Below are 113942 nucleotides of genomic sequence, written 5' to 3'. Positions count from 1 at the left end.
CACGGCGAATCGTGGCAGTGGGTCGGCCTCACCTTCACCGCGATCACCGTGTTCACCGGCGTCTCGCACGTGCTGACCTCGCGCTACCGGATCACCGCGTCGCAGGTCGAGTGGCACACCGGGCTGCTGCTGCGCAAGCAGCGGGCCATCCCGCGCGACCGGATCCGCACGGTCGACGTCACCTCCGAGCCGAAGCACCGGCTGTTCTCGCTGGCCGCCGCGCGGATCGGGACCGGGCGGCACTCGAACGGGAGCAGGCACAAGGACGAGCTCGTCCTCGACGCCGTCACCATCGCCGAGGCCCAGCGGCTGCGGACGCTCCTGCTGCACCGGAAGGCCGAGGCGACGGAGGCCGCCGCGCCGCCGGAGCAGCTGATCGCCGCCGTCGACAAGCGGTGGCTGCGGTACGCGCCGTTCACGCTGTCCGGGCTGGCCGTGGTCGGCGCGGCCGTCGGCACCGTCTACCACTTCGCGCACGAACTGCACTTCGACCCGGTCGAGTTTTCGCTGGTCCAGACGGTCGTCGGGCACTTCGCCGACACCCCGGTGTGGCTGAGCCTGGTGCTCGCCGCGGCCGGGCTGCTGGTGCTCGTCTCGCTGCTGTCGATCGGCGGGTACGTGCTGTCGTTCTGGAACTTCCGGCTCACCCGCGAGCCCGCCGGCACGCTGCACGTCCGGCGCGGGCTGATCACGACGCGGTCGGTGTCGATCGAAGAGGACCGCTTGCGGGGCGCCGAAATCCGGGAGCCGCTGCCGCTGCGGCTGGCCGGCGGTGCCCGCTGCGTCGCCATCGCCGCCGGCCTGCGGGAAGGCAAGAGCGCGGACAAGGGCGGGAGCCTGCTGCTGCCGCCGGCGCCGCTGGCGCGGGCGCACGAGGTCGTGGCCGAGGTGCTGGGCGAGGACCCGGCCGCGACGGCGCTGGTGCGGCACCCGCGCCGGGCGTTGTACCGGCGGCTTTCGCGGGCGGTCCTCGGCGTGCTGCTGCTCGCCGCGGCGCTCTACGGCCTGGCGTGGCTCGGTGCGCTGCCGGACTGGCCGTGGCAGGGCGCGCTCGTGCTGGTGCCGTTCGCCGCGCTCGTCGGCTGGGACCGCTACCGCGGCCTCGGCCACGCCTTCACCGGCCGCTACCTGGTGACGCGGTCGGGCTCGCTGGACCGCGGCACGGCGGCGGTCCGCTGCGACGGGCTGACCGGGATCGTCCTCGAGCGCTCGTACTTCCAGCGCCGGGCCGGGCTGGTCACGCTGATCGCGCCGGTCGCCGCGGGCAAGGGCAAGTACCCGGTGCTCGACATCGGCGAGGCGGACGCGCTGGCGCTGGCCGACCGGGCCCTCCCCGGCCTGTTGACGCCGTTCCTCACCGGTGACCGGGACCGCGGTTGACGGTCCACCCGCGGGGCTCCTAACGTGAAAATCCGCCGTCCGAACCCTCGATCCGCGTTCACGAGAGGACGGCAGGAATGTTCCGGAAGCTCTTCGGTGTGCTGGCCGCGGGGATCTTGGTGACGTCGTTCGCGGCACCGGCCGCCACCGCCGCCACCGTCGCGGAAAACCCCTACGGCGACCCGAATCTGGTCTCGATGTTCGACGGCACGGACCTCGGCCCGTGGACTTCGTCCAAAACGGGTCTCTGGTCGGCGAAAAACGGGGTCATCCACGGCAATGGCACCGCGCGCGGCTGGTTGTACTACAACAAACAGCAGGTCGGCACGTTTCGGTGGATATTCAATGTCCGGCAGGTCAAGGGCAACCACAAACCGACGGTGCTGATCTGGGGCACCACCGACCCGATCCGCGACGCGCTGAGCGCCATCCAGTTCCAGCCGCCGAACGGCGGGCACTGGGACTACCGGCCGGGGCACAACGACGGCGGCGGGAAACTGTTCAAGCAGCTGCCGCACACGACGATCGACATCAAGAAGTGGGCGCAGTGCGAGCTGATCGGCGACGCCGCCACCGGGGTGGCGCGGATGGCGTGCTGCCCGCTCACCGGCACCGCCGTCGCCTGCAAAGGCGTCGAAGTGCTGCGGTTCACCGACAAGACCGCCGGGCGCGTCGGCCCACTGGCGCTGCAAGTGCACAACTCCGGCATTCAGGACGAGTACCGCGGGCTCTACGTCGAGTCACCCGTGGTGACGAAACCGGGCGAGTTCCTCACGATGTGACCCGGCACGCCGGCGATGGCCCCTTTTCCGGGGCCATTGCTGGCCTTCCTTTCACACTACGTGCTAATTTATTCACCCCGTGTGATAGCGAAGGTCGTTTTTGTCTCACCGAGAGGTCACGATGACGCCTGCCGTCAGTACCGTCGACGGTTCCGCCACCACTCCTTCCCCCCGACGCACCCCCGGTGCCAGCAGTTCCCGCAAGGTCCTCCAGCTGCTGCTGGCCTTTTCGGAGCGCCGGTCGGAGGCGAGCGTCGCCGAGCTGGCCGCGACGATCGGCACCCCGGTGGCGACGACCTACCGGTACGTGGCCCTGCTCAAGGAACTCCAGCTGCTCGAAGAGGGCCGGGCCGGGCACTACCACCTGACCAGCCAGGTGATGCCGCTGGCGCGGGCCGCGCAGCTGGCGAACGACATGGTGCGGCTGGCACGGCCGGCCATGGAAACCGCGGCCCAGGAGCTCGGCGAGACGGTGATGCTGTTCCAGCGGTTCGGCGACTCCGCCGTGTGCGCGGACCGCGTCGAGTGCGACCGCGCCATGCGGTTCACGTTCGAGCCGGGCCATTCGCTGCCGCTGGGCGTCGGCGCGTCCGGCAAGATGCTGCTCGCGCTGCTGCCGGAGATCGAGCGCGACCGGCGGTGGGCGTCGATCGTCGAGCAACGCGGCACAGCCGTGCGCGACGAACTGAAGCAGGCGCTGGAAAACCGGTACGCGGTCAGCTCCGGCGAGCTGGACGAAGGCGTCTGGGCCTGTTCGGTGCCGGTACAGACGATCGGCAGGCGACCCACCGTGCTGAGCATGGCCGGGCCCGCCGCCCGGATCGGCGAGGAAACCCGGCAGACGGCGATCACCGCCATGCAGGAGTACGCGATCCGGATCCAGCGGGCGATCGCGTCTTATTCGCTGTGAGAATTCCGCGCGGGCGCGTAGAACTGCCCGGGTGATCCGGCTCGCGCGTCCCGACGACCTGTCCGCACTCATCGACGTCGAGCGCGAGGCCGGTGGGCTCTTCCGCGAGGTCGGCATGGCGGCGATCGCCGACGACGACCCCGGCACGGTGGCCGAGCTGGCGGTGTACCAGTCCGCCGGCCGCGCGTGGGTGAGCGTGGACGACGACGACCGGCCGGTGGCCTACCTGGTCGCGGAGGTCGTCGACGGGGGCGCGCACATCGAGCAGGTCTCGGTCCGGCCGTCGCACGCGCGGCGCGGGCTGGGCAACGAGCTGATCGAGACGCTCGCCGGGTGGGCTCGTTCGCGCGGGCTGACGGCGCTGACGCTGACGACGTTCGAAACCGTGCCGTGGAACGCGCCGTACTACGAGAGGCTGCGGTTCCGGGTCGTGCCGGAGGCGGAAATCGGTGCCGGGCTGCGCTCGATCCGCCGCGCGGAAGCGGCCCGCGGCCTGGACGCCTGGCCGCGCGTCGCGATGATTCGACCGCTCTGACCTGCGGTTTCTTTGCGTTCTCCCCTACTTGGGGGAGAGAGTGGCGCGGCCGGTCGAACATGTGTTCTACTGTGCCTGCCGGTCCCGGAGGGGGAAGCTCCGCGGGCCGGCCCACAAACTCGGGAGGTAGTCGTGGCGGTCAAGATCACCCACCTGACGAACGGCCAGCAGGTGCGGTTCGCCAACGCCGACGGTGCCCGCCGGTACGCCGAAATCATGGGCGGCGGCGTGGACAAGTGGCGCTTCACGGTCGTGCCCGAGGACCCGATGCTCCGGAAAATGTCGGACTCGGTCGTTAATGTGCCGGTATGGCGCATGACTTCCAGGTAGTGGTGGATTCGGCCGACCCGCACGTGCTCGCCGAGTGGTGGGCCGAGACCCTCGGCTGGTCCGTGGAACCGACGGACGAGGACTTCATCCGCGAGATGATCGCGAAGAAGTACGCCAATGAGGAGGACACCCGGACTTACCGCGGTTCGCTGGTGTGGCGATCGGGAGCCGGGATCCGCCACCCGGACTCGCCACCGGAGGGACCACCGCGGCGGATCCTGTTCCAGGAGGCTCCCGAGGCGAAGACGGTGAAGAACCGGGTCCACATGGACGTGTGGGTGGGCGCGGAGAACGTCGAGGCGACCCTGGAGAAGCTGAAGTCGCGCGGCGCGGAGTACCTGTGGCGGGGGCGGCAGGGGCCGCACAGCTGGGTGACGATGGCGGACCCGGAGGGGAACGAATTCTGCATCTCCTGACCGGGCCGGGGGCCGGGGGCCGGGGGCCGGGGGCCGGGGGCCGGGGGCCGGGGGCCGGGATGAGGCTAGGTCGGCGGCGGGCTGGGGGGACGTCGCCGGCACAAGCGTCATGAATGACTCATTCCTGACATCCGACGCCAGGAATGAGTCATTCATGACGTCACACCTGCGCCGCCAGGCGGTTTAGCGCCTTCGGCAGGGCCGTCGCCACGATGTCCAGCTCCGGCTCGGCCGCCACCAAGGGCGGCGAGACAGCCACGCCACGCCCCAGGTTCCGCACGATCACGCCCTCGTCCCGGCACGCTCGCTGCAGCTTCACCGGGGCTCCCGGGTCCGCATCCAGCACCTCCGCCGTCAGCTCCACCGCAGCCAGGAAACCCAGTCCGGCCCGGACCTCCGCCACCAGCGAGTGCCCGCTGACCCCCGACACCGCGTCGGCCAGGGGTTTCTCCAGCTCGCGACCGCGGGGGATCAGCCCGTCGCGCTCGTAGATGTCCAACGTCGCCAACCCGGCCGCGCAGGCCACCGGGTGGCCCGCGTACGTCGGGCCGTGGCGGAAGATCGGGGCTCCGGGCTCACCCGTGAAGAACGGCTCGGCCACCCGCGGGGACACCACCAACGCGCCCAGCGGGATCGTTCCGCCCGTGATGCCCTTCGCCGTCGTGATCAGGTCCGGCCGCACCGGCCAGCGATCGATCCCGAACCACGTGCCGAGCCGGCCCCAGGCCGCGATCACGCAGTCCGCCACGAACAGCACCTCGTGCCGGCGGCAGATCGCCGCCACCTCCTCGAGATAACCCTCCGGCGGGAGCAGCACGCCGCCCGCGCCGATCACCGGTTCGCAGAAGAACGCCGCCACGCGGGCCGCGCCGACCCGCTGGATCTCCGCCTCCAGTGCCGCCGCGTCGTCGTAGGGGACGTGCGAAAACTCCGGTGGCTGCGGGCCGACGCCGGCCGCGTTCGCCGGGATTCCGCCCACGGCCGTGCCGAATCCGTGCGTTCCGTGGTAGCCCTGGGCCCGGCCGATCACGTGCACCTTCTCCGGCCGCCCCGTCTGGGCGAAGTACGCCCGCGCGAGCTTCACCGCCGTGTCGATGACGTCGCCGCCGCCCGAGCCGAAGAACACCTTAGAACCCTGCTCCGGCGCCAGGGCCGCGACGCGGTCCGCCAGCTCGATCGCCGGCCGGTTCGCGTTGTAGCCGAACAGGTTCCACGAGTCGAGCTCCCCCAGCTGGCGGGAGACGGCTTCGGTGATCTCCGGGCGGCCGTGGCCGAAGTTCGCGTACCAGAGCGACGCCGTCGCGTCGAAGTACCGGCGGCCCGCGTCGTCCCAGACGTACGAGCCCTCGCCGCGGGTGATGACCATCCGGTCGCCGTCGACCGCGCCCATGTCGGCGAACGGGTGCCACAGGGCGTGCTGTGCTGACATCGGTCCTCCTCAGTCCTGCCCCATCCCTACCATCAGTCCAGGAACTCCGCGATCTCGTCCGGCGAGTACCCGAGCTCGGCCAGCACTTCCGCGGTGTGCTGCCCCAGGGTCGGCGGGGCGGACGTCGGCCGGGCCGGGGTGTCCGACGCCTTGACCGGGAAGCCCGTGCCCACGTAGGTCCCCACCGTCGGGTGCGGCAGCCGGACCACCTGCTCGCGCGCGGCCGCCCACGGGTCCGCGTAGACGTCGTCGATCTCGTTGACCGGGGCCGCCGGGATGCCCGCCGCGTCGAACGCCGTCATCCACTCGGCCGCCGGGCGGGTCAGGAGCACCGGTTCCAGCAGCGCGTTGAGCTCGTCGCGGTGCGCAGAACGAAGAGCGTTCGAGGAGAACCGCGGATCGGAAGCGATGTCCAGGCCGAGCACCCCGCAGAACGCGTGCCACAGCTTTTCGCTGCCCACCGCGATGATCAGCCAGCCGTCGGCGACGTGGTACCCCTGGTACGGGACGATGCTCGGGTGCGCCGAGCCCATCCGGCGCGGCCGTGGCGCGTCGTAGAACACCGCGCCCGCGGCATACACGTGCCAGGCCAGCTGACTGTCCAAAAGGGACACGTCGAGGTACTGGCCGCGGCCGGTCGTGTGCCGGGCCTGCAGCGCCATCAGCACGCCGATGATCGCCCACGTCCCCGCGTTCAGGTCCGCCACCGGCAGCCCGACCTTCGCCGGCGCGCCGTCCGGCTCGCCGGTCAGCGACATCACGCCGCCGAGGGCCTGCGCCACCAGGTCGTACCCCGCGCGGTCGCGGTACGGGCCGGTCTGCCCGAACCCGGTGATCGACACGTGGATCAGCCGCGGGTTCAGCGAAGACAGCTCGTCGTACCCGATGCCCCACTTCTCGAGCGTCCCCGGGCGGAAGTTCTCGACCAGGACGTCGGCGTCCGCGACCAGCCGCCGGAGGGCTTCGCGGCCGCGGCCGCTCTTGAGGTCGAGCACGATCCCGCGCTTGTTCCGGTTCGCCGCCAGGTAGTAGACGGCCTCGTCGCCGACGAACGGCGGCCCCCAGCCGCGGGTGTCGTCGCCGTGGCCCGGCGGCTCGACCTTCACCACGGCCGCGCCCATCTCGCCGAGGTACTGGGTGCAGTACGGCCCGGCGAGGATGCGGGAGAGGTCGACGACCTTGATCCCGTCCAGCGGGCGGACAGCAGGGGGCATCGACGGCTCCTCCTCGGGCTCGGGGTCGGGCCCCCTTTCTACCCGGACACGTCCCCTTCGAGCAGCGTGCCGGCCTGGGCGGTCCGCCGGTAGAGCACGTACCGCCCGTCCCGGACCTTGCTGACCAGGCCCGCCCGGTGCAACGCGCTCAGGTGGTAGGAGACGGTGCCCGGGCTGTACCCGGTCCGGGTGGCGAGCTCGGCGGTCGACCGCGCGGGTTCGAGGTCGGCCAGCAGCGCCGCCCGGGCCGCGCCGACGACCGGCGCGATCCGGCCCGGCCGGTGGCCGGTGCCCGTGCCGACCCCGTGGGCCGGGTAGCGGAGGACGACCTGGCCGGGGACGTCGATCTGGATGCTGATGACGGGCCAGCTGAGCACGCCCGGCGCGAGGACCAGCTCCCGGCCGGAGACGTCGGCCTCGCCGTCGAACGGCTTCACGACCGTGATGGTGTCGCCGGCCCAGCCGATGGTGGGGTGCAGGCCGCCGAGCACCCCGCCGACGCCGTGCCGGGCGATGGCCCGCGCGCGGTGGGTGATGTCCCGGTCGAGGACCGCGTGCAGGCCGGCCCAGTCTTCGGCCAGCGCGTCCCGCCAGAACCGGGCGAGGCCGTTGGCCAGCCGGCGCGGCAGCGTCCCCGACTCCACGCTCCGCCGGGCCGCGACCGGCACCGGCCGGGCCCAGTGGACCTGCGTGTGGGCCAGCACCTGGGCCTCGACCTCGTCCTGCGTGGTCGCCTCGATCCGCGCGATCTGCTCCTCGAGCAGGTCCCGGTGCCGGGTCGCCGTGCCGGGCTGCGGGGTGAGCAGGTCCGGGGTGTAGACCTCGCCGGGCCGCGGCAGCAGGTCCAGGAGCAGGGCGACGTCCGGGTGGGACAGCGCCGCGCGGGCGAGCGGGCCGGGATCGCCGAACACCGGGTGCCGCCCCGCGTCGGCGGCCAGCTTCAGCCAGGCGAGGGACTCCGCCGCCAGCGACGGGGAAAACCGTGTCCTGGCCACCGTCTCGGCATCGACCCGCAGCTTGAACACTTCACCGACGGTAGCAGCCGGGACGGTGGATTTGAACCGGCTCGAATCCTTTCCGGCCGGGCCTTGTCCCGGGGTTGAGTGGGGTGGTGTGCTTCCGACGTGCGGGGATCGTCGTCACCGTGGCCGCCGTGCTGCTCGCCTCGGCACCGGCCGCCACGACCCGCGCCGCCGGGCCGCCCGCCGCCGGCTACCGCGCGTGTTCCGTCTTCCGCACGATCGCCTGGCACAGCTGGGCGGCCGGCGCCGACGGGCGGTACCACCTCGTCACCGTCCGCCGGCCCTACTCGTTCAGCGTGGTGTTCCCGGTTTCCGGCACCGGGGCGCTGAGCTCGAGCAGCCGGGCTTCGGCGTCCCGCAGGTAGCGGTCCAGCGCGGCCTCGGCGGCGTCGAACCGGCCGCGGCGCAGGTCGCGCAGGATCTGCTCGTGGCAGTCCAGGAACGGCTCGTAGAACTCGCGCGTGTTCTCGTTGAGCACGAAGAACAACCGCGTCTCGGCGAGCACCTGGCGCATCGTCGCGGACAGGCGCTCGCTGCCCGCCAGGTCCGCGAGGGCCTGGTGGAAGTGGATGCTGGCGGTGCCGACCGACGGCCAGTCCTCGGCCGCCGCCGCCGTCCGGCCGTCCCGGAGCGCCTGCTCGACCACCGAAAGATCCACTGTGGACAGCTCGGCCGCCCGGCGCAGGGCCCCGCATTCGGTCGTGCGGCGCACGACGTAGAGGTCCTCGATGTCCTCCGTCGTCAGCTCGCGCACGAACACGCCGCGGTTCAGCTCGTGCACCGCCAGGCGCTCGTGGGCGAGCAGCTGGAACGATTCGCGCAGCGTGTTGCGTGAGACGCCGAGCGCCGAGCTGATCACCGGCTCGGACAGCCGTTCACCGGGGGCGAAGACGCCGTCGGTGATGTACTGGCGCAGGATGGCGGCGACCCGCTCGGCCGTGCCGCTGCGCTCGAGCCGGTGCCGCGCACTCTCCAATCCCGAGGCATCGACGGTCACGGCACTACCTGACGCCGAGTTCGAAGTCGAGGCTGTACCGGTTGCCCGGCATCGCCCCCGCGGCCTTCGCGCCGTCGATCGGCAGCACGACGCCGTTGACGAACCGGGACTCGTCGCTCGCCAGGAAGACCACGGCCTTCGCGACCTCCCAGGCCTCGCCGACCCGCGCCGCGGGCGTGCTCGCGACCAGCTGGTGCTGCTTGGCCTCGAACTCATCGGGCGAGTTGAGCGTGCTGCGCAGCATGTCGGTGTCGATCGCGCCGGGGTTCACCGTGTTGGCCCGGATGCCCTGGTGCGCGTGGGCGACGGCGAGGGACTTCGTGAGCCCGACCAGCGCGTGCTTGGTGGCGTTGTACACCGGGTCGCCGGGGCGGCCCATCACGCCGCCGTTCGACGACGTCGTGATGATGCTGCCGGCCTTTCGTTCGATCATGTGCGGCAGCACCGCGCGGGTGCCGAGGAAGGCGGCCCGCACGTTGAGCGCGAAGACGTGGTCGAACTCGGCCAGCGTGGTGTCCACAAGGGACTTCCCGAGGTGGATGCCGACGTTGTTGAACAGCACGTCGATGCGGCCGGCCTCGGCGATCACCCCGTCGACGAACGCCGTCACGGCGGCCTCGTCGGTGGCGTCCACCATGGCGTGGCGGTAGCCGTCGAGCGCTTCCGCGGGCTCGCGGATGTCGGAAGCGAAGACGGTCGCGCCTTCGGCGAGGAACTCCTTCACCGTGGCGAGTCCGATGCCCCGCGCACCGCCGAAGACCACCGCGACCTTGCCGGCCAACCGACCCATGTTCACTGCCCCGCTCTCAGTCGTGCTGTCTGCTCTTCGTCCACCGCGTAGTCCTCGGGCAGCCGGACGAGCGCGTCCGGGTCCCCGAGGTAACGCACTTCGACGCCGTACACCTCGCGCGCCGCGGCCACCGAGACGTACCCCTCGACGACGTCGGCGAACACCGCCGCCACCGGCCGCGCGGACGGCGGCCCGTACCCACCGCCGCCCGGCAGCGTGACGTCCACGACGGACTCCGCCGCCAGCGGTACCCGGCTCTTCGCGGGCAGGTCCGCCCCGCCGCGCAGGCCGAACCGGCCGGGAGCGCCGGGTTCCCCGCCGTCCACGCCGGACGCCGCGGCGCGCACCCGGTCGACGTTGCCGTTGACGCCCCAGGAAGTCACGCCGAGTGCGCCCATCGTGGTCACCTGTCCGAGGCCGCCGCGCCACCGGCCGGCGCCACCGGAGTCCACGCGCAGTGCCCGGGTGTGCTGGATCAGCGGCGCCATGGTTTCGATCACCTCGGTCGGCGTCGACCGCAGGCCGCTCGGGAACCCCGTGGTGGACAGGCCGTCCTTGTCCGCCCGCGCGCCCATCCCGCCGGTCTGGAAGACGTTCAGCATGAACCCGGGCCCGCGCCAGATGGTCATCCACAGCGCGTCCGCGCTCGGCGCGATCGCCGTAACCGCCGCACTGGGGAGCGCGCCGATCAGCAGCGACGGCAGGAAGTGCCCGATCAGGTGCCGGGACGCGACCGGTGCCGGTGGCCGGCAGTTCAGCACCGAGCCTTCGGGCGCGGTGACGTGCACCGGCCGGAACGACCCGGCGTTGTGCGGCACCTCCGGCGAGATCGCCGCCTTGACCGCGAACGACGCATAAGCCCGCGTGTAGTTCAGAACCACGTTGATCCCCCGGCGGCTCTGCGGCGAGGAACCGGCGAAGTCGAGGTGGATCCCGTCACCGTCCACAGTGGCCGTGACGCGCAGGACGATCTCTTCGTCGTCGAAGCCGTCGGTGACGATCTCGTTGGTGTACGTCCCGTCGGGCAGCTCCCGCAGCGCGTCGCGCAGCGCCCGCTCCGAGCGGTCCATGATCTCGGCGGCGACTTCGTCCAGGCCGTCGAGACCGAGCTCGTCCAGCAGCCGCAGCAGGCTGGCCGCGCCTACCTCGTTGCCGGTGACCTGCGCGTACAGGTCGCCGATGGTCTCTTCCGGCGTCCGGACGTTGGCCCGGATCAGCCGTTCCAGGTCGGCGTTGACCTCGCCCGCGCGCAGGAACTTCAAGATCGGCAGGCGCAAGCCCTCTTCGAACACCTCGTGAGCCTCGGCGGACACCAGCCGCCCGCCGATGTCCGGGGCGTGGCAGCACGAGGCGAACCACGCGACCAGCCGGCCGTTCCGGAACACCGGGGTCGCCACCGTGATGTCGTTGAGCTGGCCCGCGGTCTGCCACGGGTCGTTGGTGAGCAACACATCGCCCGGTTCGAGGGTCTCCGGCGGGTACGCCGCGACGAAGTGGTGCATGCCGGTCGCCATCGCGTTGATGTGCCCCGGCGTGCCGCCGACGGACTGGCCGATCATCTCGCCGCGCGAGTCGAACACCGCGCACGCGAGGTCGAACGACTCCCGCACGACCGCGGAGAAGGCGGTGTTGACCAGCGCGTTCTGCTGCTCGGCGAGGATCGAGTGCAGCCGGTTGCCGAACAACCCGGCCAGGATGGGGTCGACAGTCACACTGTCACCTCCACCGCGCCGTCACCCCGGACAACGCAGTGCGCACCGGGCGGGACGACCACAGTGGACTCGCGTTCCTCCACGATGGCCGGTCCGTCGACACGGGTTCCCGGCACCAGCCGGTACCGGTCGAACACCGCCGTGTCGACAAATCCACCCGGCGAGAAGTACGCCTTGCGCGTGCCCTTGCGCGCCTCCCCCGGCGCGTCGGACGAGGCCAGGCGGAGGGCTACGACCGGCTTCGGCCCGCTCGAAACGACCCGCCAGTTCAGCACCTCGACGCCCACCGCGGGTCCGGTGCGCCGGTAGAGCGCGCGGTAGGTGCGGGTGAACTCGTCGACCAGCGTTCCCGGCCATGGCCCGTCGTGGATCGGAACGCGGATCTCGTAGCCCTGCCCGGCGTAGCGCATTTCGGCGATGCGCCGGTGCGTCACCTCGTCCACTCCGGACTTCTCCAGCAGCGCCGCGCCCTCGGCTTCCATCTCGGCGAACAGCGCGTCGACCTGCTCCCACGCCAGGTCGTGGACGACCGCGCGCGCCGACCGCACGAAGTCGAACGCCAGCGGCGCGGTGAGGAACCCGGCCGCGCTCAGCACCCCGGCGGCGGGCGGCGCGACAACCGAGGGCGCTCCCAGCGCTCGCGCGACGCCGACGCCGTGCACCGGGCCGGCCCCGCCGAAGGTGTACATCGGCAGCTTCACCGGGTCGTGCCCGCGCTCCACGGCGTGCACCCGCGCGGCGTTGGCCATTTCTTCGTTGACGCTCGTGTGGATGCCCCAGGCGGCCTCTTCGACGCTCACGCCGAGCGGATCGGCGATCTTTTCGCGGAGCACTGCTCTCGCGGCGTCGGCGTCCAGGCGCATGCCGCCGCCGAGGAAGTAGCCCGCGTCGAGGTAGCCGAGCACGAGGTCGGCGTCGGTGACCGTGGGCTCGGTGCCGCCGCGGCCGTAGCAGACCGGGCCGGGCTCGGACCCCGCCGAATCGGGGCCGGCGGTGAGCAGGCCCAGCGCGTCGATCCGGGCGATCGAGCCGCCGCCGACGCCGATCTCGATCATGTCCGTGACCGGCACCCGCACCGGCAGCCCGGAGCCGGGCAGCAGCCGGTACTTGCGGTCCACCTCGAACTGGTGCGTCACCAAAGGCGTGCCGCCGGCGATCAGGCACAGCTTCGCCGTGGTGCCGCCCATGTCGAAGGCCAGCAGGTCGGCCGGGCCCACCGCGGCCGCCGCGAGCGCCCCGCCCGCCGGCCCGGACTCGAGGATGCGGATCGGGTGCCGGGCCGCGGTGTCCACCGTGGCCAGCCCGCCGTTGGACAGCATGATGTGCGGCGCGCGGCCGATCCCCAGCCGGCGCAGCCGCTGTTCGAGGTCGCGCAGGTAGCGCTCGGTGAGGTCCTGCACGTAGACGTTGGCGACCGTCGTCGACGCCCGCTCGAACTCGCGGATCTCCGGGACGACTTCGGACGACAGCGCCACCCGCAGCGAGGGCGCGACCTGGGCGAGGATCTCGCCCACCCGGCGTTCGTGCACCGGATTCGTGAAGGCGTGCAGGAAGCAGACCGCGACGGCCTCGATCCCGCGGTCCGCCAGCTCCCGGCCGAGCCGGGCGACGCACTCCTCGTCGAGTCCGATGTGGACCGACCCGTCGGCGAGGATCCGCTCCGGGACGTCGAAGCGCAGGTGCCGCGGCACGAGCGGCGCGGGCAGTTCCAGGTGCAGGTCGTAGAGCTCGTACCGGTGCTCGCGGCGCATCTCCAGGACGTCGCGGAAGCCGGCGGTGGCCAGCAGCGCGGTGCGCGAGCCCGTGCGCTCGATCAGCGCGTTCGTGACCAGCGTCGTCCCGTGCACCACCTGCTCGACGGCGCCGAGGTCCGGCAGCAGCGCGGCCAGGCCCTCCTCGACCGCCCGGGCCGGTTCGTCGTGCGTGGTCAGGACCTTGCCGACGGCGACGATCCCGGTTTCGTCCACCGCGCAGAGATCGGTGAACGTGCCACCGATGTCGACGCCGATCCTCATGTCCGGTACCACCGCGGCGACGTGTTGAGCGGCGGCTTGAGCTTGGCCTTCACGACCAGCACGTTCGGCTCGTCCGACTCGACGAACTCGCCGAGCAGCCGCCGGAACGCGCGCCCGAAGCCGGAGACGCGGTCGGCGTGGATCCCGAAGGAGCGGGCGAGACCGACGAAGTCCGGGCTGTCCCAGTCGACCCCGCGGTGCGGCAGGCCCTCGCGGTCCTGGTCGTAGCGGAGCATCCCGTACCCGCCGTCGTCGACCAGGACGACGGTGACCGGCAGCTGCTCCTGGGCCAGCGTCGCCAGATCGCCGCAGCCGTAGAGGAAACCGCCGTCGCCGGTGATGCAGATGGCGCGCCCGGTGCCGGCCGCGGCGGCGCCGAGCGACGCCGGGAAGCCGTAGCCGAGGGTACCCCAGCCCATCGGGTAGGCGAGCTTGCGCGGCGCCCGCACCCGGTGGAAGCCGCCGACCCAGTACCCGGCGACGCACATGTCCGAGACGAGCACGGCGTCCGTCGGCAGCACCTCGTCCAAAGTGGACAGCAAGTCGTAGGCCTGCGGTTCCTCGTCGCGGATCCGCTGGCGCACGCGCCGGCCGATCCCGGCCAGCCGCAGCGTCATGTCGTCGAGCCCGGCCCGCTGCTTCGGCAGCAGCCGCTCGACGATCGAGCGAGCGTCCCCGACGAGCGTCAGCTCGGGCTGGTAGTTCTTGGCGGCGTCGTCGGCGTCGACGTTGACCGCGATCAGCTGGGGCGGCTTCGGCATCCGCCAGTTCTGCGTCATCAGGCCGTCGAAGTCGGTGCCGATGGCGAGCACGACGTCGGCTTCGTCCCACAGCTCGCCGACCTCCGGGGTGTGCACCGGGTTCGGCGCCAGGCACGGGTGGTCGAGCGGGAGCAGCCCGCGGGCGGCGAACGTGGTGATCACCGGCGCGGCGAGCTTCTCGGCGAGGGCCCCGATCGCGTCGCCCGCGCCCGACCGCAGCGCGCCGCCGCCGGCCCAGATCAGCGGGTGCCGCGCGTCCGACAGCATCGCCTCGGCCCGCGCGAGGTCGGGGACGTCGACGTCGGGCTTGCGGTGCGGCGCGGGCGGACGGCGGTGCGGCACCTGTTCGCGCAGGTAGTCGGTGGGCACGCCGAGGTAGACCGGGCCGCTCTGCGGCAGCTGCGCGAGCCGGGCGGCGCGGTGGACGGTGGTGCCGATCTGGTCGGCGGCCCGCACGGTGAAGCCGCCCTTGGTGACCGGCGCGAACATCGCCTGCTGGTCGGAGGTCTCGTGCAGCACGCCGCGGACGACGCCGGGCCGCCGCAGCGTCGAGGGGATGTCGGTGGCGATGACCAGCACCGGGGCCGCGGACGCCATGGCCTCGCCGACCGCGCCGAGGGTGTTCGCCGCACCCGGGCCGGTGGTGACCAGCGCGACGCCGAGCTTGCCGGTGGCGCGCGCGTAGCCGTCGGCGGCGTACCCGGCGGTCTGTTCGTGGCGGACCCCGACGAGCTTGATGCGGGTTTCACCGAGCGCCTCCCACAGTGGCAGGTTGTGCACCCCCGGAAGGCCGAAGACGATCTCCGTTCCGAGCGCTTCCAGCGCGTCCACCAGCTCCCGAGCACCACTCACAGCCACGACCCGGATACTGCCAGATCGTTGAACGATCTGGCAATCGGCCCCTAGACGATGTTGAGCTCGGCCCTCGCCGCACCCGTGGCGAACCGGCGGACGTCGAGCTCGGCGATGTCCACCGCCGGCCGTCGTCGCAGGTAGAGGTCCCGGACCAGCTCGCCGGCGGCCGGGCCCATCTGGAAGCCGTGGCCCGAGAAGCCGGTCGCGTAGAAGAACCGCGACAGCGGGACGCTTTCCCCGATGATCTGGTTGCGGTCCGGCGTCATTTCGTACAGCCCGGCCCAGGCCGTCCGGACGCCGGCGTCGAGCACGGCGGGGATCCGGCGGCCGGCCAGCTCGGCCAGCCGCGGCAGCCACTCGCCCGGCTCGTACCGCGTGCCGAAGCCCGGGACGCCGTCGTCCTCCGAGAACGACATCGCCAGGCCGGGGCCTTCGCGGTGGAAGTAGAACGCCGACGGCATCTCGATGGTGAGCGGAACCGATGCCGGCAGCCCGGGCACCGGTCCGGTGAACACGACCTGCCGCCGGAACGGGCGCACCGGCAGGTCCAGCCCGGCCAGCTCGCCGATCCGGCCCGACCACGCGCCGGCCGCGCACACCACCGCGCCGGTCCGGACGAACCCCGCCGTCGTGACCACGCCGGTCAGCTCGTCGCCGTCGCGCTCGATCCCGGTGACTTCGACGCCGGTCCGCAGCGTCGCCCCGTGTGCGCGGGCCGCTCTCGCGTAGCCCTGGACGACCGCGTCCGGCGTCGCCTTGGCGTCATCCGGTGACCAGAGGGCGGCCACGACGCCGTCGGTCCCCACCAGCGGGAGCACCTTCTTCGCCTCGCCGGGGTCGAGCAGGTGGCTGCGGACGCCGTACTCGCGCTGCAGCTCGGCGCAGCGTTCGAACGCGGGCACGTCGGCCGGGTCCGTGACGAGGTAGAGGTAGCCGTCGCGGCGGAAGTCGATCTCGGTGCCGAAGTCCCGGGAGAAAGCGCTGTACCCGGCCAGCCCGCGCAGGCCGAGCTCGACGTTGACGCGGCTGGTGAACGACGACCGGATGCCGCCCGCGGCCTTCGCCGTCGAGCCGCCGCCCAGCTCGCCGCGCTCGAGGAGCAGCACGCGCACTCCGGCTTCGGCGAGCCGGAACGCGCAGCTGACGCCGATCACGCCACCGCCGATCACGACGCAGCCGGCCGTCGGTGGCAAGGACGTTTCCCCGGCGCCGCGGGTGGTCATACCCGCCAGAGTAGAACGTGATCCACCGGCGGCCACCGAGCGCGTAGAGTCGGCGTGCCGAGCTTGAGAAGGTGATGTCCCATGGCGATGATGCCCGTGACCGATTCGATGTTCCTCCTCGTCGAAACGCGCGAGCATCCGATGCACGTGGGCGGTCTGCAGCTGTTCAAGAAACCCGAGGGCGCCGGCGACGACTACCTCCGCGACGTCCGGGCCAACCTCCTCGAATCGGACAACATGCGCTCGGTGTTCCGGCGCCGCCCGGCCCGGCCGGTCACCACGATGGGGCACGTGGCTTGGGCGAACGACACCGAGCTCGAGCTCGACTACCACTTCCGGCACTCGGCGCTGCCGCGGCCGGGCCGCGTCCGCGAGCTGCTGGAGCTGACGTCTCGCTGGCACAGCACCCTGCTCGACCGGCACCGGCCGCTCTGGGAGACCCACCTCATCGAGGGGCTCGACGACGGCCGGTTCGCCGTCTACACCAAGGTCCACCACGCGCTGATGGACGGCGTTTCGGCGCTGCGCCAGCTGCAGGGCACGCTGTCGGACGATCCCGCGGACATGGATTGCCCGCCGTGGTGGGGCAGCCGGCGCAAGCCGGGGGAAGAACGCGTGAAGCGCCCGCGGTCGTTCCTGCAGACCGCGGGCAAGACGGCCAACCAGCTCGCGGGCTTGGCGCCCGCCGCGATGAAGGTGGCGCGGGAGGCGTTCGGCGAGCACACCCTGACGCTGCCGGGACAGGCGCCGAAGACGATGTTCAACGTGTCGATCGGGGGCGCGCGGCGGTTCGCGGCGCAGAAGTGGCCGCTGGACCGCGTCCGCCAGGTGGCGACCGCGGCCGGGGTTTCGCGCAACGACGTCGTGCTCGCGATGTGCTCGGGCGCGCTGCGGGACTACCTCATCGAACAGCGCGCGCTGCCGGACGCGCCGCTCATCGCGATGGTGCCGGTGTCGCTGCGGCGCCAGAACGACCCCGGCGAGGCGGCGGGCAACAACATCGGCGCGCTGCTGTGCAACCTGGCCACCGACCTGCCGGACGCGGGCAAGCGGCTCGTCACGATCCACCAGTCGATGCGCAACGGCAAGCGGCTGTTCTCGGAGCTGACGCCGCTGCAGACGCTGCTGCTCTCGGCGGTCAACGTCGCCCAGCTCGGCGTCTCGCCGATCCCGGGCGTCGTCAAGAACACCCGGCCGCCGTTCAACCTGGTGATCTCGAACGTGCCCGGCCCGCGCAAGCAGATGTACTGGAACGGTGCCCAGCTCGACGGCATCTACCCGGCGTCGGTGCTGCTCGACGGCCAGGCCGTGAACATCACGCTGACCAGCAACGGCGACCACCTCGACTTCGGTATCACGGGCTGCCGCCGCAGCGTCCCGCACCTGCAGCGGATCCTGACACACCTCGACACGGCCTTGGTGGAACTCGAAGCTGCGGTAAGGTAGCCCGCTCACCGACACGTCGGCTCCCCCATCGGAAGGAATCTTTCCGAAAGCGGGGCGAAAATTCTGGTCAGTCCCTGCGCGCGCTCTTAGGGTGACGGCGATCAGCCCCCGGAAAGAGGAGCAGGACATGACCGAGGAGTGGACGACCCCCGACTTCGTCGAGTACGAAACCCCGATGGAGGTCACCGCCTACGCGGCCCGCATGGCGGACTGACGGATGCCGGTCGAGCCACTCACGGAAAGCGCATTCATCGACGCCCTGCGCGGTCTGTCCGGCCGGTACTGGGGAACGCACCCGTTCCACCGCCGGCTGCACGCGGGCGAGCTCGACGAGCGCGCGCTGCGGATCTGGGCGGCGAACCGCTGGTACTACCAGTGCGTGCTGCCGCGGAAGGACGCGGCGATCATCAGCAACTGCCCGCTGCCGGAGATCCGCCGCCAGTGGCTCGACCGGATCGTCTACCACGACGGTGTGAGCGCCGGCACCGGCGGGATCGAACGCTGGCTGCGGCTCTGCACGGCGGTCGGCCTGGACCGCGACGAGGTTCTCGATGAACGGCACGTCACTCCCGGCGTCCGCTTCGCCGTGGACGCCTACGTGACCTTCGCGCGGACGAAACCCTGGTGGGAGGCCGTCGCGTCGGGACTGACCGAGATGTTCGCCGGGCACCTCATGCAGCAACGGGTGGCGGACATGCTCGCGCACTATTCGTGGATCGACCGGGAAGACCTCGCCTACTTCACCAACCGGATCGACAAGGTCGCCGGCGAAGGCAAGGACACCCTCGACATCGTGGTCCGCCACTGCGTCACGCGCGAACAGCAGGACCGCGCGATCGCCGCGCTGGCGTTCAAGTGCGACGTCCTGTGGTCGATGCTCGACGCGATCGAGCGGGCGGCCGCGTGATCACCGCCGATTCGGTCCCGCAGCTGCGCCGCGGCGTGCGGCTGTCCTTCGACCACGTGAGGGAGACGCACGTGCTGCTGTTCCCCGAGGGCGTCCTGGTGCCGAACGCCACCGCGGCCGCGGTGCTCGAACTCTGCGACGGCACCCGGTCCGTCACCGAAATCACGACGGCGCTTTCCGGTCGGTACTCCGGCGTGGTCGCCCAGGACGTCCTGTCCGTGTTGTCCCGGCTGGGCGAACGGCGGGTCGTCGCATGGACGTGAGCCCGCCGCTGGGCCTGCTGGCCGAGCTGACCCACCGCTGTCCGCTGCACTGTCCTTATTGCTCGAACCCGGTGGAACTGACCACCCGTGACGCCGAACTGTCCACTGCGGACTGGATGTCGGTGCTGTCGCAGGCGCGCGAACTCGGCGTGCTGCAGGTGCACATGTCCGGCGGTGAGCCGTTGCTGCGGCCGGACCTGCCTTCACTGGTGTCGCACGCGAGCGGGCTCGGCTGCTACGTCAACCTCGTGACGTCCGGGCTCGGCCTGACGGCTTCGCGGCTCGACGACCTCGTCGAGCGCGGGCTGGCGCACGTCCAGCTGTCGGCGCAGGGCGCGACCCGGGAGCGGGCCGACCTGCTGGCCGGCGCGAAGGCGCACGACCGGAAGCTGTTTGCGGGTGCGCTGGTGAAGGCGTCCGGGCTGCCGCTGTCGCTGAACGTCGTGCTGCACCGGCGCAACCACGACCAGCTGGCCGGCATCATCGAGCTGGCCGAGCGGATGGGCGCGGACCGGCTGGAGCTGGCGAACACGCAGTACTACGGCTGGGCGTTGCGCAACCGCGACGCGCTGATGCCGACGGCTTCGCAGCTGGCCGCCGCCGAGCCGGTGGTGCGCGCGGCGATCGCGCGCTTGCGGGGCACGATGGAAATCGTCTACGTCGTCGCCGACTACCACGAGCCGTACCCGAAGCCGTGCATGTACGGCTGGGGTGCGCGGCAGCTGACGGTGGCCCCGGACGGCACCGTGCTGCCGTGCCCGGCGGCGTCGGCGATCTCGACGCTTTCGCTGTCCTCGGTGCGGGACACCCCGCTGGCCGAGATCTGGTACGACTCGTCGTCGTTCAACGCCTACCGCGGCGAGGACTGGATGACCGAACCGTGCCGCACGTGCGACCGCCGCGGCCTCGACTTCGGCGGCTGCCGCTGCCAGGCGTTCCTGCTCACCGGCGACGCCGCGGCCACGGACCCGGTGTGCTCGCGCTCGCCCGGACGCGGCGCGGTCGATCTGATCTTGTCCCGTCCCCCGGTGGCCGACCTGGTCATGCGCCGGTGAAGGTGATCCTGCTGGGCACCGCGGCGGGCGGCGGATGTCCACAGTGGAACTGCGCGTGCCGCCTCTGTGTTTCGGGTCTGGAGCCGCGCTCGCAGGACTGCGTCGCCATCAGCGCGGACGGCGCCGGCTGGTACCTGCTCAACTGCTCCCCGGACATCCGGGCGCAGATCCTCGGGACGCCGGAGCTGCGGGCCGGGCCGGGGCCGCGTGAGATCCCGCTGCGCGGGGTGCTGCTGACGGACGCCGAACTCGACCATTCGCTGGGCCTGCTGATGCTGCGCGAGTCGGGCGGGCTCCCGGTGTGGGCACCACCGGCGGCGCTGTCCGCGCTGTCACCGTTCCGCGCCATCGTGGACGGCTACGGCGGCTGGACGTGGTCGTCCGTTGTGGACGTTCCGGGGTTGCGGGTCGAGGTGCTGCCGGTGAGCGACAAGCGGCCGAAGTACGCCCCGGCCGGTTCCGGCGGGCCGTGGGTGGTCGCCTACCGCATCTCGGACCCGGCGACGGGCGGTGTGCTGGTGTACGCGCCGTGCCTGCGGAGCTGGCCTGCCGGGTTCGACGAGTTCGTCGCGGACGCTTCTCTCGTGCTGCTGGACGGGACGTTCTACGCGCCGGACGAGATGGCCGGGGTGGGCGGCCCGGACCAGCTCGCGATGGGGCACCTGCCGATCACCGCGATCCTGCCCCGGGTGGCCGGGCGGCCCTGGGCGTTCACGCACGTCAACAACACGAACCCAGCGCTCGACCCGGCGTCGCCCGAGCACGCCGCGGTGCTGGCCGCGGGCGCTTCGCTGCCTTTGGATGGCACGACGTACGTGCTTTAAGCCGTTGACAGCGATGGTTGGCTGAAGCCATGTGCCTCCCGGGTGCCCAGCGCCGATGAGCGCTCCCGTCCCCCGCCGGCCCGCTGCCGCGTCGATGAGCGCTCCTTTCCGCCACCGGCCTGGGGTCGGGCGGCGGCCACGTCCTCTCCGGCCAGAGCCGCGCCCGTGACCACCTCACTCGTCGCCCCGCTGCGGGAAGCTCCGTTCCGCGCCCTCGTCACCGGCCGGAGCCTGGCCCACTTCGGGAACGCCGTTGCTCCCTTCGCGCTCGCCTTCGCCGTCGTCGATCTCACCGGGTCCGCCGTCGATCTCGGGCTCGTCGTCGGGGCTCGTTCGCTCGCCAACGTGCTTCTGCTGCTGTTCGGCGGGATGCTGGCCGACCGGCTGCCGCGGTCGGTCATCCTGCAGGGCACCGAAACCGCCGCCGCTCTCACCCAGGCCGCCGTGGCCGCGAGTGTCCTCTGTGGATTCGCCTCGATCCCGCTGCTGGCCGGGCTCGGGTTCGTCAACGGCGCCGTCTCGGCCATCTCGCTGCCCGCGGCCGCCGCCCTCACGCCGTCGACCGTGCCCGGCGCACTGCTCACCCAGGCGAACGCCCTGGTCCGGCTGCTGTCGAACACCGGCCGCATCGCCGGAGCCGGCCTGGCCGGCGTCCTCGTCGCCTTCGCCGGCTCCGGGTGGGCGCTCGCCGGGAACGCGCTGCTCTTCCTCGCCGCCGCGCTGGCTTACCGGCGGATCCGGCTGCCGCGCGGCGAACGCGTTCCGGGCAGCCGTCCGCTCGCCGAGCTCGCCGAAGGCTGGCGGGAGTTCCGCGCCCGCGCGTGGGTGTGGCTGGTGGTGCTGCAGTTCATGATCGTCAACGCGGTGACCGCCGGTGCGCTGCTGGTGATCGGCCCGCTCGTCGCCGACGACACCTTCGGCCGCACCGGCTGGGGGTTCGCGCTGGCCACGCAGACCGCGGGGTCGCTGCTCGGCGGCGTCCTCGCCGCCCACTGGCAACCGCGGCGGATGCTCTTCACCGGCGTCGCGGTGGTCATGGCCGCGGCGCTGCCGATGCTGGCCCTGGGTCAGACGCCGTACCTGCTGCCGCTGCTGGCCGCGATGTTCCTCTCGGGCGTCGCGCTCGAACAGTTCTCCGTCGCGTGGGACGTGTCGCTGCAGGAGAACATCCCGCCGGACAAGCTCGCCCGCGTCTACTCCTACGACATGCTCGGCTCGTTCGTCGCGATGCCGCTCGGCCAGGTCACCGCGGGCCCGCTGGCCGAACACGCCGGCCGGTCGGCGACGCTCTTCGGCGGCGCGGCCCTGGTCGTCGTCGCGACGGCGTTGGTGCTGTGCAGCTCGCAGGTGCGGGGGCTCGTCCGCCGGGCACCGGCCGGCCCGGGCTGACGCTACCGGCCCACGCGCGGCCCGGACGTCAGGTCGCGGTGGCCGTCGAGACGCCACCAGCTCTCCAGCGTCTCGCGCAGGGCCTTCAGCAGTTCACCGCCGGTCTCCAGCGGCACCAGCGCCGCCCGGCCGTCGTCCACCCGCAGCGCGGCGGCCAGCCGGTCGCCCTGCTCGATCAGGCCGACGACCACCCGCATCGGCTCCCCGGTGACGTCGACGGTCGGGATGGCTCGTTCGTACCGCCAGCCTTGAGCGTTCATCCGGCCGAGAGTGGCACAGCTTCCCCGGCTCCGGTCCGGGTTTCACCCTCACGTGTGGTCAGGCGGCCGCCCAGGGCCGCACTTCCTCCAGCAGCTTCGCCACGGCCAGCACGAGGTCGTCCGAGTGCCGCGGCCCGACGATCTGCAGGCCGACCGGCAGTCCCGCCGACGTGCGCCCGGCCGGCACGCTGATCGCCGGCTGCTGGGTCATGTTGAACGGGTACGTGAACGGCGTCCACTCCGGCCATTCGCTCAGCCCGCTGCCCGGCGGCACGTCGTGCCCGGCCTCGAACGCCGCGATCGGGATGGCCGGCGTGATCAGCACGTCGTAGCGGGTGTGGAACTCGCCCATCCGGATGCCCAGCGCGGCGCGCTCGGCGGTCGCGTCGAGGTAGTCGCTCGCCGTCCACTTCTTGCCGAGTTCCCAGACCCGCCGCAGCCCGGGGTCGGTCCGCTCCTCGGACCCGGGCGGGAACGAGTCCAGCAGCTTCGCCGCCCCCGAAGACCACAGGACATCGAACGCCGGCTTCGGGTCGGCGAACCCGGGGTCGGTCTCCTCGACGTGCAGGCCGGCGTCCCCCAGCGCGCGGACCGCGGCCGCGACGATCGCGGCCACCTCCGGGTCGACGTCGACGTAGCCGAGCGTCGGCGAGAACGCGGCGATCAGCCCGCGCACGTCCCGCCGGACGGCCTCCCGGAACGACCCCACCGGCGGCGCCAGCGCGGCCGGGTCGCGGGGGTCGGGCAGCGACAGGACGTCCAGCAGCAGCGCGGTGTCGTCCACCGACCGCGCCATCGGGCCGGCGTGCGAGAGCGGGCCGAACGGGCTCGCCGGGTAGAGCGGGATCCGGCCGTGGGTGGGTTTCAGCCCGACGATGCCGCAGAACGACGCCGGGATCCGCACCGAGCCACCGCCGTCCGTGCCGACCGACAGCTCGCCCATCCCGGCCGCGACGGCCGCGGCGCTGCCGCCGCTCGACCCGCCCGCCGTCTTCGACGGGTCGGCCGGGTTGCGCGTGATGCCGCACAGCGGGCTGTCGGTGACGCCCTTCCACCCGATCTCGGGCGTGGTCGTCTTGCCCAGCAACACCAGGCCGGCCTCGCGCATCCGCGCGGCGACCGGGCTGTCGACGTCCCACGGCTGGTCCGGGTCGATGCTCTTCGAGCCCCGGACGGTCGGCCAGCCCTGGGTGAGGAACATGTCCTTGATCGACGACGGCACGCCGTCGAGCCACCCGATCGGGTTACCATCCCGCCAGCGGACCTCGGACGCCTTCGCCTGCTCCAGCGCGCGATCGGCGTCGACGAGGCAGAAGGCGTTGCACTCGCCGTCCCGGGCTTCGATGGCCTGCAGGGCGTTCTGCGTCGCCTCGACCGGCGAAAGCTCGCCGGTCGCGTAGGCGGCGACGAGCTCGCTGGCGGTCAGCATCCTGTCGTTCATCCGGCTCCCTGGTTCCCCGACGGCACGTAGCCGAGCGTCTTGTCGACGACATTGCGCAGCGGCTCCCCAGCGCGCCAGCGGCGGAAGTTTTCGGTGAACACCTCGACCAGCGTGTGCCGCCAGCCGACGAAGTCCCCGGACATGTGCGGCGAGATCAGCACGTCCGGCAGCGTCCACAGCGGGCTTTCGGCCGGCAGCGGCTCGGTGTCGAAGACGTCGAGCGCGGCCCCGGCGATGGTCTTGCTTTCGAGCGCCGCGACCAGGTCGGAGGTGACGACCAGCTCGCCCCGGCCCACGTTGACGAACCGCGCCGACGGCTTCATCACGGCGAACGCGCGCGCGTCGAACATGCCCTTCGTGTGCTCGGTCAGCGGCGCGACCGCGACGACGTAGTCGGCGTGCGGCAGGATTTCGGTGAGCCGCGCGGACTCGTGCACCACGCCGAAGTCGGGGTCACCGGTGCGCTCACGGCGCCCGGCGCCACTCACCCGCATCCCGGCCGCGCGCAGCAGCCGCGCGATGGCCCGGCCGATCGGCCCGGTGCCGACGACCACCACCTCCCGCCCGGCGATCCGCTCGCTTTCGCGGTGCAGCCAGCGGCCCTCGCGCTGCAGGTCGTGCGAGCGCGCGAAGTCCTTCGCGAAGGCGAGTACGACGCCCAGCACGTACTCCGCGATGGCGTCGTCGAAGACACCCCGCGAGTTCGTCAGGACCACGTCGCTCTCCCGCAGCCCGGGGAACAGCACGGGGTCGACCCCCGCACTGGCGATGTGCAGCCAGCGCAGCCGGTCGGCCGCGTGCCACGCGCCGGGCACGGCCGTGGAGAGGAAGTCGTAGACGAAGAGGGCGTCCGCTCCGGACAACGCATCGGCAAGGCCCGCCGCGTCCGTGTAACGCACGACCGCCCCGGATTCGACAGCACGCATGTCCGGTGGGCGGGACTCGCCGCAGAGCACGGCCAGGACGGGAGCTTCCCGGTGTTCCGAGGCGATCACGTTGACACGGTAAAAGTCACTCGTATGATTGTCAACAATCCGAGGAACGACCCCCGGAGCACCGGACGTGTCAAGTACGGACGTATTCCGGAGGCTGAGCCTTGGATTTCGACTTCCTGGCGTTCGACGGCCCGCTGGCGCAACGCGGCATCGGCGTCATCGCGCCCTTCGACCTCGCCCTGGAGCGCGAGCTCTGGCGCTGGGTGCCGATGGAGGTGTCCCTCCACCTCGCCCGCACGCCGTACGAGCCCGTGCCGGTCAGCATGGAGATGGCCCGCCTGGTCAGCGACAGCCACCACCTGGCCAGCGCGACCCGCGACGTGCTGCACGTCGAGCCCGAGGTCGTCGCCTACCTCTGCACGTCGGGCAGCTTCGTCAACGGCGTCGACTACGAGCGCTCGCTGACCAAGGCGATCTGCGACGCCGGCGCGCCGGACGCCGTCACCACCTCCGGGGCGCTGGCCGAAGTGCTGCACCAGCTCGACCTCCACCGCGTCTCCGTGCTCACCCCCTACGACGCCGACCTGACCGCCGCCCTGCACGGCTTCCTCGCCGAACTGGATGTCGCGACCGTCGCCAGCGACCACCTCGGCCTGGGCGGCGGCATCTGGAAGGTCAGCTACCGGACCATCGCCGAGCGCATCCTCGCCGCCGACCACGGCGACGCCGAAGCGATCTTCGTCAGCTGCACCAACCTCCCCACCTACGACCTGATCGAACCCCTGGAAGCCGCGCTCGGCAAACCGGTGCTCACCGCCAACCAGCTGACGATGTGGGCGTGCCTGCGCCGGATGCACCTCCCCATCGTCGGACCCGGGAGGTGGCTTCGTGACGTGTCGTGACGGTTTTCCTTGACCTTCCCTCTAGGATTGTCGACAATTTGCGTCCCCTCCGGAGGTTCCGTGACCACCATCGGCTTCATCTACCCCGACCACGCGGCCGAAGACGACTACCCGCTGGCCGAGCAGCTGCTCGGCGGCATGGCCGTCGACGAGGGCGACATCCGGCTGGCGGTCGAGCACATCTACGGCACCGACAAGCACGCGGTGGCCGAGCTGCTCGACCTCGGCAGCGAGGCCCGCCTCGCCGACGGCGCCGCCCTCCTCGCCAAGCACGAGCCCGCCGCGGTCATCTGGGCGTGCACCAGCGGCAGTTTCGTCTACGGCTGGGAGGGCGCCCGCGACCAGGCCGACCGCCTCGCCGCCGTCGCCGGTGTCCCGGCCTCCAGCACCTCCTTCGCGTTCGTGCACGCCGCGCGTGCCCTGGACGTCAAGCGGGTCGCCGTCGCCGCCAGCTACCCGGACGACATCGCCCGGCTGTTCGTCGACTTCCTCAAGGCCGGCGGCATCGAGGTCGTCTCGATGGCCAGCGCGGACATCGTCACGGCGGCCGAGGTCGGCGCGCTGAGCCCGGAAGCCGTCCTCGCGCTCGCCGTGAGCCACGACCACCCGGAGGCCGACGCGGTGCTCGTGCCGGACACCGCCATGCGCACCCTCGCCGAGATCAACGCGGTGGAGGCCGCGCTCGGCAAGCCCGTGCTGACCGCCAACCAGGTCACGGTCTGGGAAGGCCTGCGCCTGACCGGCCGGCACCGGCTCGTCCGCTCGCTCGGCGCGCTCTTCCGGCACCTACCGCACGGGAGCGCGTGACATGGCCCTGCCACCGGGCATGCTGCCCGAGATCGAACCGGTGAGCCGCGAGTCGACGGCCGCCGTCATCGCGCGCCAGCTGCGTGACGCGATCATGACGGGCGCCCTCCCGCCCGGCACCCAGCTCGGCGAGAGCGAGCTGGCCGCGCGGTTCCAGGTGTCACGGGGGCCGCTCCGGGAAGCCATGCAGCACCTGGTGTCCGAAGGGCTGCTGCGCAGTGAAAGACATCGCGGGCTGTTCGTGATCGACCTCGAGCCGGGCGACGTCTACGACATCTACGCCGCCAGGTCCGCGATCGAGCGAGCCGCCATGCTGCGCGCCCTGCGCGGCGGCGACCGCGACCGGATCGCGGACGTACTCGAGCAGACCGTCACCGAGATGGCGACCGCGGCGAGCGAGGACGACCCCACCGCGCTCTCGACCGCGGACCTGAAGTTCCACGAGGCGCTCATCAACGCCTCCGGCAGCAAGCGGCTCGTGCGGATGGCCCGGACGCTGCTGATCGAGACGCGGATGTGCCTGACGGCGTTGCAGAGCACGTACCAGCGGGTCGAGGAGCGCGTGGACGAGCACACGAAGCTCATCCAGGCCCTGCGCGACGGCGACGAGGAGACGGCGCTGGCGCTGCTGGAAGCCCACATGGAGGACGCGGTGCAGCGGCTCGCGCCGGGCACGAGCCTGACGGACGGGGAAGCTCCGCCGGTGCCGGGAAACGCGTGATCGCAGAGCCGACACGCGTGATTGGACGGTCGACTCACGTGATTGGAGAGTCGAATCGCGTCCCTGGAGGGTCGACTCGCGTGCCTGGGAGGTCGGCTCGCGTACCTGGAGAGCCGACTCGCGTACCTGAGTGGACGACACGCGCGGCCGGAACCGGAACTCGCGTGGCCGGGGCCCGAACTCGCGTGATTCGGGGCCGAACTTGCGTGACTGGGCGGGCATCTCGCGTGACTGGGCGGGCATCTCACGTGACTGGGCGGGCATCTCGGGCGGGTTAGTGGGCATGGCGGGGTCCTAGGACTGGCTGGCCGGCGCGGCCGTCGCGGTAGTCGGGGGACCAGGGGAAGCGGCCCTGGGCGTCCGCGTGGACCAGTTGCAGCGCGCGGATTTCCGGGCCGTACAGCGCCGCCGCGAACACCAGGTGCACCGACGGCTCCGTGAGCTCGACGACCTCGGCCAGGGGGCCGTCGGGCAGCGGGATGCGTTCGCCCGCCGTGGGTGGTGAGCCGCGCAGGACTCGGGTGGCCAGGTTGTTCAGCAAGCCGCCGGCCGCGAGGGCCGGGAGGCCGGTCACCACCAGCTCCGGCAAGCCGTACCCGCTCAGGCCGATCGTGTAGGCCCACGGCGGGTACGGCCCGGCTCCCTCCACTCCTTGCACCAGCCAGCCCCGGTCGGCCACGCCGCCGCGAAGCCGCTCCAGGTAACCGGATCTGTCCCGGTTCTCGCACTCGAAGCACATCGGTGTCTCCTCCCCCTCGGTGGGCTCGGGAACCACCGTGCCGGAGGGCACCGACAAAAACTCAGCCCAGCGCTTCGACCACCGCCGTGCCGAGCCGTTCTGTGGTATCCGTGCCGCCGAGGTCGGGCGTGCGCACGCGGCCCTCGTCGAGCACCCGGTCCACCGCGGTGCGGATCGCTTGCGCCGCAACGGTTTCGCCCAGGTGTTCGATGAGCATCGCAGCCGCCAGGATCTGGGCGACGGGGTTGGCGATTCCCTGCCCCGCGATGTCCGGAGCGCTCCCGTGGACCGCCTCGAACATCGACGGGAATTCACCCGATGGGTTGATGTTGCCGGACGGCGCCATGCCCAGCCCGCCGGTGATCGCGGCGGCGAGGTCGCTGAGGATGTCGCCGAAGAGGTTCGACGCCACCACGATGTCGAGCCGATCCGGCGCCTGCACCATTCGCGCCGCCAGCGCATCCACGTGCATCTGTTCACTGTGGACGTCCGGGAACTCCGCCGCGACCTCGGCGAAGATCTCGTCCCAGAACGGCATCGAGTGGATCAGGCCGTTCGACTTCGTCGCCGAGCAGACGCGGGAAGACCGCGTCCGGGCCAGCTCGAACGCGTACCGGATGATCCGGGTGACGCCGACGCGCGTGAAAACCGACTCCTGCAGCACGAATTCGTCCGGCCGGCCGGCGTTGTGCCGCCCGCCGATCGCCGAGTACTCCCCTTCGGAGTTTTCCCGGACGATGACCAGCTCCAGCTCCTCGGCCTTCCGCCCGGCCAGCACGGACGTCGTGCCCGGCAGCAGCCGCACCGGGCGCAGGTTGACGTACTGCTGGAACGCCCGCCGCAGCGGGATCAGCAGGCCCCACAGGGAAACGTGGTCCGGGACGCCGGGGAAGCCGACCGCGCCGAGCAGGATCCCGTCGAACGCCGAGAGCTGCGAAACCCCGTCGTCCGGCATCATCGACCCGAGCGCCGCGTACCGCTCGCAGCTCCAGTCGAACTCGGTCCACGCCAACGAGAAATCGAAGAGGCCGGCCGCCCGGTCGAGGACCTTGCGGGCCTCGACCGTGACGTCCACGCCGATCCCGTCGCCCGGGATGCTCGCCAGGCGGTACGCGCTCACAGGGCGACCGCGATGTACTTGGTCTCCAGGAACTCCTCGATGCCGACCGAACCGCCTTCGCGGCCGAGGCCGGACTGCTTGATCCCGCCGAACGGTGCCGCCGGGTTCGACACGATGCCCTGGTTGAGCCCGATCATGCCGGCTTCCAGGGCTTCCGAAACCCGCAGCGCGCGCTTCAGGTCGCTGGTGAAGAGGTAGGAAACGAGCCCGAATTCGGTGTCGTTGGCCTTCGCCACCGCCTCTTCCTCGGTGTCGAACGCCGTGATCGGGGCGACCGGCCCGAAGATCTCCTCGTGCGTCAGCCGCGCTTCCTGCGGGACGTCGGTGAGCACGGTGGCCTGGTAGAAGTGGCCCGGCCCGTCGACCTCCGAGCCGCCGGTGAGGATCCGAGCGCCGCGGTCGGTGGCGTCCTCGACCAGCTCGGTCACCTTCTCGACGGCCTTCTCGTCGATCAGCGGGCCGACCACGACGTCCTTCTCGGTGCCGCGGCCCATCGGCAGCGCCTGCATGCGCTCGGCCAGCCGCCGCGCGAACTCGTCGACGACGCCGCGCTGCACGTAGAACCGGTTCGCCGCGGTGCAGGCCTCGCCGATGTTGCGCATCTTCGCCTGCATGGCGCCGTCGATGGCGGCGTCCATGTCCGCGTCCTCGAAGACCAGGAAGGGGGCGTTGCCGCCCAGCTCCATCGAAGTGCGCAGGACCTTGTCGGCGCACTGCTCCAGGAGCTTGCGGCCGACCCCGGTGGAGCCGGTGAAGGAGAGCTTGCGGGCGCGGCCGTCACGGATCAGCGGCTCCATCACGCCGCCCGAGTCGCTGGTCGTAACGACGTTGAGCACGCCATCGGGCAGGCCCGCCTCGGCGAGGATGCCGGCCAGCGCGAGCATCGACAGCGGCGTCTGGGCGGCGGGCTTGATCACCGACGTGCAGCCCGCGGCGATCGCCGGGCCGATCTTGCGCGTGCCCATCGCCATCGGGAAGTTCCACGGCGTGATCAGCAGCGTCGGCCCGACCGGCTGCTTCGTGATGAGGAACCGGCCCGCGCCGTTCGGGGCGGTGGCGTAGCCGCCGTCGATGCGGACGGCCTCCTCGGCGAACCAGCGGAAGAACTCGGCGGCGTAGGCGATCTCGCCCTTCGACTCGGCGAGCGGCTTGCCCATTTCCAGGGTCATCAGCAGCGCCAGTTCCTCCTGGCGCTGCATCAGCAGCTCGAAGGCGCGGCGCAGGATCTCGCCGCGCTCGCGGGGCGCCATCTTGGCGAAATCGGCCTGGGCCGCGACGGCGGCGTCCAGTGCCGCGACGCCGTCCGACGGCGAGGCGTCGGCGACGTGACAAAGCTCTTTGCCGGTGGCCGGGTCGACCACCGGGAAGGTCTTGCCGTCCTGGGCGGCGACCCACTTGCCGCCGATGAACAGTTCCTTGCCGACCGCCTCGACGACGCCGGACTCGGTGCTCGCGCTCATCCCGACTTGCTCCTCACGTGTTGTCCCGAGAGCCATGCTATGGATATTGTCAACAATCGACAACCCGCTCAGACCGACCGAGGAGCACGCTGTGGCCCAGCTCTCTCCGCTGCTCAAGCAGGCAACGCCCGTCGTGGTCGACCACGGTGAAGGGGTTTACCTCTACGACGTCGAGGGCAAACGCCACCTCGACTTCACCGCCGGCATCGGCGTCACGAGCACCGGGCACTGCCACCCCCACGTCGTGCGGGCCGCGCAGGAGCAGATCGGCAAGCTCGTCCACGGCCAGTACACGACGGTCATGCACAAGCCGCTCCTCGAGCTGACCGAACGCCTCGGCGAGGTCCTGCCGAGCGGGCTCGACTCGCTCTTCTACGCGAACTCGGGCAGTGAAGCCGTCGAAGCGGCGTTGCGGCTTGCGCGGCAGGCGACGAAGCGCCCGAACGTCATCGTCATGCAGGGCGGCTTCCACGGCCGGACCGTCGCGGCGGCGTCGATGACGACGTCCGGGACGCGGTTCAGCGCCGGCATCGGCCCGCTGATGGCCGGCGTGCACGTCGCGCCGTTCCCGTACGCCTACCACTACGGCTGGGACGAGCGGACCGCGACGAAGTTCGCCCTGCGCGAGCTGGACTACCTGTTCCAGACGGTCAGCGCGCCGAACGAGACCGCCGCGATCTTCGTCGAGCCGGTGCTCGGCGAGGGCGGGTACGTCCCGGCCAACACGGAGTTCATGGCGGGCCTGCGCGAGCGCGCCGACCGGCACGGCATCCTGCTCGTCGTCGACGAGATCCAGACCGGCTTCGGCCGCACCGGGAAGTTCTGGGGCCACGACCACTTCGCCGTCTCCCCCGACATCGTCCTCATCGCGAAGGGCCTGGCGAGCGGCTTCCCGCTGTCCGGCATCGCCGCTTCGCAGGAGCTGATGGCGAAGGCGTTCCCGGGGTCGCAGGGCGGGACGTACGGCGGCAACGCGGTTTCGTGCGCCGCGGCGATCGCGACGCTCGAAGTCATCCAGCAGGAGAACCTGGTCGAGAACGCCGCCGAACGCGGCCGCCAGCTCCTCGAGGGCGCGCGGGTGATCGCGGACAAGACGCCGTCGATCGGCGAGGTGCGCGGGCTCGGCCTGCTCGTCGGGTCGGAGTTCACGACCGCCGACGGCGAGCCCGATGCGGCAACCGCGGCCGCCGCTCAGCAGACGGCGTCGAAGAACGGCCTGCTGCTGCTCACCTGCGGGCCGTACATGAACGTCGTCCGGATGGTGCCGCCGCTGGTCGTCACCGCCGAGCAGGTCGACGACGCGCTGCGGATCTGGGGCGACGTCGTCGCGTCGGTCACGGGGAGCTGAGCATGGCCCGGTACATCACGATCACCCTCGACAAGCGCGGCGTCTCCTGCCGCGCCCGGCTGCTGGACGACGAAGCACCGCGGACCTGCAAGGCGGTCTGGGACGCGTTGCCGCAGAGCGGCTCCGCCTACCACGCCAAGTACGCGCGCAACGAGGTCTACACGCTGGTGCCGCCGTTCGCGGAACCCAAGCCGGGCCGGGAGAACCCGACGATCACGCCGATTCCCGGCGACGTCGTCTACTTCGGTTTCGAGGCGTGGGAGATCGGCAACCCGGCGTACGGCTACGACGACGACAGTGAGGCGCACAGCGACCAGGGCGCGACCGACCTGGCGATCTTCTACGGCCGCAACAACCTGCTGATCAACGGCGACGCCGGCTGGGTGCCCGGCAACGTGTTCGCCACGATCGAGGAGGGCCTGGCCGAGATGGCGGCGGCCGCACAGGACCTGTGGCTGCGGGGTGTCGAGGGCGAGACGCTCTCGTTCGCGCGCGCCTGAAACAGCGCCTGAAACACGAGTCCGGCCGCGGATTCCCCGCGGCCGGGCCGCGGTCAGCCCAGCGCGGTCAGCTGCTCGAAATCGCCGTCGGAGAGCGTGACGTCCGCGGCGGCGCAGTTTTCCTCCAGGTGCGGGATCGACGACGTCCCCGGGATCGGGATCACGACCGGTGACCGGCGCAGCAGCCAAGCGAGCGATACCTGCGCGGGCGTCGCGCCGAGGCCGGCCGCGACCTTGGCGAGCACCCCACCCGCCGTGGCGTGGTCACCGCGGGCGATCGGCAGCCACGGGACGAACGCGATGCCCTCGCGCTCGCAATAGCCGAGCACGTCGTCGGACGCGCGATCGGTCAAGTTGTAGCGGTTCTGGACGCTCGCGATCGGCGCGATGGCTCGCGCTTCGGCCAGCTGCGCGACGCTGACCTCGGACAACCCGATCCGGGCGACCTTGCCCTCGTCCCGCAGCCGGGCGAGCGCGCCGATCTGGTCGGCGAGCGGCACCTGCGGGTCGAGCCGGTGCAGCTGAAGCAGGTCGAGGCGGTCGACGCGCAGGCGCCGCAACGAAAGTTCCGCCTGCTGCCGGAGGTATTCGGGCCGGCCGAGCGGCACCCACTCGCCGCGGCTCGGGCGCGCGTGCCCGCACTTCGTCGCGATCAGCAGCCCGGGGTACGGGTGGAGCGCATCGGCGAGCAGCTCTTCGTTCAGGCCCAGATCGTAGGCGTCGGCGGTGTCGAAGAACGTCACGCCGAGCTCGGCCGCGCGGCGCGCGACGGACTGGGCGCCGTCCTTCACGTGGTCCCACTCGGTCAGCCGCATCGCGCCGAAACCCAAGCGGTGCACGGAAAGGCCGTCTTCGAAGGTGTACGTCGAGGTCATGCCGGAAGCTTCGCCGCCGTCGCCGTCACCCGCCAGAGATTTAGCCTGAGCTAAATCCACAGCTTCTACGCTGCGTGACCTGATAGCGCGAACAGACCAGTTCGATTACGCCGTTCGGGGATATCCGGACGGAGCAACCAACTTTAGGGTGATCGAACCTGACCACTGGGGTCGGCACGTCGAGGCGTCGGGACTAGGAGATGACGAGCCACATGAACATCGAAACGGCGTTGAAGGAAGCCCTTTCCATCACGGGCGCGGTGGGGGCCGCCCTCGTCGATTACGAAAGCGGGATGGCGCTCGGGACACTGGGCGGCGGCGACTGGCTGGACCTGGACACCGCGGCCGCGGGCAACACCGAAGTCGTCCGCTCCAAGCTGCGGGTGATCTCCGCCCTCCGGCTCAACGACGAGATCGAGGACATCCTCATCACCCTGGGCCGCCAGTACCACCTGATCCGCCTGCTGCGGCCGGCCAAGGTCGACTCCGCACTGTTCCTGTACCTCGTCCTGGACCGGGAACGGGCCAACCTCGCGCTGGCCCGGCACTATTTGAAGAACATCGAAGCCGAACTGGCCGTGTGACCGGGATGCAGGCCGAAGTACCCGGCACCCCGATTCCCCTGCCGACGCGCCGGCAGGGCGCGTCCCAGAGTTTCCCGCCACCGCAGAAGATCCAGCCGTCCCACCCCGAGGCCGCGGCCGTGGCCAAGGCACTCCAGGAGATCCGCGACAAGGTCGACCGGGCCAACATCACCGGGCTCCTGCTGGCCAGCCGCGACGGCCTGCTGCTGGCCAGCGACACGCAGGAAATCGAAGACGACAGCGTGGCGGCCATGGCGGCGGCCGCCGTCGGGCTCGCCACGAGGTTCGTCGGCCAGGCCGGCCTGGGCGAGGCACGGGGCGCGATGTTCCAGGGCTCACTCGGGCACGTCTGCGTCTTTCCCGTGCAGGACCCCATCCTCCTGGTCGTGTTCGCCCGGCCGGACACGACCATGGGCCTGTTCAACGTCGTCGCCCGGCAGGCGCTGACGCTGCTCCAAGACGCCTTGACCACGGCGAACTGACCACCGGATCTCCTCCGCGCAGAAACGTGAAAATCCTTCATGGCGGCGTACCGCCGGTACGTACTACGCTGCGGTAACCACAGCGACTGCGCGGAGGAGAAACTGCCGATGGGCGACGTGGCAGCACGCCTGGCCGAGATCGTCGGGGACGGAAACCTGCTCACGGGCGAGGCGATCTCGGAGGACTACGCGCACGACGAAGCGCTGACGGCGGAGCCGCAGAAGCCCGCGTACGTCGCGAAGCCGGCAACGGCCGAAGAAGTCGCGGAGCTGCTGAAGACCGCTTCGGAACACCACGTCCCCGTGACCGCCCGCGGCTCCGGCAGCGGGCTGTCCGGGGCGGCCCGGCCGATGGCGGACGGGCTGCTGATCTCCTTCGAGCGCATGAACACCGTCCTCGAAGTCGACACCGGGAACCACGTCGCCGTCGTCCAGCCCGGCGTGACGCTGGCCGAACTCGACGCCAAGACCGCCGAAGCCGGGCTGAGCTACACCGTCTACCCCGGTGAGCTGAGCGCGAGCGTCGGCGGGAACGTCGGGACCAACGCCGGCGGGATGCGCGCGGTCAAGTACGGCGTCACCCGCAACAACGTGCTCGGCCTGCAAGCCGTGCTGCCGACCGGCGAGATCATCCGGACCGGCGGCAAGACGTCGAAGATCTCCACCGGCTACGACCTCACGCAGCTGATCATCGGCTCCGAGGGCACCCTCGCGCTGGCCACCGAAATCACCGTCAAGCTGCACCCGCGGCTGCCCCACGGCGCCACGGTGCTCGCCCCCTTCGGCGACTTCGGCCAGGTGATGGCCGCCGTGCCGGCGATCCTCTCCAGCGGGCTCGCGCCGCACATCCTCGAGTACATCGACAACATGACGATGGCGGCGATCGTCTACAACGAGAAGCTCGAACTGGGCGTGCCGGACAAGATCCGCGAGACCTGCGAGGCGTACCTCGTGGTGGCGCTGGAGAACCGCGAGACCGGGCGCCTCGAGGAGGACGTCGAGACCGTCGGTGAGCTGCTCGGCGAACTCGGCGCGGTCGATGTCTACATCCTCGACGGCGGTGCCGCGCGCAAGCTCATCCAGGCCCGCGAGAAGGCCTTCTGGACCGCGAAGGCCGTCGGCGCCGACGACGTGATCGACGTCGTCGTGCCGCGGACCGCGATGCCTCAGTTCATCACGAAGGCGCGTGAGCTGGCGATGGCCGCGGGCGGTGGCGCGCTCGGCTGCGGACACGCCGGTGACGGCAACGTCCACCTCGGCATCTTCTGCAAAGACCCCGCGACGCGCAAGAACCTGCTCACCGACATCTTCGCCTACGCCATGGAACTCGGCGGCGCGATCTCCGGCGAGCACGGCCTCGGCCGCACCAAGGCGCATTACCACCAGGAACTCGAAGACCCGGCGAAGATCGAGCTGATGCGCCGGATCAAGCAGAGCTTCGACCCCGCCGGGATCCTCAACCCCGGCGTTCTCTTCCCCGAAGGAACGGCATGAGTGAGCTGAACGGCGCCCAATCCCTGATCCGCACGCTGGTCGACGCCGGTGTCGAGGTGTGCTTCGCGAACCCCGGCACGTCGGAGATGCACTTCGTCGCCGCGCTCGACACCGTCCCGGAAATGCGGGGCGTGCTCGCGCTGTTCGAAGGCGTCGTCACCGGTGCGGCCGACGGGTACGCGCGGATCGCGGACAAGCCCGCCGCGACGCTGCTGCACCTCGGCCCCGGTCTGGGCAACGGCCTGGCGAACCTGCACAACGCGCGCCGCGCGAACACGCCGATCGTCAACGTCGTCGGCGACCACGCGACCTACCACAAGCAGTACGACGCGCCGCTGGAGTCGGACATCGAGGCCGTCGCGGGCTCGCTGGAAGGCTGGGTGCGCCGCTCGGAGCACACCAAGGACGTCGGGGCGGACGCCGCCGCCGCGGTCGCCGCCGCGCAGGACGCGCCCGGCCGCGTCGCCACGCTGATCCTGCCCGCCGACGCGTCGTGGGGCGAGGGCGGCGAGACCTGCGCGCCGATCCCGCCGCGCGTGCCGCAGGCCGTCGACGCCACGACCGTCAAGGACATCGCCGCGGTGTTCGGCACCGGCGAGCCGGTCGCGCTGCTCATCGGCGGCAGCGCGTGCCGCGAGGAAGGCCTGCGTGCGGCGAGCCGCATCGGCGCCGCGACCGGCGCCAAGGTGTTCGTCGAGACGTTCCCCGCGCGCCTGGAGCGCGGCGCCGGGCTGCCGTCGATCGAGCGGCTCGGCTACCTCGCCGAGCAGGTCGCCTACCAGCTCGACGGGATCAAGCACGTCATCGTCGCGGGCACGAGGGCACCGGTTTCGTTCTTCGCCTACCCGGGCAAGGCGAGCGATCTGGTCCCCGAAGGCGCCCAGGTGCACACGCTGGCGTCGATCGGGCAGGACGTCACGCGGGCGCTGACCGAGGTCGCCGGCCTGGTCGCCGCGGACACCGAGCCCGTGCTGGCGGAGGCGTCCCGGCCGGCCCTGCCCAGCGGGCCGCTGACCCCGCAGAACTGGGTCGACGTCATCGGGGCGCTGCTGCCGGAGAACGCGATCATCGCCGACGAGGCCAACACGTCGGGCCTGTTGCTGCCGACCGCGACCGCCGGTGCGCCGCGCCACGACGTCCTGACACTGACCGGTGGCGCGATCGGCTACGGCATGCCGGTGGCGACCGGAGCGGCCGTCGCGGCGCCGGACCGGCCGGTGCTGAACCTGCAGTCCGACGGCAGTGCGCTGTACACGATTTCGGCGCTGTGGACGCAGGCGCGGGAGAACCTGAACGTCACGACGGTGCTGCTCAACAACCGCGCGTACGCGATCCTGCGGCTGGAGCTGCAGCGCGTCGGCGCGGCTTCGGGCGGCCCGAAGGCGAACGACCTGCTCGACCTTTCCCGGCCCGACATGGACTTCGTGAAGATCGCGGAGGGCATGGGCGTGCCCGCGTCGCGCGCGACCACCGCCGAAGAACTCGCCGAGCAGCTGCAGCGGGCCTTCGCCGAGCCCGGCCCGCATCTCATCGACGCGGCGGTGCCGCCGCTGCTCTGAACCCGACTATCCTCGCCCGATGACCGAGGAGCACGCGAAGCGCGGAATCGACTTCGACAAGCCCAACGCGGCTCGCGTCTACGACTACTTGATCGGCGGCAAGCTGAACTACGCCATCGACCGGGAGTTCGCCGAGCGGATCCTCGAGGTGCGGCCGGAAGCCAGGGACCTGGCCCTGCTGAACCGGCGGTGGCTGCGCCGCGCCGTCCGGTTCGGCGCCGAGCAGGGCATCCGCCAGTTCCTCGACATCGGCTCGGGCATGCCGACCGTGGGGCACGTGCACGAAGTCGTCCAGGCGATCGACCCGGAAGCCCGCGTGGTCTACGTGGACAACGAGCCGGTCGCGGTCGCGCACAGCGAGATCGTGCTGAAGGACAACGACAACGCGGAAATGGTGCAGGCCGACGCCGAGGTCCCGGACACCGTCCTCGAGCACCCGACGACCGAGCGGCTGCTGGACTTCGGCAAGCCGGTGATGGTGATCATGGCGGCGTTCATCCACTTCATCCCGGACTCGCGCAACCCGGCCGGGTTGATCGCCGCCTACCTCGACCCGCTGGTCCCGGGCAGTTGCCTGGCGCTCTCGTCGGGCACGTTCGAGGGCCAGGGCGAGGAGGTCCGGCGCGCGGCGGAGCTGTACCGCAACAGCGGCACCGACGTCGTCGCGCGATCACGTGCAGAGCTGCGCGCGCTGGTGGACGGCTTCGAGCTCGTGCCGCCGGGGATCGTGTTCACCCCGGAGTGGCGGCCGGACGACCCCGGCCAGGTCGGCGACCACCCGGAGCAGGCGAGCCAGCTCGCGCTGGTGGTCCGCAAGGACCAGCGCGCCGGCTGACGGCTATTCTCGCGTCACACCTGACTCCGGGGAGCGGCGGATGAGCGAAGACGAGTACGCGCGGCGGGGCATCGACCTCGACAAGCCCAACGCCGCGCGCGTGTACGACTACATCCTCGGCGGGCAGCTCAACTACGCCGTCGACCGGATGTTCGCCGAGCAGGTGCTGGCCGCGCAGCCGAACGCGCGTGAGCGGGCGCGGCTCAACCGGCAGTGGCTGCGCCGGGCCATCCGGTTCGGGCTGGACCAGGGCATCCGGCAGTTCCTCGACATCGGCTCCGGCATGCCCACCGTCGGGCACGTGCACGAGGTCGCCCAGGCGGTCGACCCCACCGCGCGGGTCGTCTACGTCGACAACGAGCCGGTCGCCGTGGCGCACAGCGAGATCGTGCTGGAGGACAACGAGAACGCGGCCATGGTGCACGCCGACGCCGAGTTCCCCGACGACGTCCTCGAACACGACATCACCGAGATGATGCTGGACCTGGACCAGCCGGTGATGGTGGTGATGGCGCTGTTCGTGCACTTCATCCCGGACGAGCGCGACCCCGCCCGGCTGATCGCCGCCTACCGCGACGCGCTCGCGCCCGGCAGCTACCTCGCCCTGTCGTCCGCCACCTACGAGCAGCAGAGCGACGACACGGCCCGCGCCGTCGCGATGTACCAGAAGAGCGCCAACCCGGTGACACCGCGCTCGGCCGACGAGCTCCGGGCCCTGGTCGACGGCTTCGAGATCGTCGACCCGGGCATCGTGTTCATCCCCGAGTGGCGGCCGGACGACCCCGCGGAAATGCCGCCCGACCCCACGGAGTGCGGCGGCCTGGCCCTGGTGGCGCGCAAGAACTAGACGGCGACCAGCTCCGGCGCGGTCCGCCGCTTCGGGACCAGCGCCGCCAGCAGCGCACCCGCGAGTGCGGCGCCCGCCGCCACCGCGAACGTCGCGCGGAAGCCGGCCAGCGACGGCACCGGGAGCCCGCCCACGCTGATCGTCAGCTGGGCCAGCATCGCCGCCATCACCGCGCTGGAGATCGCCGTGCCGACCGAGCGCATCAGGGAGTTCAGGCCGTTCGCCGACGCCGTTTCGGTGACCGGCACCGAACCCATGATCAGCGCGGGCATCGCCGCGTACGCGATGCCGACGCCGGCGCCGATGATCACCGACGCCGTGATCAGCTCGAGCGCGTTGTCCATCAGCACGATCGCGAACGCGTACCCGGCGGCGATCACCAGCGAGCCGCTCATCAGCGTCGGGCGCGGGCCGAACCGGGCGATGAGCCGAGCCGAAACCGGCGAAAGCAGCATCATCACCAGGCCGTTCGGGGCCAGGGTGAGACCGGATTCGACCATCGTCTGGCCCAGCCCGTAGCCGGTCGACGCCGGCGCCTGCAGCAGCTGCGGGAACGACAACGCCATGGCGTACAACGCGAAGCCGACCATGATCGACGCGAAGTTCGTGAACAGCACCGGGCGACGGGCGGACACCCGCAGGTCGACCAGCGGATCGCGGCGGCGCAGCTGGTAGGCGCCCCACACGAGCAGGATGACGACGGCGGCCGCGGCCAGCCCGAGCGTCGGCGCGCTGGCCCAGCCCCACGTGCCGCCCTTGACCACCGGTAGCAGCAGGCAGAGCAGCCCGGCGGCCAGGCCGAACGCGCCGAAGTAGTCGAACGGCGCGGGGGTGCGCACCGACGACTCGGGCACCACGGTGAGGATCAGCAGCGCGCACGCCAGCCCGAGCCCGGCGGCGGTCCAGAAGAGCGCGTGCCAGTCGGCGTTCTCGGCGACCACGGCCGCGACCGGCAGGCCGATGGCCCCGCCGACCCCGAGCGTCGCGCTCATCAGCGAGATGGCACCGCCGACGCGTTCGGGCGGCAGCTCGTCACGCATGATGCTGATGCCGAGCGGGATCACGCCCATCGCGCAGCCCTGCAGCCCGCGGCCCAGGATCTGGAGCGCGAGCGCGCTCGTCGTCGCGGAGACCACCGAGCCGGCGATGAGCAGCCCGAGGCTGACGAGGATCATCCGCCGCTTGCCGTAGAGGTCGCCGAGCCGCCCGCTCACCGGGGTGATCACGGACGCGGCCAGCAGCGTCACGGTGACCACCCAGGACGCGTCGGCCGCCGGGACGTGCAGCAGCCGCGGGAAGACCGGGATCAGCGGCACGACCAGCGTCTGCATGAACGACGCGACGAGCCCGCACGAGGCGAGCACCACGACGATCGCGCGACCGGACGGCGCGGAACGGGACACCACCACACCCCCAGTGTGTACTTAGTACGCATCATGCAACTTCATGCACTGTACCTACGCACTGGGGGATTTCCGCCCGGATGGTGTTCTCGTCACAACCAGGTGCGGACGCCTCCGTGGCCGGAACAGGTGCCCGAGCGGTGCTGGCTGTAGCTGTAGGTGCCGTCGTTGCACAGGGCCGTCGCGCCGGCGGGGTTGTCGCTGGGCCGGTGGACGCAGTTGCCGTCCGAGTTGCGGTAGTAGTCCGTCCCGCATGCGGTGGGCGCGGGCGCGGCCTGCGCGGTGGTCCTCGGGGCCGCCGGCTTCGGCGCGGCCTGCGTGGCCGGTTTCGGCGCCGGGGGTTTCGGGGCCGTCGTCTTCGGGGCGGTCACCTTCGGCGCGACGGCCTGCGGTGTCGTCGGCACGCTGGTGACGGCGGGCGCTTCGGACGTCGTGGGCTGGGCTTCGGTCGTGACCGGAACGGAATACGCGGGCGTCGAAGAGGTCGACGCCGGAGCGTCCACCACGCCGAGGTGCCCGGTGTTCTGCGGCGGCACCGCGCCGGCGCCACAGCCCGCGACCAGCAGACCCGCGGCGAAAACCCACGCCAGCTTCTTGTTCACCGAGACTCCTTAGCGCCACGAAACAATGCCGCGTAGTCGGGGCGCGGAGACCCTTTGTTACAACGCCCGCCGCCTAGACTCGGCGTATGTCCTGGCTACGGCGGTACGCAGCCGAGCTCGCGGTCGTCGTCGCGGTGCTCGTCGGCTCGCTCTTCGCCGTCCTCAACGACGGTGCCAAGCCCGCCCACCACGCCGCGCTCGGGTGGGTGCTCACCGTCCTCTGCTGCGCCGCGCTCTTCTTCCGGCGCCGGTACCCGCTGAGCGTCGCCGGGTTCGCGCTCGGCTGCTGCGCGCTCTACTACCCCCTCACCGATCCCGACGGCCTCGTCCTGCTCGCCTTCGCCTACGCGCTCTACAACGCCGCCGCGGCCGGGCGGATCCGCGGGGCCGCGCTGCTCGTCGTCGCCGCGATGGCCGGTGTCACCGCGGGCGAGATCGGCTCGCGGACCGGGCGGCACGTCGACAACTTCGCGTTCTTCCTGATGACCGGCTGGTTCGTCGCCCTGGTCGCCGGAGGCGCCGTCGCGCACTACCGCGCCGAAGCCGAGCGGACCAAGGAGGCCGAGGCCCGGGCGCGCGCGACCGACGAACGCCTGCGCATCGCCCGCGAACTGCACGACGTCCTGGGCCACCACCTCGCGCTGATCAACGTCCAGGCCGGCGCCGCGCTGCACCGCCGTGACCCCGGGCAGGCCGAGGAAGCGCTCGGGGCGATCAAGGACGCCAGCAAGACCGCGCTCCAGGAGTTGCGCGCGACGCTCGGCATGCTCCGCCGGACCGGCGGGCCGAGCCTCCAGCGGGTGGCGGAGCTGGCCGAGTCCGTCGGCGCGTCCGGGCTGACCGTGCGCACCGAGATCGACGGCGTCGCGCGGGAGCTGCCGCCGGACGTCGAGCACGCGGCGTTCCGGGTGGTCCAAGAGGCACTGACGAACGTCGCCAAGCACGCCGGCGCGAAGACCGTCGTCGTCCGGCTCGGCTACGGCGCCGACGAGCTGACCGTGGCCGTCGACGACGACGGACGCGGCGGCGCGGCCCCGGCGGGCAACGGCATCCGCGGGATGACCGAACGCGCGCGGGCGCTCGGCGGCGAACTGACCGCGGCGCCGCGCGAAGACGGCGGCTACCGGGTGCGGGCCCGGCTGCCGGTGCGATGATGGGCCGATGATCCGGGTCCTGCTCGTCGACGACCAGCGGCTCGTCCGCGCCGGCTTCCGGTCCATTTTGGACGGGGAAGCCGACATCACGGTCGTGGCCGAGGCCGCGGACGGCCGCGAGGCACTGCAGGCCGCACACGAACACCACCCCGACGTCGTGCTGATGGACATCCGGATGCCGGTGCTCGACGGCCTCGCCGCCACCCGCCACCTCCTCGAAGACCCGGGCGTGCACACCAAGGTCGTCATCCTCACGACGTTCGACCTCGACGAGGACGTCTACGGCGCGCTGCGGGCGGGCGCGAGCGGGTTCCTGGTCAAGGACACCGAACCCGAGGAGCTGATCCACGCGGTGCGCGTGGTGGCCCGCGGCGACGCGCTGCTGGCGCCGTCGATCACCCGGCGGCTGATCGCCGAGTTCGCCGCGCGCGGCACCCGCCCGGCGCCGTCGCCCGCGCTCGACCGGCTCACCGACCGGGAGCGCGAAGTGCTGTCCCTGGTCGCGGCCGGGCTGTCGAACGACGAGATCGCGCGCGAGCTCACCCTCAGCCCGGCGACGGCGAAGACGCACGTCAGCCGCATCATGACCAAGACCGGCACGCACGACCGCGCGCAGCTGGTCGTCCTCGCCTACGAGTCCGGCGCGGTGACGCCGCGGTGGCTGGCACCCTGACCCGTACTCCCCCGGGAGTACGGGAACGGCCTTAAGGGACACCGCCGGGAGGACGTGAAGTGTCCTCCGCTGCGCGACGCGCGGTAGGGCCCCGCTCGCGAATCCTTGTCCACCATGGACACCATCACTCGTACCCCCGGCGGCGGCCTGGCGCGGCTGGCCGGCTGGGCGCAGCGCCACCGCTGGCTCGCCGTCGCGCTCTGGGCGCTGATCCTCATCGGCGTCACGTTCACCTCGCGGCTGGCCGGCAGTGCGTTCCACGACGACAACTCGTTGCCCGGCACCGAATCCCAGCAGGTCGTGGACCTGCTCGACCACACCGCCCAATCGGGCGCGAGCGCGCAGATCGTGCTGAAGGCCGACGGCGGCCTCGCCGCCCACCGCGCGCCGATCGCCACCATGCTGGGCGAAGTCCGGTCCCTGCCGCACGTGCGGTCGGTGACCGAGCCGCTCGAGACCCTCTCGGCCGACGGGCGGATCGGCTACGCCACCGTCACCTTCGACGCGGGCTCGACCGACCTCCCCTACGACGACATCGTGAAGTTCGCCGACACCGCGAAGCGGGCCGGGCCGGTCGAAGTCGCGCTCGCCGGAGACCCGATCGAGCGGATTTCCGAGAGCGGCGGCCCCGCGGAGGGCGTCGGCCTGCTCGCCGCGCTGGTCATCCTCGTGTTCCTGTTCCGCTCGCTGCTCGCGGCCGGGCTGCCGGTGCTCACCGCGGTGTTCGCCGTCGGCAGCACACTGGGCGTGATCACGGTCGTCTCGCACTTCGTCGACATCGCGAGCTACACCTCGCCGCTGATGATGCTGGTCGGGTTCGGCGTCGGCGTCGACTACGCGCTGCTGATCTTTTCCCGCTACCGCACCGAAATCCTCGCCGGCCACGACCGTGACGCGGCCGCGCGCCGGGCGCTCGACACCGCCGGCCGCTCCGTGCTGTTCGCCGGGACGACCGTGATCATCGCGCTGCTCGGCCTCCTCGCGCTGGGGCTCGGCGGGCTGCGCGGGGTGGCGCTGGCCGTCGCGCTCACCGTCCTGATGACGATGCTCGCGTCCGTCACGCTCCTGCCCGCGCTGCTGTCGCTGTTCGGCAAGCGGCTCGAACGCGGCATCCGCCGGCACGCTCTTCGGAAGGAACACGGCAAGGCGTGGCGACGGCTCGCCGACGGCGTCCAGCGACGTCCGCTGGCTCCGCTCGCCATCGGCTTGACCGTCCTCATCGGACTGTCCATTCCGGCCGCGGGGATGCGCCTCGGGTTCGCCGACGCGAGCACCGACCCGGCCGGTTCCACCACGCGGCAGGCCTACGACCTGCTGGCCGAGGGCTTCGGCCCGGGCTTCACCGGCCCGCTCGCGATCGTCACCGAGGACGGCGACCCCATCGCGCTGCAGCGGAAACTCGCGGGCACCCCGGGCATCGCCCGGGTCCTGCCGCCGATGGGCAAGACCGTCCTGGTCTTCCCGACGACGTCACCGCAGGACGAAGCGACCGCCGAACTGGTGACGCGGCTGCGCGCCGACGTCCTGCCGACGCTGCCGGGTCACTACCTCGTCGGCGGTTCGGTCGCGGCCGCGACGGACTTCGCCGGCGCCGTCGCCGATCGGCTGCCGCTCTTCGTGCTGGTTGTGGTCGGGCTCTCGGCGTTGCTGCTCATGGTGGTGTTCCGGTCGATCCTGATCCCGCTCAAGGCGGCGCTGCTGAACCTGCTGAGCATCGGCGCCTCCCTCGGCGTGATGACACTGGTGTTCGGCGACGGCTGGTTCAGCGCGCAGCCGGGCCCGATCGAGGCGTTCGTGCCGGTGATGATCTTCGCGATCGTCTTCGGCCTGTCGATGGACTACGAGGTGTTCCTGGTGTCCAGGATGCACGAGGAGTGGCGGCGAACCGGCGACGCGCGGCTGGCGGTCCGCGAAGGCCTCGCCTCGACGGGCGCCGTGATCACCGCGGCCGGCGCGATCATGGTCCTGGTGTTCGGCGCGTTCCTGCTGGACCCGTCCCGGATGCTGGCCCAGTTCGGCCTCGGCCTGGCGGTCGCGGTCCTGCTGGACGCGCTGGTGATCCGCTGCCTGCTCGTCCCGGCGATCATGCGGCTGCTCGGGGCCAGGGCCTGGTGGCTGCCGCGGTGGCTGGACCGCCGGCTCCCGCACTTCGCGCTCGAGCCCTAACTCCCCCAGGTCGCCGGCGTCTCGGACAGGCGGAAGTCCAGGCTCCCGCCGCGCAGGAAGGACGCGTCGACCTTCCAGTCGCGCTGCGGCCGGCCGTCCCGGCGGACGTCCTGGACGTACTTCCCGCGGCCCGACGTCGTGATCCGGATCGGCGCGCCACCCGCCGGCCGGATCACGGCGCCCGGGAACAGCGGGCTCGACAGCAGCAGCTCGCCCGAGCCCGGCGTGCGCGGATAGACGCCGAGCGCGGCGAAGACGTACCAGGCGGACATCGTGCCGAGGTCGTCGTTGCCGGGCAGCCCGGACGGGCCGGTCCCGTAGACGGAGTTCACCAATTGGCGGACGGTCTCCTGGGTCTTCCACGGCTGTCCGAGCTCGTTGTACAGCCAGGGCGCGTGGATGTCGGGCTCGTTCGTCGGGTCGTACTTGAGCGGGCCACCGCCCTTGAGCTGCCAGTTGCCGCTCGCGTCGTGGAAGAACCCGTCGAGCCGGGTGACGGCGGTGGTCTTGCCGCCCATGGCGTCGGCCAGGCCTTGCACATCCTGCGGGACCATCCAGGTGTAGGCGGCCGCGCTGCCCTGCGCGAAGCCGCGGTCGCTCGCCGGGTCGAACGGCGTCACCCAGCTGCCGTCGACGTTGCGGGCCTGCGCGTAGCCGGTGCCGGGGTTGAAGACATTGCGCCAGTAGGCGCCCCGTGCACGCAGCTCCGCGGCTTCGCGTGTACGGCCCAGCATGTCCGCGAACTGCCCGAGGGCCGAGTCGGCGACGGAGTCTTCCAGCGTCTCGGCGGCACCGCCCCAGCAGTGGCAGACGTCGTTGGGCGCGTAGTGCGAGACGACGTACTGCGCGAGGTTGGGCCGCTGGCCGACGCACTGCCCGGGGCAGCCGCCGTCCTGCAGGCCCTCGGGACGCGGGACCGTCGCCTGCTTGTACAGCGAGTCGAACGCGCCGCGGTAGTCGAAGTTGCGGACGCCCATCGCGTAGAAGGTCGCGATCGTCGCGGCCGAGGGGTCGCCGGTCATCACGTGCGTCGCGCCGTTGACGTGCACCCAGCGGTCCCAGACGCCGTCGTTCTGCTTCGCGTAGTTGTACAGCGATTGCGCGAAGTTCCCCGCGACGCGCGGCTCGGTCAGCGCCAGCAGCTGCACTTGCGCGCGGTACTGGTCCCAGCCGGAGAAGTTGGAGTACTGCGCGTCCTGCCCGCGTTCGACGCGGTGCGGCCGCTGATCCATGCCGAGGTACTGGCCGTCGACGTCGCTGACGAGGTTGGGCTGCTGCAGGCTGTGGTAGAGCGCGGTGGTGAAGGTGATCCGCTGGTTCGCGGTGCCCCCGGTGACCTGCACGCGGTCGAGTTCGGTGTTCCAAGCCTTCTTCGTCTTGCCCGCCACGCTGTCCACAGTGGACTTCTCCGGCTGTTCGGCCCGGAGGTTGCGTTCCGCGCCTTCGAGGGAGACGTAGGAGATCGCGATCCGCATGGTGACCTGGCTGCCGGGCGCGAAGGTGACGTAGCCGCCGGAACCGCGTCCGGCGCGGTCCTTGCCGGTGGCGTAGCCCTCGCCGCCGGTCTGGTCGGTGCCGCCGGGCTGGAGCGTCGCGTCCTTCCACGTCCCGGTGCCGGTGACGGGCTGGTCGAACTGCGCGGTGAAGTACAGGCGGTAGTAGGACTTGCGGTTGTTGACGCCGCCGTTCGCGCGCCGCCCGCAGAAGGCGCCGGTGAGCACGGACCCGGTCACGCGCCGGTTCGCCGCGTCGAGGTGCGTCTCGGCGTCCTCGCTGCCGTTGAGCGAGTTCGACGTCCGGAAGAGCAGGCTGGCCGGCTTGCCCTGCGGGTAGGACAGCGTGCCGATCGCGGTCCGTTCGGTGGCGGCGACGTCGGTCGTGACGCCGTTCTGCAGACCGAGCCGGTAGCGGCCGGGTGTCGCGGCCTCGTCGGCGTGGGTGAAGTTGCTCGCGTAGACGGCGTCGGCGGTGTCGGCGCTGGGCGACGAGGTGACGTCGCCGGCGAACGGCAGGATCGGCACGTCCCCGGCGGCGCCGGGGTTGCAGCCGGCCCCGTTGACGTGGGTGAGGCTGAAGCCGCGAAGCCGGGTGACGTCGTACTGGTAGCCGTTGGCGGCGCCGGTGCTCGTCTGGTCCCCGCGGGTGCTGGTGGGGCTCCAGGCGAGCATGCCGAAGGGCGCGGTGGCGCCGGGATAGGTGTTGCCGTCCCCGGCGGAGCCGACGAGCGGATCGACGAAGTCGGCAGAACTCAGATCGGCGGCTGCCGACATCGTTGTCAACGTCGAGGCGAGCAAGGCGACGGCGAGCGCCACCGTGAGGGAACGGCGCATGGGCGGAGATTAACCCGCGTTCGGTGGCTTCCGGGCGAACTTCCGATGGACAGATCACCGGACACTTCGGGCCCGGCGTCCGCTGGGAAACCGCGGGTACCGTCGAGCGCCTCGACGGATTGGGGAACCGAGAATGATCGCACGCACTTGGCGCGGCTGGGCTCCGACCGCGACAGCCGACGACTACCAGCGGCACTACGAAACCGACGTGGCGGAGCACCTGCGTGACGTGCCCGGCTTCCAGGGCGCCCGCTTGCTGCGCCGCCCGAACGGCGACGAGGTCGAGTTCACCTCGATCACGTTCTTCACCGACCTCGATGCCGTACGCGGCTTCGCGGGCGAAAGCTACGAAGAGGCGGTTCTCGAGGAGGACGCGCGGCGGGCATTGAGCCGCTGGGACGCCCGCGTCAGCCACGCCGAGGTGGCGGTCGCGCTCTGAACGCCGTGAAGGCCACCTCGATCAACCCGAGGTGGCCTTCACGGAGTCACTGCCTATTCGTAGATCTCGCCCTTGGCGGCCTTCTCCACGAGCGAAGCGGGCGGCTCGAAGTGGTCGCCGTACCGAGCCGCGAGCTCCCGCGACCGGTCGACAAAGCCCTGCAGGCCACCCTCGTACTGGTTGATGTACTGGATGACACCACCCGTCCAAGCCGGGAAGCCGATGCCGAAGATCGAGCCGATGTTGGCGTCGGCCACCGACGTCAGCACGCCCTCGTCGAAGCACTTCACCGTCTCGAGCGCTTCGGCGAAGAGCATCCGCTCCTTGAGGTCCTCGAACGGCACCTCGGCCGAGCCGGACTTGAACGCGTCACGCAGGCCCGGCCACAGGCCGGCGCGCTTCCCCTCCGAGTCGTACTCGTAGAAGCCCGCGCCCGTCGAACGGCCCTTGCGGTCGAACTCCTCGACCATCCGGTCGATCACGGCCTCGGACGCGTGCGCCTTCCACGTGCCGCCCGCGGCCTCGATCGCCTCGCGGGTCTCCTTGCGGATCTTGCGCGGCAGGGTGAGCGTCAGCTCGTCCATCAGCTGCAGCGGCGGCGCCGGGTAGCCCGCCTGCGCGCCGGCCTGCTCGATCGACGCCGGCTCGACGCCCTCGCCCAGCGCGGCGACGGCCTCGTTGATGAACGTGCCGATCACCCGCGAGGTGAAGAAGCCACGGCTGTCGTTGACGACGATCGGGGTCTTCTTGATCTGCAGCGTGTAGTCGAAGACCTTGGCCAGCGTCGCCGGCGACGTCTTCTCGCCGCAGATGATCTCGACCAGCGGCATCTTGTCGACCGGCGAGAAGAAGTGGATCCCGATGAAGTCCTCGGTCCGCTGCACGCCCTCGGCAAGGGTGGTGATCGGCAGCGTCGAGGTGTTGGAACCCAGCACCGCGTCGGCGTTGACGACGCTTTCGATCTCGCCGAACACCTTGTGCTTCAGCTCGACGCTCTCGAAGACGGCCTCGATGACGAAGTCGACGCCCGCGAAGTCGGCCGGGTCACCGGTCGGCTTGATCTTCGCCAGCAGCGCGTCCGACTTCTCCTGCGTGGTCTTGCCGCGCGAGAGGGCCTTCTCCTCGAGCTTGACCGCGTAGCCCTTGCCCTTCTCGGCCGCCTCCTGCGAGACGTCCTTGAGGACGACGTCGATGCCCGCCTTCGCGGACACGTACGCGATCGCCGCACCCATCATCCCGGCGCCGAGCACACCGACCTTCTTGGCCGTGTACTTCTCGAAGCCGTCCGGCCGCGAGCCGCCGGAGTTGATGGTCTGCAGGTCGAAGAAGAACGCCTTCGTCATGTTCTTCGAGACCTGGCCGGTGGCGAGGTGGATGAAGTAGCGCGTCTCGATCTGGAGCGCGGTGTCGAAGTCGACCTGCGCGCCCTCGATCGCGGCGGCCAGGATGGCCCGCGGCGCCGGCATGTTCGCGCCCTTGATCTGCTTGCGCAGGTTCGCCGGGAACGCCGGCAGGTTGGCCGCGAAGCTCGGGTTCGAGGGGGTGCCGCCGGGGATCTTGTAGCCCTTGACGTCCCACGGCTGGACGCCGCCCTCGGGGTTCGCCTTGATCCACGCCTTCGCGGCGGGGACGAGCTCCTCGACCGAGCCGACGAGCTCGTGCACGAGGCCGAGTTCGAGCGCCTTGGCCGGGCGGTGCCGCTGGCCCTGCAGCAGGACGTTCAGCAGCGCGCTCTGGATGCCGAGCAGCCGGACGGTGCGGCACACGCCACCGCCGCCGGGCAGCAGGCCCAGCGTCACCTCGGGCAGGCCGATCTGGCTGCCCTTGACGTCGGCGGCGATGCGGTGGTGCGTCGCCAGCGCGATCTCCAGGCCACCGCCCAGCGCGGCGCCGTTGATCGCCGCGACGACCGGCTTGCCGAGCTGCTCGATGCGGCGCATCTGCCCCTTCATCAGGGAGCTGCCCTCGGTCAGCTCGGCCGCGTGCTCGGGCTTCGCCTGGATGAGGTCGTTCAGGTCACCGCCGGCGAAGAACGTCTTCTTCGCGGACGTGATGACGACGCCGGTGATCGAGTCCTTCTCCGCCTCGAGGCGGTCGACCGTGACGCCCAGCGACTCGCGGAAGGCGGCGTTCATCGTGTTCGCCGACTGGTTCGGGTCGTCCAGGGTCAGGGTGACGATGCCGTCGGCGTCCTGCTCCCAGCGGATGGTCTTGCTCTCGGCCATTGTGGTCCTCACACCCGCTCGATGATGGTCGCGACGCCCATGCCGCCGCCGATGCACAGGGTCACCAGGGCGCGGCGCGCCTGGCGGCGTTCGAGCTCGTCGACCACGGTGCCGACCAGCATCGCGCCGGTGGCGCCGAGCGGGTGACCCATGGCGATCGCGCCGCCGTTGACGTTGACCTTCTCCTCGTCGAGGTGCAGGTCCTTGATCCACTTGAGCACGACGGAGGCGAACGCCTCGTTGAGCTCCCACAGGTCGATGTCCTCGGGCTTGAGGCCCGCGGTCTTCAGGACCTTTTCGGTGGCCGGGGTCGGGCCGGTGAGCATGATCGTCGGCTCGGAGCCGATCGACGCGGTCGCCACGATCCGGGCGCGCGGCGTCAGCCCGAAGGTCTTGCCGATCTGCTCGGAGCCGACCAGCACCAGCGCGGCGCCGTCGACGATGCCGGAGGAGTTGCCGCCGGTGTGGACGTGGTTGATCTTCTCGACCGAGTGGTACTTCTGCAGCGCCACGGCGTCGAAGCCGCCCAGCTCGCCGATACCGGCGAAGGCGGGCTTGAGCTTGCCGAGGCTCTCGACGGTGGACCCGGGACGGCGGTGCTCGTCGTGGTCCAGCACGGTCACGCCGTTGATGTCCTTGACCGGCACGACGGACTTGGCGAAGTAGCCACCGGACCAGGCCGCCTCGGCCCGGTCCTGCGAGCGGACGGCCCAGCGGTCGACGTCCTCGCGCGAGAAGCCCTCGATGGTCGCGATCAGGTCGGCGCCGGTGCCCTGCGGGACGATGTAGTTGTCGTAGGCGGTGGCCGGGTCCATGAACAGCGCGCCACCGTCGGAGCCCATCGGCACGCGCGACATCGACTCGACGCCGCCGGCGATGACCAGGTTGTCCCAGCCGGAGCGGACCTTCTGCGCGGCGGTGTTGGTGGCTTCCAGGCCGGAGGCGCAGAAGCGGTTGAGCTGGACGCCCGCGACGGTCTCGGGCAGGCCGGCGTTCAGCGCGGCGGTGCGCGCGATGACCGCGCCCTGCTCGCCGACCGGCGAGACGACGCCCAGTACGACGTCGTCGATCACGGCGGGGTCGAGGTTCGGGTGGCGGACCTTGAGTTCGTTGATCAGGCCGACCACCAGGTCGACCGGCTTGGTGCCGTGCAGGGCACCGCCCTTGTTCTTGCCGCGAGGCGTGCGGATCGCCTCGTAGATGTAGGCCTCGCTACTCACAGAACATCTCCTCGCGAGCGTGTCGGACGTCGTTGTGCCTAAGCCGTGTCGCAGCCGACTATACCGGCCAGTAGGGCTAATGCCCATTAACATATCTCCGGATAACCCCATGGTGTCAATGGCTTGCAGGTGTGCCATCAGCCGCTATCGTTCACTCACCATGACCGACGTCGAACGCAGCTCGCGCCCCCGCGACCGCAAGGCCCAGCTGGCCGCGGTGGCGGCGGAGCTGTTCCGCGCCCGCGGCTTCCCGGGGGTGTCGATCAAGGACATCGCGGACGCGGCGGGGGTGACCGGCCCGGCGCTGTACCGCCACTTCGCGGACAAGCAGGCGATCCTGGCGTACGTCGTCCTGAGCGGCTTCGAGGACATGGAGGAGGCGACGGCGGAGGCGCTGTCGGACTCGGTTCCCCCCGCTGACCAGCTGGAATCCCTGCTGACGCGGCTCGCCTCCCAGGCGGTCGAGCGGCGCGAGATCGCCGCGTTGTGGCGCTGGGAAGGCCGGCATCTGCCGAAGGAGGACCAGCGCGAGATCGCCCGCCGGTCGGCGCTGGCACTGGCGGCGTGGTCGAAGGCCCTGCTGGCCCGGCGCCCCGAACTGGGCGCCGAGGACGCGGAGCTGCTCTGCTGGGCAGCGCTGTCGGTGTTCGGCAGCGTGTCGGTCCACCACACGTCGGTGGCCCGCCGCCGCTTCGCTGCGTTGCTGGTCGAACTGGCCCTCAGTGTGCTCAACGCCACACTGCCTTCACCATCTTCTCCGCCACCGTCTGCGGCTTTGAGCCTGGGCACTCCCTCCCGCCGCGAGCAGGTCCTGGCGGAGGCAACGGCCCTGTTCGCCCAGCGTGGCTTCCACGCCGTGAGCATGGAGGACATCGGAGCGGCGGCGGGCATCGCGGGCCCGAGCGTGTACCGCCACTTCCCGAGCAAAGCGGCACTCATGGTCGCGATCGGCCACCGCGCGGCGGACAGGCTGGCTTTGGCGGCCGAACTCGCGCTGCAGACCTCGGACGAGCACTCGGCCCTGCGCCGGTTGGCGGCGTCGTACGTGCACACGATTCTGCACACGCCGGAACTGCTGGTGTCGTTCTCGGCGGACCGGGTGACGATGCCCGACCGGGACAAGGTGGATCTGCTGCGAGTTCAGCGCGATTACGTGGCCCAGTGGGTGACGCTGCTGTCGGCGGTGCGCCCGGAGTTGCCGGTACGGGAAGCGAAAATCATGGTCCACGCGGCGCTGACGATCGCCAACGACCTCGCCCGGACGCGCCGGGTGGCGGCCCGGCCGAACTTCGAAGCCGAGCTGACAGCGTTGCTGCACACAGTCCTCGGCGTCGCCTGAACCCCGAATGCCGATCAGTTCACTACCTTCCGCCCTTCCTGCCGGGGCCGCCGATCGGGCATCATGGACGTGGCGACTCGGCCTTTTCGTTCGTGAGTGGGGATGGACATGAACACAGTTCTCGAACACGCGAACCCGGGCGCACCACTGGTCGATCTGAGCGCGGTGCCGCTCAGCGCACTGCGCACCATGAACAGCCCGGAGTTGCAACGCGCCCTGCGCCGGGTGGTCGAACAATCGGCTGCCCCGCAGTTCTGCGATCAGAAGCGCGACGACAGCTGGCACGACTAGCAGTGCCGTCATGCCGGCGCGCCAAGAACACGTGACACGGGGCGAACTGCCGGTGCACCGGATCGGGACGGCGGATTTCGACGCGATCGCGAACGGAACCGGCGACATCGGTGCGATGCGGCTCCTGCGCGAAGCGGAACGCAGCCGGAGATTGCTCCTGCTGCGCGCGATCACGGACCTCGTCGCGAAGGATCCGGCGGCGCGCGGTCCGCTCGCACCCCCGGACGACGCCTGGGATCTGCTGACCCGGGTGCAGAACTCGGCCCCGGAAGCCGTCGACCTCCTGCTCGGGCACCCGTACACCGGTACGTGGGCCGGCTACACGATCCGGTTGCTGCGCAAGCAGATCACCGGTGTCTGCCCGCTGTGGGTGCACACCGGCCACCTGCACGCGCTGGCGGCCGCGGCGGCGATCCGCGGCGGTCTCGATTTCACCGCGACCATCCCCGTCTGGGCTGGCACCGCGATGCTCCCCGGTCTGGGAGTGGCCCGTTTCCGGGCCGGCACCGAATGGAGGGTGGCGCAGGTACGCCGGACCGGAGCCGTGCTGGAACTGGACGACGGCCGGGAGGTCGTCCGGGCACCCGCCGACCCGGCCACGGACGGGCCGGGCTGGTGGGGGCTGCGCCAGGTGACGGCGGTTTCGGGTGACCGCGTGCTGTCCCTGCGGCTCGACGACCTCGATCCGTACCGCGGTTCCTTCGAACCCGTGCTCCCCCAACGGCTTCCGGCGGACGAACAGGAGAACTGGACGCGTCTGCTCGACGACGCCTGGCGGCTGATCGTCCGCTGCCTGCCCGACACGGCGGACGCGTTCCCGGTCGGGTTCAGTTCCCTCGTCCCGCGGCCGATGCAGCCGTTCCGCACCACCAGCGCGTCGAGTGGCGAGGCATTCGGCAGCGCCGTCATTTCCCGGCCCGCCGATGCCGCGTCGCTCGCCGCCTCGCTGGTGCACGAGTTCCAGCACAACCGGCTCAGCGGGTTGCTGCACCTGCGGCAGCTGCACGGCGACGACCCGGCCGAGCGGTTCTACACCGCGTGGCGCGACGATCCGCGGCCGATCAGTGGCGTTTTCCAAGGCGTATATGCCTTTTTCGGCGTCACGGCGTTCTGGCGCGCGCTGGCCCGGTTCGACGACGAACCGTTCCAGCGCATCGCCGAGTTCGAATTCGCCTACTGGCGGCAAGCGGTCTGGCAGGTCCTGGAGGTGCTCCGGGCCGACCCCGGGCTGACCATCGACGGACGGCGGTTCCTGCGCCGGATCGCCGAGCAGCTCGGGCCGTGGCTGCGCGAACCGGTGCCGACACCCCAGGCCGCCGCGGCCAGCACGGCTCTGCTCGACCACTACGCCGGCTGGCGGCTGCGCCACCTGCGGCCAGACCCGATGGTCGTGCGGGCCTTGGCCGAAGCCTGGTCGGCCGGGCGACCCCGGCCGGCGCTCGGCTTCCTGCCCGACGCCGAGCCGACGCCGGTGCCCGACGGCCCGTGGCACCACGCCCGGCTGGACCTGACCCGGCTCGCCCTCAACGATCCCACCGGATTCGCCCGGCACTGGCCGGAAGTGCCGGGGGCGACCACAGCCGACTTCGCCGGCGTTTCCGGCCGGTTCGCGGAGGCCGCCGAGGGCTACCGGGCCGAGCTGTCCGCCGATCCGGACAGCCCGACGGCCTGGACGGGCCTCGGCATCGCCCTTTCCCGGTCGGGGACCGGGCCGGCCGGGTCCGTGCTGCTGCACCAGCCGGAGCTCGTCCGCGCGGTGTACCGCCGGCTGGCGGCCGACGGCACCGCGCCGGACACGCCGGACGAACTCGCGGGCTGGCTCGGCTGGCTGCGGACCGGCACCCGACCGGCCCGCAGCTGATCCGGCGTTACAGCGGCAGCGGGTCGATGTCGCAGTCTGCGCGAACACCCTTCGACGCCGCGATGGTCCCCGGGTGCGACTCGCGCAGCACCATCCGGTACCGCGAGATGACGTCGGCGTAGAGCGTCTCCGCTTCCTGGCTCTGCCCGGACGTGCGCAGGTCGAGCGCCCGGTTGAGCGCGGCGGCGAGCGTGGTCGGATGGTCCTTCCCGAGTACCCGCTCGGCTCGCGCCAGCATGTCCGTGCCCAGCTCCAGTGCGGCCGCGGTCTCGCCGAGCGCGGAGAGATCGCTCGCCAGGTTGATCCCGCACAACACCGCACTCGGGTGGTCCGGTCCGAGCCCCTCACGCAGCTGCGCCAGGGACCGCTCGTCCAGTTGCCTGGCCGCCGCGGCGTTGCCGAAGAGCCGCAAGGTCACCGCCAGGTCGACGGCCGCGGCCATCGTGTGCGGGTGGTGCTCGCCCAGGTTGCGCCGGTAGCGCTCGAAGATCTGCTCACCCAGTTCCCGCGCGGACCGCAGCTCCTGCGCGTGCCGGAGGTCGATCGAGTACCCGAGTGCGCAGGCCATCACGTTGAAGTTGTTTTCGCCGTAGCGCACGCGGAACCGCTCGAGCACCGCGGCCGCCAGTTCCTTCGCCGCCTCGTGATCCCCGGCCTTGCGCCGGGAGACCGCCAGGTAGGCCATCCGGCGCAGGGTTTCCGCGTTGTCCTCACCGAACAGCTCGCGCACGCGTTCGGCGAGCTTCTCGTTCTCTTCACGGGCCCAGACGTAGTCGCCCGCTTCCCGGCGGTCGATGATGAGCCCCATCCGGGAACTCAGCGTCTCCGCGTGGTCATAGCCGAGAATTTCGGTCTGTCGCTGGTAATTCGTTTCGTCCAGCTCGGCGGCTTCACGGTACTGGCCCGTGAGACGCAGGTTCGTGCCGTGGATCCGCGCCGCGCGCAGGGTGACCGGGTCGTCCTCGCCGAACAGCGCCTTGGCCTTCTGGTAGACGTCTTCGGTCAGATCACGGGACGCGAGGAAGTTGCCCTGCGCGGAAAGGTCGCCGGAGACCGCGATCTGGGCGGCGAGCGTCTCCTCGCTGTTTTCCCCGGACAACTGCTGCCGCGTGTCGAGGATCGTGCGGTTGATCTCCGCCGCCTCCGTGTACCGGCCGGTGACCCAGTAGTAGTAGCCCAGCCGCTCGGCGGCCTGCAGGGTCTGTTCGTCGTCGGGCCCGAGCCGCTCGGTCCAGTTCCGGTGGGCCATTTCCGCGAGGCGGAGGGCCTCGTCGTGGTCGCCCCACTGGTAGAGGTACCGCATCAGGTTGAGCACGAGCTGGCGGACCCAGCGGTCGTCGCATTCGACGATCTCGGACGGGTAGACGTGCGGCAGGATTTCCTGGTAGCGCGGCCACTGCTTCGACGAAGTGGGGTCGTTGGGGTCGCGTTTGGCGAGCAGCAGATGGGCACCGTGGCGCATCTCCGCCCGGTGCTGCGGGGTCATCCGGTTGCGCAGCACGATCTGCACCAACCGGTGCAGGACGATCGAATTGGTGCGGTGGTCGATCTTCGCCAGGCTGTACCGGTTGATGTCCCGGATGGCCCGCGCCAATTTCATCGGGTCGCGCAGCGCCATGTCGATTTCGGGCAGAATGGAAATACTGCCAACCCCGGAAAAGAACGCACGCGAAATCGGTTCGGGCGCGAAGAAAGCACAGATCTGGAGCAGCTGGTGCGCCACCGGGTTTCGTGTCCGCAATTCATCGAACGCGACATTCCAGGCCGCGGCGACGGAAACCTCGTAGTCCGCCGGGCTCGAGGTGTCGAGGATTTCCGCGACCTTCTCGTCGAACAAGCGCAGGTATTCCTGCACCGGCATGCCGGTTTCCGCCCGCCAGGCGGCGGCCTGCTCGATCGCGAGCGGAAGGTCCCCCAGGCGTTCCGCCAGCTGCTCGGCCTCGGCCACGTCGATCTCCGGGCCGCGCCGGCGCAGCAGTTCGATGCTCTCCGAACGCTCGAAGACGGCGACTTCCAGCGGCCGGGCGACGCTGGCCCATTCCGCGTTGCGCGAGGTGATCAGGATTTCGCCGGGCCCGTTGGTCGGGAAGAACTGGCGGACCAGCGCGACGTCTTCGGCCGAGTCGAAGACCAGCAGCCAGCGCCGGTACGGCCGCCCGGTCCGCAGCGCCTCGCGCACGGCCGGGATGGCGGTGTTCGCCTCACCGGAGCCCGGGAGGTTCAGCGCCTGGGCCAGTTCGGTGAGGGCGACCCGGATCTGGGCCGCCTCGGTGGCCGGGATCCACCACACGACGTCGTATTCGCGCAGGTGGCTGTAGATGTACTCGACGGCCATCTGCGTCTTGCCGATGCCGCCCATGCCGTGCAGGGCCGACGGCAGCACGGCCGTGGTGCCGGACATGACCCGCTCGCCCAGTTCCCGGAGGAGTTCCCGGCGCCCGGTGAAGTTGGGGTTCCGGGGTGGCACGCTGCCCCAGACCGGCGGGACGTCCTCGGCCGGACTGTCCCCGTGTTCCAGGGTGAAGATCGGCCGGCGGCCCAGCAGGGGACCACCGTCCTCGGCCGGCGAAGGCTCGCGCAACTCCGGACTCCGCCGAACCGGGTCGTCCGCCACCTCACCGGTGACCTTGACTGCGGACGTGGAAGCCTCAGGGGGCACGGGCGCTTTCGCCATAGTGTCTCTCACCGGTTCACCATAATCGTAGGGCGGCATTCTCTTTTGGGCGATATGATCATCTACTCCGGAAACAGCTGACGACAGAGTCGCTGAATCGGGTGCCATGGGGGATAATTCACCGGAATAGTCTCGCTCTTTCGAGCGAATTCGACTGGCGCGGGATGAATAAGGCCCACTCAGGGCCTGCATTACCACCCGTTCGAGTGCGACGTCGTGCGCCGGATCCGCCCGGGAATCCGGATCCCGGGTGGCGTCCGGCGCGTCGATGGCGTCCCGCAACCGGGTGATGGTGCCGAACCGGGCTTCGGTGGCGCGGACGACCTCCGCGGTGTCGGCGCGCCGGGCCCCGCTCAGCAGCACCTGCCGGACCGAGGCCGGGAAGTCGAACACCGTGGTCTCGTCGCCGACCGCCGCGGCCGGCCGCAGCAGCCCGCTCGTCAGCACTTCCGTCAGGTGCTCCGGCCGCGCCTCGGGGAGGAGCTCGTCCTGGACGAACCGCGCGACCGAAAGGTTGGCCGGCACCGCCGCCAGCATCGTCGCCAGCCGGTACGCCGGTGGGGAGGCGACGCTCAGGAACCGGCGCACCCGTTCGCGGGCAGTGCCCGGGTCGACGAGGTCGTCGCTGCCTTCGATGGGCGCCCCCTTCAGGCCGCTCAGCAGCACCCGGGCGGGGACGAAACCCTTGTGCTCGCCGGCCACCAGCCGTGCCCACCACCGCAGCCACCGCGGGCCGAGCTCCATCACGGGCACCGGGATCGCCCCGGCGTCCTTGGCCGCGGCCAGCTCCGGGTCCGCCCACGCCTCCGGCAGTTCCCAGCCCCACTGGCTGTTCGGCGCAACCGGCACCCGCACGTTCAGCCGCGCGCGGTGCAGGTCCATGCCCCGGGACCACAGCCGTTGCGGCAGCACGTGCAGGACGGTCGTGGGCATCACCGACGCCCACTCGGCGAGCACGGCGGAAACGCCGCCGGACCGCCAAAGATCGCCGACGCCGTCGGTGACGACCAGGACGAGCCGTCTGCCCGTCGGGTCGATCAACTCGGACGGGTCGCGCGGGGCCGACGACGACGTCTCGCCGTACAGCCGGGGCCGGCCCCGGCGGTGGCCGCTACTCTGCGTGTCCAGCCGGCGGTACTGGATCGTCCGGAAGGCGCCGAGCTGTTCGAGGCCGGCGCGGAACGCCTTGACGGTGCTCCGCCACAGCGTCATCGACCGGGCGGTATCCACCACGACGGTGAGATCAAGCCACCGTTCCAGCTCGGGTTCGGTCACCGGCCACCAGAATCCGCTCTCGGCGACCCGCTCGGCCGTCGCGGCTTCGTCGACGATGACAACGTGCTCATGCCAGGCCGGCACCCTTCGCTTCAGCGTGCGGAGGGCCCGAACAATAACGGACGGCCGAACCGATCCAGAGACCGGTTGTGACTGTGGCGCGGAATCCGTGGCCGCCGGTACTTCGGCGACTCCGGCCGCAATCACCTGACGTGGGCTTTCGAGCAGCGGGGCCGGTTGCGCCCGCGCGGCTGGGGGCGGCAGCTCCAGGGGAAGCGGGAGGGGATCCCCGGATGGTGGGCTGTCGGGCGGCAGCGGGGACGTGGCCGGCCGGGCCCGCGCCTCATCGGTCCGGGTCGCCGCGATCAGCCACAGAGCGTCGGCGACATCGCGAACGTCCGGCTGACCGGGTCCCCCGGGGCGCCGCCGTTCGCCCGCAGCGGTGAACCGCGATCCCGCGCCGTCGGGATCGGGGACCGGCGATACGGGCGGCCGGCCCACGTCATTGCACCGCCGACAGACGCTGCCACAGAGCGTCCACCAGCCGCTCCCACGTCACGTCGCCGCGGTAGGCGCCGGACGTGGCGAGGTACATGGCATCCAGGAGTTTTCCCGAGGGCAGCCGGTCGTCACCGGACGCGCTGCGCCGCACGAACTGCTCGATCAGCTCGTTCTGCAGACCGGAACCGAGCTTGCGCCGGTTGTCCTCCGAATCGTGCAGGTGGGCGACGACCATCGCGGCCAATTGCTCCGGGTCCGGATCCGGCATTTCCAGCTGCAGGCAGCGCCGCAGGAAAGCGGGGGGAAATTCCCTTTCCCCATTGCTCGTGATGATGACGATCGGAAACGCGTGACACCGGATTCGCCCGCCGACGACCAGTGCCGTCTCGCCGGGATCATCGGTGAACACCGTCGCTTCGGGGATGTGACTGCGGATGCGTTCGAGTTCGGGAACCCGGAACTCGCCGTCTTCGAAAATGCTGAGCAGGTCGTTCGGGAGGTCGGCTTCACTTTTGTCGAGCTCGTCGATCAGCAGGACCCGGGGTACGCGACGCGGCAGGAAAGCCGTCCCCAGCACCCCGAGCCGGAGGAACTCGCCGATCGGTGGTTCGGGCGCGGGACTGGCGCGTTCGCCGCGCACGGCGAACCGGGCGCTCGCCGCCTGGATCCGGCCGATGGCGTCGTAGTGGTAGAGCCCTGAGTTCAGGGTGGTCCTGCTGGTGATCGGCCACCGCAGCACCCGGCCCAGCTGCAGTTCGGCCGCCAGCCGATACGCGAGCGTGGATTTGCCGGTGCCCGGATGACCGGTGACGAGCAAGGGCCGCCGAAGGTACAGCGCGGCGTTGATCATGTCGAGTTCAGCCGGACCAGTGCGTTGAGCCGATTGCGAATGCTCGCTCCCGAGCCGCCGGGCGACGTCGTGATCGTCCCGCGGCGGATCGTCCGACTCCGGCAAGGGGCCACCGTCGAAGTCCCGCCACGGCGGGGGTGGCGGCAAGATGTCGGTCAACCCGAGGTCGTGGATCGGCCGGCCGGTGCCGCGGTAGACCCACCAATCGGACGATGCCAGCCGGGACGCGTCGCGGACCTGCGCCGCCTCGCCCCCGTCAAGACGCTCGCTCTCGGTCATCCCGGATATCCCCTCGCTGCCATGGGAAAGCCGGCGGCTGATCAAGAACGAGACGGCTCGGATCGTCCCACAGCACCACCAGATCCCGCACTGGATTATCCCGATGGAAGCCGGTTTCGGAAAGAGGAGAAAGACTAGTGTGCCTGATGTTCTTGGCTTCCATCGGCAAATCGCCGAGACCCGAATCTCCCTTGGCGAGCTCGGTGATCAACTCCCTAAGTACGTCGAGTGACGCATCAGGGTGCCAGAGTACCGCCGGGATACCCGACCGCAAAGCCGCCGTCAGGCTGTCACCGTCCCCGCCGGCTTCGAGCGGCGGAGCCGACCCGAGCACGACCAAACCCCACCTCAGATCGGAAAGCACCACGTCAAGCGCCGAAGCCTGGGTGCCGTTTTCGTAGTACACGCACTCGGCGGACGGGTTCGCCATGAACGCCTCCCAGTGCTGGTTCCAGACCCGGTGCCAGTGCTTCGAACGCATGCGCTCCAACGATCGGACGGAAATCAGGTAGTCGATCGAAAGCGGCCTCGGCATACCGGATTCGTGCTCGCGGTGCCAGAGCTGCACGGGCAGGTTCAGCAATGTCCGCGGGAGCACGAACTCGAGGGCGACCGAACCGCGGTGGTCGGCCCACGCCCGCTCCGCGTCGACCACCAGACCGTCGACGTATCGTTCGAGGTCAGCGGCCCGCACTTCCGCCGTGCCACCGTGCGGTGGCGGCCATTCCCCGGGAAGCCGTTGACACCAATGGGAAACCTGGTACAAGTCCGGGTCTATCCCGTCGTGCTCGACCATCACCATCAGGTGCAGCCGCCCCTCCCGCAACGGTGTCGCGAGCAAGGCTCGACGGGCTCTCAACTGCGCCTCCAGCCGGAGCCGCCTGGCCTGGTAGTCGTTCCACTCCGTCAGCCGCAACCCGAGTTCGCCGCCGCAGTGGCGGGCGAGGAGTTCGAGGAGCGTGAACGCCGGCGGGATACCGTCGGTGTCCGCGTTGAAATCGGCCAGATGAGTGAAGGCCTCCCACGCCGTGCGCACCTTGGGCGGCAACGGCGAGCCGAGCCCGCTCGCGCGGCGGACCAGCTCACCGATCCGGGGCGCCTCCACCCCGGCCAGCAGGTGGTGCAGCCGGTCGCGGTCGGCACGCGGCAGCAGGTCGAGCACCCGCGGCCGCTCCACCAGGTCCCGGACCCGCTCGTATTCCGGCGAGCCGGGCCGCATGAAAGCGACCGCGCCGACCAGCGCCTGCATGCCGTTCTGATAGCGCTCGCAGGCGGAAACGACTTCGATCAGGGAACTGCGCGGGGTGGGGTGCCGGGGAACCGCCAGTTCGACCCCGAGGGCTTTGCCGACGAGGCTGACGACCACGGCCAATTCTTCGGCCAGGCCGGCTTCGGCCAGTACGTCGACGACTGCCTCTCCGATCACGTGTCCCGTCACCTGACGCAGCACCCCCCTACCCACCTCGCACGGGACGGAACCGGCGTCATCGCCCCTGCGTATCGAACGCAGTCGGGCAGATCTTACCCGGCAAAAGGGTCGCCGCCGGTTGCCAAAAAGATGTCACGACGGGCTCTCTTCCGGCCAGTTGCCAACGCGGTCGACCAACCGCTGGACCGGCGCCGATTCGGGTTCCAGCATTTGCACCGCCGCGACCAGTTCGGCGAGCCCGCCGCGATAACGCAGACACGTGCCGGCGATCTCCAGGACGTGCAGCCGGGTTTGCGGGTGATAGGCCACGACCGTCGCGATTTGCGGCCGGAGCCGCTTCAGCAGCATTCTCCGGCTGCTCTCCTCCGCCACGGCCGGGATGTCCAGGAGCAGTTCCGTCAGTTCCATCGCGCGGTCGGCGGCGGACGGCTCCGCGGAGCACCGCACCGCTCGGCTGTCCGGCGGTGGGTCGGCGGGTCCACCGCCGAGCAGCCGCAGCCAGGCGATCGTGGACGTCTCTTTGGTGTGGACCGGGATCCGGCGGTATTCGGCGGGCGCCGCCGCGGGATCCTGGAGCACGACCTCCTGGTAGAAGACGTCCGAAGCCAGCACGGCCAGTTCGGCGCCCGTCGCCTTCTGGGCCGCCTTCGCCTCCGCCGCTTCGAGCACGCGGAACGTGAAGTTCACCGCTTTGCCGATCGAACCGTGGCCGGCGCTCTGCACCTCGCCGGCGTGGAGCGCGAGACGAAGCTGGATCTGCGCGGGTTCGGAGTGCACGGCGTTGTGGCGGCGCAGATCGGCGTGCATGCGTTCGGGCAGCTGGGCCACCAGGTCGACCTTCGCGATGTCGGGCGGCAGCAGGATCATCGCGCCGTCACCGGTGTTTTCGACGAAGCAGACGTCCCAGGGGATGCCGGTCTCGGCGAAGCTCCCCTTGAGGACACGCCACAAGCCGTCGTGCACCTCGCGCAGGTGCGCCATGGTCCGGTCCGGGTGGTTGTACCCGGCGACGTCCACGGTCATGATCGTCCGGTGCAGCGCGGCTGGATAGGTCACCACGACACCCTCCCCACGTCCCGGGCTCATTGTCCCAGACCTATGCACGCTCGGCCATGTTCGCGCAGGGCGTTACGACAAAACCGGAACCACTTGACATGTTTTCGTCCATAATTCGGCGTGCCCACGACACGCCTGCACCTGGTGAGCGCGGATGAGGACCACCGCGTCTCCACCATCGAGCTCTTCTTCGACCTGGTTTTCGTCTACGCCATCACCCAGATCACCCAGCTGATGGCCGACCACCTGAGCCCCACCGGCGTCGGGCAGGGGGTGGCCATGCTCGCCGTTCTGTGGTGGTGCTGGTGCTCCTACGCCTGGCTCGCGACCACCATCCACGTCGACCACGGGATCGCGCGGCTGGCGATGTTCGGCGCGATGGCCGTCATGTTCCTGGTTTCGCTGACCATCCCGGAAGCCTTTGCCGACCACCCCGGCGGGTTGTTCGCGCCCGCTCTGTTCGTCGCCTGTTACGCGCTCGTGCGGCTGCTGCACCTCGTCGCCTACCTCGGTGCCGCGAAACACGATCCCGGGCTGCGGCGGGTGCTGCTCAAGATGTTCGTCGGGCTGCTGCCCAGCGTCGTCCTGCTCGGCGTCGCCGCCTTCCTAAGCGGGCCTTGGCAGCTGGGGCTGTGGGTTGTCGCATTGGGAATCGATTACCTCAACGTCTACCTCACCGGGCCGGACGGGTGGCGGCTGAACTCGCCCGCGCACTTCGCCGAGCGGTTCGGGCTCATCGTGATCATCGCGCTCGGCGAGTCGATCGTGGCGATCGGGATCGGGATCGGGGCGCTGCCGATGTCGTGGCTGGTCGCCGGGGCGGCCGTGTGCGGGCTGGTGCTGGCCGCGGGGATGTGGTGGACGTACTTCGACGTCGTCGCGCGCGTCTCCGAGCACCGGCTGACCACCGCGACCGGGGTCGAACGAGCGAAGCTCGCCACCGACTCCTACACCTTCCTGCATCTGCCGCTGATCGCCGGGATCGTGCTGGTCGCCCTCGGCCTGAAGAAGGCGTTCCTCTACATCGCCGACACCGAGCACCACACCCCCGGCGAAGCACTGCACGGCGTGCCGATCTGGACGCTCACCGGCGGCCTCGCGCTCTACCTGATCACGCTCAGCGCCCTCCGCAAGCGCAACCTCGGCAGCTGGAACGTCCAGCGGCTGGTCCTCGGCGTGCTGCTGGTCGCGGTGACGCCGGTGCTGGAGCACGTGCCCGCGGCCGTCCTGCTGCTGATCGCCGCCGTCCTGGTGCTCGGGCTCATCACTTTCGAGCGCATCCGGTTCGCCGAGTGGCGCAGGAATGTGCACACCGCGCACACGTAAGTGACCCCACACTGGCGCCGCGTCGTCTCCCGGGTTAACCTACTCGCGAGTAGGTAACGGATGGAGGGCCACATGGCTGCGCCAAGGAAACGGGACGCGATGGGCTGGGGCCTGTCCGCGCTGACCCGGCTGGCCGGGAGCAAGGTCGTCGATCGGGCCGGGCTGCGCAAGCCCCTCGAAGGCCTGGTCACCGCGGGGACCCGCAACGGCTTCCGCGTCGCCGGCGCGGCGACCCGGTCGTTCAAGTCGGTGCAGAAGCTGGGCAAGCCCGCCCGGCTCACGCCGGCCGCCGACACGGGGCTGTTCGACCTCACGCCGACCGAGGACCAGCAGCTCATCGTCGAAACGGTGACCGAGTTCGCCGCCGAGCAGCTGCGGCCCGCCGCCGCGGACGCCGACGCCAAGCTCGAGGCGCCCGAGGGCCTGCTGAGCCGGGCCGCCGAGCTGGGGATCAGCCTGGTCGGCATCCCCGAGGAGCTCGGCGGCGTCGGCACGGAACGCTCGGTGGTGACCAACGCGCTCGTCGCGGAAGCGCTTGCGCACGGCGACCTCGGCCTGGCCGTGGCCGTCCTCGCGCCGTCGGCGGTGAGCACCGCGCTGGTCAGCTGGGGTGACGAACAGCAGCAGGCCGACTACCTGCCCGCGTTCGTCGGCGAGCACGTCCCGGCGGCCGCGCTGGCGCTGCAGGAGCAGAAAGCGCTCTACGACCCCTTCAAGCCCGCGACGAAGGCCCGCCGCACCCCGAAGGGCTACCAGCTCGACGGCGTGAAGTCGCTGGTCCCGCGGGCGGCGCAGGCGGAGCTGTTCATCGTGTCGGCCGACCTCGAAGGCCGCGGCCCGGCGCTGTTCCTCGTCGAGTCGTCGAACGCCGGGGTGTCCATCGAGGCCGAGCCGGCGATGGGCCTGCGCGGCGCCGCGACCGGCAAGCTGCACCTGGAGCAGGTGGCGCTGCCCGCGGGCGCGCTGCTCGGCGGCGGGAAGGCGGACGTCTTCGCCGAGGTCGTCCGGCTGTCGCGGCTGGGCTGGGCGGCGCTGGCCGCCGGCACCGCGAAGGCCGTCCTCGACTACGTCGTCCCCTACGTCAACGAGCGGACCGCGTTCGGCGAGCCGATCAGCCATCGGCAGGCGGTGGCGTTCTCCGTCGCCGACATCGCGATCGAACTGGAGGGCCTGCGGCTGGTGACGCTGCGCGCCGCGGCGCGGGCCGAGCAGGGCAAGTCCTACGCCCGCGAGGTCGCGCTGGCGCGGAAGCTGGCCGTGGACAAGGGCATGCAGATCGGCAACGCGGGCGTGCAGCTGCTCGGCGGGCACGGCTTCGTCAAGGAGCACCCGGTCGAGCGCTGGTACCGGGACCTGCGGGCCATCGGCGTCATGGAAGGCGCCGTCCTTCTCTAGGCTTCGGAAAGGCAAGTCATGATCAACCTGGAAGTCCCCAAGAAGGCCGGCGCGCTGATCAACCAGGCGTACCAGGCCGCGGCCGAGGTGTTCCGGCCGATCTCGCGCAAGTACGACCGCGCGGAGCACACGTACCCGGCCGAGCTGGACATGTTCGCGGCACTGCTGGACGGCTTGAATTCGTCCGGCGAGGGCGGCGCGGGCGCGGCGGGTGTCCGCCGCTCCGGTTCCGACAAGAACGAAAAGGGAAATCGCAACGGCGCCAACCTGAACGTCGTCCTCGGCACGATCGAGATGTGCTGGGGTGACGTCGGCCTGCTGCTGTCGATGCCGCGCCAGGGCCTCGGCAACGCGGCGATCGGCTCGGTCGCGACGGACGAGCAGCTCGAGCGCTTCTCCGGCATGTGGGCCGCGATGGCGATCACCGAGCCGGCGTTCGGTTCGGACTCGGCGGCGGTCAGCACGACGGCTCGTCTCGACGGCGACCACTACGTGTTGAACGGCGAGAAGATCTTCGTGACGTCGGGCGAGCGCGCGGACGCGGTGGTCGTGTGGGCGACGCTGGACAAGAGCAAGGGCCGCGCGGCGATCAAGTCGTTCGTGGTCGAGAAGGGCACACCGGGCTTCGAGGTGGTGCGCACCGAGCACAAGCTCGGCATCCGCGCCTCCGACACGGCGGTGCTGCGCTTCGAGAACTGCCGCGTCCCTCGCGAGAATCTTCTTGGCACGCCGGAGATCGACACCAAAAAGGGGTTCGCGGGCGTCATGCAGACGTTCGACAACACCCGGCCCCTGGTGGCGGCGATGGCGATCGGCGTGGCCCGCGCGGCGCTCGACGAGACGCGCTCGATCTTGACGTCAGCCGGCGTCACGATCGATTACGACCGCCCGGCAAACAGCCAGCACGCGGCCGCGGCGGAGTTCCTGCGCCTGGAGGCGGACTACGAGTCGGCGTACCTGCTGACGCTGGAATCGGCGTGGATGGCGGACAACCGGCAGCCGAACTCGCTGCAGGCGTCGATGGCGAAGGCCAAGGCGGGGCGGTCGGTGGTGGAGATCGCGCTGAAGTGCGTTGAGCTTACCGGGGCGTACAGCGAAGAGTCGCTGCTGGAGAAGTGGGCTCGGGACGCGAAGATTCTGGACATCTTCGAGGGGACTCAGCAGATCCAGCAGCTCATCGTCGCGAGGCGGATCCTCGGGAAGTCGAGCGCCGAGCTGAAGTAACCGAAGGGCCGCCCTCGACCGGAGGGCGGCCCTTCGCACTGTTCAAGAGATCTGGTCGTCCAGGAACTCGTCCAAGTAGCGCCACGTCGTGCCCCGCGCCTTCCGGCCCGTCAGCACGCCCAAATGCCCGCCCGGCGCCGTCTTGAAGCGGACCTCCGGAGCCTTGTCCAGTAGCTCCACCACGCGCTCCACCGAGGGCCTTGGTGCGATCGTGTCGTTCTCGCCCGCCACCACCAGCGTCGGCACGCGGACCGAAGACAGCGAAATGATGCGGCCGTTCAGGTCCACCTTGCCCTCCGCCAGGTCGTTCGTGCGGAACAGGCGGTGGTACAGCTGGCCGAACGTGCGGCCCGGGTACGCGTACATGTTGCTCATGAAGTGGTCGACCGCCTCGATCTGGGCCAGATAGTCACGGTCGTCGAGGTGGGACAGGATCGCCAGGGGCTTGGTGATTTCCTTGCTGATGCCCGTCGCGCGGAACACGCGGCTGACCAAATAGGACGGTGCGCCGCCGAAGACGCGATAAATCGGGGTCAGCAGGTGGCCGTTCGTGAGGTCGACCAGCGGGCGGAACGGCGCCACGATCGGGATGGCCGTGAAGTCCACCGGCGAGCCGATCGCGGTGATCGACGCGATCGGCAGGTCCGGGCGGTCGGCGTTCACCAACAGCGAGAAGATCCCGCCCAGCGACCACGACACCAGGTGCACGTCCTGGCCGCCGGCGTCCGCGCTCACGCGCCGGATCGCGCGTGGCAGCACCTCGTCGATCCAGTGCTCGATGCCCAGGCGGCGGTCGGAGAACGCCACCGTGCCGTAGTCGACGAGGTAGGTGTTGCGGCCGCCCTCGATGAGGTGCTCGATGAGGCTGCAGCCGCGGCGCAGGTCGAAGCAGATCGCCGGCGCGGCCAGGGGCGGCACCAGCAGGATCGGCGGCCCGGACACCGTGCCGCCGCTGTGCGTCATCCGGTACAGCGAGCGGTTGGGGCCCTGGTCGATCAGCACCCGCGGCATCGGGCGCAGGTCGGCGACGCCGCCGTGCAGCACCTTGCCGACCACGTTCGACGCCGCGGCGGCCAGCCGTGCGGGTGGTGAAACCATTTCTCGTGCCTCCCAAAAGCGGATCCGGAGGCAATCTTGCCGGGCCGGGCGGGCGGACTCAACCGCACCACACCCGCAAGCACCTGGCAAGCACGTCCAATTCGGACAGTCACTGGTCCGTCCGAGTTACCCCCGGCCCGCTCTCCGCGGCCCGTGCTTCGTACGCCGCGCGGGCCGGGGAATGGGCCGCTGAAGCCAAAAGCCGGTCCGCCTTCAACGCCCGCGCGAACGCCTCGCCCGCCCGCCGCGGCAGCAGCCGCGTGAGCTTGCCCATAGTGCCCAGCGAGCGGGGCACGAAAACGTCGAAACGAGGCTTGCGCAGTGCGGATACGATGGCGTCGGCCACATCTTCCGGCCGCACGGACTTGAACATCTTCGCCTCGGCGAGGCCGCTCGCGAGTTCCGTCCGCACGATGCCCGGCATCACGCACGAGACGTGGACACCGCTGCCGTGCAGCTCCAGGTGCACCGCCTCGGACAGCCCGACGACGGCGTGCTTGGTCGCGCAGTAGGTCGCCGCGCCGGGGAAGCCGGCCTTGCCCGCGAACGAAGCGACGTTGACGATGTGCCCGCTGCGCCGCGGCCGCATCCGCCGCACCGCCTCGCGCGTGCCGTGGATGACGGCGTGCAGGTTGATCTCCAGCTGCCGCCGGGTCGTCGCGTCGCTTTCGGTGTCGAGGTCGCCGAGCGGCATGATGCCGGCGTTGTTGATCAGCACGTCGATCCGCCCGTGCCGGCGTTCGACCTCGTCGAGGAACCCGGTGAACCCGCGGATGTCGGTGACGTCCAGCAGCAGCGCCTCGGCACCCAGCTCGCCGGCCGTCTTCTCGGCCCGGACCTGGTCGAGGTCGCCGATCACCACCTTCGCGCCCAGCCGGGACAGCGCCGACGCGGTCGCCGCGCCGATCCCCTGCCCGCCGCCGGTGATGACGACGACCTTGCCCGCGAGTTCTTCGGCCATGGCGACTCCTTCGTCTGTTGGCACCGCGTCAACAGTGTCGCCCTTGAAGCGTGACGGCGCTACTCCCCGGGTCGATTCAAAGGAGCACGGACGGACCGCTGGCACCACCCGTGCCGGCGAACGCGGTCACGCTCGACGTCGAGGTCGGCGGCTACTTCTACCGGCCCGCCGCCACCAGCGTGCGCGCGCCGCACGGCAAGGTGGTGCTGCGCTTCCACCAGACCGGCGCGAAACACCACGAGGCGATCCTGTTCCGGGTCTGCTAACCCACGCGCTGCTCCAGCACCTGCCCGACCCACGCGTCGACGGTGAACCGGACCGTCGGGCGGAACCCGTGACTCTCGTAGTACCGCTGCAGTTCGCCGTCACCGCCGGCCCAGCAGTCGACGCGCACGAGGTCGATCCCGCGCCGCCGCGCCTCGTCGAGCGCGTACTCGAGGAGGCGGCCGCCGACGCGCCGCCCGGTGAACCGCCGCGACGTGATGAGCAGCCGGATGTACAGCTCGCGCTCGTCGACCGCGGGCACGTGCGGGTCGTGCTCCTCCGAGACGATCAGCGCGCCGGCGGCCTCGCCGTCGACCACCGCGATGCGCAGCCCCGGGTCCGCCGCCATGCCCTTGACCCGCTCGACGCGCTTCGGGACCCGGCTCCAGGGCTCGGTCCCCCACTGCTTCGAACTACCGCGCGCGACCAGCCATTCGACGGCTTCGTCGAAAAAGCCCAGCAGCGTGTCCGTATCCCCAGAATCACCCGAACGGATGACGATGTTGTCCATTCCCTCTGTCTACCGCACGGTGAGCACGCGCGGGCCGTCTTCGGTGATGGCGATGGTGTGTTCGACGTGCGCGGCCCGGCTGCCGTCGGCGGTGAGGATCGACCAGCCGTCCTCGGCGTAGCGGTAGGCGTCGCCGCCCCGGGTGAGCATCGGCTCGATCGCCAGCGCGAGCCCCGGCTTGAGCCGCATTCCGCGACCCGCGCGCCCTTCGTTCGGCAGGTGCGGGTCCTCGTGCATCGCCCGGCCGATGCCGTGCCCGCCGTGGTCGTCGAGCATGCCGTGGCCGTGTGCGCGGCCCGCGGCGCCGATCGCGTACGAGATGTCGCCGAGCTTCGCGCCCGGCCGGGCGGCGGCGATCCCGGCGGCCAGCGCCCGCTCGGTGGCGTCGATGAGCGCGAGGTCGGCGGGATCGGCGTTGCCGACGACGAAGCTGATCGCCGCGTCGCCGTTCCAGCCGTCGAGGATGGCGCCGCAGTCGATGCTGACGAGGTCGCCGTCCTGGATGCGGTACGCCGTCGGGATGCCGTGCACGACGACGTCGTTGACGCTGGCGCAGAGGACGTTCGGGTAGGGCGTCGGCGCGGACCGCGGCTGGTAGTGCAGGAACGACGGCTTCGCGCCGGCCTCGCTGATGACGTGGGCGGCGACTTCGTCCAGTTCGCGCAGCGAGACGCCGATCGCGGCCGCCTCCTTGACCGCGTGCAGGGTGTTCGCCACCACCCGCCCGGCTTCGCGCATCATCGCCAGCTCGGGCTCCGTTTTGATCTCGACCATGGCGATAACTATACCGGTATAAGTATTGGTGTCCAGTGGTAGGTGGCGATCGCGTTCAGCCGGTGGCTCGATGCGCGTCATCCGGAGTTCAGGCGGCGCTGATTGACTTCTTCCGTTCACGACCTCTCTCGCGACGAGGACAAATTGACCCAGTCAGTGCCCGCCGGCGACCCGCTGGCCGCATTCACCGTCGAGCTCGAGGAAATCCGGGCGAAAGCCGCGGCCGCGCAGGAGAAGCTCCGGACCGCCGTCGCCACCGTGCAGTCGCCGGACGGCGCGGTGACGGTGACCGTCGGCCCGAGCGGCGTCCTGCAGGACCTCCGGTTCGGCCCCCGCGCGTACGAACGACCCCCGCAAGCCCTTTCCGGACTGGTGCTGCAGCTGATCGGCCGGGCGCAGCAGAAGGTGTCGGCGGAGGTCGCCGAGGCCTTCAGCGGCATGGTGGGCGAGGACTCGGCCGCCCGCGAGCTGCTGGACGAATTCCTGCCGGCCCCCGAACCGGACGAGGGGACGCAGCCGGACAAGCGCGACGTGTTCATGCCGGAGCAGGAGGCCGAGGACCGCCCGGCCGCGCCCCCGGGCCCCCCACAACCGCAGCGTGGTCAGCCGCGCCGCCGTCCCCGGCAGACGCCGGAAGAGGACGACGGCGAAAGCAATCCCTGGTAGTACGGAGGAGAACCGGTGGTTTCCGGAGCAGGTTTCTCGGTCGATCCCGCCGAGCTGCAGAAGTTCAGCCAGTTCCTGTCGGGCACCACGCAACCGGCGGTGCAGGACGCCGCGAACCGGATGCAGGCCGCCAACGGGTTCGACAACGCCGCGTTCGGCATCCTGCTCGCGCAGGTGCTCGCGGTGCCCTCACGGGTCACGATGGCGGTGATCACCGGGGAGATCAACAAGCTCGTCGGGGACATCGGCAAGTCCGCCGCCGACGTGAAGAAGGCAGCCGAGACGTATGCGACCCACGACTCGAACACGGCACAGGGTCTGAGCACCTTCGAGACGGAGCTGGGCAAGTGACCGTTCCCATCACGGCATCGAACTCCACGACCGGAGCCGGCGTCTTCGACAGCTGGAAGCAGGTCGGCGACTCGATCGGCAAGGTCCAGACCGAACACGGTGGCGATCTCGCGGCCGTGAGCGTGGAACTGGGCATCAACCTGATCAGCGCCACGCTCGACACCGTCGCGTTCGTCATGGACCCGCTCTCGAAGCTGATCGCCGCGGGCCTGGGCTGGCTGATCGAGCACGTCTCGTTCCTGAAGTGGCCGCTGGACCAGGTCGCGGGCAACCCGTCCGAGGTCACGAAGGTCGCCAACGAGCTGCACAAGATCGGCGAGGCGCTGCGCAACACCGGCACCCAGCTCGACGACACGCTCAAGTCGACGATCACCCAGTGGCAGGGCAAGGGCTACGACAGCTTCAAGAAGTCGATCGACGACCGGAAGGGCTGGATCGACGCGAACGCGAAGGCGTCCGACGTCGCCGGCTACATGGTCGAGACCACCGGGGCGCTGATCGCCGCGGTCCGCGCGCTGCTGCGCGACATCATCACGACGATCCTCGGCGACATCATCTCCACGATGCTGATCGCCCTCGCGATGGCCGCGTTCACCTTCGGTGCGTCGATCGCCGTCGGGGTGAGCAAGATCGTCGTGCAGGTTTCGATCCAGGTCGCGGCGATGGCGGCCAAGCTCGCCAAGGTCGTCGCCTACGCCGGGCGCACCCTGGCCCGGCTCACCAAGCTGTCGAAGCTGGTCAAGCCGAAGCCGGGCGGCGCGAACCCGGGCCACGAGCTGACGAACCTGCCCCGCCCGAACGGGAACACCGTGCCGAACTTCTCGCGGCCGCTGCCGCCGAAGCCGGCGCCGCCGGGCACCGCGATCACCCACGACGCGCCCGGGGGCGGTGGCGCCGCGCCGAGCACCCGGCCCCCGGGTGACGGCACGACGCCCAACTTCTCCCGGCCGCTGCCGAAGCCGGCGGACCCGCCGCCCCCGGCCAAGCCGCCGGCCCCGCAGTCGCACCTGAGCGAGCACGACTTCCCGATGATCAAGAAGCACGAGGACTGGCTGAAGACCAAGTTCGGCGACAGCTACAAGAAGATGAAGTTCGTCGACGACTGGCTGAAGGCCAAGCACCCGGACTACTACCCGATGCTGAAGGCGCTGTCCGACGCCAAGAGCTCGAAGAACTTCGTGGGCTGGGCGGGCAAGGACATCGTGCAGGTCGACCGTGGTCTCACCGACATCCAGATGCAGGCGGAAGCCGCGTGGGCCGAAGAGGACAAGAAGCAACAGCAACAACAACAGCCGCAGTAGTTCGCGAGGGGCACCTCCGCCGGAGGTGCCCCTCGCCGGACGTCAGGCGACGCCGAGGTGCCGGGAGATCAGCATCTTCTGGACCTCGCTTGTCCCCTCGCCGATCTCGAGGATCTTCGCGTCGCGGTAGAAGCGGCTCACCGGGAACTCGTTCATGAACCCGTAGCCGCCGAAGATCTGCGTGGCGTCGCGCGCGTTGTCCATCGCCGCGTTCGAGGCCACCAGCTTCGCGATCGACGCCTCCTTCTTGAACGGCTCGCCGCGCAGCATCTTCGACGCCGCCTGGTAGTACGCCAGGCGGGCGGTGTGCGTGCGGACCTCCATGTCCGCGATCTTGAACTGGATCGCCTGGTACTCGCCGATCCGCTTGCCGAACGCGACGCGGTCCTTCACGTACTTGAGGCACTCGTCGACGCAGCCCTGCGCCAGCCCCACCGAAAGCGCGGCGATCGCCACCCGGCCTTCGTCCAAAATAGACAAGAACTGCGCGTAACCCCGGCCGCGGACGCCGACGAGGTTCTCCGCCGGGACCCGGACGTCCGAAAAGGACAGCTCGTGCGTGTCCGAGCAGTTCCAGCCGACCTTGGAGTACTTCGGGGCCACCGCGAAGCCCGGTGTTCCCGACGGGACGATGATCGCCGAGATCTCCTTGCGGCCGTTCTCCATCACGTCCGTCACCGCCGTGACCGTGACCAGGCGGGTGATGTCCGTGCCCGAGTTCGTGATGAACGCCTTGCTGCCGTTGATGACCCACTCGTCACCGTCCAAAGTGGCCCGGGTGCGGGTCGCGCCCGCGTCCGACCCGCCGCCCGGTTCGGTCAGCCCGAAGCCGCCCAGCGCCGTGCCCTCGCACAGCGACGGCAGCCACTTCTCCTTCTGCTCCTGCGTCCCGAAGCGGAAGATCGGCATCGCGCCGAGGGAAACGCCGGCCTCCAGGGTGATCGCGACCGACGAGTCGACCCGCGCCAGCTCCTCCAACGCCAGGCACAGCGCGAAGTAATCGCCGCCCATGCCGCCGAACTCCTCCGGGAAGGGGAGGCCGAACAGGCCCATCTCGCCCATCTTCGCGACGATGGCGTACGGGAACTCTTCCTTCTCGTACAGCTCGCCGATCACCGGCGCGACCTCGGCGTGCGCGAAGTCCTCGACGGTCTTGCGGAGGGACTCGTAGTCCTCGTCCAGGCGGAAGTCGATCACTGCTGCTCCTCTTGGGGCGTAACCACGGCAAGGGTTTCGTCCAGCGCGACCTGCTGGCCGGCCCGGACGGGGAGTTCGCTGACCACGCCGTCGATCGGCGCGGTGACGGTGTGCTCCATCTTCATCGCTTCGACGACCAGCAGCGGCGTCCCGGCCTTGACGACGTCACCCGCGGCGACCTTCACCACCAGCACGGTGCCCGGCATCGGGCTGGTGACCGGGCCCGCGCCGGCGGCCTCGCCGCGCGAGGCCAGCACGAACTCCTGCTCCCCGAACGGGAAGCTGAGGCCGTCGCGCGCCAGCCAAACCGTCCGGTCTGGACCGCAGGCCTGGCGGTAGCGGTGGAAGCCGCCCGCGTGCCGGATCTCGAGCACGTCGCCGTCGCGCCGGGCCGAGACCTGGACCGGCGCGTCGTCGTCGGCGAACACCGTCGCCGCGGCGGGCGTGCCCTGCACCCGGACCACCGCGCGGGCGGAACCGGACTTCAACCGGAACGTCACCCCGCCCGAGCCGCCCATCCGCCAGCCGTCCGGCACGTCCCACGGGTCCACCACGGGTCCGGACGGCTGCAGCTCCAGGAACCGGTCCAGTGCGGCCGCGACGAAGAACTCCGCGGGCACGTCCGTCGAGACCAAAGTGGACAGGCGCCGGTCGACCAGCTCGGTGTCGAGCCGGCCGGCGCGGACGTCGGCGTCGGCCAGCAGCCCGCGCAGGAACGCCGTGTTCGTGCCGATGCCCAGCAACGCCGTGTCGGCCAGGGCGAGGTCGAGCCGGTGCAGCGCCGCCGCGCGGTCCGGGCCCCAGGCGATCACCTTGGCCAGCATCGGGTCGTAGTTCGAGCCGACCACCGCGCCGGGCGTCATCCATGAGTCGACGCGGACGCCGTCGCCGGACGGCTCGTGCACCGCCAGCACCGTCCCACCGGTCGGGATGAAGCCGCGCGCCGGGTCCTCGGCGTACACGCGAGCTTCGACCGCGTGTCCATTGAGGACGACGTCTTCCTGCCGGAGGGAAAGGTGTTCCCCTGCCGCCACCCGGACCTGCCACTCGACGAGGTCGAGGCCGGTGACCAGCTCGGTGACCGGGTGCTCGACCTGCAGCCGGGTGTTCATCTCCATGAAGAAGAACTCGTCCGGGTCGTGGGCCGACATGATGAACTCGACGGTCCCGGCGCCGACGTACCCGACCGAGCGTGCGGCCTCGACCGCCGCCGAGCCCATCTTTTCGCGGGTGGCGTCGTCCAGCAGCACCGACGGCGCCTCTTCGATGATCTTCTGGTGCCGCCGCTGCAGGCTGCACTCGCGTTCGCCGAGGTGGACGACGTTGCCGTGGGTGTCGGCCAGCACCTGGATCTCGATGTGCCGCGGGGTCGTGACGAACCGCTCCATGAGCAGCGTGTCGTCGCCGAAGGACCCCTTGGCCTCGCGCCGCGCGGACTCGATCGCCGCGTCCAGCTCCTCGGGGGCGTGCACCAGCCGCATCCCCTTGCCGCCACCGCCCGCGGACGGCTTCAGCAGCAGCGGGTAGCCCACCTTCGCGGCAGCCTCCGCGAATCCCCCGGACGGAATGTCCACATCGGACGCACCGGGCACGACGGGGACGCCGGCTTTGGACACCGTCGCCTTGGCGCGGATCTTGTCGCCCATGGCGTCGATCGCCGCGACCGGCGGGCCGATGAACACCAGACCGGCGGCCTCGCAGGCCCGCGCGAACTCGGCGTTCTCCGCCAGGAAGCCGTACCCCGGGTGCACGGCCTGCGCACCGGAAGTCACGGCGGCGTCCACAATGGCCGAGATCGAAAGGTAGCTGCGAGAAGCCTCCGCCGGGCCGATCCGGACGGCGGCGTGCGCCTCCCGGACGTGCCGCGCGTCGGCGTCCGCGTCGCTGTAGACGGCGACCGCGCGGATGCCGAGGTCCCGCAGCGTGCGGATGACCCGGACCGCGATCTCGCCCCGGTTCGCGACCAAAACTGAGTCGAACATGCCCCTCACATCCGGAAGACGCCGTAGTTGACCTCGGACAGCGGCGCGTTGGCCGCGGCCGAGAGGGCGAGGCCGAGCACCGTGCGGGTGTCCGCCGGGTCGATGACGCCGTCGTCCCACAGCCGGGCCGTCGAGTAGTACGGGCTGCCCTGCGCCTCGTACTGCTCGCGGATCGGGTCCTTGAACGCCTCTTCGTCCTCCGTGGACCATTCGCCGCCGCGGCCCTCGATCGAGTCGCGGCGGACCGTCGACAGCACCGAAGCCGCCTGCTCGCCGCCCATCACCGAGATCCGCGCGTTCGGCCACATCCACAGGAACCGCGGCGAGTACGCCCGGCCGCACATCGAGTAGTTGCCGGCCCCGAACGAGCCGCCGATCACGACGGTCAGCTTCGGCACCCGCGCGCACGCCACCGCCGTCACCATCTTCGCGCCGTGCTTGGCGATGCCGCCCGCCTCGTACGCGCGCCCGACCATGAAACCGGTGATGTTCTGCAGGAACAGCAGCGGGATCGAGCGCTTGTCGCACAGCTCGATGAAGTGCGCGCCCTTCATCGCCGACTCGGCGAAGAGCACGCCGTTGTTCGCGATGATGCCGACCGGGTGGCCGTGGATCCGGGCGAACCCGGTGACCAGCGTCGCGCCGTACTCCTTCTTGAACTCGCCGAACCGGCTGCCGTCGACGATCCGGGCGATCACCTCGCGGACGTCGTAGGGCACGCGCGGGTCGGTCGGCACGACGCCGTACAGCTCGGCCGGGTCGACGGCGGGCGCCTCGGTCGGCAGAACGTCCCACGGACGCGGCGTGCGCGGGCCCAACGTCGACACGATCGAGCGGACGATCCGCAGCGCGTGCGCGTCGTCGTCGGCCAGGTGGTCGGTGACGCCGGACTGGCGGGCGTGGACGTCACCGCCGCCGAGCTCCTCCGCCGCGACGACCTCGCCGGTCGCCGCCTTCACCAGCGGCGGGCCGCCGAGGAAGATCGTGCCCTGGTTCCGGACGATCACGGCTTCGTCGCTCATCGCCGGGACGTACGCGCCGCCGGCGGTGCAGGAGCCGAGCACGGCGGCGACCTGCGGGATGCCGCGGGCCGACATCGTCGCCTGGTTGTAGAAGATCCGGCCGAAGTGTTCACGATCCGGGAAGACCTCGTCCTGCCTGGGCAGGAAGGCGCCACCGGAGTCCACCAGGTAGACGCACGGCAGGTTGTTGTGCAGCGCGACCTCCTGGGCGCGCAAGTGCTTCTTCACCGTCATCGGGTAGTAGGTGCCGCCCTTGACGGTGGCGTCGTTGGCGACGACCACGCATTCCCGGCCCGACACCCGCCCGACACCGGTGATGATGCCGGCCGACGGCGCCTCGTCGTCGTAGAGCCCGTTCGCCGCCAGCGGGGACAGCTCCAGGAACGGGGAACCCGGGTCCAGCAGCGTGTCGACGCGGTCGCGCGGCAGCAGCTTGCCGCGCTCGACGTGCCGCGTGCGCGCCTTCTCCGGCCCGCCGAGCCGGGCGCTCGCCAAGCGTTTGCGGAGGTCTTCCACCAGCTCCGCGTGGGAGGTGGCGTTGCGGGCGTAGGCCTCGCTGTCCGGGGCAGCCGTAGTCCCCAGTGCCGGCGTGTCCATGGGCTCCCTCGAAGTTAGCGGTCGTTAACCTCCGGTCCGATGTTAGCGACCGCTAACGTGGGTGTCCAGTCGCCGGAACGCGCGCGACGGCCACCCCGGCGGACCGGGGTGGCCGTTGCGGACGGATCAGCCGATCGCCGCCGTCAGCGGGGCGTAGTAACCGCCCGACTGCCCGGCCACGGTCGGGTGGTAGGACTCGATCACCGGCCAGGTCAGGCTGTGCAGGTAATCGCCGGCCGACGAGCAGATGTTGTGCCCGGTGAACGACGGCCGGACGTCGACGAAGGTCCCGCCCGCCGAGGCGGCCCGCGACTGGATCACCGACGCGAGCGCGTCGGCCCCCGAGTTGATCGCCGTGCGCTTGGTGTCGCTCAGCCCGACCCAGCAGGAGCCGGGCACGGTGTAGAAGCGCGGATAGGACAGGACGACGAGCCGGGCACCCGGCGCCTTGGCCTTGATCGCGTTGTAGGTGTTGGTCAGCAGCGCCGGCAGCGTGTTGTTCACGTACGCCTTGGCCGTGTTGACCCGGTTCACGCAGTCGGAATCACTGCCCAGGGTGCAGGTGGTGATCACATCGCTGAACCCGGCGTCGTTCCCGCCGACGGTCACCGTGACGAGCGTGGCCGACGAGGGGATCGAGTTCGCCTGGTTGATCACGTCCCCGGTCTTCGCTCCCGAGCAGGCCAGGAACGTGAACGAGGTTCCGCTGTGGGCGTTGGTCCACAGCTGCGGGTAGGCCTTGGAGCTGCGGTAACAGCTCCCGGAACTGCCGTAGCTGCCGGCTCCGACCCCGGAGGAGTAGGAGTCGCCGAGCGCGGCGTAGACGGTCCCGGCGGCGTGGGCGAGGCCCGTGACGCCGAGCGTGGCAACGACAACGGCCCCCAGGGCCGTGCTCAACCGTAGGAGGGATCGCCGGAAATTACGGGTGGGAACAGCCATGGGTCACTCCTTTGTGACAGGGCCGACCCAAATAGGACAGCAGGTGAGAGGCTCACAAGGAACCCCTGGTTACCGGTAGGTACCCACTCGGCCCACACCGGAAGTGTGAAACGTCAGCGGTTCGTCAGCCGCACAAGATCAGCGGGAAATGCCGGGCCCCAGCCATTCGAGTGAACCGGCCGCTTCCGGCGGAACCGCGTGCCGGGTTGGCGCGGGTAGGCCCTGACACCGCCGGAACCGACCGAGGGCTCGACGCCGCCCGGGTCTGCGCGATCAGGTCGGCAGGCGGAGGCGCCGTGCAGGCGACGGTGATCGTGCGCGACAACCGGAGCGCCCCCTTCCCCGTGAACGCGATCATGGACCTGTTCACCCCGCCCGGCGCCGACCCGGGCCTCTGGACGTGTGACCGGCGCGGCCGGAACCGTCCCCGGCCGGGGACGTTAGCGCTCGCTAACCTGCCGCTCTAATATGGCCTGATGCCGGCCAACCCCACCCCTCTGGTGAACGGCGAGAAGGCGAACAGGCGTGAACAGATCCTGTCCGCGGCCGCCGAGCTGTTCGCCCACCACGGCTTCCACGGCGTCGGGATCGACGACATCGGCGCCGCCGTGGGCATCTCCGGCCCGGCGCTCTACCGGCACTTCCGCAGCAAGGACGCGATCCTCGGCGAGATGCTGAACTCGATCAGCCGCTACCTGCTCGACGGCGGCACGGCGCGGGCCGCCCGGCCGGGTGAGCCCGACGACACGCTGACCGGCCTCGTGCGGTTCCACGTCGATTTCGCGCTCGAGCACCCGGCCTTGATCACCGTTCAGGAGCGCAACCTCGCCAACCTCACCGACGCCGACCGCAAGCAGGTGCGCGCGCTCCAGCGCCAGTACGTCGAGGTGTGGGTGCGCGTGATCCGCGAAGCCGTCCCGGACCTGGGAGAACGGCAGGCGCGGTCGGCGGCACACGCCGTGTTCGGACTGATCAACTCGACCCCGTACAACCGCCATCTCGGTGACGACGAGCTCGCCGAACTGCTCTGCCGGCTCGCGCTGGGTGCCCTTCGCGCGGCCTGATGGCCATCGGCGGATCAAGGTATCCCGCCGAGCGCCCTCGTGGTGTTTGATGGGGCACGTGGACCCGGATTGGAGCGAGCAGGAGCGCCGGCTCGTCGAGAAGGCTCAGCGCGCGTTGACCGCGCTGAGCCTCGGCGACGACGCCGAAGCGCTGGGCGAGGTCGCCCCCTCGGCCGCCGAGCCGCAGGCCCGCGCGGACGAGACGAAGGCCCTGATGCTGCTGCTCTTCGGCGAGTGCAGCGCGATGGTCTCCACCCTCGGCGACGGCGGCAGCGCCCCGGTGAAGGTCCAGGTGTTCGACGAGGACGGCGAAGAGGTCTCGATCGACCAGGCCGACCCGCCGGTGCGGACGGCGGTCCGGACGCTGCTCGCGGAGGTGCACGGCAACACCGAAGCCGCGCAGGAGCAGGTCGAGATCGCGCTCGCCAACGCGGCCCCGGACGAGGTCGACAGCCTCGTCCTGCAGGCGCTGCGCTGGACCATCCGGCTGTCGGTGGAGTGCCTGGACCGCGACCTGCCGGTGGCCCCCTGGATCTCCGAGGCCGTCTCCGACTGAGGCCCCGAAGCGCCTAGCCCAGCAGGTGCTTGACCAGGGCCGCGATCTGGCCGGCTTCGATGAGGAACGAATCGTGCCCGTACGGCGAGGACACGATCGACGGCTCCGGCGCCCCGGGGATCCCGGCCGCGATCTCCGCCGACTGGTACAGCGGGTAGAGCCGGTCGCTGTCGACGCCGCCGATCACCGCCCGCGCCGTCACCCGGCCCAGGGCCGCCGCCACGCCGCCGCGGCCGCGGCCGACGTCGTGGGTGTTCATCGACTCCGTCAGGACCAGGTAGCTGTTCGCGTCGAAGCGGCGCGCCAGCTTGGCCGCGTGGTGGTCCAAATAGGACTCCACGGCGAACCGGCCGCCGCGCAGGGGATCTTCGCCGTCCTGCGGCACCCGGCCGAACCGCTGGGCCAGCTCGGGCTCGCTGCGGTAGGTGACGTGCGCGATCCGCCGGGCGATGCCGAGCCCGGTGCCGGGTCCCGACGGCGCCGAGTAGTAGTCGCCGCCGTGGAAGAACGGGTCGCCGCGGATCGCGTGCAGCTGCGGTGCCGCCCAGGCGATCTGCTCGGCCGACGCCCGCGCGGTCGACGCCAGCACCAGCACCGAAGCCACCCGTGGCGGCAGCGACACCGCCCACTCCAGCGCGCGCATCCCGCCCATCGACCCGCCGACGACGGCCGCCCAGCGGTCGATGCCCAGCGCGTCCGCCAGCGCCGCTTCGGCCGCGACCTGGTCGCGGACCGTCACCACCGGGAACCGGCTGCCCCACGGCCGCCCGTCAGGCGCGAGCGACGACGGCCCGGTCGAGCCCTGGCAGCCGCCCAGCACGTTCGGGACCACGACGAAGAACTCGTTCGTGTCCACGGCCTTCCCCGGCCCGATCAGCGCGTCCCACCAGCCCGCGCTGGGGTGGCCCGGCCCGGCGGGGCCGGCCGCGTGGCTGTCGCCGGTCAGGGCGTGCTCGACGAGGATCGCGTTGGACGCGTCGGAGTTCAGCGTCCCCCACGTCTCGTACGCGAGCGAGAACGACGGCAGCACGCCACCGGCCTCCAGCGCGAGCGCGCCGGGGCCGGTGACGAACTGCCGGCGGCCCGGCGGATCCCCGATCCGCCAGGCGCCGGTGACGGGCTCAGCCGTCACAGTTCCGCCTTGGCCGCCCGGAATCCGGCCTCGAGGTCGGCCTTGAGGTCCTCGATGCCCTCCAGCCCGACGGCGAGCCGGACCAGCCCGGGCGTGACGCCGCTGGAGAGCTGCTCCTCCGGGTTGAGCTGGCTGTGCGTGGTCGACGCCGGGTGCACGATCAGGCTCCGGACGTCACCGATGTTCACCAGCTGGCTGTGCAGCTCGGTGCCGTCGACGAACTTCCGGCCCGCCGCGACACCGCCGCGCAGGTCGAAGGACAGGACCGCACCCGCGCCGCGCGGCAGGTACTTCTGCGCGTTGGCGTGGTGCGGGCTCGACGGGAGGCCGGCGTAGTAGACCGTCTCGACCTCGTCGCGCTGCTCCAGCCACTCGGCCAGCGCCTGCGCGTTCGCCACGTGCCGCTCGAGGCGCAGCGACAGCGTCTCGATGCCCTGCAGGATCAGGAAGCTGTTCAACGGCGCGATCGCGGCGCCGGTGTCGCGCAGGATCTGGACGCGCGCCTTCGCCGCGTACGCGCCCGGGCCGAGCGCCTCCCAGTACTTCAGGCCGTGGTAGCTCGGGTCCGGCTCGGTGAAGCCCGGGAACCGCGCCGGGTCCTTGCCGAAGTCGAACGTGCCGCCGTCGACCAGCACGCCGGCCACCGTGGTCCCGTGGCCGCCGAGGTACTTCGTCGCCGAGTGCACGACGACGTCGGCGCCGTGCTCGATCGGGCGCAGCAGGTACGGCGTCGGCACGGTGTTGTCGACGACGAGCGGGACGCCGGCCGCGTGCGCGACGTCGGCGACGCCCCGGATGTCGAGGACGTTGCTGCCCGGGTTGGCCAGCGTCTCGGCGAAGAACAGCTTGGTGTTCGGCCGGACGGCGGCGCGCCACTGCTCCAGGTCGTCCTGGTCGTCGATGAACGTGACCTCGACCCCGAGCTTCGGCAGCGTGTAGTGGAAGAGGTTGTAGGTGCCGCCGTAGAGCGACGGGCTCGAGACGAAGTGGTCGCCCGCCCCCGCCAGGTTCAGGATCGCCGCCGTGGTCGCCGCCGAGCCGGACGCGAACGCCAGCGCCGCGACGCCGCCTTCGAGCGCGGCGAGCCGCTGCTCCAGCACGTCCTGGGTCGGGTTCATGATCCGCGTGTAGATGTTGCCGGGCTCGGCGAGGCTGAACAGGTCGGCGCCGTGCTGGCTGTCCCGGAAGACGTACGACGTCGTCTGGTAGATCGGCGTCGCCCGCGCCCCCGTCGCCGGGTCCGGCGCGGCACCCGCGTGGATCTGCTTGGTCTCGAAGGACCACGCCGAAGTCTCGGCCATCGGTTTCTCCTTGCGGCTCAACGGGTTCGTGAAGGGGCTGCCGGGACGAAGCTACTTGCGCCGAACGGCCTACCCAACCCTTCCCACCTCCTGGGAGCCGGATTGCCTTGTCAATCTAATCTCTCTGTGACTAAGATATTTGGTAAGCGAGATTCACGAGCATGGAGGTAGTCGTGGCGGAGCGGGTGCAGGTGCTGGTCGTGGGGGCCGGGCTGGGCGGGTTGTCGGCGTCGCTGTTCCTGGCGCAGGCGGGCGTGGAGGTGCTGACCGTCGAGCGGCACGCGGGGACGTCGGTCCATTCGCGCGCCGCCGGGCAGAACTGGCGCACGATGGAGTTGTTCCACTGGGCGGGAATCGACCGCGAGGTGCTGGCGGCCAGCCCGCGGGCGTCGCAGGGGCTGCGGATCACCGTCGCGACCAGCCTGGCCGGCCGGGTGCTGCACCGGCTCGTCCAGGACGGCAGCGAGTTCGACGTCTCGGCGTCGACGACACTGCCCGCCGGCATGGCCGGGCAGGACGTCGTGGAGCCGATCCTGCTGGCGCACGCGGAAAAGGCGGGCGCGCGGGTGGTGTTCCGGACCGAGCTGACCGACCTCGCGCCGGACGAGGACGGCGTCACCGCGACGCTGCGGCACCGCGATACCGGCGAGGAAACCGTGGTGCGCGCGGACTACGTCGTCGCGGCCGACGGCGGGCGCAGCGGCATCCGGCAGCGGCTCGGCATCGGGACCACCGGGATGGACGCGCTGAGCCACTGCCTCGGCGTGGTGTTCGACGCCGACCTCGGCGACCGGGTCCAGACCGGCCTGTCCGACCTGTTCTACCTGCAGCACCCGGACTTCACGGCCGGGTTCGTCAACACCGATGTCCCGGACCGGTACGTCTTCGCCCCGGACTACTTCCCGGACCGCGGGGAAAGCCCGGCGGACTTCACCCACGACCGGCTCGTCGCGATGATCCGCGCCGCCACCGACCTGCCGGAACTGGACCCGGAGATCGTCTGGACGGGCTCGTGGGAGATCGCCGCGCGGCTCGCCGACCGGTTCCGCGCCGGGCGGGTCTTCCTGATCGGCGACGCGGCGAAGGTGACGCCGCCGACCGGCGGGATGGGCGGCAACACGGCGGTCGGCGACGCCGCGGACCTCGCGTGGAAGCTCGCCGCGGTGCTGCGCGGCGAAGCGGGCCCGGCACTGCTCGACACCTACGAAGCCGAGCGGAAGCCGATCGCGCGGATGGTCATCGACACGTCGCTGCACAACATGAAGCAGCGCATGCACCCCGATCTCGACGTCTCCGGGCTGACGAAGGCCGAGGACCAGGTGGCGATCCTCCTCGGGTTCCGCTACCGGTCGGCCGCGGTGCTCGCCGAGGAGCCGGACGACGGCGAACGCGTCGAGGACGTGCACGCCCCGACCGGCCGCCCCGGCTTCCGCGCACCCGGCCTGGAGTCCACTGTGGACCTGTTCGGGCACTCGTGGGTCCTGCTGTGCGCCGGCGACGGCACGCGGTGGCAGCCGGCCGCGGCGGACGTCGCGGCGGAGCTGGGCGTCCGCCTCGACTGCCACGTGCTCGACGACGACCTCTTCGCCGCCCGTCACGGCCTTGCGACGGGCGGCGCTTCGCTGGTGCGTCCCGACGGCATCGTCGCGTGGCGCTCCCCGGAGCCGGCCGAGGACACCGCGGGCGAGCTGCGGCGGGTCCTGACGGCGGTCCTGTCCCGCTAGTCGCGCTGCTTCTCCGGTTCTCCGGCTTCGCGCGGAGCCCGCGGCTCGGGGCGGCCACCCGGCTGGTCACCCCGCCGCGGGCCGCCGGCCGACTCCGGCGAAGTGTTCGTGCAGCTCGCGGACGTGCTGGGCCCAGAACAGCCGCCGCCCGCCGCGGGTGCGGGGCACGGCCAGGCCCTTGCGGCTCGCGAGCCGGTAGAAGCCGGGTCCGGCGTCCTCGGCACCGAGGTTGCGGACGAGCGCGCCGAGCAGCCGCCCGCCCGCCTCGTCGAACCCGGCTTCGGAGATGCGGTCGAGCAGGCAGGCCATGCTCGCGCGGCCCTCGCCGGTGGTGAAGTCGAACCCGGCCACCCCGGTGCGCCGGATCAGCGCGGCGGCGAATTCACCGAAGGAAGTCGTCCGGTCCACGACCGCGCGCGCGATCAGAATCGCCTTGCCCGCGTCGATCATCTTTTGCCATTCCGCCACGTCACGTCCGTACAAGCCGGCCACCTCGCACTTTCCCCGGCGAAACCTTCCGGTCGATCGCGAGAGGATGCCACACGCCCGGTCCGCGTGCCCACGGGGGCGGGTTTCGCTGGCCACAAGGGCTTCTGGCTCCATGGGCGGTTTCTTTTCGCTCTTCCGGGATCTCCGGCAAGAGTTTTCCACGGTTGCGATGAATGGGGGATCCGGCTGGGAAGGATCGCCGGGATGAAATAGAGTCGGCGCCTCTGCGGACCCGGGATCGATCGGCGGGTCCGGCATTCCCGCAATCACCGGAGCACCGTGAGCGATCCCCCCTGAACGCCTGCCGGGGCGGCGCGTCCGCCCGCCACCGCCCCGGCAGGCCCCGGCTCAGCGCCGGCCGAGCACCCAGTGGAAGGTCGCCGGCCCCTCCGGTTCCTGCATCGTCACGATCTCGTCCACCTCGAGGGTGAACCCGGCCGTTTCGAGCAGCCGCCGGTTTTCCGCGGGCGAGTGGCTGCTGAAGAACATCGGCGCGCCGAGCCAGCCGGCCTCGACGCCGTTCGCTTCGCTGCACCCGAGCGCGGCCAGGAACCAGCCGCCGGGACGCAGCCAGGCGGCGATCCGCGCGAAGAGCGCGCCGTGTTCCTCGCGAGGCACGTGCAGCACCGAGTAGAACGCCGTCACGGCGGCGAAGCTGCCGTCCGGAAAGGACAGTGCGGTCATGTCGCCCCGCTCGAACCGCGCGCCGGGGACGTTCCGCCTCGCCAGTTCCAGCTGCGCCGCGGAGAGGTCGACACCGAGGACGTCGTGGCGTTCGGCGAGCGCGGCGGTGCTCGGCACCCCGGCGCCGCAGCCGAGGTCGAGGACCCGGGCGCCATCGCCGAGCCGGCCGGTCAGCTCCCCCAGGAACCGCGACCGCGGGTCGTCCGCTATCCGCGCACTCCACTCGAGGTACCGCTCCGCCACGCTGTCGTAACCGCTTTCCACGATCCGCCGGGCTCCGCTCACCGCACCGACCCTACCGAGCCTTCCAGCGGTTTCTCGGCAAGAATGGTCTTGTGGTTTCGGTGCGCAGCGTGGTCGACCGGGTGGGGCCGACGCTGCTCCACGCGCTCCAGGTGCCCGACGACTCGCCCGCGGTCGCCGACGTCGTCATCGCCGAACCCGGCGGGGCGCTCACCCTGTCCGCCGGGGACCTCGTGCTCGGCGTCGCCACGACCGGGCCCGAAGACGCCGCCGAGCTGGTGAAGCAGAGTGCCGGGCAAGGCGCCGCCGCCGTGCTGCTCAAGCCGCCGCTGGCCGCGAAACCGGCGGTGAAGCGGGCCGCGAAGGCCAGCGGGATCGCGCTGATCCAGGTGCACGCCGCGACGTCGTGGGCGCAGCTCGTCTGGCTGCTGCGGACGGTCCTCGACGCCCTCGCCGACGAGTCCGAGGACCTCGACCCCGGGTCCGGCGACCTGTTCCGGCTGGCCGACGCCGTCGCGAGCGTCGTCGACGCGCCGGTGACCATCGAGGACACCAACTCGCGCGTGCTCGCCTACTCCGCGCGCCAGGACCTGACCGACCCCGCCCGCGTCGCCACGATCATGGGCCGGCGCATCCCGGACGACGTCCTCGCGCGGTTCCGGTCGCGCGGGGTGTTCCGCGAGCTGTCCCGCGGCCGGCAGACCATCTTCGTCCCGGCCCAGCGCGACGGCACGCTGCCGCGGCTGATCGTGCCGATCCGGATGGGTGGCGAGCTGCTCGGGTCGATGTGGGCGGTGGTCGCCGGGCCGGTGTCCGACGAGCGCGCGGCCGCGTTCGCCGACGCCGCCCCGGTCGTCGCGCTGCACCTGCTGCGGCGGCGCGCGCACACCGACGCGCAGCGCCGCGCGTCGGCCGAGCTGCTGCGCGCGGTGCTCGAAGGGCGGGCGAACCCGCGCAAGGCGATGGCGGAGCTGGACCTGTCCGACGAGCCGCACCGCGTGGTCGTCATCGAGGTCACCGGCGGCGACGGGCGCGACGCCGAGGGCCTGCGGCTCGCCCTGCTCGAACGGATCTCCCAGGGCATCGGCAGCCGCCCGGTGGCGACCGAGCTCGGCGGGCTGCTCTACGCCGTGGTGCCGGACCGGCCGGGTCCGGGCGGCTGGACCGAGCTGCGGCAGGCCCTGGACGCGCAACCGGCGTCCCGGCGCGGCGGCGCTTCCCGCGCGGCGGCGGGCTCCCCCGGCGGGATCGGCGACCTCTCGGCGTCGCGCGCCCAGGCCGACGAAGCTCTCGGCCTGCTGCGCGCCGAAATCCTCGCCGCGCGCGTGATCGCCTTCGACGAGGCCTGGACGGCGCTGACGCTGCATCGCGGCGCGACGGCGGCCTCGGCGGCGCGGGTCGCCGACCTCGGCCCGCTGGGCACCCTTCGCGCGCACGACGAATCGGGCAAGGCCGAGTACGTCGAGACGCTCTACGAGTGGCTGCGGCACCCCGGCGACCCGCGGGCGGCGGCGCGGGAGCTGCGGATCCACCCGAACACCCTGCGGTACCGGATGCGGAAGCTCCTCGAACTGGTGCCGCTGGACCTCGACGACCCCGACGTCCGGCTGGCCCTGCTGACCCAGCTCGTCGCCGTGCGCTGGAGCTGATGGGCCGTTCGGCCCAGCGTTTCACCCGTGCGTTACTCCGCATGGATCGCGCCGATCGTTCGGATTGTCTTTTCCAGCCGAAAGATGGTGGATTCCGAAGATCGCGTGCCGCATTTTCTCCTCACCACCCCGGGTAGCCGGGTCGTTGCCAGAGGAGTACCTCCATGAGCAGTTCGGAGCGGTTCGGTAAGGCCATCAAGCTGGGTGCGGTGTCCGCGCTCTCCCTGGTCGCCCTGGTCGTCCCGGCCGCAGGAGCCGGGAGCGCCGTCGCGGCGCCGAGCGGCGACTGCTTCACCCCCGCCCACGCCGCGGACCGCAGCAAGGACGGTCACGCCGACTCGGTGTCCCCGGCCGAGGCGGCCCGCATCGAAGCGGACATGCAGAGCAAGCTCGCCGGCAAGCGTTCGGCGCGTTCGGCCGAGGCCGCCGCCGCGGTCTCGATCCCGGTGTACTTCCACGTGATCACCAGCGGTTCGACCGGCAACCTGCCGGCGTCGACGATCAGCAAGCAAATCTCGGTCCTGAACAGCGCCTACGCGTCGAGCGGGTTCAGCTTCTCGCTCGTGAGCACCGACTACACGAACAACTCCACCTGGTACAACGGCATCACCGACGGCACCTCGGCCGAGCGCAACATGAAGAACGCGCTGCGCAAGGGCGGCAAGAACGCGCTGAACGTCTACACCGCCAGCCTCGGCGACGACCTGCTCGGCTGGGCGACGTTCCCGTCGAACTACAGCTCCCAGCCGAAGATGGACGGCGTGGTGCTGCTCGACGAGTCCCTCCCGGGCCGCTCGGCGACGAACTTCAACGAGGGCGACACGGCAACCCACGAGGTCGGCCACTGGATGGGCCTCTACCACACGTTCCAGGGCGGCTGCTCCGGCTCGGGCGACTACGTGTCGGACACCCCGGCCGAAGCGACGGCGACGTCGGGCTGCCCGACGAACAAGGACACCTGCACCTCGACGGGCAAGGACCCGGTCCACAACTTCATGGACTACAGCTACGACAGCTGCATGTACGAGTTCACCGCGGGCCAGACCTCGCGGATGAAGAGCGCGTGGTCGGCGTACCGCGCCTGAGCCCCCGTTTCCCGCGGCGGAATCCGTGAAGGTCTCCTCGGGTCTCCGAGGGGGCCTTCACGGCGTTTCAGGTGGGTCTGTCGTTGATGAGTCCGCCATCTCGCCCCCAGCCGGCTCCCACCACGCCGTCCCCAGCCAACTCAGCGCCACGCGATCCGCGGCGAACCCGCCGCGCATCACGGTGGCTGCGTTCCCCTCCCCGCGCGGCTTCCCAGCGCGCCGCCGCCGGGAAAACCGCCACCCACCTCGTAACCGAGGTCCTTCGCCACCAGCCGCGACGGCCGCAGGTACACCCAAACCGCGCCGACGTCCCCGTGCAGGTACTCGCGGAACCGCGGATCCCACCGCTGTTCGTCAGTCCCCAGATAACGCACCAGCTTCCGCCGCCCCCGCGCAACATCGAACGGTCGCACTTCCGCGTCACCGCTCGCCAGGACCTGCAGAACCACCCCCGTGTCGAGCTCGCAGACATCGACCGTCAGCGCGATCCGCGGCCGCTCGCGAAGGAGCGCCGGCAGGCGTGACCACGGGCCGCTGAGGATCCAGAACGCGCCGTCCTCCCACAGGTACCAGGTGGGCCGGACCGTCGGCCCGTCCGTGGCCACCCGGGCCGTCAGCGGGCGGGCGAGGAAGTCGTCGATCATGTGACCAGCAACGTCTTACCCACCGTCGCGCGCGACTCGATCGCCGCGTGGGCGTCCGCCGCCTTCTCCAGCGGGAACCGCTGCCCGATCACCGGCACCAGGCTCCCGGACGCCGCCGCGGCCAGCGCGGACTCCGTGAACGCCCGCAGCTGCGCCGGCTCTCCGATCGAGCGCACCAGCGAAACTCCCCGCGCCGCGGCGTCCTCTTCGGACACTTCGGCCCACGAACCGGCCGCCAGCCCGTACACCGCCATCCGGCCACCCGGGCGCAGCAACCCGAACGCCGCCGTGCCGATCGCCCCGCCCACGCCGTCGAACACGACGTCCACCGGGCCGGCCGAGGCCGTCCAGTCCGGCCGCAGGTAGTCGGTCACGACGTCGGCCCCACGCACGTGCACCACCTTCGCCGGCCCGCCCGCCGCGCCGATCACCGTGGCTCCCGCCGCCTTCGCCAGCTGCACCAGCAGGCCGCCGACACCGCCCGCCGCCGCCTCGACCAGGACTCGATCGCCCGGGCGCACCCTGGTCGCATGCACCAAGCCGGTCGCCGTCCGCCCGTCCGCGAGCAGCGCCACCGCCGCGTCGAGCGCCAGCGCGGGCGGCACCTCGAACACGGCCGCCGCGTCCACCGCGACGCGCTCGGCGTACCCGCCGGAGCCGCCGGTCGACGTGACCACCCGCTGCCCCGCCAGCCCCGGGTCCACGCCCGCGCCGACCGCGCTGATCACGCCGCCGACGCCGTTGCCCGGGATCACCGGCAGCGCGGCCCGGAACGGCCCCGGAGCGCCCGCCCGGAACTGCGTCTCGACGAACGTGGTGTTCGCGAACACCACCTCGACCAGCACCTGTCCCGGCCCGGGGACCGGATCCGGCGCCTCCCCCGGTACCAGGACCTCCGGACCACCGAACTCTCTCAACCACACCACACGCATGCCGCAACGCTGCAACTTCAAGTGAAGTCGAAGTCAAGGACCTTGTTCTCACAGAACCATGAATGCGGCTCGGAACTGTCCGCCCAGCACGATGACACCGCCGTCCGGGTGGTTCACCGTGAGTGGCAACACCGCACCGTATTCCGGACGCGGACCGACCCAGGAGGCCGACCGTGCGTATCGCCGTTCCCCGTGAGATCAAGAAGCACGAATACCGGGTCGCGCTGACCCCGGCCGGGGTGCACGAGCTGGCCGGCCGGGGGCACGACGTCTTCGTCGAGACCGGCGCCGGGGTGGGTTCGTCCATCACCGACGAGGAGTACGTCGCCGCCGGCGCGAAGATCCTCACCACCGCCGACGAGACCTGGGCCGAGGGCGAGCTCGTCCTCAAGGTCAAGGAACCCATCGCCGAGGAGTACGGGCGGCTCCGGCGTGACCAGGTCCTCTTCACGTACCTGCACATCGCCGCCGACCGGCCGCTGACCGACGCGCTGCTGGCGGCCGGCACCACCGCGATCGCCTACGAGACGGTGCAGACCGCGACCGGTGCGCTCCCGCTGCTCGCCCCGATGTCCGAGGTCGCGGGCCGGCTGGCCCCGCAGGTCGGCGCGTTCTCCCTGATGAAGCCGAGCGGCGGCCGCGGGGTGCTGCCCGGCGGCATCCCCGGCGTGCACCCGGCACGCGTCGTCGTGATCGGCGGCGGTGTGGCGGGCCTGAACGCCGCCCGCGTCGCGCTCGGCCTCGGCTCGGACGTCGAGATCCTGGACACCAACGTCGACCGCCTCCGCCAGATCGACAACGACTTCGGCGGCCGCATCCGCACGGTGACCTCGACCCGGCTGTCGGTCGAGGAGTCCGTGCTGCAGGCCGACCTGGTCATCGGCGCGGTGCTGGTCCCCGGCGCGAAGGCGCCGAAGCTGGTCTCGAACGAACTGGTGGCCCGCATGAAGCCGGGCAGCGTGCTCGTGGACATCGCGATCGACCAGGGCGGCTGCTTCGCCGACTCGCGTCCGACCACGCACGACGACCCGACTTACACGGTGCACGAGTCGGTGTTCTACTGCGTCGCGAACATGCCGGGCGCGGTGCCCCGGACGTCGACCTACGGCCTCACGAACGTCACGCTGCCGTACGCGGTCCAGCTGGCCGAGCACGGCTGGAAGGCCGCCCTGCAGGCCGACGCGGCGCTCGCGAAGGGCCTCAACACGCACGCCGGCGCCTTGACGAACGGCCCGGTCGCGGTGGCCCACAACCTGCCGCACACCCCGCTGGACACCGTCCTCGCCTGACCGCATTTCCCCGAGCGGGTTCCTGCCGCACACGGCAGGAGCCCGCTCCCTTTTCACACCCCGTCCGTCCACTACGGACAGGGTGCCGGGCCCGCCGAAACCTAGGCCCCCGCGGTCACCACGTGATAACCGGCGCCGCGAACGGTCCGGATGGTCTCGACCCCGAACGGCAGATCGATCTTCCGCCGCAGCGCACTGACGTGCACCTCAACCAGGTTGGCGGTCGCGGAGGCAGCGAAGTCCCACAGGTTGTCAACGAGTTCGCCTTTGCTGACAACCTGCCCGGCCCGCTGCATGAGGTAGGCAAGAAGGGCGAACTCCTTGACGGTGAGCGTGATACCGGCGTCGCCGCGCCGACAGGTCCGGCTGGCCAGATCGAGTTCAAGGTCCCCCAGCTTGAGCACACCCGCCCGGGTGGCGCCCCCACGCCGGATGAGCGCGCGCAGCCGCGAAAGCAGCACACCGTAGGAGAACGGCTTGGGCAGAAAGTCATCGGCCCCGGTATCCAGCGCCTCGATCTCGTCATCCTCACCATCTTTGGCGGTGAGCATGAGAATAGGAGTCCGATCCCCCCGTTCCCGAAGCCGCCGGCAAACGCGATACCCATTCAGCCCGGGCAGCATGACATCGAGAACGATGGCGGCATAGGACCACTCCCCGGCATGCCACAGAGCATCCCGCCCGTTGTGAGCAACATCAACGGCATACCCCTCAGCCCCAAGCCCAGCCCGCAGAGCCTCAGCCAGCCGCCGTTCATCCTCAACAACCAAGATCCGCACCACGCAACGATGCCACAAAGCCCCCCACAACCCAGCCGCCCTCTATCCCCCACCCAGGCCCCCAACACCCCCGAAAAGCCGAGCCCAAGGCACCGTGGGGGGTCCGGGGGGCTCGGCCCCCCGGGAGACACGACGAAGTCGACATGAGCGGCGAAGCCGCGATGCAGAGACGAAGGGGCGACCCGCTCAACCAGCCTGGGGGTCACTGGGAGCGGGCCGCCGATACCTAGCTTAGAGGGGTCTGGCGGAGTTGGCTGCACCGGGTCGGCAAGTCGCACGAATTCTTTACCAAGTTGATCTGACGGACGGCGGTGAATCCTCTGGTCAGCGGCGCCGAGCGGGGTACTGGCCGGTAGCGGAAAGTGACGAAGGTCGCTCTCGGGCGTTCCGTGCGCGCGAGCGCGGCTGGTAGGGCAGGATGACGCCGCATCAGCGGGGAACGTTAGGGGACGGTATGCACGACGGCAGTGGCCGGATTGTGGTGCAGAACCTGAGCAAGCGGTTCGGCGAAGTGAACGCCGTGCAGAACCTGAGCTTCACGGTCGAACCTGGTTCGGTGACGGGTTTCCTGGGTCCGAACGGCGCCGGTAAGACGACGACGTTGCGCATGTTGCTCGGGTTGGTGACACCCACATCGGGGTCGGCGACGATCAACGGGCGGTTGCACTCGCAGCTGGGGAACCCGGCGCGGGTGGTGGGCTCGGTTTTGGAAAACGAGGGTTTCCACCCGGGCCGGACGGCTCGCAACCACCTCCGGGTGTACGCGGCGGCCATCGGGGTGCCGGATCGGCGGGCGGACGAGGTGCTCGGCCTGGTGGGCTTGGGCAGTGCCGCGGACCGGAAGGCGGGCGGGTTCTCGCTCGGTATGCGGCAGCGGCTGGCGCTGGCGACGGCGCTGCTGGGTGACCCGCAGGTGCTGGTGCTCGACGAGCCGACGAACGGCCTGGATCCCGAGGGCATCCTGTGGCTGCGCAACTTCTTGCGGTCGTACGCGCGGGAGCAGCGGCGGACCGTGCTGGTTTCGAGCCACCTGCTCAACGAGGTCGAGCAGCTGATCGACCAGGTGGTGATCATCAGCCAGGGCGTCACGCGGTACTACGGCCCGCTGGAGCAGCTGCGCAAGGGCCAGCAGTCGCGGGTGCTGGTGCAGCCCGCGGATCCGGCGGCGCTGGTGAAGGCGTTGCAGGAGAACGGCATCCAGCAGGTGTCGCCGACGCCGGACGGCCGGGTCGCGGTCGCCGGGTCGAGTGTCCAGCAGATCGGCGACCTGGCCGCGAAGGCCGGGATCGCGGTCTACGGGATGCAGGAGGAGCACGCCGATCTGGAGCGGATGTTCTTCCAGCTGACGCAGGGTCAGTACGCCGGCGCGCCGGGCTACCCGCCGCCGCAGCCGCCGTACCAGCAGGGCCCACCGCCCGGTTACCCGCCGCAGCAGCAGCACTACCAGCAGGGCCCGCCGTCGGGCCCGCAGCAGCAACAGCAGCAGTACTGGGGAGGACCGCAGCAGTGATGGGCAACCTGATCAAGGCGGAGTTCCGGAAGACGCTCTCGCTGAACACGTGGTGGGTGCTGCTGATCCCGCTGGCGCTGGTGGCGTTCTGGCTGACGTTCTTCTGGGGCAAGATCACGAACGACTTCGCGGACTACATCGGCGGCTCCGACGCTCGCGAGATCGCGAGGGCGGTGGGCCTGGACGCGAGCAAGCTGCCGGTCGGGCTGCTGGCGTTCGCGCACGGCGTGAACATCGCGCAGCTGATCCCCGGCCTGTTCGGCGTGTTCGCGCTGGCCGGTGAGTACCGCAGCAAGACGATCACGACGACGTTCCTGACGGCGCCGAACCGGGTCACGGCGCTGACCGCGAAGATGCTGACGTACGTGGCGTGGGGCGCGATCTACGGCCTGGTGAGCTTCGGCGTCTCGGCGATCGCGGTGATGGCGTCGGTCGATTCCGGGCGGTGGCCCAGTGCCGGCCAGTGGCTGGCCGCGCTCGGCGGGACGATCCTGGCCTCGGTGCTGGTGACGCTGTTCGGCATCGGGTTCGGCGCGGTGCTGCGCAACGTGCCGCTGGCCGTGGTGCTGTTCCTGGTGTGGTTCCTGATCGTGGAGAACGTGCTCGTCATCGCGCTCTGGGGACCGGCCGACATCCTGGGCGGGCTGCTGCCGAACGGCACCGCGAACGGGATCGTGGGCGGGATCGCCGCGGACGCGTTCGGCATCAACTCGCTCAACCTGCCGGGTGGCGTCGACCACTGGTCGGCGCTCGGCCTGCAGCTCGCGGCGGGCGCACCGGGCGTGATCTCGTGGTGGGCGTCGGCGCTGATCTTCTTCGCGTGGACGTTGCTCTTCTTCGGCCTCGGCTGGGCGGGCAACCAGAAGCGCGACATCACGTAGTCCCGGCTGTCCGCGAAGGCCACCTCGAGCTGCTCGAGGTGGCCTTCTTGGTGTTCGAGGAAATATTTTGTCGGTGGTGGCGCTTACTGTCACAACGTGACCGTCGCTCCGCCCAGCTCCCGTCAAGAGCTCCCACCCACCGAGACAGCCGGCTGGATCCGCCGGCTGTCCGCGGCGGCGTGGGAGCACCGTGTGCTCGTCGTGCTGTCGCTGCTCGCGGCCGCGTTCGGCGTCGGCGTGCAGGCCGCCAGCCCGTTGCTGGTGCGCACGGCGGTCGACGACGCGGTGGCCGGGCGGACCGGCGGGCTGCCCGGGATCGCCGTTTTCCTGGTCGCGCTGCAGCTGGTCGCCTTCGGCACCGCCTTCGCGCGCCGCTACCTCGGCGGGAAGCTCGCCCTCGACGTGCAGCACGATCTGCGCCAGCGCGTCTTCAACGCCGTTTCGCGGCTGGACGGCGGCAAGCAGGACGCGCTGCGCACCGGCCAGGTCGCCTCGCGCGCGATCTCCGACCTGCAGCTGGTGACCGGGATCCTGATGCAGGTCCCGCTGTCGTTCGGCTCGGTGGTCTTCGCGCTGCTGTCGTTCGTCGCCATGCTGTGGCTGTCCCCGGTGCTGACGCTGATCGCGCTGGTCGTCACGCCCGCGGTCGGCATCATCGTGGCGCGCAGCCGCAAGCGCCTCTTCCCGGCGACGTGGTCGGCGCAGCAACGCGCGGCGGACGTCGCGCAGCAGGTCGAAGAGACCGTCACCGGTGTCCGGGTGGTCAAGGGCTTCGGCCAGGAGACGCGGGAAGTCTCGAAGCTGGAAGGGACCGCGCGCAAGCTGTTCGGGGAACGGCTTCGCGCGGCGAAACTCTCGGCGGTCCCGACGGCGACCACCGCCGCCCTGCCCGCCGCCGGCCAGGTGGCCGTGCTCGGCATCGGTGGCGTCCTCGCGCTGAATGGGTCCATCACCCTCGGCACGTTCCTGGCCTTCGCGACCTACCTCGCGACGCTGATCGGGCCGGCCCGGATGCTCTCCGGCCTGGTCGTGCAGGCCCAGCTGACCCGCGCCGGCGCCGAGCGGGTGTACGAGCTGATCGACGCCCAGCCGGAGGTCGCCGACGCGCCGGACGCGCGGCCGCTGCCGGAGGGGCCGCTGGGCGTGGAGCTCGACGGCGTCCGGTTCGGCTACACCCGCAGCGAACCGGTGCTGGCCGGTCTTTCGGTCACCGCGAACCCGGGCGAAACCCTCGCGCTGGTCGGCACCGCGGGCTCGGGGAAGTCGACGATCTCGTTGCTGCTGCCCCGGTTCTACGACGTGCACGAGGGCGCGGTGCGGGTCGGCGGCCTCGACATCCGTGACGTCCCGTTGCGGCAGCTGCGGCAAGCGATCGGCGTGGTGTTCGAGGAGGCGTTCCTGTTCTCCTCCTCGATCCGGGACAACATCGCCTACGGCCGTCCGGACGCGAGCGACGAAGAAGTGGTCGCCGCGGCCAAGGCCGCCGAGGCGGACGGGTTCATCCGCGCGCTGCCGGACGGCTACGACACGCTGGTCGGCGAGCGGGGGCTCACCCTCTCGGGCGGGCAGCGGCAGCGGCTCGGGCTGGCCAGGGCCCTGATCACCGACCCGCGGATCCTGGTGCTCGACGACGCGACCTCGGCCATCGACACCGTCACCGAAGCGGCGATCTACGACACCCTGCGCTCGGTGACCGCGGCGCGGACCACCCTGCTGATCGCCCACCGGCGCTCCACCCTCGCCCTGGCCGACCGGATCGCGGTGCTGGACGAAGGCCACGTCGTCGACGTCGGCACCGAAGCGGAGCTGATGGCGCGCTGCCCGCTGTTCCGCGAACTCGTGGCCGGCCCGGGCGACGACGTCGAAGAGAAGCACCGCTGCGAGGGCCTCGATCGCGGCCCGGGCGGGGTCACGCCGTCGCTGTGGCCACGGGACGAAAGCCAGGACGAGGTCGACGCACTGGCCGAAGCCGCGCGGATGCGCAGTGGCGACCCCAACAGCAGCGGGTTCGTCGGCGGGGGCGGCGGCCTGGACGTGCCGCCGACGCCGGAGCTGATCGAGGGCGTCCGCAAGCTCCCGCCCGCCGTCGACGAGCCGCGGCTGCCCGGCGTGGACGTCACCGCGCCCGACCCGAAGTTCCGGCTGGCCGGGCTGCTGCGGCCGGTCCGCGGGCCCCTGTTCCTGGTGATCGGGCTGGTGGCGGCGGACGCGCTGGCGTCGATCGCGCTGCCCGGGCTGTACCAGTTCGGCGTCGACCACGGGGTGCGCGCCGGCGTCGAGTGGATGATCTGGCTGGCCGCCGGCATCGGCGCCGCGGTGATCGCGGCCGACTGGCTGGTGGTCTTCGCGCAGACGCGGCTGACGTCACGGGTGGGCGAGACGGTGCTGTACGCGCTGCGCGTCCGCAGTTACGCGCACCTGCAGCGGCTCGGGCTCGACTACTACGAGCGGGAGCTGTCCGGGAAGATCATGACCCGGATGACGACGGACGTCGACGCGCTTTCGACGTTCCTGCAGACCGGGCTCGCCACCGCGGTGGTCAGCGCGCTGACGCTGGCCGGGATCACGGCCGCGCTGCTGGTCACCGACGCCGGGCTGGCGCTGTACGCGCTGGCGATGGTGCCGGTGCTGGCAGTGGCCACGGTGATCTTCCGGCGGTCGGCGTCGAAGGCGTACAACGAGGCTCGCGAGCGGGTCAGCGTCGTGAACGCGGACATGCAGGAGAACGTCAGCGGGTTGCGGGTCGCGCAGGCGTACACGCGCGAAGACCGCTCCGCGGAGGCGTTCGCTTCGCGCAGCGACGACTACCGGCGCTCGCGGCTGCGGGCCCAGCGGTACGTGGCGACGTACTTCCCGCTGGTGGCGCTGATGTCGGACCTGGCGACCACGACGGTGCTGGTGGCTGGAGCAAGCCGCGTCTCGGCGGGCACGCTGTCGGCCGGTGTGCTGCTCGCGTTCCTGCTGTACCTGCAGCAGTTCTTCTCGCCGATCCAGCAGCTGTCGGCGGTGTTCGACGGCTACCAGCAGGCGAGCGTCGGCCTGAACCGCATCGGCGACCTGCTGCGGACGCCGACGTCGGTGCCGGCGGCGGTCAAGGCGGTCGCGGTGCCGGCCCGGCTGCGCGGCGAGGTCTCGTTCAAGGAGGTCGAGTTCTCCTACGCCGGCGCCGAGACTCCGGCGCTGGCGGAGTTCTCGCTGGACGTCGCGGCCGGCGAGACGATCGCGCTCGTCGGCGCGACCGGCGCCGGGAAGTCGACGGCGGTGAAGCTGGTGGCGCGCTACTACGACGTCACCGGCGGCGAGGTCCGGATCGACGGCACGGACGTCCGCGAGTACGAGCTGGCCGGCATGCGGCGCCGGATGGGCGTGGTACCGCAGGAGGCGCACCTGTTCTCGGGCACGGTGGCCGACAACGTCCGCTACGGCCGCCCGGCCGCGTCCGACGCGGAGGTCGAGGCGGCGGTCCGCGCGGTGGGCGCGCTGGACGGCGTCGCGGCCCTCCCGGCAGGCTTCCTGCAGCCGGTGGGCGAGCGCGGCCGCTCGCTGTCGGCGGGCCAGCGCCAGCTGGTGGCCCTGGCGAGGGCGGAGCTGGTGGACCCGGACGTCCTCCTGCTCGACGAGGCCACGGCAGCCCTGGACCCCTCGACGGAGGCAGCGGTCCTCCGGGCCACGGAGACGGTGGCCCGCCGCCGCACGACGTTCGTGGTCGCCCACCGCCTCGCCACAGCGGCCCGCGCGGACCGCATCGTGGTCCTGGACCACGGCCGCGTCGTGGAAACCGGAACCCACGCCGAGCTCCTGGCCGCCAACGGCCCCTACGCCCGCCTCTGGGCCCTCGGCTGAACCCGTAACCGGCGTGATCCAAGCCAATCAGGAGTGATGCCCCTCCAATCACGCGTGATGCCCTCCTGATCACGCGAGATGCCCCTCCAATCACGCGAGATGCCTGTGCAGACACAGGCGATGCCCTCTTACGCACGAAAGTTCGTGGCCGGGGTGGTCGGGGCACTGGGAGCATGGCGGGCATGTTCGAAGAGAAGCGGGTTCCCGACCGGCAGGTGCGGGCGGCGCAGACCGAGACGAGCGTCCGGGTCTACCAGGCGTGCTCGCCCGCCGTCGCCGACGCCGCGCTCGAGAAGCAGGCCTTCGAGCGGGGCGGGCCGGTGCAGGTCACGCCGTCGTTCCGGCTCGCGGCCCACGGCAGCGAGAACGGGCGCAAGCCCGGCCACGAGCGCATCCTCGCGATCGACCTCACCCGCGAAGGCTTCGAGTCGGCGCTGGCCCACGGGCACGTCCGGTGGGAAGCGGAGCGAGATCTCGACCACACCGCGCTGAACTTCCAGGCCATCCGGATCGGCCTCGACACCGAACCCGTCGACGAGTGGATCACCGCCGTCACCGATGTCACACCGGTGATGCGCGACATCGCCGGGCTGCTGGCCACCGACCAGCTCCACCTGGCCGTCAAGCTCGTTCCCCACGAGCCGCCGTACCCGCTGGGCAAGGACCTCGCCGAGGCCGTCGACGCCACGCCCTGAGGCAGCGCCCGCCGGTCGAGCGGTCCCCAGCCCGGTCGGCCGGGAACCCTGTACCCGGTCCAGGGCTTAAGGTTCCCTTAGCACATCTTGATCGAGTCAGTGACCGATACCCTAGTGCGCCTCGCCTCACACAGGCCGGTTCCATCACATCGCGGTCACCGAGGGGGTTAGCCTGGTAGGCGCATCAGCGGATTCAAGATCGAGATCGAGACGGATAGAGGCGAGCCCCAGCCGTGTCCAGCAGCAGCCCTGCGTCACAGTTCGGCCCCAACGAGTGGCTGGTCGAAGAGATGTACGACCAGTTCCTCGCAGACCCTTCTTCAGTCGATGCCGCCTGGCACGACTTCTTCGCGGACTTCAAGCCGACGCAGAACGCGCAGGCCAAGGCGGACACCGCCCGGCAGCAGCAGTCCGACGCCAAGGCCGCCACCAACGGCCAGGCCTCCCAGCCGTCGGCCGGGGCGGTGCGGAACGCCGAGTCGGCGGCCAAGCAGTCGGCGACCAAGTCGGCCCCGGCCACGGCGGCGCCCGCGAAGGCGGCCCCGAAGCCGGAGCAGAAGGCGGCGCCGAAGCCGGCCGCGAAGGCCGAGCCCAAGGCCGAGGCGAAGAAGGAAGAGCCGGAGTCGAAGCAGCTGCGCGGCGCCGCGGCGGCCATCGCCAAGAACATGGACGCCTCGCTGAGCGTCCCCACCGCGACCAGCGTGCGCGCGGTCCCGGCGAAGCTGATGGCGGACAACCGCATCGTCATCAACAACCACCTCAAGCGCACCCGCGGCGGCAAGATCTCCTTCACGCACCTCATCGGCTACGCCATGGTGCGGGCGCTGAAGGCGTACCCGAACATGAACCGGCACTACCAGCTGATCGACGGGAAGCCGTTCGCGGTCACGCCGGAGCACGTCAACTTCGGGCTCGCGATCGACATGAAGGGCAAGGACGGCTCCCGCACGCTCGTCGTGGCCTCGATCAAGGGCTGCGAGGACATGTCGTTCCTGCAGTTCTGGCAGGCCTACGAGGAGATCGTCAAGAAGGCCCGCAACAACAAGCTCACGGCCGACGACTTCTCCGGCACCACGATCTCGCTGACCAACCCGGGCGGCATCGGCACCAACCACTCGGTGCCGCGGCTGCAGGCCGGCCAGGGCGCCATCATCGGCGTCGGCGCCATGCAGTACCCGGCCGCCTTCGAGGGCACCAGCGAGAAGACGCTGGTCGACCTCGGCATCAGCAAGATCATGACGCTGACCTCGACCTACGACCACCGCATCATCCAGGGTGCGGAGTCGGGCGAGTTCCTCAAGCGCATCCACCAGCTGCTGCTCGGCGAGGACGGCTTCTACGACGACGTCTTCACCAGCCTGCGCCTGCCGTACGAGCCGATCCGCTGGGTCGCCGACATCCCGGACGGCCCGGTCGACAAGACCGCCCGCGTCATCGAGCTGATCGACGCGTTCCGGATGCGCGGCCACCTGATGGCCGACACCGACCCGCTGAACTACCGCCAGCGCAGCCACGCGGACCTGGACGTGCTGTCCCACGGTCTCACACTGTGGGACCTCGACCGCGAATTCCCGGTCGGTGGCTTCGCCGGCCAGGAGCGGATGAAGCTGCGCGACATCCTGGGCGTGCTGCGCAACTCGTACTGCCGCACGGTCGGCATCGAGTACACCCACATCCTCGACCCCGAGGAGCGCCGCTGGATCCAGGAGCGCGTCGAGATCCCGCACGAGAAGCCGGACCCCGCGGTCCAGAAGTACGTGCTCTCGAAGCTGAACGCCGCCGAAGCGTTCGAGACGTTCCTGCAGACCAAGTACGTCGGCCAGAAGCGGTTCTCGCTCGAGGGCGGCGAGACGGCGATCCCGCTGCTCGACACGCTGCTGGACAAGGCCGCCGAGCACGAGCTCGACGAGGTCGTCATCGGCATGCCGCACCGCGGCCGGCTGAACGTGCTGGCCAACATCGTCGGCAAGCCGATCAGCCAGATCTTCCAGGAGTTCGAGGGCAACCTCGACCCGGGCCAGGCGCACGGCTCCGGTGACGTGAAGTACCACCTCGGCGCCGAGGGCAAGTACTTCCGCATGTTCGGCGACGGCGAGACGAAGGTGTCGCTGACGGCGAACCCGTCGCACCTCGAGACCGTCGACCCGGTGCTCGAGGGCATCGTCCGCGCGAAGCAGGACCTCCTGGACAAGGGCGGCGAGGGCTACACCGTGTTGCCGGTCCTGATGCACGGCGACGCGGCCTTCGCGGGCCAGGGCGTCGTCGCCGAGACGCTGAACCTGTCGCTGCTGCGCGGGTACCGCACCGGCGGCACCGTGCACGTCATCGTCAACAACCAGGTCGGGTTCACGACCGCGCCGGAGCACTCGCGCTCGTCGCAGTACGCCACCGACGTCGCGAAGATGATCGGCTCGCCGATCTTCCACGTGAACGGCGACGACCCGGAGGCCGCGCACTGGGTGGCCAAGCTGGCCGTCGAGTACCGCCAGGCGTTCCACAAGGACGTCGTCATCGACCTGATCTGCTACCGCCGCCGCGGCCACAACGAGGGCGACGACCCCTCGATGACGCAGCCGGCGATGTACGACATCATCGACACCAAGCGTTCGGTGCGGAAGACCTACACCGAGTCGCTGATCGGCCGCGGCGACATCTCCGTCGAGGAGGCCGAGGCCGCGTTGCGCGACTTCTCGAGCCAGCTGGAGCACGTCTTCAACGAGGTGCGTGAGCTGGAGAAGCACCCGGCGAAGGCCAGCCCCTCCGTCGAGGAGGAGCAGCAGGTGCCGGCCAAGGTGGCGACGGCGATCACCGGCAAGACGCTGGAGCACATCGGCGACGCGTTCGTGAACGTGCCGGACGGCTTCACCCCGCACCCGCGCGTCAAGCCGGTCATGGAGCGCCGCCACAAGATGTCCCGCGAGGGCGACATCGACTGGGCGTTCGGCGAGCTGCTGGCGTTCGGGTCGCTGGCGATGGAGGGCCGCCTGGTCCGGCTGTCCGGCCAGGACTCGCGCCGCGGCACGTTCACCCAGCGGCACTCGGTGTTCATCGACCGCAAGACCGGCCAGGAGTACTCGCCGCTGCAGAACCTGGCCGACGGCCAGGGCCGCGTGATGATCTACGACTCCGCGCTCTCGGAGTACGCGGCCGTCGGTTTCGAGTACGGCTACTCGGTGGCCAACCCCGAGTCGCTGGTCATGTGGGAAGCGCAGTTCGGTGACTTCGTCAACGGCGCCCAGACGGTCATCGACGAGTACATCTCCTCGGGCGAGGCCAAGTGGGGCCAGCGTTCGGACGTCGTGCTGCTGCTGCCGCACGGCCACGAGGGCCAGGGCCCGGACCACACGTCCGGCCGCATCGAGCGGTTCCTCTCGCTGTGCGCGGAGGGCTCGATGACGGTGGCGGTCCCGTCCACCCCGGCGAACTACTTCCACCTGCTGCGCCGCCACGCCCTCGACGGCATCCAGCGCCCGCTGGTCGTCTTCACGCCGAAGTCGATGCTGCGCAACAAGGCCGCGACCTCGCCGACCGAGGACTTCACCGGCGAGAGCCGGTTCATGTCCGTCATCGACGACGTCACCCCGGACCCGGCGAAGATCCGCAAGGTGCTGCTGACCTCCGGGAAGCTGTACTGGGAGCTGGTGGCGGAGCGGACGAAGCGCGAGGCCGACGACGTCGCCATCGTGCGGATCGAGCAGTACTACCCGCTGCCGAAGAAGAAGCTGCTGGCGGCGCTGGAGCGCTACACGAACGCGACGCAGGTCGCGTGGGTCCAGGAGGAGCCGGAGAACCAGGGTGCGTGGCCGTTCTTCGGCCTGAACCTGCCCCGGAAGTTCCCGGAGGTGCTCTCGGGCCTGCAGGTCGTCTCCCGCCGCCCGATGGCGGCTCCGTCGGCGGGTTCGTCGAAGGTGCACGAGGTCGAGCAGAAGGCGCTGATCTCGAAGGCGTTCGACTGATCGCTTGAAGCACGACGAAGGCCTCCTCCCCGATCCGCCGGCGAGGAGGCCTTCGTCGTGGTCCGCCCGGACTTCGTCAGCCGCCCGGAACTGTCGGTGCCCTCCGGTAGCGTGGAAACCGGGGGCGCAGCCCAAACCGATTGCCATCCGCAGCCGGTTCACGGCAAGGTGGCGATCATGCTGATCCGCCGCGAGACGCCGGGCGATGAGGCGGCGATCCACGCCGTCCACAGCGAAGCGTTCCGGCGCGAAGCGGGCGTCACCCCGGTCGAGGCGCCGCTCGTCGACGAACTCCGCACCGAAGGCGACCTGGTCAACGCCCTGTCGCTGGTGGCCCTCCACGACGGCGAAGTCGTCGGGCACGTGTGCTGCAGCCGCGCCCGCCTCGGCGAAGACCCGGCGGCCGCGGTGGGGCTCGGGCCGCTCGGCGTGCTGCCCGCGCACCAGTCCGGCGGCGTCGGCTCGGCGCTGGTGCACGCCGTGGTCGCCGCGGCCGACGCCGTCGGCCACGGCCTGGTCGTCCTGCTCGGCGAGCCCGCCTACTACTCGCGGTTCGGGTTCGTGACGGCGGCGGACCTGGCGATCACGGCCCCGGACCCGCGGTGGGGCCGGTACTTCCAGGCGCGGACGCTGGCCGCGTACGAACCAACCCAGGCGGGCGCGTTCGAGTACGCGCCCGCGTTCTCCCGGATCTGAACAGGAGCCGCGCGTGTACACACCGACCTCGTCCGTGGGGGTGCGGATCAACCGCGAGCAGCCGCCGGCCAAGCTGCGCGACCTCGCGCGCCAGGCCGAAGACGCGGGTCTCGACGAGCTCTGGCTGGTCGAGGACTGTTTCTGGGCGGCCGGTGTCGCCACGGTCGCGACGGCGCTGGCGGTGACGTCGACGATCAAGGTGGGCATCGGCGTGCTGCCGGCGGTGGCGCGCAACCCGGCGATCGCGGCGATGGAGGTCGCGGCGCTGGCCGAGCTGAACCCGGACCGGCTGATCGCCGGGTTCGGCCACGGCGTCGCCTCGTGGATGCGGCAGATCGGGGCGTACCCGGCATCCCCGCTCGCGGCGCTGGAGGAGACGCTGCTGGCGGTCCGGCGGCTGCTGGCGGGCGAGCGCGTCTCGATGGACGGCCGGCACGTCCACCTGGACGAGGTCGAGCTGGTGTTCCCGCCGGCGTCGCCGCCCCCGCTGGTGGCGGGCGTCCGCCGCCCGAAGTCCCTGGCGGTCGCGGGCGCGGCGGCGGACGGCACGATCCTCGCCGAGCCGGCGCCGCCGGAGTACGTCCGGACGGCGCTGGAGGGCATCGCACCGGGCCGCGCGGCGGAAGGCGCGCCGGCCCACCACGCGGTGGTGACGTACAACTGGCTGGCCCTGGGCGACCGCGAGCGGGCGCGCCTGACGGTCGCGGAGTCCCTGACCCCGGGATCGCGGGTGCAGGTCGAGGGCCTGCCGTTCGCCGGGGAACTGCTGGCCCTGATGGACTCCACGTCCACAGTGGACGAGCTGGCGGCGGGCCTGCGTCCGGAGTGGATCGACCGCTTGGCCATCTGCGGCGACGTGGACACGTGTGCCGCGGCGGTCCGATCGCTCCACGAGGCGGGCAGCGGCTCGGTGGTGCTGCTACCGCTGCCGGAGGAGCCCCCGGAGAAGGGCATCGAGGACGCGGCCCGGGTGGCGGCGGCCGTAAGCGGCTGAGGCGCGCGACGCAACGAAGAACCCGAAGCCGGCGCCGGGCAGGTGCAGGCCCCGAGGCGGAAAAGGAGTTCGTGCGGGACGACCGGCGTGTCAGGATCAGCCCATGCCGGTCGACCAGCACCTCCTCCTGGCCTTCCTCGTCACCACCGCGATCGCGATGGTCACCCCGGGGCCGGACATGCTCTTCATCCTCGGCTGCGGCATGCGCGGCGGCCCGAAGGCCGGCCTGCTCGCCACCGCCGGGGTCGCCACCAGCGAAGCCATCCACGTCGCCGTCGCGGCGGCCGGGCTGGCCGCGCTCTTCGCCGCCGTGCCCGTGGCCTTCACCGTCGTGCGGGTGGCCGGTGCCGGCTACCTCATCTACCTGGGTGTCCAGGCCATCCGGAACCGCAAGCCGCTCGTCGAGCGGAAAAGCGACCGCGCCTACCTCAGCGGCCTGCTCACCAACCTGCTCAACCCGAAGATGGTCACCTTCACCATCGCCTTCCTGCCGCAGTTCATCGACCCGGCGAAGGGCCACGTCTGGCTGCAGTTCGCGGTCCTCGGCGCGATCATGATCGTGTTCGAGTTCCTCGTCGACGGCACGGTCGGCGTCCTCGCCGGCCGCGTCGGTGGCTGGGTCCGGCGGAAGAAGAACCAGCGCCGCATCGAGGTCGCCACCGGCGGCATCTTCATCGGCCTCGGCGTCAAGCTGGCCGTCGACCACTAAGCCCGGGCGAGGAAGTCCTCCGCGATGTCCAGCGGATTGCGCTTCTCCTCGGTGAACTCGACGTTGAGCCGCGTGAGTTCCGAAGTCGTCAACGCCGCCGACACGCGGTTCAGCGCCGTCACCTCACGCGGGGACAACGTCCCCCGCGCCACCAGCGGCACGATGTTCTGCGCCGGGAACATGTTCTTGTCGTCGACCAGGGGCACGAACCCGTTCGCCGCGATCGTCGAGGACGTGCTGAACAGGTCCGCCACCTGCACGTCGCCGGACTTCAGCGCCGCCACCGTCACCGGGCCGCCCGTGTCGGTCGTGCGGATTTCCTTGAACTCGCAGCCGTACAACGACTTGATCTTGTCCTTCCAGCGGCTGCTCCACTGGCCGGGGCCGCCGAACACCAGCTCGCGGCAGCGCCGCCCCAGGTCCGAGAACGTCTTCACCCCTGAAGACGCCAGCTGCGGGCCGACGACGAGCAGGTCCTTGTCCTCGGCCGGTGCCTGGTCCAGCACCTCGAAGCCGGGCGGGATCTTCTGCCGCAACTGGGCGTAGACGTCCTGGGACGTCGTCGCGGTGGTGTTCTTGTCGAAGTAGCGCAACAGGTTGCCGCTGTAGTCCGGCACGACCGACAGCGACTTGTCCTGCAGCGCCTTGACCACGACCTCGCGGCTGCCGACCGGCGGCCGCACGGTCACGTTCGTCGCGCCCGCGTCCCGCAGCGCCCCGGCGTAGATCTGGGCCAGCAGCAGGCTTTCGCCGACGTCGGACGCCCCGATGATGATGTCCCCCGAAGCGCCACCTTCACCGCCGCCCGCCAGCGGATTGCCACAACCGGCCGCCAACACCAGAACCACCAGCACGACCAGCCGCTTCACGCCGCCACCTTCTTCACGGCCGCCGCGAGCCGGACGCCCCGGGGCACCAGGGCCCGGTTCAGCAACGCGAAGAGCAGATCCAGGGCGATGGCCAGCAACGTCGTCAGCAGCGCACCCGCGATGACCTCGGAATAGTCCAAAATGGCCAGTCCGTCGAGCAGGAACCGGCCCAGGCCACCGAGTCCGACGTACGCGGCCACCGCGGCGGTCGCGACGAGCTGGAGCACGGCGTTGCGGATGCCGCCGAGCACGAGCGGCAGGGAGATCGGCACCTCGACCTGCCACAGCCGCTGCCAGCCGGTCATCCCGACGCCCTCGGCGGCGTCGACCACGCCGTGGTCGGTCGCCTGCAGCCCGGCGTACGTGCCGGCCAGGATCGGCGGGACGGCCAGCACGACGAGCCCGATGATCGTCGAGGTGACGCTCTCGGTGAAGAGCAGGAACAGGAACGTGACGAGCCCGAGCGTCGGCAGCGCGCGGATGGCGTTGCCGGCACTCACCAGCGCGACGCCGCCGCGGCCGGTGTGGCCGACGAACAGGCCCAGCGGCACCGCGATGACCAGGGCGATCACCAGCGACAACGCGGTGTAGCCGAGGTGTTCCAGCAGCCGCTGCGGGATGCCGTCAGGCCCGGACCAGTGCGCCGGGTCGCCGAACCAGTGGACGAGATCGGTGATCACGGCGCCTCCACCCGGGTCCACGGCGTCAACAGATTTCGCGAGCCGACCAGCAGGAGGTCGACGACCAGCGCCAGCAGGAGGGTCAGCACGATGCCGACCACGATCGGCGAGAAGTACTCGCGCTGGAAGCCGTCGGTGAACAGCACGCCGAGGCCGCCGGTGCCGATCAGCGCGCCGACGCTGACCAGGCTGATGTTGCTGACCGACGCGACCCGCACGCCGGCCGCCAGCACCGGCACGGACAGCGGCAGCTCGACGGCGAAGAAGCGGCGCACCGGCTTGTACCCGACGGCGGTCGCGGCGGCGACCACCGGCGCCGGCACCGCGTCGAGGGCGTCGAGCACCGGCCGGACCAGCAGCGCCGTGGTGTAGATCGTCAGCGCGACGACGACGTTGACGCTGTCCAGGATCTTCGACCCGATCAGGCCGGGGATGACGACGAACAGCGCGAGCGACGGGATCGTGTAGAGCAGGTTCGCCACCACCATCAGCACCTGCCGCGCGGGCCGCCAGCGGTGGCCGAGCCAGCCCGCCGCGATCGCCAGGACGATCCCGACGACCAGCGGGAGCAGCGCCAGGTACACGTGGTCGCCCAGGTCACCGAGGATCTGGACGCGGTTGTTCGCGCTGCTCAGGTAGCGCCCGAGCTCGTCGAAGAAGCTCATGACGCCTGCGGGGTCGCCTCGATCACGTCCAGCACTTGCCTCGCGACGACGCCGCCGAGCACCCGGTGATCGTCGTCCACGACCACGCCGAGGCTGGCGGGCGACGACAGCGCCGCGTCGAGCGCGCCGCGGATCGGCGTGCCCCGCACCCACAGCGATCCCCCGGCCACGAGGGCGTCCTCGGCGAGCGGACCGTCCACAGTGGAGTTCGGGGGCAGCCAGCCGCGGGGCTGCTTCTCGGTGTTGACCGCGAGCCGCCAGCCGTCGCTCGCGGGAACGGCGGAGCCGATCTCGACCAGCTCCAGCTCCTTGACCTCGACGCCTTCGGCGGAGAGGAACGACAGGCCGCGGTAGCCGCGGTCCCGGCCGACGAACGACGCGACGAAGTCGTCCACCGGGTGCCGCAGGACGTCGGCGGGGGTGCCGTACTGGGCGAGCTTGCCGCCGACCCGCATCACCGCCACCTTGTCCCCGAGCCGGACCGCCTCGTCGATGTCGTGGGTGACGAACACGATCGTCTTGCCCAGCTGCGACTGCAGCCGCAGCAGCTCGTTCTGCAGGTCCTCGCGCACGATCGGGTCGACCGCGGAGAACGGCTCGTCCATCAGCAGCACCGGCGAGTCCGCGGCGAGCGCGCGGGCGACGCCGACGCGCTGCTGCTGGCCGCCCGAGAGCTGGGCCGGGTAGCGCTTGCCGAGCTCGACCGGCAGGCCGATGATCTCCAGCAGCTCGGCGGCCCGCTTGCGCGCCTTCGCCTTGTCCCAGCCGGAAAGCAGGGGCACCGTGGCGATGTTGTCCAGCACCGTCCGATGTGGAAAGAGGCCGGCGTGCTGGATGACGTACCCGATGCCGCGGCGCAGCAGCGCCGGGTCGCCCTCGGCGACGTCCTTGCCGTCCAGCAGCACCTGGCCGCCGGTCGGCTCCACCATCCGGTTGATCATCCGCAGCGACGTCGTCTTGCCGCAGCCGGACGGGCCGACGAACACGGTGATCGTGCCGTCTTCGACCGTGAGGTTCAGCTTGTCGACGGCGACCGTCCCATCCGGATACTGCTTGGTCACGTCGCGGAATTCGATGGTCACAGCCACTCCCCATGTCCCGGTCGGTTCGACCGTAGCCGAGTCGGCGGTGGTTGGCACGCTGTTCCGGCAGGTGGTTGGCTAGGCTCGGAGCCCGTGAAGGCACTCGACGACGTCCTCGCCGCGCACGGCGTCGGCGTCCGCCCGCTGTACCGCGTCCTCGACCTGCTGCGCACCGGCGACCACGACCTCGGCGAACTGGTCCGGCTGAGCACGGCGCCACGGCGCAGCGTGGAGGCCGTCCTCGCGGCCCTCGGCGACGACCTGGACCGCAGCGGCGACCGCCTGCGCATCTCGCCCGGCGTCGCGGCGTCTTACCTGCAGTACCACGCGCCGCGCTACGCCGACCCGCTCGACGAAGCCGTCGCGGCGCACGAACTGCTGCCGAAGATCGCCGAGTGGGTGGCCGAGGTGCCGTCACCGCTGGCCGCGCTCGACCACGTGCAGGCCACGCCGGAAACCGTGCTGCGCCGCGCGCTCTGGCTGGACGCGCAGTACGACCTCGCCTCGGCGCACCTGCTGTTCCTCGGCGACCACGACCTGACGTCGCTGGCGGTGCGGGCGGTCTGCCCATCGGCGTCGCCGACCGTCGTCGACCTGGACGAGCGCGTGCTCGCCTACCTCGACGACCGCGGCGGCCGCGAGATCCGGACCGTGCACGCGGACCTGCGCGTCGGCCTGCCGCCCTCGCTCTCGAGCGGCTTCGACCTCGTGTTCAGCGATCCGCCGTACACGCCCGAAGGCATGGGGCTGTTCGCGGCACGCGGGGTGCAGGCGCTGCGCGAGCCGAGCGAAGGACGGCTGCTGCTGGCCTACGGCTACAGCCCGCGCCACCCGGCGCTGGGCGCGCAGGTCCAGCGCTCGCTGGCGACGCTCGGGCTGACGTTCGAAGCGATCCTGCCGGGCTTCAACCGCTACTTCGGGGCGCAGGCGATCGGCAGCGCGGCGGACCTGTACGTCTGCCAGCCGACGGCGAAGGCCAAGAAGATGCGCGGCGGCAAGGCGATCTACACGCACGGCCCGCAGTCGGTGGAGGCGGCCGGGACGAAACCGGCGCTGCTGGAGAAGCTGAAGGAAATCGCGGTCTCGAGCGGGCTTTCGCTGGAGTCGCGGCCGGTGGACTGGTCGATCTCCGGCCCGGAGGGCGACGCGGTGGCGATGGACCTCTCGGGCGACCCGGGCCCGTGGCTGCTGCGGACGCTGCTGGGCACGAACGCCCGGCGCCTGGCGTTGCTGCTGCCGAACGCCCACCCGGACCTGGCGGACCAGGCGGCCCAGGAGGCGCTCGCCTCACTCGTGCGGGGGAAGTACGCGCTGCGGTACCTGCGGAGCACGCCGGACAACCGCCACGCGGTGGTGGTCGCGGACGCGGTGGCGCACCAGGACGAGGTCCTGACCCGGGCCCACGCCCGGCTGGCGAACGTCTCCCTCGACGTCCCGGCGGACCTGGTGGACCTGCGCCTGGTCGACGTCCCCCGCCACCGCCTGGCCGAACTGCTCTGAACACGCGCGAAGGCGGCACTTTCCGGGGGAAGTGCCGCCTTCGCGGGGAAATCAGTCCGTGACGCCGTCGGCTTCCGCCGCCTTGGCCACCGCCGCCGCGACCTCCGGAGCCACCCGCGGGTCGAGCGGCGAAGGGACGATCCGGTCCGGGCCCAGGTCGTCCATCGCGACCGACACGATCGCCTCGGCGGCCGCCAGCTTCATGTTCTCCGTGATCGCCCGGGCACCCGAGTCGAGCGCACCGCGGAAGACGCCGGGGAACGCCAGGACGTTGTTGATCTGGTTCGGGAAGTCGCTCCGCCCGGTGGCCACGATCGACGCGTACCGCGCGGCCACCTCCGGGTGAACTTCCGGGTCCGGGTTCGACAGGGCGAACACGATGCCGCCGCCCGCCATCCGGGCCAGCAGCGACTCGTCGATCGTCGCGCCCGACAGGCCGAGGAACACGTCCGCGCCTTCCAGCGCCTCCGCCAGGCCGCCGCGCAGGCCCGCCTTGTTCGTCGTCGCGGCGAGCCGCTCCTTGACCGGGTTCAGGCCGTCGCGACCGGCGTGGATGATGCCGCGGGAGTCGAGCACCGTGACGTCGCCGATGCCGGCCTCCTGGAGGATCTTCGCGCAGGCCACGCCGGCCGCGCCGGCGCCGGAGACGACCACGCGCTGGTCGGCGATCGCCCGGTCGAGGACCAGGTTGGCGCCGCGCAGCGCGGCCAGCGTCACGATCGCCGTGCCGTGCTGGTCGTCGTGCATGACCGGGCAGTCCAGCGCCTCCTTGAGCTTGTCCTCCAGCTCGAAGCACCGCGGCGCGGAGACGTCCTCCAGGTTGACCGCTCCGAACGACGGCCGCAGCCGCACCAGCGTCTCGACGATCTCGTCCACGTCGGTGGTGTCCAGCACCAGCGGGATCGAGTCGAGCCCGCCGAAGGTCTTGAAGAGCACCGACTTGCCCTCCATGACCGGCAGCGACGCGCTGGCGCCGATGTCGCCGAGGCCGAGCACCGCCGTCCCGTCGCTGACCACGACGACCAGCCGGTCCGCCCACGTGTAGCGCTTGGCTTTGGCCGCGTCCTCGGCGATCGCGCGGCTCACCTTCGCCACCCCGGGGGTGTAGGCGATCGAAAGGTCACGCGGGCTGGAAATCGGGCGGGTGGCCGCCACCGAGAGCTTGCCGCCCTCGTGCCCGGTGAAGATCTCTTCGTCGGTGACCGGCGCGCCGGCGCCGGTGGGGTCGGTCATGGGGTTTCCTGTCGTCGTTTCCGTCATTCGTCCAGTGGGAATGACGGAACTCGCGGTTCGGACTCGGGTCACTGGAATTTCTCCTGGGCATGCGGGCTGGGACCACGGTCCGCAGGGGGAAACCGTGGGAGGTCCCGGCACGGCAGCCCAGCGCGGTAGCGCCGGCCTGTCGGCGAGGCGTCACGTCGGCCATCGGTGCCGTGGGTCTGGCGATGGCCGCGGACGCGGCGGTTCGTTCATTGTGACAGGTCCTCCGCCGCCGGTGACCCCTCGGTGCGGTTGATGTCACACCGGAGCCGATTCACCGGCAATTCCCAAGACGTCCGTCCGGTTTTGTTGGCGCCCGATATGGTGATGTCATGCAATTCCGCCCGCTGAGCGTCCCGGACGCCTTCGAGTTCTCCCCCCGGGCGTTCCCCGACGAGCGGGGCCTGTTCATCGCCCCCTTCCAGGAGGACGCCTTCCGTGATGCGGTCGGCCACCCGCTGCGGCTCGGCCAGTCGAACCACAGCGTGTCCCGGCGCGGCACCATCCGCGGCATCCACTTCGCCGACACCCCGCCCGGCCAGGCCAAGTACGTCTACTGCCCGCGCGGGTCGCTGCTCGACGTCATCGTCGACGTCCGCGTCGGTTCGCCGACCTTCGGCCGGTGGGACGCGGTCGTGCTCGACTCGCGCGACTTCCGCGCCATGTACCTCGCCGAAGGGCTCGGCCACGGCTTCGTCGCCCTCGAGGACGACACCGTGATGACGTACATGTGCTCGGAGCCGTACAACCCCACCGGCGAGCACGGCATCACCCCGCTCGACCCCGCGCTGGGCCTGCCCTGGCCCGCGGACATCGAGCAGATCATCTCGGACAAGGACCGCATCGCGCCGACCCTGGCCGAAGCCGAGGAACAGGGGCTCCTCCCGGTGTACGCGGACTGCGTCGCCTACTACGACAAACTCCGCTCGGCGCCGGACCGATCTCCCTGATCGATCCCGGCCCGATCCCCGGCCACCCGGCCGCTTGCATAATTAGTATGCACGCATATAGTCTGCTCGCATGGCACCTTACGAGTACGAGCACAGCGAGACCTCCGCCGCCCCCGCCGCCGCGATCTGGCCGCTCTGGGCCGACACCGGCCGCTGGCCGGAGTGGGACGCGGGCGTCCGGTCGGTGGTCCTCGACGGCCCCTTCGCCGCCGGCTCCAGCGGCACGATGACGATGGACGGCATGCCACCGATCCCGTTCACCCTCACCGAGGTCACCGAGGGCCGGAGCTTCACCGACGAGACGGTGCTGCCGGACGCGCACCTGCGGTTCGAGCACGTGCTGACCGACATCGACGGCGGCACGCGGATCACCTACCGCGTCACCATCGACGGGCCGGCAGGGTTCGGGCCGCAGGTCACTGAAGACACTCCCGACGCGATGCGCGCTTTGGCCCGTCTTGCTGAGGCTGCGACATCCGGGGCTTCGCCCCAGGCCGGGGGCTCCGCCACCCGGAACCCCCCAAGGGCAGGATCACGGGTATGACCGCCCCGGAGTCCCGCCTGCCCGGCCCCGAGCGCAGCCCCGGCTTCCTGCTGTGGCGCGTGACACTGGCCTGGCAGCGGGCGATGCGGGCCGCACTGGCTCCGCACGACCTCACGCACGTCCAGTTCGTGCTGCTGACGACGACGTGGTGGCTCACCCGCTCGGGCGAGCCACCGACCCAGCGGCAGCTCGCCGACCAGGCCGGCACCGACACGATGATGACCAGCCAGGTCGTCCGCAAGCTCGCCGGTCGCGGCCTGCTCGCGCGCGCCGACGACCCGGCCGACGCCCGCGCCAAGCGCCTGGAAGTCACCCCAGCCGGCCTCGAACTGGTCGCGAAAGCGCTGAAGGACGTCGAAGCCGCCGACGCCGAGTTCTTCGCGGCCACCGACGACGGCTTCGTAGACGCACTGGCCCGGCTCGGGCCCTGACGAATACCGGGGCTTTCCCTGGGGACGATCCCGGATGTCCCGGGCGCGCGATCCGAGCAGGCTCACCGCCATGAAACTTCTCGCACTGGGGGCGGCCGCGGTCTCGGTCGCACTGGCTTTGACGCCGGGAACCGCGTCCGCGGACGAACTCCCGACGTTCGACTTCACCGACTGCCCGGCACCGCCCGCGAACGCCGACCCGGGCACATGGCGCTGTGAAGCCTTTGTCTCACAAGGAAAGCTGACGATCGGCAGCCAGGAGATCCCCTTGGGGGAAATGCGGCTGACGTTCAGCGAAGGCCGGGTGAACGGCCAGTACGCGCAGGCGTTCGGCGCGCTGCGGCACGAGCCGGTGCGCGTACCCGGCCTGGCCGGCACGACGCTCCAGCTGCGTTACGGCGGCTACTCGGACTTCCAGGGCAATGACGCCCGCCGCGGCGAGCTCGACGTCTACGCGGTGCTGCGACACCCGTTGCTGCGCCGGGAATGCAGCATCGGCACGGCGGCCGCGCCGATGCACACCGTCGTCCACGACGACCCGGCGCTGCCGCCGGTGGTGCTCTCCAA

The 113942-nt window shown here is 71.0% G+C and carries 103 protein-coding genes (2 of these 103 cut by a window edge); 58 read left to right on the top strand and 45 right to left on the bottom strand.

All coding sequences use genetic code 11. The features are described 5' to 3' along the window. The 6 genes from AB0F52_RS21680 to AB0F52_RS21655 all read left to right on the top strand — a co-directional run. On the top strand, nt 1–1380 hold the 3' portion of the coding sequence (locus AB0F52_RS21680) for a PH domain-containing protein (RefSeq protein ID WP_360173653.1). The gene continues 168 nt to the left of window position 1, outside the view; the window shows 1380 of its 1548 coding nt (coding positions 169–1548); its start codon lies off the left edge, out of view; the stop codon is at nt 1378–1380. A gap of 77 nt (nt 1381–1457) precedes the next feature. After that, nucleotides 1458–2162 (top strand): family 16 glycoside hydrolase, encoded by a 705-nt coding sequence (locus tag AB0F52_RS21675; protein WP_360173650.1) that lies wholly within the window; start codon nt 1458–1460, stop codon nt 2160–2162. A gap of 121 nt (nt 2163–2283) precedes the next feature. Continuing rightward, on the top strand, nt 2284–3072 hold the full coding sequence (locus AB0F52_RS21670) for an IclR family transcriptional regulator (protein WP_360173647.1): 789 nt from the start codon (nt 2284–2286) through the stop codon (nt 3070–3072). Nucleotides 3073–3103: 31 nt separating this feature from the next. Further along, nucleotides 3104–3607, top strand: a complete 504-nt coding sequence (locus tag AB0F52_RS21665; RefSeq protein WP_360173644.1) for a GNAT family N-acetyltransferase — start codon at nt 3104–3106, stop codon at nt 3605–3607. Between the two features lie 132 nt (nt 3608–3739). Next, nucleotides 3740–3937: a hypothetical protein gene (locus tag AB0F52_RS21660; protein WP_004561810.1), complete on the top strand. Its 198-nt coding sequence runs from the start codon at nt 3740–3742 to the stop codon at nt 3935–3937. Continuing rightward, nucleotides 3937–4353 carry a VOC family protein gene (locus AB0F52_RS21655; protein WP_360174018.1) on the top strand — a complete coding sequence of 139 codons (417 nt, stop codon included), beginning with the start codon at nt 3937–3939 and terminating at the stop codon, nt 4351–4353. Before AB0F52_RS21660 ends, AB0F52_RS21655 begins: the two co-directional genes overlap by 1 nt. Before the next feature lie 160 nt (nt 4354–4513). Here the strand turns inward: AB0F52_RS21655 and AB0F52_RS21650 are convergent, their stop codons facing one another. From AB0F52_RS21650 to AB0F52_RS21640, 3 genes are read right to left on the bottom strand one after another with little or no spacing between them, the layout of a single operon-like run. Continuing rightward, complete coding sequence (locus AB0F52_RS21650; protein WP_360173640.1) at nt 4514–5782, bottom strand: aspartate aminotransferase family protein; 1269 nt, start codon at nt 5780–5782, stop codon at nt 4514–4516. Between the two features lie 32 nt (nt 5783–5814). Then, nucleotides 5815–6996 carry a CoA transferase gene (locus AB0F52_RS21645; protein ID WP_360173637.1) on the bottom strand — a complete coding sequence of 394 codons (1182 nt, stop codon included), beginning with the start codon at nt 6994–6996 and terminating at the stop codon, nt 5815–5817. A 38-nt stretch (nt 6997–7034) separates the two neighbouring features. Beyond that, nucleotides 7035–8021 carry a helix-turn-helix domain-containing protein gene (locus tag AB0F52_RS21640; protein WP_360173634.1) on the bottom strand — a complete coding sequence of 329 codons (987 nt, stop codon included), beginning with the start codon at nt 8019–8021 and terminating at the stop codon, nt 7035–7037. An 86-nt stretch (nt 8022–8107) separates the two neighbouring features. Here AB0F52_RS21640 and AB0F52_RS21635 point away from each other — a divergent pair, with 86 nt between their 5' ends. Beyond that, nucleotides 8108–8383 (top strand): hypothetical protein, encoded by a 276-nt coding sequence (locus tag AB0F52_RS21635; RefSeq protein ID WP_360173631.1) that lies wholly within the window; start codon nt 8108–8110, stop codon nt 8381–8383. Here the strand turns inward: AB0F52_RS21635 and AB0F52_RS21630 are convergent. From AB0F52_RS21630 to AB0F52_RS21605, 6 genes are read right to left on the bottom strand one after another with little or no spacing between them, the layout of a single operon-like run. Then, nucleotides 8302–9015 carry a GntR family transcriptional regulator gene (locus AB0F52_RS21630; protein ID WP_360173628.1) on the bottom strand — a complete coding sequence of 238 codons (714 nt, stop codon included), beginning with the start codon at nt 9013–9015 and terminating at the stop codon, nt 8302–8304. The two genes, AB0F52_RS21635 and AB0F52_RS21630, sit on opposite strands and share 82 nt — an antisense overlap. A gap of 4 nt (nt 9016–9019) precedes the next feature. After that, entirely contained in the window at nt 9020–9805 is a 786-nt protein-coding gene (locus AB0F52_RS21625; RefSeq protein WP_360173625.1) for an SDR family oxidoreductase, read from the bottom strand. A 2-nt stretch (nt 9806–9807) separates the two neighbouring features. After that, the gene (locus AB0F52_RS21620) at nt 9808–11517 is read right to left on the bottom strand and encodes a hydantoinase B/oxoprolinase family protein (RefSeq protein WP_360173622.1); all 1710 of its coding nucleotides are present in this window, start codon (nt 11515–11517) and stop codon (nt 9808–9810) included. After that, on the bottom strand, nt 11514–13532 hold the full coding sequence (locus AB0F52_RS21615; RefSeq protein ID WP_360173619.1) for a hydantoinase/oxoprolinase family protein: 2019 nt from the start codon (nt 13530–13532) through the stop codon (nt 11514–11516). Before AB0F52_RS21615 ends, AB0F52_RS21620 begins: the two co-directional genes overlap by 4 nt. Beyond that, nucleotides 13529–15151, bottom strand: a complete 1623-nt coding sequence (locus tag AB0F52_RS21610) for a thiamine pyrophosphate-binding protein (protein WP_360173616.1) — start codon at nt 15149–15151, stop codon at nt 13529–13531. Before AB0F52_RS21610 ends, AB0F52_RS21615 begins: the two co-directional genes overlap by 4 nt. A 44-nt stretch (nt 15152–15195) precedes the next feature. Further along, entirely contained in the window at nt 15196–16371 is a 1176-nt protein-coding gene (locus tag AB0F52_RS21605) for an FAD-binding oxidoreductase (protein ID WP_360173613.1), read from the bottom strand. A gap of 81 nt (nt 16372–16452) precedes the next feature. On the opposite strand from AB0F52_RS21605, the gene AB0F52_RS21600 reads away from it, so the two are divergent. The 7 genes from AB0F52_RS21600 (at nt 16453) to AB0F52_RS21570 (ending at nt 22255) form a co-directional block, all read left to right on the top strand. Continuing rightward, entirely contained in the window at nt 16453–17817 is a 1365-nt protein-coding gene (locus tag AB0F52_RS21600) for a wax ester/triacylglycerol synthase family O-acyltransferase (RefSeq protein WP_360173610.1), read from the top strand. A gap of 127 nt (nt 17818–17944) precedes the next feature. Continuing rightward, nucleotides 17945–18031: a pyrroloquinoline quinone precursor peptide PqqA gene (gene pqqA / locus AB0F52_RS21595; RefSeq protein WP_043776987.1), complete on the top strand. Its 87-nt coding sequence runs from the start codon at nt 17945–17947 to the stop codon at nt 18029–18031. A 3-nt stretch (nt 18032–18034) separates the two neighbouring features. Further along, on the top strand, nt 18035–18724 hold the full coding sequence (gene pqqC / locus AB0F52_RS21590; RefSeq protein ID WP_360173607.1) for a pyrroloquinoline-quinone synthase PqqC: 690 nt from the start codon (nt 18035–18037) through the stop codon (nt 18722–18724). Continuing rightward, the gene (gene pqqD, locus AB0F52_RS21585) at nt 18721–18987 is read left to right on the top strand and encodes a pyrroloquinoline quinone biosynthesis peptide chaperone PqqD (protein WP_360173604.1); all 267 of its coding nucleotides are present in this window, start codon (nt 18721–18723) and stop codon (nt 18985–18987) included. The genes pqqC and pqqD overlap by 4 nt, the downstream gene beginning before the upstream one ends. Then, entirely contained in the window at nt 18978–20042 is a 1065-nt protein-coding gene (pqqE, locus tag AB0F52_RS21580; RefSeq protein ID WP_360173601.1) for a pyrroloquinoline quinone biosynthesis protein PqqE, read from the top strand. Before pqqD ends, pqqE begins: the two co-directional genes overlap by 10 nt. Continuing rightward, nucleotides 20039–20866: a pyrroloquinoline quinone biosynthesis protein PqqB gene (gene pqqB / locus AB0F52_RS21575; protein ID WP_360173598.1), complete on the top strand. Its 828-nt coding sequence runs from the start codon at nt 20039–20041 to the stop codon at nt 20864–20866. Before pqqE ends, pqqB begins: the two co-directional genes overlap by 4 nt. A gap of 165 nt (nt 20867–21031) precedes the next feature. Next, nucleotides 21032–22255 (top strand): MFS transporter, encoded by a 1224-nt coding sequence (locus tag AB0F52_RS21570; RefSeq protein WP_360173595.1) that lies wholly within the window; start codon nt 21032–21034, stop codon nt 22253–22255. Nucleotides 22256–22257: 2 nt separating this feature from the next. On the opposite strand, the gene AB0F52_RS21565 is transcribed toward AB0F52_RS21570, so the two are convergent. The 3 genes from AB0F52_RS21565 to AB0F52_RS21555 are packed head-to-tail and all read right to left on the bottom strand — an operon-like array spanning nt 22258 to nt 24951. Then, nucleotides 22258–22515 carry a hypothetical protein gene (locus AB0F52_RS21565; protein ID WP_360173592.1) on the bottom strand — a complete coding sequence of 86 codons (258 nt, stop codon included), beginning with the start codon at nt 22513–22515 and terminating at the stop codon, nt 22258–22260. A 58-nt stretch (nt 22516–22573) separates the two neighbouring features. Beyond that, nucleotides 22574–23956, bottom strand: coding sequence for an amidase (locus tag AB0F52_RS21560; protein WP_360173589.1), 1383 nt, complete (start codon nt 23954–23956; stop codon nt 22574–22576). Then, nucleotides 23953–24951, bottom strand: coding sequence for a D-2-hydroxyacid dehydrogenase (locus AB0F52_RS21555; RefSeq protein ID WP_360173586.1), 999 nt, complete (start codon nt 24949–24951; stop codon nt 23953–23955). Before AB0F52_RS21555 ends, AB0F52_RS21560 begins: the two co-directional genes overlap by 4 nt. Before the next feature lie 101 nt (nt 24952–25052). On the opposite strand from AB0F52_RS21555, the gene AB0F52_RS21550 reads away from it, so the two are divergent. The 3 genes from AB0F52_RS21550 to AB0F52_RS21540 are packed head-to-tail and all read left to right on the top strand — an operon-like array spanning nt 25053 to nt 27321. After that, nucleotides 25053–25793: an Asp/Glu/hydantoin racemase gene (locus tag AB0F52_RS21550; RefSeq protein WP_103334780.1), complete on the top strand. Its 741-nt coding sequence runs from the start codon at nt 25053–25055 to the stop codon at nt 25791–25793. A 60-nt stretch (nt 25794–25853) separates the two neighbouring features. After that, complete coding sequence (locus AB0F52_RS21545) at nt 25854–26600, top strand: maleate cis-trans isomerase (RefSeq protein WP_360173582.1); 747 nt, start codon at nt 25854–25856, stop codon at nt 26598–26600. Nucleotide 26601: 1 nt separating this feature from the next. Further along, nucleotides 26602–27321 carry a GntR family transcriptional regulator gene (locus AB0F52_RS21540; RefSeq protein WP_103334778.1) on the top strand — a complete coding sequence of 240 codons (720 nt, stop codon included), beginning with the start codon at nt 26602–26604 and terminating at the stop codon, nt 27319–27321. 274 nt (nt 27322–27595) lie between these two features. On the opposite strand, the gene AB0F52_RS21535 is transcribed toward AB0F52_RS21540, so the two are convergent. From AB0F52_RS21535 to AB0F52_RS21525, 3 genes are all read right to left on the bottom strand, one after another. Continuing rightward, nucleotides 27596–28060: a DUF4262 domain-containing protein gene (locus AB0F52_RS21535; RefSeq protein ID WP_360173578.1), complete on the bottom strand. Its 465-nt coding sequence runs from the start codon at nt 28058–28060 to the stop codon at nt 27596–27598. Between the two features lie 61 nt (nt 28061–28121). Then, on the bottom strand, nt 28122–29180 hold the full coding sequence (locus AB0F52_RS21530) for a tartrate dehydrogenase (protein WP_360173575.1): 1059 nt from the start codon (nt 29178–29180) through the stop codon (nt 28122–28124). Then, on the bottom strand, nt 29177–30640 hold the full coding sequence (locus tag AB0F52_RS21525; RefSeq protein WP_360173572.1) for an NAD-dependent succinate-semialdehyde dehydrogenase: 1464 nt from the start codon (nt 30638–30640) through the stop codon (nt 29177–29179). The genes AB0F52_RS21530 and AB0F52_RS21525 overlap by 4 nt, the downstream gene beginning before the upstream one ends. 91 nt (nt 30641–30731) lie before the next feature. Here AB0F52_RS21525 and AB0F52_RS21520 point away from each other — a divergent pair, with 91 nt between their 5' ends. Continuing rightward, the gene (locus tag AB0F52_RS21520; RefSeq protein WP_360173568.1) at nt 30732–31988 is read left to right on the top strand and encodes an aminotransferase class III-fold pyridoxal phosphate-dependent enzyme; all 1257 of its coding nucleotides are present in this window, start codon (nt 30732–30734) and stop codon (nt 31986–31988) included. 2 nt (nt 31989–31990) lie between these two features. Next, entirely contained in the window at nt 31991–32488 is a 498-nt protein-coding gene (locus AB0F52_RS21515; protein WP_086858079.1) for a DUF3830 family protein, read from the top strand. A 53-nt stretch (nt 32489–32541) separates the two neighbouring features. Here the strand turns inward: AB0F52_RS21515 and AB0F52_RS21510 are convergent, their stop codons facing one another. Next, nucleotides 32542–33363 (bottom strand): aldo/keto reductase, encoded by an 822-nt coding sequence (locus AB0F52_RS21510; RefSeq protein ID WP_360173564.1) that lies wholly within the window; start codon nt 33361–33363, stop codon nt 32542–32544. A 212-nt stretch (nt 33364–33575) separates the two neighbouring features. On the opposite strand from AB0F52_RS21510, the gene AB0F52_RS21505 reads away from it, so the two are divergent. The 6 genes from AB0F52_RS21505 (at nt 33576) to AB0F52_RS21480 (ending at nt 39164) form a co-directional block, all read left to right on the top strand. After that, entirely contained in the window at nt 33576–33947 is a 372-nt protein-coding gene (locus AB0F52_RS21505; RefSeq protein ID WP_360173561.1) for a hypothetical protein, read from the top strand. 5 nt (nt 33948–33952) lie between these two features. Further along, complete coding sequence (locus tag AB0F52_RS21500) at nt 33953–34429, top strand: roadblock/LC7 domain-containing protein (protein ID WP_360174014.1); 477 nt, start codon at nt 33953–33955, stop codon at nt 34427–34429. Nucleotides 34430–34537: 108 nt separating this feature from the next. Continuing rightward, nucleotides 34538–35923 carry an FAD-binding oxidoreductase gene (locus AB0F52_RS21495; RefSeq protein WP_360173558.1) on the top strand — a complete coding sequence of 462 codons (1386 nt, stop codon included), beginning with the start codon at nt 34538–34540 and terminating at the stop codon, nt 35921–35923. Then, the gene (locus tag AB0F52_RS21490; RefSeq protein WP_360173555.1) at nt 35920–37482 is read left to right on the top strand and encodes an acetolactate synthase large subunit; all 1563 of its coding nucleotides are present in this window, start codon (nt 35920–35922) and stop codon (nt 37480–37482) included. Before AB0F52_RS21495 ends, AB0F52_RS21490 begins: the two co-directional genes overlap by 4 nt. A gap of 19 nt (nt 37483–37501) precedes the next feature. After that, nucleotides 37502–38317, top strand: coding sequence for an SAM-dependent methyltransferase (locus tag AB0F52_RS21485; protein ID WP_360173552.1), 816 nt, complete (start codon nt 37502–37504; stop codon nt 38315–38317). Between the two features lie 40 nt (nt 38318–38357). Continuing rightward, on the top strand, nt 38358–39164 hold the full coding sequence (locus tag AB0F52_RS21480) for an SAM-dependent methyltransferase (RefSeq protein WP_360173549.1): 807 nt from the start codon (nt 38358–38360) through the stop codon (nt 39162–39164). On the opposite strand, the gene AB0F52_RS21475 is transcribed toward AB0F52_RS21480, so the two are convergent. Further along, nucleotides 39161–40573 (bottom strand): MFS transporter, encoded by a 1413-nt coding sequence (locus AB0F52_RS21475; protein WP_360173546.1) that lies wholly within the window; start codon nt 40571–40573, stop codon nt 39161–39163. The genes AB0F52_RS21480 and AB0F52_RS21475 overlap by 4 nt on opposite strands. Nucleotides 40574–40659: 86 nt before the next feature. After that, entirely contained in the window at nt 40660–41169 is a 510-nt protein-coding gene (locus AB0F52_RS21470) for a DUF3761 domain-containing protein (RefSeq protein WP_360173542.1), read from the bottom strand. An 86-nt stretch (nt 41170–41255) separates the two neighbouring features. Here AB0F52_RS21470 and AB0F52_RS21465 point away from each other — a divergent pair, with 86 nt between their 5' ends. The 3 genes from AB0F52_RS21465 (at nt 41256) to AB0F52_RS21455 (ending at nt 45162) form a co-directional block, all read left to right on the top strand. Beyond that, the gene (locus AB0F52_RS21465) at nt 41256–42323 is read left to right on the top strand and encodes a sensor histidine kinase (protein ID WP_360173539.1); all 1068 of its coding nucleotides are present in this window, start codon (nt 41256–41258) and stop codon (nt 42321–42323) included. Between the two features lie 7 nt (nt 42324–42330). After that, nucleotides 42331–42996 (top strand): response regulator transcription factor, encoded by a 666-nt coding sequence (locus tag AB0F52_RS21460; RefSeq protein WP_360173536.1) that lies wholly within the window; start codon nt 42331–42333, stop codon nt 42994–42996. A gap of 114 nt (nt 42997–43110) precedes the next feature. Continuing rightward, complete coding sequence (locus tag AB0F52_RS21455; RefSeq protein WP_360173533.1) at nt 43111–45162, top strand: MMPL family transporter; 2052 nt, start codon at nt 43111–43113, stop codon at nt 45160–45162. Here AB0F52_RS21455 and AB0F52_RS21450 read toward each other — a convergent pair. After that, nucleotides 45159–47492 carry a GH92 family glycosyl hydrolase gene (locus AB0F52_RS21450; protein ID WP_360173530.1) on the bottom strand — a complete coding sequence of 778 codons (2334 nt, stop codon included), beginning with the start codon at nt 47490–47492 and terminating at the stop codon, nt 45159–45161. The two genes, AB0F52_RS21455 and AB0F52_RS21450, sit on opposite strands and share 4 nt — an antisense overlap. Nucleotides 47493–47625: 133 nt before the next feature. On the opposite strand from AB0F52_RS21450, the gene AB0F52_RS21445 reads away from it, so the two are divergent. Then, nucleotides 47626–47931, top strand: coding sequence for an antibiotic biosynthesis monooxygenase (locus AB0F52_RS21445; RefSeq protein WP_360173527.1), 306 nt, complete (start codon nt 47626–47628; stop codon nt 47929–47931). A 53-nt stretch (nt 47932–47984) separates the two neighbouring features. Here AB0F52_RS21445 and AB0F52_RS21440 read toward each other — a convergent pair whose 3' ends face one another. Then, the gene (locus tag AB0F52_RS21440) at nt 47985–50156 is read right to left on the bottom strand and encodes a 3-hydroxyacyl-CoA dehydrogenase NAD-binding domain-containing protein (protein ID WP_360173524.1); all 2172 of its coding nucleotides are present in this window, start codon (nt 50154–50156) and stop codon (nt 47985–47987) included. Between the two features lie 8 nt (nt 50157–50164). Further along, on the bottom strand, nt 50165–51376 hold the full coding sequence (locus AB0F52_RS21435) for an acetyl-CoA C-acetyltransferase (RefSeq protein WP_360173521.1): 1212 nt from the start codon (nt 51374–51376) through the stop codon (nt 50165–50167). Between the two features lie 160 nt (nt 51377–51536). Here AB0F52_RS21435 and AB0F52_RS21430 point away from each other — a divergent pair, with 160 nt between their 5' ends. The 3 genes from AB0F52_RS21430 (at nt 51537) to AB0F52_RS21420 (ending at nt 54867) form a co-directional block, all read left to right on the top strand. Next, complete coding sequence (locus AB0F52_RS21430; RefSeq protein WP_360173518.1) at nt 51537–52715, top strand: TetR/AcrR family transcriptional regulator; 1179 nt, start codon at nt 51537–51539, stop codon at nt 52713–52715. 102 nt (nt 52716–52817) lie between these two features. Beyond that, the gene (gene fxsA, locus AB0F52_RS21425; RefSeq protein ID WP_360174011.1) at nt 52818–53006 is read left to right on the top strand and encodes an FxSxx-COOH cyclophane-containing RiPP peptide; all 189 of its coding nucleotides are present in this window, start codon (nt 52818–52820) and stop codon (nt 53004–53006) included. A 31-nt stretch (nt 53007–53037) separates the two neighbouring features. Then, the gene (locus tag AB0F52_RS21420; protein WP_360173515.1) at nt 53038–54867 is read left to right on the top strand and encodes an HEXXH motif domain-containing protein; all 1830 of its coding nucleotides are present in this window, start codon (nt 53038–53040) and stop codon (nt 54865–54867) included. 7 nt (nt 54868–54874) lie between these two features. On the opposite strand, the gene fxsT is transcribed toward AB0F52_RS21420, so the two are convergent. From fxsT to AB0F52_RS21400, 4 genes are all read right to left on the bottom strand, one after another. Beyond that, nucleotides 54875–59317 (bottom strand): FxSxx-COOH system tetratricopeptide repeat protein, encoded by a 4443-nt coding sequence (gene fxsT, locus AB0F52_RS21415; RefSeq protein ID WP_360173512.1) that lies wholly within the window; start codon nt 59315–59317, stop codon nt 54875–54877. Nucleotide 59318: 1 nt separating this feature from the next. Continuing rightward, a complete protein-coding gene (locus tag AB0F52_RS21410; protein WP_103334742.1) occupies nt 59319–60446 on the bottom strand; it encodes a MoxR family ATPase in 1128 nt (375 codons plus the stop codon). Continuing rightward, entirely contained in the window at nt 60424–61896 is a 1473-nt protein-coding gene (locus AB0F52_RS21405) for a hypothetical protein (protein ID WP_360173509.1), read from the bottom strand. The genes AB0F52_RS21410 and AB0F52_RS21405 overlap by 23 nt, the downstream gene beginning before the upstream one ends. Before the next feature lie 111 nt (nt 61897–62007). Next, the gene (locus AB0F52_RS21400; protein ID WP_360173506.1) at nt 62008–62931 is read right to left on the bottom strand and encodes a hypothetical protein; all 924 of its coding nucleotides are present in this window, start codon (nt 62929–62931) and stop codon (nt 62008–62010) included. A gap of 120 nt (nt 62932–63051) precedes the next feature. Here AB0F52_RS21400 and AB0F52_RS21395 point away from each other — a divergent pair, with 120 nt between their 5' ends. The 3 genes from AB0F52_RS21395 (at nt 63052) to AB0F52_RS21385 (ending at nt 66876) form a co-directional block, all read left to right on the top strand. Continuing rightward, complete coding sequence (locus AB0F52_RS21395; RefSeq protein ID WP_360173503.1) at nt 63052–64257, top strand: low temperature requirement protein A; 1206 nt, start codon at nt 63052–63054, stop codon at nt 64255–64257. 99 nt (nt 64258–64356) lie between these two features. Further along, the gene (locus AB0F52_RS21390) at nt 64357–65652 is read left to right on the top strand and encodes an acyl-CoA dehydrogenase family protein (protein ID WP_360174008.1); all 1296 of its coding nucleotides are present in this window, start codon (nt 64357–64359) and stop codon (nt 65650–65652) included. 18 nt (nt 65653–65670) lie between these two features. Then, nucleotides 65671–66876 (top strand): acyl-CoA dehydrogenase family protein, encoded by a 1206-nt coding sequence (locus AB0F52_RS21385; RefSeq protein WP_360173500.1) that lies wholly within the window; start codon nt 65671–65673, stop codon nt 66874–66876. Between the two features lie 42 nt (nt 66877–66918). Here AB0F52_RS21385 and AB0F52_RS21380 read toward each other — a convergent pair whose 3' ends face one another. Beyond that, nucleotides 66919–67974 carry an alpha/beta fold hydrolase gene (locus tag AB0F52_RS21380; protein WP_360173497.1) on the bottom strand — a complete coding sequence of 352 codons (1056 nt, stop codon included), beginning with the start codon at nt 67972–67974 and terminating at the stop codon, nt 66919–66921. 109 nt (nt 67975–68083) lie between these two features. Further along, a complete protein-coding gene (locus AB0F52_RS21375; protein ID WP_360173494.1) occupies nt 68084–68935 on the bottom strand; it encodes an SDR family oxidoreductase in 852 nt (283 codons plus the stop codon). Nucleotides 68936–69045: 110 nt separating this feature from the next. On the opposite strand from AB0F52_RS21375, the gene AB0F52_RS21370 reads away from it, so the two are divergent. After that, complete coding sequence (locus AB0F52_RS21370) at nt 69046–69201, top strand: hypothetical protein (RefSeq protein ID WP_360173491.1); 156 nt, start codon at nt 69046–69048, stop codon at nt 69199–69201. On the opposite strand, the gene AB0F52_RS21365 is transcribed toward AB0F52_RS21370, so the two are convergent. Both AB0F52_RS21365 and map read right to left on the bottom strand, forming a co-directional pair. After that, a complete protein-coding gene (locus AB0F52_RS21365; RefSeq protein ID WP_360173488.1) occupies nt 69198–69710 on the bottom strand; it encodes a GNAT family N-acetyltransferase in 513 nt (170 codons plus the stop codon). The two genes, AB0F52_RS21370 and AB0F52_RS21365, sit on opposite strands and share 4 nt — an antisense overlap. Nucleotides 69711–69719: 9 nt before the next feature. Beyond that, nucleotides 69720–70484: a type I methionyl aminopeptidase gene (gene map / locus AB0F52_RS21360; protein WP_360173485.1), complete on the bottom strand. Its 765-nt coding sequence runs from the start codon at nt 70482–70484 to the stop codon at nt 69720–69722. A gap of 144 nt (nt 70485–70628) precedes the next feature. Here map and AB0F52_RS21355 point away from each other — a divergent pair, with 144 nt between their 5' ends. Genes AB0F52_RS21355 through AB0F52_RS21345 form a run of 3 tightly spaced genes read left to right on the top strand, consistent with a single transcriptional unit; the run spans nt 70629 to nt 72802 of the window. Then, on the top strand, nt 70629–71150 hold the full coding sequence (locus AB0F52_RS21355; RefSeq protein ID WP_360173482.1) for a YbaB/EbfC family nucleoid-associated protein: 522 nt from the start codon (nt 70629–70631) through the stop codon (nt 71148–71150). A gap of 15 nt (nt 71151–71165) precedes the next feature. Continuing rightward, entirely contained in the window at nt 71166–71501 is a 336-nt protein-coding gene (locus tag AB0F52_RS21350; protein WP_103334725.1) for a hypothetical protein, read from the top strand. Continuing rightward, a complete protein-coding gene (locus tag AB0F52_RS21345) occupies nt 71498–72802 on the top strand; it encodes a hypothetical protein (RefSeq protein WP_360173478.1) in 1305 nt (434 codons plus the stop codon). Before AB0F52_RS21350 ends, AB0F52_RS21345 begins: the two co-directional genes overlap by 4 nt. A 42-nt stretch (nt 72803–72844) precedes the next feature. On the opposite strand, the gene AB0F52_RS21340 is transcribed toward AB0F52_RS21345, so the two are convergent. The 4 genes from AB0F52_RS21340 to AB0F52_RS21325 all read right to left on the bottom strand — a co-directional run bounded on the left by AB0F52_RS21340 (nt 72845) and on the right by AB0F52_RS21325 (nt 78497). Further along, complete coding sequence (locus AB0F52_RS21340) at nt 72845–73999, bottom strand: acyl-CoA dehydrogenase family protein (RefSeq protein ID WP_360173475.1); 1155 nt, start codon at nt 73997–73999, stop codon at nt 72845–72847. Then, nucleotides 73996–75981: an acetyl-CoA carboxylase biotin carboxylase subunit gene (locus AB0F52_RS21335; RefSeq protein WP_360173473.1), complete on the bottom strand. Its 1986-nt coding sequence runs from the start codon at nt 75979–75981 to the stop codon at nt 73996–73998. The genes AB0F52_RS21340 and AB0F52_RS21335 overlap by 4 nt, the downstream gene beginning before the upstream one ends. Before the next feature lie 5 nt (nt 75982–75986). After that, a complete protein-coding gene (locus AB0F52_RS21330; RefSeq protein ID WP_360173470.1) occupies nt 75987–77600 on the bottom strand; it encodes a carboxyl transferase domain-containing protein in 1614 nt (537 codons plus the stop codon). 126 nt (nt 77601–77726) lie between these two features. Further along, the gene (locus AB0F52_RS21325) at nt 77727–78497 is read right to left on the bottom strand and encodes an SGNH/GDSL hydrolase family protein (protein ID WP_360173467.1); all 771 of its coding nucleotides are present in this window, start codon (nt 78495–78497) and stop codon (nt 77727–77729) included. 518 nt (nt 78498–79015) lie between these two features. Between AB0F52_RS21325 and AB0F52_RS21320 the strand changes: the two genes are divergently transcribed. Further along, a complete protein-coding gene (locus tag AB0F52_RS21320; protein WP_199191026.1) occupies nt 79016–79603 on the top strand; it encodes a TetR/AcrR family transcriptional regulator in 588 nt (195 codons plus the stop codon). 49 nt (nt 79604–79652) lie between these two features. Continuing rightward, a complete protein-coding gene (locus tag AB0F52_RS21315) occupies nt 79653–80159 on the top strand; it encodes a hypothetical protein (protein ID WP_013229665.1) in 507 nt (168 codons plus the stop codon). Between the two features lie 13 nt (nt 80160–80172). On the opposite strand, the gene AB0F52_RS21310 is transcribed toward AB0F52_RS21315, so the two are convergent. Together AB0F52_RS21310 and AB0F52_RS21305 are read right to left on the bottom strand one after the other, a co-directional pair. Further along, nucleotides 80173–81291: a homoserine O-acetyltransferase gene (locus AB0F52_RS21310; RefSeq protein WP_360173463.1), complete on the bottom strand. Its 1119-nt coding sequence runs from the start codon at nt 81289–81291 to the stop codon at nt 80173–80175. Then, nucleotides 81288–82592 (bottom strand): bifunctional o-acetylhomoserine/o-acetylserine sulfhydrylase, encoded by a 1305-nt coding sequence (locus tag AB0F52_RS21305; protein ID WP_360173461.1) that lies wholly within the window; start codon nt 82590–82592, stop codon nt 81288–81290. The genes AB0F52_RS21310 and AB0F52_RS21305 overlap by 4 nt, the downstream gene beginning before the upstream one ends. A gap of 161 nt (nt 82593–82753) precedes the next feature. Between AB0F52_RS21305 and rdmE the strand changes: the two genes are divergently transcribed. After that, nucleotides 82754–84316: an aklavinone 12-hydroxylase RdmE gene (gene rdmE, locus AB0F52_RS21300; protein ID WP_360173459.1), complete on the top strand. Its 1563-nt coding sequence runs from the start codon at nt 82754–82756 to the stop codon at nt 84314–84316. Nucleotides 84317–84382: 66 nt separating this feature from the next. Here rdmE and AB0F52_RS21295 read toward each other — a convergent pair whose 3' ends face one another. Further along, nucleotides 84383–84784, bottom strand: a complete 402-nt coding sequence (locus AB0F52_RS21295; RefSeq protein WP_360173456.1) for a hypothetical protein — start codon at nt 84782–84784, stop codon at nt 84383–84385. 369 nt (nt 84785–85153) lie between these two features. Beyond that, a complete protein-coding gene (locus tag AB0F52_RS21290; protein WP_360173453.1) occupies nt 85154–85774 on the bottom strand; it encodes a methyltransferase domain-containing protein in 621 nt (206 codons plus the stop codon). Nucleotides 85775–85824: 50 nt separating this feature from the next. Between AB0F52_RS21290 and AB0F52_RS21285 the strand changes: the two genes are divergently transcribed. Both AB0F52_RS21285 and AB0F52_RS21280 read left to right on the top strand, forming a co-directional pair. Next, a complete protein-coding gene (locus tag AB0F52_RS21285) occupies nt 85825–87381 on the top strand; it encodes a helix-turn-helix domain-containing protein (RefSeq protein WP_360173450.1) in 1557 nt (518 codons plus the stop codon). Between the two features lie 164 nt (nt 87382–87545). Continuing rightward, nucleotides 87546–88466 (top strand): zinc metalloprotease, encoded by a 921-nt coding sequence (locus AB0F52_RS21280; protein ID WP_360173447.1) that lies wholly within the window; start codon nt 87546–87548, stop codon nt 88464–88466. 176 nt (nt 88467–88642) lie between these two features. Here AB0F52_RS21280 and AB0F52_RS21275 read toward each other — a convergent pair whose 3' ends face one another. Continuing rightward, the gene (locus AB0F52_RS21275) at nt 88643–89110 is read right to left on the bottom strand and encodes a pyridoxamine 5'-phosphate oxidase family protein (protein ID WP_360173444.1); all 468 of its coding nucleotides are present in this window, start codon (nt 89108–89110) and stop codon (nt 88643–88645) included. Continuing rightward, nucleotides 89107–90042 carry a zinc-binding dehydrogenase gene (locus AB0F52_RS21270; protein ID WP_360173441.1) on the bottom strand — a complete coding sequence of 312 codons (936 nt, stop codon included), beginning with the start codon at nt 90040–90042 and terminating at the stop codon, nt 89107–89109. Before AB0F52_RS21270 ends, AB0F52_RS21275 begins: the two co-directional genes overlap by 4 nt. A gap of 173 nt (nt 90043–90215) precedes the next feature. Here AB0F52_RS21270 and ald point away from each other — a divergent pair, with 173 nt between their 5' ends. Beyond that, on the top strand, nt 90216–91331 hold the full coding sequence (gene ald, locus AB0F52_RS21265; RefSeq protein ID WP_360173438.1) for an alanine dehydrogenase: 1116 nt from the start codon (nt 90216–90218) through the stop codon (nt 91329–91331). Between the two features lie 101 nt (nt 91332–91432). On the opposite strand, the gene AB0F52_RS21260 is transcribed toward ald, so the two are convergent. Beyond that, nucleotides 91433–92110: a response regulator transcription factor gene (locus AB0F52_RS21260; protein WP_360173435.1), complete on the bottom strand. Its 678-nt coding sequence runs from the start codon at nt 92108–92110 to the stop codon at nt 91433–91435. 454 nt (nt 92111–92564) lie between these two features. Between AB0F52_RS21260 and AB0F52_RS21255 the strand changes: the two genes are divergently transcribed. The 8 genes from AB0F52_RS21255 (at nt 92565) to AB0F52_RS21220 (ending at nt 105394) form a co-directional block, all read left to right on the top strand. Then, nucleotides 92565–93620, top strand: coding sequence for an ABC transporter ATP-binding protein (locus AB0F52_RS21255; RefSeq protein WP_360173431.1), 1056 nt, complete (start codon nt 92565–92567; stop codon nt 93618–93620). After that, nucleotides 93620–94501: an ABC transporter permease gene (locus AB0F52_RS21250; protein ID WP_360173428.1), complete on the top strand. Its 882-nt coding sequence runs from the start codon at nt 93620–93622 to the stop codon at nt 94499–94501. The genes AB0F52_RS21255 and AB0F52_RS21250 overlap by 1 nt, the downstream gene beginning before the upstream one ends. A gap of 96 nt (nt 94502–94597) precedes the next feature. Then, nucleotides 94598–98344 (top strand): ABC transporter ATP-binding protein, encoded by a 3747-nt coding sequence (locus AB0F52_RS21245; protein ID WP_360173426.1) that lies wholly within the window; start codon nt 94598–94600, stop codon nt 98342–98344. Between the two features lie 182 nt (nt 98345–98526). Then, nucleotides 98527–99039 carry a DUF4291 family protein gene (locus tag AB0F52_RS21240; RefSeq protein ID WP_360173423.1) on the top strand — a complete coding sequence of 171 codons (513 nt, stop codon included), beginning with the start codon at nt 98527–98529 and terminating at the stop codon, nt 99037–99039. Between the two features lie 233 nt (nt 99040–99272). Further along, the gene (locus AB0F52_RS21235; protein WP_360173420.1) at nt 99273–102995 is read left to right on the top strand and encodes a multifunctional oxoglutarate decarboxylase/oxoglutarate dehydrogenase thiamine pyrophosphate-binding subunit/dihydrolipoyllysine-residue succinyltransferase subunit; all 3723 of its coding nucleotides are present in this window, start codon (nt 99273–99275) and stop codon (nt 102993–102995) included. 177 nt (nt 102996–103172) lie between these two features. Next, nucleotides 103173–103691: an N-acetyltransferase gene (locus AB0F52_RS21230; RefSeq protein ID WP_360173417.1), complete on the top strand. Its 519-nt coding sequence runs from the start codon at nt 103173–103175 to the stop codon at nt 103689–103691. Nucleotides 103692–103704: 13 nt separating this feature from the next. Continuing rightward, entirely contained in the window at nt 103705–104685 is a 981-nt protein-coding gene (locus AB0F52_RS21225; protein ID WP_360173414.1) for an LLM class flavin-dependent oxidoreductase, read from the top strand. A 103-nt stretch (nt 104686–104788) separates the two neighbouring features. Beyond that, nucleotides 104789–105394 (top strand): LysE family translocator, encoded by a 606-nt coding sequence (locus AB0F52_RS21220; protein ID WP_360173411.1) that lies wholly within the window; start codon nt 104789–104791, stop codon nt 105392–105394. Here the strand turns inward: AB0F52_RS21220 and AB0F52_RS21215 are convergent. The 4 genes from AB0F52_RS21215 to AB0F52_RS21200 are packed head-to-tail and all read right to left on the bottom strand — an operon-like array spanning nt 105391 to nt 108690. Then, on the bottom strand, nt 105391–106263 hold the full coding sequence (locus AB0F52_RS21215; protein ID WP_360173408.1) for an ABC transporter substrate-binding protein: 873 nt from the start codon (nt 106261–106263) through the stop codon (nt 105391–105393). The two genes, AB0F52_RS21220 and AB0F52_RS21215, sit on opposite strands and share 4 nt — an antisense overlap. Beyond that, the gene (locus AB0F52_RS21210) at nt 106260–106943 is read right to left on the bottom strand and encodes an ABC transporter permease subunit (protein ID WP_360173405.1); all 684 of its coding nucleotides are present in this window, start codon (nt 106941–106943) and stop codon (nt 106260–106262) included. Before AB0F52_RS21210 ends, AB0F52_RS21215 begins: the two co-directional genes overlap by 4 nt. Next, nucleotides 106940–107608, bottom strand: coding sequence for an ABC transporter permease subunit (locus tag AB0F52_RS21205; RefSeq protein ID WP_360173402.1), 669 nt, complete (start codon nt 107606–107608; stop codon nt 106940–106942). The genes AB0F52_RS21210 and AB0F52_RS21205 overlap by 4 nt, the downstream gene beginning before the upstream one ends. Beyond that, nucleotides 107605–108690: an ATP-binding cassette domain-containing protein gene (locus AB0F52_RS21200; protein WP_360173399.1), complete on the bottom strand. Its 1086-nt coding sequence runs from the start codon at nt 108688–108690 to the stop codon at nt 107605–107607. The genes AB0F52_RS21205 and AB0F52_RS21200 overlap by 4 nt, the downstream gene beginning before the upstream one ends. 93 nt (nt 108691–108783) lie before the next feature. On the opposite strand from AB0F52_RS21200, the gene AB0F52_RS21195 reads away from it, so the two are divergent. Continuing rightward, nucleotides 108784–110190, top strand: a complete 1407-nt coding sequence (locus AB0F52_RS21195; RefSeq protein ID WP_360173396.1) for a bis-aminopropyl spermidine synthase family protein — start codon at nt 108784–108786, stop codon at nt 110188–110190. Between the two features lie 51 nt (nt 110191–110241). On the opposite strand, the gene AB0F52_RS21190 is transcribed toward AB0F52_RS21195, so the two are convergent. Next, a complete protein-coding gene (locus AB0F52_RS21190) occupies nt 110242–111423 on the bottom strand; it encodes an NADP-dependent malic enzyme (protein WP_360173393.1) in 1182 nt (393 codons plus the stop codon). Nucleotides 111424–111782: 359 nt separating this feature from the next. Here AB0F52_RS21190 and rfbC point away from each other — a divergent pair, with 359 nt between their 5' ends. From rfbC to AB0F52_RS21170, 4 genes are all read left to right on the top strand, one after another. Next, nucleotides 111783–112400, top strand: a complete 618-nt coding sequence (gene rfbC / locus AB0F52_RS21185; protein WP_360173390.1) for a dTDP-4-dehydrorhamnose 3,5-epimerase — start codon at nt 111783–111785, stop codon at nt 112398–112400. Between the two features lie 70 nt (nt 112401–112470). Beyond that, nucleotides 112471–112944 (top strand): SRPBCC family protein, encoded by a 474-nt coding sequence (locus AB0F52_RS21180; RefSeq protein WP_360173387.1) that lies wholly within the window; start codon nt 112471–112473, stop codon nt 112942–112944. After that, nucleotides 112941–113375: a MarR family winged helix-turn-helix transcriptional regulator gene (locus AB0F52_RS21175; RefSeq protein WP_360173384.1), complete on the top strand. Its 435-nt coding sequence runs from the start codon at nt 112941–112943 to the stop codon at nt 113373–113375. Before AB0F52_RS21180 ends, AB0F52_RS21175 begins: the two co-directional genes overlap by 4 nt. Nucleotides 113376–113445: 70 nt before the next feature. Beyond that, nucleotides 113446–113942, top strand: partial view of a hypothetical protein gene (locus tag AB0F52_RS21170; RefSeq protein ID WP_360173381.1) — the 5' portion only. It continues 169 nt past the right edge of the window; 497 of the gene's 666 nt are visible here — the first part of the coding sequence; it begins with the start codon at nt 113446–113448; the stop codon falls past the right edge of the window.

Source organism: Amycolatopsis sp. NPDC024027, from assembly GCF_040638975.1.
In the GTDB taxonomy this organism is placed as follows: Bacteria; Actinomycetota; Actinomycetes; order Mycobacteriales; family Pseudonocardiaceae; genus Amycolatopsis.
This window is presented reverse-complemented; position numbering and strand designations above follow the sequence as displayed.

What these genes read in the sequence shown, in the direction of transcription:
- AB0F52_RS21385 (WP_360173500.1), top strand. Translation starts at nt 65,671, where the DNA reads ATGATCAACCTGGAAGTCCCCAAGAAGGCCGGCGCGCTGATCAACCAG.
- AB0F52_RS21645 (WP_360173637.1), bottom strand. Translation starts at nt 6,996, where the DNA reads ATGCCCCCTGCTGTCCGCCCGCTGGACGGGATCAAGGTCGTCGACCTC.
- pqqA (WP_043776987.1), top strand. Translation starts at nt 17,945, where the DNA reads ATGACCGAGGAGTGGACGACCCCCGACTTCGTCGAGTACGAAACCCCG.
- AB0F52_RS21505 (WP_360173561.1), top strand. Translation starts at nt 33,576, where the DNA reads ATGAACATCGAAACGGCGTTGAAGGAAGCCCTTTCCATCACGGGCGCG.
- AB0F52_RS21390 (WP_360174008.1), top strand. Translation starts at nt 64,357, where the DNA reads ATGGGCTGGGGCCTGTCCGCGCTGACCCGGCTGGCCGGGAGCAAGGTC.
- AB0F52_RS21540 (WP_103334778.1), top strand. Translation starts at nt 26,602, where the DNA reads ATGGCCCTGCCACCGGGCATGCTGCCCGAGATCGAACCGGTGAGCCGC.
- AB0F52_RS21250 (WP_360173428.1), top strand. Translation starts at nt 93,620, where the DNA reads ATGGGCAACCTGATCAAGGCGGAGTTCCGGAAGACGCTCTCGCTGAAC.
- AB0F52_RS21320 (WP_199191026.1), top strand. Translation starts at nt 79,016, where the DNA reads ATGCCGGCCAACCCCACCCCTCTGGTGAACGGCGAGAAGGCGAACAGG.
- pqqE (WP_360173601.1), top strand. Translation starts at nt 18,978, where the DNA reads ATGGACGTGAGCCCGCCGCTGGGCCTGCTGGCCGAGCTGACCCACCGC.
- AB0F52_RS21670 (WP_360173647.1), top strand. Translation starts at nt 2,284, where the DNA reads ATGACGCCTGCCGTCAGTACCGTCGACGGTTCCGCCACCACTCCTTCC.
- pqqC (WP_360173607.1), top strand. Translation starts at nt 18,035, where the DNA reads ATGCCGGTCGAGCCACTCACGGAAAGCGCATTCATCGACGCCCTGCGC.
- AB0F52_RS21190 (WP_360173393.1), bottom strand. Translation starts at nt 111,423, where the DNA reads ATGACCGACCCCACCGGCGCCGGCGCGCCGGTCACCGACGAAGAGATC.
- AB0F52_RS21315 (WP_013229665.1), top strand. Translation starts at nt 79,653, where the DNA reads ATGGGGCACGTGGACCCGGATTGGAGCGAGCAGGAGCGCCGGCTCGTC.
- AB0F52_RS21335 (WP_360173473.1), bottom strand. Translation starts at nt 75,981, where the DNA reads ATGTTCGACTCAGTTTTGGTCGCGAACCGGGGCGAGATCGCGGTCCGG.
- AB0F52_RS21380 (WP_360173497.1), bottom strand. Translation starts at nt 67,974, where the DNA reads ATGGTTTCACCACCCGCACGGCTGGCCGCCGCGGCGTCGAACGTGGTC.
- fxsA (WP_360174011.1), top strand. Translation starts at nt 52,818, where the DNA reads ATGGACATGAACACAGTTCTCGAACACGCGAACCCGGGCGCACCACTG.
- AB0F52_RS21485 (WP_360173552.1), top strand. Translation starts at nt 37,502, where the DNA reads ATGACCGAGGAGCACGCGAAGCGCGGAATCGACTTCGACAAGCCCAAC.
- AB0F52_RS21270 (WP_360173441.1), bottom strand. Translation starts at nt 90,042, where the DNA reads ATGCGTGTGGTGTGGTTGAGAGAGTTCGGTGGTCCGGAGGTCCTGGTA.
- AB0F52_RS21450 (WP_360173530.1), bottom strand. Translation starts at nt 47,492, where the DNA reads ATGCGCCGTTCCCTCACGGTGGCGCTCGCCGTCGCCTTGCTCGCCTCG.
- rfbC (WP_360173390.1), top strand. Translation starts at nt 111,783, where the DNA reads ATGCAATTCCGCCCGCTGAGCGTCCCGGACGCCTTCGAGTTCTCCCCC.
- map (WP_360173485.1), bottom strand. Translation starts at nt 70,484, where the DNA reads ATGGTCGAGATCAAAACGGAGCCCGAGCTGGCGATGATGCGCGAAGCC.
- AB0F52_RS21330 (WP_360173470.1), bottom strand. Translation starts at nt 77,600, where the DNA reads ATGGACACGCCGGCACTGGGGACTACGGCTGCCCCGGACAGCGAGGCC.
- AB0F52_RS21430 (WP_360173518.1), top strand. Translation starts at nt 51,537, where the DNA reads ATGACCGACGTCGAACGCAGCTCGCGCCCCCGCGACCGCAAGGCCCAG.
- AB0F52_RS21440 (WP_360173524.1), bottom strand. Translation starts at nt 50,156, where the DNA reads ATGGCCGAGAGCAAGACCATCCGCTGGGAGCAGGACGCCGACGGCATC.
- AB0F52_RS21615 (WP_360173619.1), bottom strand. Translation starts at nt 13,532, where the DNA reads ATGAGGATCGGCGTCGACATCGGTGGCACGTTCACCGATCTCTGCGCG.
- AB0F52_RS21650 (WP_360173640.1), bottom strand. Translation starts at nt 5,782, where the DNA reads ATGTCAGCACAGCACGCCCTGTGGCACCCGTTCGCCGACATGGGCGCG.
- AB0F52_RS21280 (WP_360173447.1), top strand. Translation starts at nt 87,546, where the DNA reads ATGAGCAGTTCGGAGCGGTTCGGTAAGGCCATCAAGCTGGGTGCGGTG.
- AB0F52_RS21365 (WP_360173488.1), bottom strand. Translation starts at nt 69,710, where the DNA reads ATGGACAACATCGTCATCCGTTCGGGTGATTCTGGGGATACGGACACG.
- AB0F52_RS21375 (WP_360173494.1), bottom strand. Translation starts at nt 68,935, where the DNA reads ATGGCCGAAGAACTCGCGGGCAAGGTCGTCGTCATCACCGGCGGCGGG.
- rdmE (WP_360173459.1), top strand. Translation starts at nt 82,754, where the DNA reads ATGGAGGTAGTCGTGGCGGAGCGGGTGCAGGTGCTGGTCGTGGGGGCC.
- AB0F52_RS21255 (WP_360173431.1), top strand. Translation starts at nt 92,565, where the DNA reads ATGCACGACGGCAGTGGCCGGATTGTGGTGCAGAACCTGAGCAAGCGG.
- AB0F52_RS21525 (WP_360173572.1), bottom strand. Translation starts at nt 30,640, where the DNA reads ATGAGCGCGAGCACCGAGTCCGGCGTCGTCGAGGCGGTCGGCAAGGAA.
- AB0F52_RS21625 (WP_360173625.1), bottom strand. Translation starts at nt 9,805, where the DNA reads ATGGGTCGGTTGGCCGGCAAGGTCGCGGTGGTCTTCGGCGGTGCGCGG.
- AB0F52_RS21230 (WP_360173417.1), top strand. Translation starts at nt 103,173, where the DNA reads ATGCTGATCCGCCGCGAGACGCCGGGCGATGAGGCGGCGATCCACGCC.
- AB0F52_RS21490 (WP_360173555.1), top strand. Translation starts at nt 35,920, where the DNA reads ATGAGTGAGCTGAACGGCGCCCAATCCCTGATCCGCACGCTGGTCGAC.
- AB0F52_RS21535 (WP_360173578.1), bottom strand. Translation starts at nt 28,060, where the DNA reads ATGTGCTTCGAGTGCGAGAACCGGGACAGATCCGGTTACCTGGAGCGG.
- AB0F52_RS21480 (WP_360173549.1), top strand. Translation starts at nt 38,358, where the DNA reads ATGAGCGAAGACGAGTACGCGCGGCGGGGCATCGACCTCGACAAGCCC.
- AB0F52_RS21600 (WP_360173610.1), top strand. Translation starts at nt 16,453, where the DNA reads ATGGCGATGATGCCCGTGACCGATTCGATGTTCCTCCTCGTCGAAACG.
- AB0F52_RS21675 (WP_360173650.1), top strand. Translation starts at nt 1,458, where the DNA reads ATGTTCCGGAAGCTCTTCGGTGTGCTGGCCGCGGGGATCTTGGTGACG.
- AB0F52_RS21455 (WP_360173533.1), top strand. Translation starts at nt 43,111, where the DNA reads ATGGACACCATCACTCGTACCCCCGGCGGCGGCCTGGCGCGGCTGGCC.
- AB0F52_RS21205 (WP_360173402.1), bottom strand. Translation starts at nt 107,608, where the DNA reads ATGAGCTTCTTCGACGAGCTCGGGCGCTACCTGAGCAGCGCGAACAAC.
- AB0F52_RS21220 (WP_360173411.1), top strand. Translation starts at nt 104,789, where the DNA reads ATGCCGGTCGACCAGCACCTCCTCCTGGCCTTCCTCGTCACCACCGCG.
- AB0F52_RS21465 (WP_360173539.1), top strand. Translation starts at nt 41,256, where the DNA reads ATGTCCTGGCTACGGCGGTACGCAGCCGAGCTCGCGGTCGTCGTCGCG.
- AB0F52_RS21565 (WP_360173592.1), bottom strand. Translation starts at nt 22,515, where the DNA reads ATGAACGCTCAAGGCTGGCGGTACGAACGAGCCATCCCGACCGTCGAC.
- AB0F52_RS21445 (WP_360173527.1), top strand. Translation starts at nt 47,626, where the DNA reads ATGATCGCACGCACTTGGCGCGGCTGGGCTCCGACCGCGACAGCCGAC.
- AB0F52_RS21460 (WP_360173536.1), top strand. Translation starts at nt 42,331, where the DNA reads ATGATCCGGGTCCTGCTCGTCGACGACCAGCGGCTCGTCCGCGCCGGC.
- AB0F52_RS21495 (WP_360173558.1), top strand. Translation starts at nt 34,538, where the DNA reads ATGGGCGACGTGGCAGCACGCCTGGCCGAGATCGTCGGGGACGGAAAC.
- AB0F52_RS21515 (WP_086858079.1), top strand. Translation starts at nt 31,991, where the DNA reads ATGGCCCGGTACATCACGATCACCCTCGACAAGCGCGGCGTCTCCTGC.
- AB0F52_RS21305 (WP_360173461.1), bottom strand. Translation starts at nt 82,592, where the DNA reads ATGGCCGAGACTTCGGCGTGGTCCTTCGAGACCAAGCAGATCCACGCG.
- AB0F52_RS21240 (WP_360173423.1), top strand. Translation starts at nt 98,527, where the DNA reads ATGTTCGAAGAGAAGCGGGTTCCCGACCGGCAGGTGCGGGCGGCGCAG.
- AB0F52_RS21175 (WP_360173384.1), top strand. Translation starts at nt 112,941, where the DNA reads ATGACCGCCCCGGAGTCCCGCCTGCCCGGCCCCGAGCGCAGCCCCGGC.
- AB0F52_RS21180 (WP_360173387.1), top strand. Translation starts at nt 112,471, where the DNA reads ATGGCACCTTACGAGTACGAGCACAGCGAGACCTCCGCCGCCCCCGCC.
- AB0F52_RS21560 (WP_360173589.1), bottom strand. Translation starts at nt 23,956, where the DNA reads ATGAACGACAGGATGCTGACCGCCAGCGAGCTCGTCGCCGCCTACGCG.
- AB0F52_RS21510 (WP_360173564.1), bottom strand. Translation starts at nt 33,363, where the DNA reads ATGACCTCGACGTACACCTTCGAAGACGGCCTTTCCGTGCACCGCTTG.
- AB0F52_RS21605 (WP_360173613.1), bottom strand. Translation starts at nt 16,371, where the DNA reads ATGACCACCCGCGGCGCCGGGGAAACGTCCTTGCCACCGACGGCCGGC.
- AB0F52_RS21275 (WP_360173444.1), bottom strand. Translation starts at nt 89,110, where the DNA reads ATGATCGACGACTTCCTCGCCCGCCCGCTGACGGCCCGGGTGGCCACG.
- AB0F52_RS21500 (WP_360174014.1), top strand. Translation starts at nt 33,953, where the DNA reads ATGCAGGCCGAAGTACCCGGCACCCCGATTCCCCTGCCGACGCGCCGG.
- AB0F52_RS21410 (WP_103334742.1), bottom strand. Translation starts at nt 60,446, where the DNA reads ATGACCGAGAGCGAGCGTCTTGACGGGGGCGAGGCGGCGCAGGTCCGC.